The 115,343-nt window shown below is 36.4% G+C and carries 98 protein-coding genes, 3 tRNA genes, 3 rRNA genes and 1 pseudogene (2 of these 105 only partly in view); 38 read left to right on the top strand and 67 right to left on the bottom strand.

The window, feature by feature from the left end:
* Together ACKTTZ_RS11850 and ACKTTZ_RS11845 are read left to right on the top strand one after the other, a co-directional pair.
* Nucleotides 1-422 carry the 3' portion of an NAD(P)H-dependent oxidoreductase gene (locus ACKTTZ_RS11850; protein WP_034693331.1) on the top strand. It extends 100 nt beyond the left edge of the window, so only the last 422 of its 522 coding nucleotides appear in the window; the start codon falls outside the window, past its left edge; the stop codon is at nt 420-422.
* Nucleotides 423-425: 3 nt separating this feature from the next.
* A complete protein-coding gene (locus ACKTTZ_RS11845; RefSeq protein ID WP_407848960.1) occupies nt 426-2,315 on the top strand; it encodes a monovalent cation:proton antiporter-2 (CPA2) family protein in 1,890 nt (629 codons plus the stop codon).
* Nucleotide 2,316: 1 nt separating this feature from the next.
* On the opposite strand, the gene ACKTTZ_RS11840 is transcribed toward ACKTTZ_RS11845, so the two are convergent.
* The gene (locus tag ACKTTZ_RS11840) at nt 2,317-3,144 is read right to left on the bottom strand and encodes a GIN domain-containing protein (RefSeq protein WP_407848957.1); all 828 of its coding nucleotides are present in this window, start codon (nt 3,142-3,144) and stop codon (nt 2,317-2,319) included.
* Nucleotides 3,145-3,401: 257 nt separating this feature from the next.
* Here ACKTTZ_RS11840 and ACKTTZ_RS11835 point away from each other — a divergent pair, with 257 nt between their 5' ends.
* Together ACKTTZ_RS11835 and ACKTTZ_RS11830 are read left to right on the top strand one after the other, a co-directional pair.
* Complete coding sequence (locus tag ACKTTZ_RS11835) at nt 3,402-5,543, top strand: M3 family metallopeptidase (RefSeq protein ID WP_407848955.1); 2,142 nt, start codon at nt 3,402-3,404, stop codon at nt 5,541-5,543.
* 241 nt (nt 5,544-5,784) lie between these two features.
* Nucleotides 5,785-6,162, top strand: coding sequence for a YchJ family protein (locus ACKTTZ_RS11830; RefSeq protein WP_407848953.1), 378 nt, complete (start codon nt 5,785-5,787; stop codon nt 6,160-6,162).
* Nucleotides 6,163-6,383: 221 nt separating this feature from the next.
* On the opposite strand, the gene ACKTTZ_RS11825 is transcribed toward ACKTTZ_RS11830, so the two are convergent.
* Both ACKTTZ_RS11825 and ACKTTZ_RS11820 read right to left on the bottom strand, forming a co-directional pair.
* Nucleotides 6,384-6,884 carry a peptidylprolyl isomerase gene (locus tag ACKTTZ_RS11825; protein ID WP_034693319.1) on the bottom strand — a complete coding sequence of 167 codons (501 nt, stop codon included), beginning with the start codon at nt 6,882-6,884 and terminating at the stop codon, nt 6,384-6,386.
* 146 nt (nt 6,885-7,030) lie between these two features.
* A complete protein-coding gene (locus tag ACKTTZ_RS11820; protein ID WP_034693317.1) occupies nt 7,031-7,279 on the bottom strand; it encodes a VF530 family DNA-binding protein in 249 nt (82 codons plus the stop codon).
* A gap of 108 nt (nt 7,280-7,387) precedes the next feature.
* Here ACKTTZ_RS11820 and ACKTTZ_RS11815 point away from each other — a divergent pair, with 108 nt between their 5' ends.
* From ACKTTZ_RS11815 to ACKTTZ_RS11780, 8 genes are all read left to right on the top strand, one after another.
* Nucleotides 7,388-7,540 carry a hypothetical protein gene (locus ACKTTZ_RS11815; RefSeq protein ID WP_185103641.1) on the top strand — a complete coding sequence of 51 codons (153 nt, stop codon included), beginning with the start codon at nt 7,388-7,390 and terminating at the stop codon, nt 7,538-7,540.
* Between the two features lie 229 nt (nt 7,541-7,769).
* On the top strand, nt 7,770-8,975 hold the full coding sequence (locus tag ACKTTZ_RS11810) for an exonuclease SbcCD subunit D (RefSeq protein ID WP_034693314.1): 1,206 nt from the start codon (nt 7,770-7,772) through the stop codon (nt 8,973-8,975).
* 3 nt (nt 8,976-8,978) lie between these two features.
* Nucleotides 8,979-12,014: an AAA family ATPase gene (locus ACKTTZ_RS11805; RefSeq protein WP_407848950.1), complete on the top strand. Its 3,036-nt coding sequence runs from the start codon at nt 8,979-8,981 to the stop codon at nt 12,012-12,014.
* Nucleotides 12,015-12,184: 170 nt separating this feature from the next.
* Nucleotides 12,185-13,267 (top strand): histidine kinase, encoded by a 1,083-nt coding sequence (locus ACKTTZ_RS11800; protein ID WP_051934247.1) that lies wholly within the window; start codon nt 12,185-12,187, stop codon nt 13,265-13,267.
* Between the two features lie 4 nt (nt 13,268-13,271).
* The gene (locus tag ACKTTZ_RS11795; RefSeq protein ID WP_034693310.1) at nt 13,272-13,946 is read left to right on the top strand and encodes a LytTR family DNA-binding domain-containing protein; all 675 of its coding nucleotides are present in this window, start codon (nt 13,272-13,274) and stop codon (nt 13,944-13,946) included.
* Between the two features lie 314 nt (nt 13,947-14,260).
* Nucleotides 14,261-14,995, top strand: a complete 735-nt coding sequence (locus ACKTTZ_RS11790; RefSeq protein WP_407848948.1) for an intradiol ring-cleavage dioxygenase — start codon at nt 14,261-14,263, stop codon at nt 14,993-14,995.
* A 139-nt stretch (nt 14,996-15,134) separates the two neighbouring features.
* Nucleotides 15,135-15,782, top strand: coding sequence for a hypothetical protein (locus ACKTTZ_RS11785; protein WP_407848946.1), 648 nt, complete (start codon nt 15,135-15,137; stop codon nt 15,780-15,782).
* A 21-nt stretch (nt 15,783-15,803) separates the two neighbouring features.
* Nucleotides 15,804-16,301 (top strand): hypothetical protein, encoded by a 498-nt coding sequence (locus tag ACKTTZ_RS11780; protein ID WP_407848944.1) that lies wholly within the window; start codon nt 15,804-15,806, stop codon nt 16,299-16,301.
* 183 nt (nt 16,302-16,484) lie between these two features.
* Here ACKTTZ_RS11780 and ACKTTZ_RS11775 read toward each other — a convergent pair whose 3' ends face one another.
* Nucleotides 16,485-17,510, bottom strand: a complete 1,026-nt coding sequence (locus tag ACKTTZ_RS11775) for an LLM class flavin-dependent oxidoreductase (RefSeq protein ID WP_407848942.1) — start codon at nt 17,508-17,510, stop codon at nt 16,485-16,487.
* Nucleotides 17,511-17,852: 342 nt separating this feature from the next.
* Nucleotides 17,853-19,991 (bottom strand): DPP IV N-terminal domain-containing protein, encoded by a 2,139-nt coding sequence (locus tag ACKTTZ_RS11770; protein ID WP_407848940.1) that lies wholly within the window; start codon nt 19,989-19,991, stop codon nt 17,853-17,855.
* A 328-nt stretch (nt 19,992-20,319) separates the two neighbouring features.
* Between ACKTTZ_RS11770 and ACKTTZ_RS11765 the strand changes: the two genes are divergently transcribed.
* Together ACKTTZ_RS11765 and ygiD are read left to right on the top strand one after the other, a co-directional pair.
* Nucleotides 20,320-20,832, top strand: coding sequence for a YceI family protein (locus ACKTTZ_RS11765; RefSeq protein ID WP_062675631.1), 513 nt, complete (start codon nt 20,320-20,322; stop codon nt 20,830-20,832).
* Between the two features lie 80 nt (nt 20,833-20,912).
* The gene (gene ygiD, locus ACKTTZ_RS11760) at nt 20,913-21,740 is read left to right on the top strand and encodes a 4,5-DOPA dioxygenase extradiol (RefSeq protein ID WP_407848938.1); all 828 of its coding nucleotides are present in this window, start codon (nt 20,913-20,915) and stop codon (nt 21,738-21,740) included.
* Between the two features lie 75 nt (nt 21,741-21,815).
* Here ygiD and ACKTTZ_RS11755 read toward each other — a convergent pair whose 3' ends face one another.
* The 3 genes from ACKTTZ_RS11755 to hutH all read right to left on the bottom strand — a co-directional run bounded on the left by ACKTTZ_RS11755 (nt 21,816) and on the right by hutH (nt 25,438).
* Nucleotides 21,816-23,297 carry a S8/S53 family peptidase gene (locus ACKTTZ_RS11755; protein WP_034693299.1) on the bottom strand — a complete coding sequence of 494 codons (1,482 nt, stop codon included), beginning with the start codon at nt 23,295-23,297 and terminating at the stop codon, nt 21,816-21,818.
* Between the two features lie 91 nt (nt 23,298-23,388).
* A complete protein-coding gene (locus tag ACKTTZ_RS11750; protein ID WP_407848936.1) occupies nt 23,389-23,835 on the bottom strand; it encodes a GNAT family N-acetyltransferase in 447 nt (148 codons plus the stop codon).
* 115 nt (nt 23,836-23,950) lie between these two features.
* Nucleotides 23,951-25,438 carry a histidine ammonia-lyase gene (gene hutH, locus ACKTTZ_RS11745; RefSeq protein ID WP_034693297.1) on the bottom strand — a complete coding sequence of 496 codons (1,488 nt, stop codon included), beginning with the start codon at nt 25,436-25,438 and terminating at the stop codon, nt 23,951-23,953.
* A 130-nt stretch (nt 25,439-25,568) separates the two neighbouring features.
* Between hutH and ACKTTZ_RS11740 the strand changes: the two genes are divergently transcribed.
* Together ACKTTZ_RS11740 and uvrC are read left to right on the top strand one after the other, a co-directional pair.
* Nucleotides 25,569-26,330, top strand: coding sequence for a hypothetical protein (locus ACKTTZ_RS11740; RefSeq protein WP_142018539.1), 762 nt, complete (start codon nt 25,569-25,571; stop codon nt 26,328-26,330).
* 86 nt (nt 26,331-26,416) lie between these two features.
* Nucleotides 26,417-28,210, top strand: coding sequence for an excinuclease ABC subunit UvrC (gene uvrC / locus ACKTTZ_RS11735; protein ID WP_407848933.1), 1,794 nt, complete (start codon nt 26,417-26,419; stop codon nt 28,208-28,210).
* A 403-nt stretch (nt 28,211-28,613) separates the two neighbouring features.
* Here uvrC and ACKTTZ_RS11730 read toward each other — a convergent pair whose 3' ends face one another.
* From ACKTTZ_RS11730 to ACKTTZ_RS11720, 3 genes are read right to left on the bottom strand one after another with little or no spacing between them, the layout of a single operon-like run.
* A complete protein-coding gene (locus tag ACKTTZ_RS11730; RefSeq protein WP_407848931.1) occupies nt 28,614-29,357 on the bottom strand; it encodes a hypothetical protein in 744 nt (247 codons plus the stop codon).
* Between the two features lie 10 nt (nt 29,358-29,367).
* On the bottom strand, nt 29,368-30,450 hold the full coding sequence (locus ACKTTZ_RS11725; protein ID WP_034693290.1) for a PorV/PorQ family protein: 1,083 nt from the start codon (nt 30,448-30,450) through the stop codon (nt 29,368-29,370).
* 13 nt (nt 30,451-30,463) lie between these two features.
* The gene (locus ACKTTZ_RS11720) at nt 30,464-31,342 is read right to left on the bottom strand and encodes a DMT family transporter (RefSeq protein WP_034693287.1); all 879 of its coding nucleotides are present in this window, start codon (nt 31,340-31,342) and stop codon (nt 30,464-30,466) included.
* A gap of 171 nt (nt 31,343-31,513) precedes the next feature.
* Between ACKTTZ_RS11720 and ACKTTZ_RS11715 the strand changes: the two genes are divergently transcribed.
* A complete protein-coding gene (locus ACKTTZ_RS11715; protein ID WP_253316302.1) occupies nt 31,514-32,035 on the top strand; it encodes a GNAT family N-acetyltransferase in 522 nt (173 codons plus the stop codon).
* A gap of 283 nt (nt 32,036-32,318) precedes the next feature.
* A complete protein-coding gene (locus ACKTTZ_RS11710; RefSeq protein ID WP_034693284.1) occupies nt 32,319-33,947 on the top strand; it encodes an acyl-CoA carboxylase subunit beta in 1,629 nt (542 codons plus the stop codon).
* Between the two features lie 82 nt (nt 33,948-34,029).
* Here the strand turns inward: ACKTTZ_RS11710 and ACKTTZ_RS11705 are convergent, their stop codons facing one another.
* From ACKTTZ_RS11705 to ACKTTZ_RS11645, 13 genes are all read right to left on the bottom strand, one after another.
* A complete protein-coding gene (locus ACKTTZ_RS11705) occupies nt 34,030-34,227 on the bottom strand; it encodes a hypothetical protein (protein ID WP_034693282.1) in 198 nt (65 codons plus the stop codon).
* A gap of 627 nt (nt 34,228-34,854) precedes the next feature.
* A 5S ribosomal RNA gene (gene rrf, locus ACKTTZ_RS11700) occupies nt 34,855-34,962 on the bottom strand.
* A gap of 155 nt (nt 34,963-35,117) precedes the next feature.
* Nucleotides 35,118-37,874, bottom strand: a 23S ribosomal RNA gene (locus ACKTTZ_RS11695).
* 153 nt (nt 37,875-38,027) lie between these two features.
* Nucleotides 38,028-38,101 (bottom strand) — tRNA-Ala (locus ACKTTZ_RS11690).
* Between the two features lie 85 nt (nt 38,102-38,186).
* Nucleotides 38,187-38,260, bottom strand: a tRNA-Ile gene (locus ACKTTZ_RS11685).
* 211 nt (nt 38,261-38,471) lie between these two features.
* Nucleotides 38,472-39,988, bottom strand: a 16S ribosomal RNA gene (locus ACKTTZ_RS11680).
* The 16S, 23S and 5S rRNA genes sit together here with 2 tRNA genes alongside, the layout of an rRNA operon.
* A gap of 1,883 nt (nt 39,989-41,871) precedes the next feature.
* Nucleotides 41,872-42,249: a VanZ family protein gene (locus ACKTTZ_RS11675; RefSeq protein ID WP_407848927.1), complete on the bottom strand. Its 378-nt coding sequence runs from the start codon at nt 42,247-42,249 to the stop codon at nt 41,872-41,874.
* A complete protein-coding gene (gene gcvH, locus ACKTTZ_RS11670) occupies nt 42,224-42,601 on the bottom strand; it encodes a glycine cleavage system protein GcvH (RefSeq protein ID WP_034695881.1) in 378 nt (125 codons plus the stop codon). Before gcvH ends, ACKTTZ_RS11675 begins: the two co-directional genes overlap by 26 nt.
* Nucleotides 42,602-42,706: 105 nt before the next feature.
* A complete protein-coding gene (gene sprA / locus ACKTTZ_RS11665) occupies nt 42,707-49,738 on the bottom strand; it encodes a cell surface protein SprA (RefSeq protein ID WP_407849152.1) in 7,032 nt (2,343 codons plus the stop codon).
* A 57-nt stretch (nt 49,739-49,795) separates the two neighbouring features.
* Nucleotides 49,796-50,380: a Holliday junction branch migration protein RuvA gene (gene ruvA / locus ACKTTZ_RS11660; RefSeq protein WP_034695878.1), complete on the bottom strand. Its 585-nt coding sequence runs from the start codon at nt 50,378-50,380 to the stop codon at nt 49,796-49,798.
* Between the two features lie 228 nt (nt 50,381-50,608).
* The gene (locus ACKTTZ_RS11655; RefSeq protein ID WP_034695877.1) at nt 50,609-52,894 is read right to left on the bottom strand and encodes an NADP-dependent malic enzyme; all 2,286 of its coding nucleotides are present in this window, start codon (nt 52,892-52,894) and stop codon (nt 50,609-50,611) included.
* Nucleotides 52,895-52,910: 16 nt separating this feature from the next.
* Nucleotides 52,911-53,762: an ATPase gene (locus ACKTTZ_RS11650; RefSeq protein WP_062672485.1), complete on the bottom strand. Its 852-nt coding sequence runs from the start codon at nt 53,760-53,762 to the stop codon at nt 52,911-52,913.
* 85 nt (nt 53,763-53,847) lie between these two features.
* Nucleotides 53,848-54,111, bottom strand: a complete 264-nt coding sequence (locus ACKTTZ_RS11645) for a hypothetical protein (protein WP_034695874.1) — start codon at nt 54,109-54,111, stop codon at nt 53,848-53,850.
* Nucleotides 54,112-54,472: 361 nt separating this feature from the next.
* Here ACKTTZ_RS11645 and ACKTTZ_RS11640 point away from each other — a divergent pair, with 361 nt between their 5' ends.
* The 8 genes from ACKTTZ_RS11640 to ACKTTZ_RS11605 all read left to right on the top strand — a co-directional run bounded on the left by ACKTTZ_RS11640 (nt 54,473) and on the right by ACKTTZ_RS11605 (nt 64,378).
* Nucleotides 54,473-54,931 (top strand): GtrA family protein, encoded by a 459-nt coding sequence (locus ACKTTZ_RS11640; protein ID WP_034695873.1) that lies wholly within the window; start codon nt 54,473-54,475, stop codon nt 54,929-54,931.
* Between the two features lie 3 nt (nt 54,932-54,934).
* Nucleotides 54,935-55,672, top strand: a complete 738-nt coding sequence (locus tag ACKTTZ_RS11635) for a lysophospholipid acyltransferase family protein (RefSeq protein WP_253316455.1) — start codon at nt 54,935-54,937, stop codon at nt 55,670-55,672.
* A gap of 30 nt (nt 55,673-55,702) precedes the next feature.
* Nucleotides 55,703-57,148, top strand: coding sequence for an MFS transporter (locus ACKTTZ_RS11630; protein WP_253316454.1), 1,446 nt, complete (start codon nt 55,703-55,705; stop codon nt 57,146-57,148).
* A complete protein-coding gene (locus tag ACKTTZ_RS11625; protein WP_407848923.1) occupies nt 57,138-58,199 on the top strand; it encodes a DUF3810 domain-containing protein in 1,062 nt (353 codons plus the stop codon). The genes ACKTTZ_RS11630 and ACKTTZ_RS11625 overlap by 11 nt, the downstream gene beginning before the upstream one ends.
* Nucleotides 58,200-58,869: 670 nt before the next feature.
* Nucleotides 58,870-60,384: a vitamin K epoxide reductase family protein gene (locus ACKTTZ_RS11620; protein WP_407848921.1), complete on the top strand. Its 1,515-nt coding sequence runs from the start codon at nt 58,870-58,872 to the stop codon at nt 60,382-60,384.
* 190 nt (nt 60,385-60,574) lie between these two features.
* Entirely contained in the window at nt 60,575-62,770 is a 2,196-nt protein-coding gene (locus ACKTTZ_RS11615) for a peptidase domain-containing ABC transporter (protein WP_034695867.1), read from the top strand.
* A gap of 69 nt (nt 62,771-62,839) precedes the next feature.
* A complete protein-coding gene (locus tag ACKTTZ_RS11610; RefSeq protein WP_149835743.1) occupies nt 62,840-63,034 on the top strand; it encodes a hypothetical protein in 195 nt (64 codons plus the stop codon).
* 45 nt (nt 63,035-63,079) lie between these two features.
* Entirely contained in the window at nt 63,080-64,378 is a 1,299-nt protein-coding gene (locus ACKTTZ_RS11605; protein ID WP_034695866.1) for an HlyD family secretion protein, read from the top strand.
* Nucleotides 64,379-64,795: 417 nt separating this feature from the next.
* Here the strand turns inward: ACKTTZ_RS11605 and ACKTTZ_RS11600 are convergent.
* The 7 genes from ACKTTZ_RS11600 to greA all read right to left on the bottom strand — a co-directional run bounded on the left by ACKTTZ_RS11600 (nt 64,796) and on the right by greA (nt 70,719).
* Nucleotides 64,796-64,869, bottom strand: a tRNA-Met gene (locus ACKTTZ_RS11600).
* Between the two features lie 44 nt (nt 64,870-64,913).
* Entirely contained in the window at nt 64,914-66,206 is a 1,293-nt protein-coding gene (locus ACKTTZ_RS11595) for a TlpA disulfide reductase family protein (RefSeq protein WP_034695865.1), read from the bottom strand.
* Nucleotides 66,207-66,267: 61 nt separating this feature from the next.
* Nucleotides 66,268-66,489 (bottom strand): hypothetical protein, encoded by a 222-nt coding sequence (locus ACKTTZ_RS11590; RefSeq protein ID WP_034695862.1) that lies wholly within the window; start codon nt 66,487-66,489, stop codon nt 66,268-66,270.
* Nucleotides 66,490-66,494: 5 nt separating this feature from the next.
* Nucleotides 66,495-68,471, bottom strand: coding sequence for a T9SS type A sorting domain-containing protein (locus ACKTTZ_RS11585; protein ID WP_407848917.1), 1,977 nt, complete (start codon nt 68,469-68,471; stop codon nt 66,495-66,497).
* Nucleotides 68,472-68,545: 74 nt separating this feature from the next.
* Complete coding sequence (gene clpX, locus ACKTTZ_RS11580; protein ID WP_407848915.1) at nt 68,546-69,733, bottom strand: ATP-dependent Clp protease ATP-binding subunit ClpX; 1,188 nt, start codon at nt 69,731-69,733, stop codon at nt 68,546-68,548.
* A 68-nt stretch (nt 69,734-69,801) separates the two neighbouring features.
* Nucleotides 69,802-70,191, bottom strand: coding sequence for an HIT family protein (locus tag ACKTTZ_RS11575; protein WP_034695857.1), 390 nt, complete (start codon nt 70,189-70,191; stop codon nt 69,802-69,804).
* 57 nt (nt 70,192-70,248) lie between these two features.
* Nucleotides 70,249-70,719: a transcription elongation factor GreA gene (greA, locus tag ACKTTZ_RS11570; RefSeq protein WP_034695856.1), complete on the bottom strand. Its 471-nt coding sequence runs from the start codon at nt 70,717-70,719 to the stop codon at nt 70,249-70,251.
* A 109-nt stretch (nt 70,720-70,828) separates the two neighbouring features.
* Here greA and ACKTTZ_RS11565 point away from each other — a divergent pair, with 109 nt between their 5' ends.
* The 3 genes from ACKTTZ_RS11565 (at nt 70,829) to ACKTTZ_RS11555 (ending at nt 73,671) form a co-directional block, all read left to right on the top strand.
* Nucleotides 70,829-71,284: a hypothetical protein gene (locus ACKTTZ_RS11565; RefSeq protein ID WP_034695855.1), complete on the top strand. Its 456-nt coding sequence runs from the start codon at nt 70,829-70,831 to the stop codon at nt 71,282-71,284.
* A 9-nt stretch (nt 71,285-71,293) separates the two neighbouring features.
* Entirely contained in the window at nt 71,294-71,743 is a 450-nt protein-coding gene (gene dtd / locus ACKTTZ_RS11560) for a D-aminoacyl-tRNA deacylase (protein ID WP_034695854.1), read from the top strand.
* A 269-nt stretch (nt 71,744-72,012) separates the two neighbouring features.
* Nucleotides 72,013-73,671, top strand: a complete 1,659-nt coding sequence (locus ACKTTZ_RS11555; protein WP_051934323.1) for a S8 family peptidase — start codon at nt 72,013-72,015, stop codon at nt 73,669-73,671.
* A gap of 89 nt (nt 73,672-73,760) precedes the next feature.
* Here the strand turns inward: ACKTTZ_RS11555 and ACKTTZ_RS11550 are convergent, their stop codons facing one another.
* The 14 genes from ACKTTZ_RS11550 to ACKTTZ_RS11485 form a co-directional block, all read right to left on the bottom strand.
* Nucleotides 73,761-74,273 carry a hypothetical protein gene (locus ACKTTZ_RS11550; RefSeq protein WP_034695853.1) on the bottom strand — a complete coding sequence of 171 codons (513 nt, stop codon included), beginning with the start codon at nt 74,271-74,273 and terminating at the stop codon, nt 73,761-73,763.
* 60 nt (nt 74,274-74,333) lie between these two features.
* Nucleotides 74,334-74,873: a hypothetical protein gene (locus ACKTTZ_RS11545; RefSeq protein WP_034695852.1), complete on the bottom strand. Its 540-nt coding sequence runs from the start codon at nt 74,871-74,873 to the stop codon at nt 74,334-74,336.
* A 54-nt stretch (nt 74,874-74,927) separates the two neighbouring features.
* Nucleotides 74,928-75,581, bottom strand: a complete 654-nt coding sequence (locus ACKTTZ_RS11540) for a DUF1361 domain-containing protein (RefSeq protein WP_407848911.1) — start codon at nt 75,579-75,581, stop codon at nt 74,928-74,930.
* Nucleotides 75,582-75,638: 57 nt separating this feature from the next.
* Nucleotides 75,639-77,009, bottom strand: a complete 1,371-nt coding sequence (locus tag ACKTTZ_RS11535; protein ID WP_407848909.1) for a DUF4173 domain-containing protein — start codon at nt 77,007-77,009, stop codon at nt 75,639-75,641.
* Nucleotides 77,010-77,075: 66 nt separating this feature from the next.
* Entirely contained in the window at nt 77,076-77,372 is a 297-nt protein-coding gene (locus ACKTTZ_RS11530) for a hypothetical protein (protein ID WP_156106446.1), read from the bottom strand.
* Nucleotides 77,373-77,381: 9 nt separating this feature from the next.
* A complete protein-coding gene (locus ACKTTZ_RS11525; protein ID WP_034695844.1) occupies nt 77,382-77,867 on the bottom strand; it encodes a Coq4 family protein in 486 nt (161 codons plus the stop codon).
* 26 nt (nt 77,868-77,893) lie between these two features.
* Nucleotides 77,894-78,190: a hypothetical protein gene (locus tag ACKTTZ_RS11520; protein WP_034695842.1), complete on the bottom strand. Its 297-nt coding sequence runs from the start codon at nt 78,188-78,190 to the stop codon at nt 77,894-77,896.
* Nucleotides 78,191-78,220: 30 nt separating this feature from the next.
* Nucleotides 78,221-78,511 carry a hypothetical protein gene (locus ACKTTZ_RS11515; protein ID WP_407848906.1) on the bottom strand — a complete coding sequence of 97 codons (291 nt, stop codon included), beginning with the start codon at nt 78,509-78,511 and terminating at the stop codon, nt 78,221-78,223.
* Between the two features lie 64 nt (nt 78,512-78,575).
* Entirely contained in the window at nt 78,576-78,866 is a 291-nt protein-coding gene (locus ACKTTZ_RS11510) for a transcriptional regulator (RefSeq protein ID WP_034695841.1), read from the bottom strand.
* Between the two features lie 94 nt (nt 78,867-78,960).
* Nucleotides 78,961-79,581 (bottom strand): hypothetical protein, encoded by a 621-nt coding sequence (locus ACKTTZ_RS11505; RefSeq protein ID WP_034695840.1) that lies wholly within the window; start codon nt 79,579-79,581, stop codon nt 78,961-78,963.
* Complete coding sequence (locus ACKTTZ_RS11500) at nt 79,581-80,198, bottom strand: hypothetical protein (protein ID WP_034695838.1); 618 nt, start codon at nt 80,196-80,198, stop codon at nt 79,581-79,583. Before ACKTTZ_RS11500 ends, ACKTTZ_RS11505 begins: the two co-directional genes overlap by 1 nt.
* A 166-nt stretch (nt 80,199-80,364) precedes the next feature.
* Nucleotides 80,365-81,867: a RagB/SusD family nutrient uptake outer membrane protein gene (locus ACKTTZ_RS11495; protein ID WP_407848904.1), complete on the bottom strand. Its 1,503-nt coding sequence runs from the start codon at nt 81,865-81,867 to the stop codon at nt 80,365-80,367.
* Between the two features lie 11 nt (nt 81,868-81,878).
* Nucleotides 81,879-84,848, bottom strand: a complete 2,970-nt coding sequence (locus ACKTTZ_RS11490) for a SusC/RagA family TonB-linked outer membrane protein (protein WP_407848902.1) — start codon at nt 84,846-84,848, stop codon at nt 81,879-81,881.
* Nucleotides 84,849-85,272: 424 nt separating this feature from the next.
* Nucleotides 85,273-86,037, bottom strand: coding sequence for an enoyl-CoA hydratase/isomerase family protein (locus tag ACKTTZ_RS11485; protein ID WP_034695836.1), 765 nt, complete (start codon nt 86,035-86,037; stop codon nt 85,273-85,275).
* Nucleotides 86,038-86,293: 256 nt separating this feature from the next.
* Here ACKTTZ_RS11485 and ACKTTZ_RS11480 point away from each other — a divergent pair, with 256 nt between their 5' ends.
* Together ACKTTZ_RS11480 and ACKTTZ_RS11475 are read left to right on the top strand one after the other, a co-directional pair.
* Complete coding sequence (locus tag ACKTTZ_RS11480; RefSeq protein WP_051934321.1) at nt 86,294-86,845, top strand: phage tail protein; 552 nt, start codon at nt 86,294-86,296, stop codon at nt 86,843-86,845.
* A gap of 36 nt (nt 86,846-86,881) precedes the next feature.
* A complete protein-coding gene (locus tag ACKTTZ_RS11475) occupies nt 86,882-87,703 on the top strand; it encodes a T9SS type A sorting domain-containing protein (protein ID WP_253316444.1) in 822 nt (273 codons plus the stop codon).
* A gap of 87 nt (nt 87,704-87,790) precedes the next feature.
* On the opposite strand, the gene ACKTTZ_RS11470 is transcribed toward ACKTTZ_RS11475, so the two are convergent.
* Genes ACKTTZ_RS11470 through ACKTTZ_RS11460 form a run of 3 tightly spaced genes read right to left on the bottom strand, consistent with a single transcriptional unit; the run spans nt 87,791 to nt 91,993 of the window.
* Complete coding sequence (locus tag ACKTTZ_RS11470; protein WP_407848899.1) at nt 87,791-90,475, bottom strand: DEAD/DEAH box helicase family protein; 2,685 nt, start codon at nt 90,473-90,475, stop codon at nt 87,791-87,793.
* Nucleotides 90,476-90,533: 58 nt separating this feature from the next.
* Nucleotides 90,534-91,220, bottom strand: a complete 687-nt coding sequence (locus tag ACKTTZ_RS11465; protein ID WP_034695832.1) for an SMUG2 DNA glycosylase family protein — start codon at nt 91,218-91,220, stop codon at nt 90,534-90,536.
* A 2-nt stretch (nt 91,221-91,222) separates the two neighbouring features.
* Nucleotides 91,223-91,993 (bottom strand): DUF4241 domain-containing protein, encoded by a 771-nt coding sequence (locus ACKTTZ_RS11460; RefSeq protein ID WP_407848897.1) that lies wholly within the window; start codon nt 91,991-91,993, stop codon nt 91,223-91,225.
* 235 nt (nt 91,994-92,228) lie between these two features.
* Between ACKTTZ_RS11460 and ACKTTZ_RS11455 the strand changes: the two genes are divergently transcribed.
* Nucleotides 92,229-92,906, top strand: a complete 678-nt coding sequence (locus ACKTTZ_RS11455) for a CPBP family intramembrane glutamic endopeptidase (protein ID WP_034695831.1) — start codon at nt 92,229-92,231, stop codon at nt 92,904-92,906.
* A gap of 57 nt (nt 92,907-92,963) precedes the next feature.
* Here the strand turns inward: ACKTTZ_RS11455 and ACKTTZ_RS11450 are convergent, their stop codons facing one another.
* The 19 genes and pseudogenes from ACKTTZ_RS11450 to ACKTTZ_RS11360 all read right to left on the bottom strand — a co-directional run bounded on the left by ACKTTZ_RS11450 (nt 92,964) and on the right by ACKTTZ_RS11360 (nt 109,712).
* Complete coding sequence (locus tag ACKTTZ_RS11450; RefSeq protein WP_156106444.1) at nt 92,964-93,125, bottom strand: bacteriocin-like protein; 162 nt, start codon at nt 93,123-93,125, stop codon at nt 92,964-92,966.
* Between the two features lie 216 nt (nt 93,126-93,341).
* Entirely contained in the window at nt 93,342-95,837 is a 2,496-nt protein-coding gene (paaZ, locus tag ACKTTZ_RS11445; protein ID WP_407848895.1) for a phenylacetic acid degradation bifunctional protein PaaZ, read from the bottom strand.
* Nucleotides 95,838-95,945: 108 nt separating this feature from the next.
* A complete protein-coding gene (locus tag ACKTTZ_RS11440; RefSeq protein WP_407848893.1) occupies nt 95,946-96,773 on the bottom strand; it encodes an alpha/beta hydrolase in 828 nt (275 codons plus the stop codon).
* 58 nt (nt 96,774-96,831) lie between these two features.
* Nucleotides 96,832-97,200: a hypothetical protein gene (locus ACKTTZ_RS11435; RefSeq protein ID WP_407848891.1), complete on the bottom strand. Its 369-nt coding sequence runs from the start codon at nt 97,198-97,200 to the stop codon at nt 96,832-96,834.
* 278 nt (nt 97,201-97,478) lie between these two features.
* Entirely contained in the window at nt 97,479-98,072 is a 594-nt protein-coding gene (locus ACKTTZ_RS11430; protein WP_047373921.1) for a transferase hexapeptide repeat family protein, read from the bottom strand.
* Nucleotides 98,073-98,178: 106 nt separating this feature from the next.
* The gene (gene pcaF, locus ACKTTZ_RS11425; protein ID WP_407848889.1) at nt 98,179-99,384 is read right to left on the bottom strand and encodes a 3-oxoadipyl-CoA thiolase; all 1,206 of its coding nucleotides are present in this window, start codon (nt 99,382-99,384) and stop codon (nt 98,179-98,181) included.
* A 111-nt stretch (nt 99,385-99,495) separates the two neighbouring features.
* On the bottom strand, nt 99,496-99,909 hold the full coding sequence (locus tag ACKTTZ_RS11420; RefSeq protein ID WP_034695815.1) for a PaaI family thioesterase: 414 nt from the start codon (nt 99,907-99,909) through the stop codon (nt 99,496-99,498).
* 9 nt (nt 99,910-99,918) lie between these two features.
* Nucleotides 99,919-100,227 (bottom strand): hypothetical protein, encoded by a 309-nt coding sequence (locus tag ACKTTZ_RS11415; protein ID WP_034695814.1) that lies wholly within the window; start codon nt 100,225-100,227, stop codon nt 99,919-99,921.
* A gap of 89 nt (nt 100,228-100,316) precedes the next feature.
* Nucleotides 100,317-101,450 carry a 3-hydroxyacyl-CoA dehydrogenase NAD-binding domain-containing protein gene (locus ACKTTZ_RS11410; protein ID WP_407848886.1) on the bottom strand — a complete coding sequence of 378 codons (1,134 nt, stop codon included), beginning with the start codon at nt 101,448-101,450 and terminating at the stop codon, nt 100,317-100,319.
* 40 nt (nt 101,451-101,490) lie between these two features.
* Nucleotides 101,491-101,842 (bottom strand): annotated as a pseudogene (locus ACKTTZ_RS11405) (four helix bundle protein).
* 35 nt (nt 101,843-101,877) lie between these two features.
* Entirely contained in the window at nt 101,878-102,678 is an 801-nt protein-coding gene (locus ACKTTZ_RS11400) for an enoyl-CoA hydratase/isomerase family protein (protein WP_034695806.1), read from the bottom strand.
* A gap of 142 nt (nt 102,679-102,820) precedes the next feature.
* Entirely contained in the window at nt 102,821-103,285 is a 465-nt protein-coding gene (paaD, locus tag ACKTTZ_RS11395) for a 1,2-phenylacetyl-CoA epoxidase subunit PaaD (protein WP_034695803.1), read from the bottom strand.
* A 3-nt stretch (nt 103,286-103,288) separates the two neighbouring features.
* The gene (locus tag ACKTTZ_RS11390) at nt 103,289-104,098 is read right to left on the bottom strand and encodes an alpha/beta hydrolase (protein WP_407848884.1); all 810 of its coding nucleotides are present in this window, start codon (nt 104,096-104,098) and stop codon (nt 103,289-103,291) included.
* A 6-nt stretch (nt 104,099-104,104) separates the two neighbouring features.
* Nucleotides 104,105-104,854, bottom strand: a complete 750-nt coding sequence (paaC, locus tag ACKTTZ_RS11385) for a 1,2-phenylacetyl-CoA epoxidase subunit PaaC (protein WP_034695798.1) — start codon at nt 104,852-104,854, stop codon at nt 104,105-104,107.
* Nucleotides 104,855-104,989: 135 nt separating this feature from the next.
* Entirely contained in the window at nt 104,990-105,271 is a 282-nt protein-coding gene (gene paaB, locus ACKTTZ_RS11380) for a 1,2-phenylacetyl-CoA epoxidase subunit PaaB (RefSeq protein ID WP_034695796.1), read from the bottom strand.
* 103 nt (nt 105,272-105,374) lie between these two features.
* Nucleotides 105,375-106,313: a 1,2-phenylacetyl-CoA epoxidase subunit PaaA gene (gene paaA / locus ACKTTZ_RS11375; RefSeq protein ID WP_034695794.1), complete on the bottom strand. Its 939-nt coding sequence runs from the start codon at nt 106,311-106,313 to the stop codon at nt 105,375-105,377.
* Between the two features lie 115 nt (nt 106,314-106,428).
* Entirely contained in the window at nt 106,429-107,514 is a 1,086-nt protein-coding gene (locus ACKTTZ_RS11370; RefSeq protein ID WP_407848881.1) for a 2Fe-2S iron-sulfur cluster-binding protein, read from the bottom strand.
* Nucleotides 107,514-108,830 (bottom strand): phenylacetate--CoA ligase family protein, encoded by a 1,317-nt coding sequence (locus ACKTTZ_RS11365; RefSeq protein WP_253316431.1) that lies wholly within the window; start codon nt 108,828-108,830, stop codon nt 107,514-107,516. The genes ACKTTZ_RS11370 and ACKTTZ_RS11365 overlap by 1 nt, the downstream gene beginning before the upstream one ends.
* Before the next feature lie 303 nt (nt 108,831-109,133).
* The gene (locus ACKTTZ_RS11360; protein ID WP_407848878.1) at nt 109,134-109,712 is read right to left on the bottom strand and encodes a TetR/AcrR family transcriptional regulator; all 579 of its coding nucleotides are present in this window, start codon (nt 109,710-109,712) and stop codon (nt 109,134-109,136) included.
* A 557-nt stretch (nt 109,713-110,269) separates the two neighbouring features.
* On the opposite strand from ACKTTZ_RS11360, the gene clpB reads away from it, so the two are divergent.
* From clpB to ACKTTZ_RS11330, 6 genes are all read left to right on the top strand, one after another.
* A complete protein-coding gene (gene clpB, locus ACKTTZ_RS11355) occupies nt 110,270-112,864 on the top strand; it encodes an ATP-dependent chaperone ClpB (protein ID WP_253316429.1) in 2,595 nt (864 codons plus the stop codon).
* 138 nt (nt 112,865-113,002) lie between these two features.
* On the top strand, nt 113,003-113,155 hold the full coding sequence (locus ACKTTZ_RS11350) for a hypothetical protein (protein ID WP_185103682.1): 153 nt from the start codon (nt 113,003-113,005) through the stop codon (nt 113,153-113,155).
* A 203-nt stretch (nt 113,156-113,358) separates the two neighbouring features.
* On the top strand, nt 113,359-113,904 hold the full coding sequence (locus ACKTTZ_RS11345) for a hypothetical protein (protein ID WP_034695783.1): 546 nt from the start codon (nt 113,359-113,361) through the stop codon (nt 113,902-113,904).
* 26 nt (nt 113,905-113,930) lie between these two features.
* Nucleotides 113,931-114,578: a hypothetical protein gene (locus tag ACKTTZ_RS11340; RefSeq protein ID WP_034695781.1), complete on the top strand. Its 648-nt coding sequence runs from the start codon at nt 113,931-113,933 to the stop codon at nt 114,576-114,578.
* Nucleotides 114,579-114,610: 32 nt separating this feature from the next.
* Nucleotides 114,611-115,342, top strand: coding sequence for a sensor histidine kinase (locus ACKTTZ_RS11335; protein WP_253316457.1), 732 nt, complete (start codon nt 114,611-114,613; stop codon nt 115,340-115,342).
* A protein-coding gene (locus tag ACKTTZ_RS11330) for a response regulator transcription factor (RefSeq protein ID WP_034695775.1) crosses the window boundary here: on the top strand, nt 115,339-115,343 show its 5' portion. 637 nt of this gene lie beyond the right edge of the window; the window shows 5 of its 642 coding nt (coding positions 1-5); the start codon lies at nt 115,339-115,341; the stop codon falls past the right edge of the window. The genes ACKTTZ_RS11335 and ACKTTZ_RS11330 overlap by 4 nt, the downstream gene beginning before the upstream one ends.

Here is a 115,343-nt window from a genome sequence, read left to right as displayed (position 1 = left end):
TAAGAGATCTTTACGAAGAATATCCTGACTTTCATATCGCAGCTTTCCGGGAAAGAAAGCGTCTTAAAAATTACGAACGTTTTGTTTTCCAGTTTCCCCTGATATGGTTCGGAATGCCTCCTCTTCTCAGATTATGGATTGATGAAGTTTTCGACAGAGACTGGCTTAAAGAAGGTGAACATAATCCTCTGGAAGGAAAAGAAGTCTATATTCTCGTAACCACCGGCGGAAAAGAAAGATCTTTCAGTAAAACCGGCACTTATCAATATACCATAGATGAACTCATCAGCGGGCTTATTGTTTCATTAAAGGTCTTCAAAGCAGATATTAAGCATATCAAAATCGTATACGAAGCCAACAAGCTCTCTAAAAAAGAAATTATTTTACATAAAAAAGAATTTACAGAACTCCTCAATCAATAGCATATGGAATCCAGCTTAGCGATGAACACATTAATTTTTCTCGGTGTAGCCATTATTATGGTTCCATTAGCCAGGAAATTTGGGTTGAGTTCTGTCATCGGTTATATTTTAGGAGGAATTATCATAGGTCCTTATGCCCTTAAACTTACAGGAAACAATGTCAATGACATTATGCATGCCAGCGAGTTTGGAGTGATCATGCTTTTGTTTTTGGTAGGTCTGGAACTGGAGCCCCGGAAATTCTGGGAAATGCGAAAGAAAATAATGGGTCTGGGACTGTCTCAGATGGCTCTTACCATTCTTCTGCTTTTCCTGGTATTCACAAGCGTAGGCTGGAGAGTAGACAAAGCGATAGCTATTGCCATGTGCTTTGCTCTATCTTCCACTGCCATTGTTCTGCAGACTTTACAGGAAAAAAATAATCTCAAAACTACCGCTGGAGAAGCTTCATTTTCTACCCTGTTGTTTCAGGACATTTCGGTGATTCCTATTCTGGCAATATTGCCTATTCTGGCCAATTATAAAGCCAAGCATCATGACAATGAAATTCAGATTCTGATCCAGAAACTCCCGGAGTGGCTTCAAGCCGGAACGGTTATTTTTGGAGTGGCATTGCTTATTTTGCTGGGTAGATATGTCTTTGTTCCTTTCCTGCGTTATGTTTCAAAATCAGGAATGTCAGAGCTATTGACTGCTTCTTCATTATTTTTGGTTATTGGGGTTTCAGAGCTGATGGTTGTTATTGGCCTTTCCCCTGCATTAGGAGCTTTCCTCGCTGGAGTAATGCTTGCCAACAGTGAATTCCGTCATGAGCTGGAAGCACAAATAGATCCTTTCAAAGGCCTGCTTTTAGCTGTTTTCTTTGTGAGTGTAGGATCAACCATTAATTTTAATATCATTCAGAAGGATCCCTTATTTATTTTCAGTACTGTTTTTGCCGTGCTGGCCGTAAAATTTGTGGTTCTATATGTAATCGGAAAGTTTTTCAGGATAGATACTCCTCAAAGTCTTTTTTATGCTTTTGCCCTTTCTCAGGTAGGAGAATTTGCATTTGTACTGCTTAACTATGCATCAGACCTTTATCTTTTAGGTCCTGAGATGAATGCTCAGATGATGGCTGTTACGGCAATCACCATGTGTATCACTCCTATTCTTCTGATCATTAATGACAAGTTTATTACTCCAAAATTTATTAAAGAAATTCCCGAAGAGGAACATGATTATAATATTCTCGACAGCAATGTGGCTCAAAAGAAAATCATTATTGTAGGTTTTGGGCATTTCGGAAGTACAGTAGGACGTCTTTTAAAAGCCAATAAAATACCAGCTACCGTTTTGGATCGTGATTCTGACCGTGTTAAACTGCTAAGAAGCTATGGTTTTAAAGTGTATTATGGTGACGCAACGAGGATTCCTATTTTAAGGGCTGCCGGAATTGAAGATGCTGAAATTCTGGTTTTATGTCTGGATGATCCGGATGATAATAAATTCATTGCGGAACTTGTCCGTGAACATTATCCTAAAGTAAAAATTTTTGTAAGAGCAAAAAATAGGATTGATGCCTATGATTATCTGAACAATGGCGTCCATCATATTTACCGTGAAACACTAGGAACAGCTGTGGATATGGCCGTGGATGTACTTCATGAAACAGGAATGAGAAAATATGCTGCAAGACGTCTTGGCCAAAGGTTTATGGCTATTGATAAAGCATCTGTCCGAAAGCTGGCAAAAATGAAGGAAAACAATGATGACATTACTCTGTTTACCACAAAAGAAATCCTCCAGCGTGAGGAGGAATTATTAGCATACGATAATCTTAATTTTGATAATAAAAACTGGGAAGGTTCCTCATCCACCGATGAAGAAGATGAGGAAGAATCCCAGGATTAGTTTATTGGATGTTTACGCTTCCACCGCTACTTTCGTCTTTTATCACACTCTTAAGCTCTCCTTTTTTCGAGATATCCACACTTCCTCCGGATGAAGCACCTGCATTCACACTGGAAACAGCACTGATATGAATACTTGCTCCACTGGAAGCATCAGCTTCTACATTATCAGCAATAACTCCTTTTGCAGAAACGCTGCTTCCTGAAGAAGCACTTACGTCTACCTTTTTTGCTTTACCGGAAAGATCAAGAGTTGATCCTGATGAAGATTCAATATCAAGATTTACGGCCCATATTTTCCCATCGAAGCTGCTGCTGCTGCTTACATTGATATCCATATCATTAGCTTCAAGATCTCCGGAAATACTTCCTGCGCTTGATGCTTCTATACCTGTTTTTTCCTGAGTAAATTTATCTTTTATAATAATTCTCGCAGCTGAATCAGCAACAAGCTTACTAAAATCTTTTGTATAAATTTTAGCTGTCACTTTGCTGATGTTCATCACTCTGATCCCCGGCTTATAATGAATATGCAGTTTTCCGCCATCATTTTCCACCAGAATTTCGTCAATGATACTTTGAGGTGCCGAGATTTCAACTTTCTCGGTTTCAGATTTTATAATTTCTGCTTCAATAGCCTGTGAAACCTGAATTTCATCAAAGTCTCCGTTAAATTCTTTATGCTGTATCGGGCCGCTTTCTTTGCTGACTACTTTCTCTACCCAATTACTTCTGTCTCCTTCTCTGTCTCTGTTTCGGTTCTCATGTTTATCATTACATGAGGCCAATGCCGCTAAGGCTGAAAAAATAAATAAAGTCCTTGTTTTCATGCTTATTCCTTTTGTTAATTATTTTTGTTAATTTCTTTCATTAAATGACAACTAATTTATGAAAAATATTACATTACATTTGAAAATACTGCAACTGTATGCAATACTGATTTTTCAGAAAAGACATTCCCGATTCATAGGTACTTAAAAGATTCATTGTAAAACACTCATACAACAGGTTACATAAATACATTCGCCAAAATACATCCTATGATGCAAGTTTTTAATATCTTTATGCTTTAATAACAACTATATTTATGAAGAATATTTCATCGGTATTATTAATTTCTGCCTTGGCGTTCAATCAATCTTGTACTACAATGAAACAGACCGATATTCAACAGGAGCTACCTGCACCTGATCCCTCTTTATCTTCAAATCCTTTTATGAAGAAGAGCAAGCTTCAGTACGAAGCTCCGGAGTTTGACAAAATCAAAAACGAACACTTCAAACCTGCTTTTAATTATGGTTTAAAGCAACATGAAGCTGAAATTATAAAAATTGCCAATAATCCGGCTGCTCCTACTTTTGAAAATACTATCGTTGCATTGGAAAAAAGTGGTGAAGTACTGAGAAGAGCACAAATTGTATTCTCAAACCTTACCAGTGCGAATACAAACCCTACTTTGCAGGCTTTGGATGAAGAATATGCACCTATCTTTGCTGCACATTCTGATAAACTATACCTGAATGAAAATCTTTTTAAAAGAATACAATCCATCAAAGAAGATGGTCTGGATTCTGAAAGCAAAAGACTTTTACAATATTATAAGCAGAATTTTGAAATCGCAGGAGCAAATCTTTCTGCAGCTGATAAAGAAAAATTAAAGCAGCTTAATCAGGAACTGGCTTCTCTTTCTACTCAATATGCCAACAAATTACTGGAAGCAAGAAAGCAGGGAGGTGTATTTTTCTCTGACGCAAAAGAGCTTGACGGACTTTCTGCAGATGAAATCGCTGCTGCAGCAGCTGACGCCAAAACGGCAGGACAACCAGGAAAATACCTTCTGCCTTTACAAAATACAACGCAACAGCCTCTTCTTCAGAATTTAAAAAACAGAGCTACGAGAGAAAAACTTTTCAAAGCTTCATGGACCAGAGCTGAGAAAGGAGATGCCAACGATACGAGATCTACCATCGAGCAGCTTGCTAAACTAAGACTGAAGAAAGCACAGATTTTAGGCAAGAAAAACTTTGCGGAATGGAAACTTCAGGATCAAATGGCAAAAACGCCTGAAGCAGCAACTAAGCTTATGAATCAGATTGCTACTCCGGCAGTGGAAACAGCAAGACGTGAAGCAAAAGATATTCAGGATCTTATTGATCAGCAGAAAGGAGGTTTCAAAGTAGAGCCTTGGGACTGGAATTTCTATGCTGAACAGGTAAGAAAAGCTAAGTTTGATCTTGATGAAAGTGAAATAAAACCTTATTTTGAAATCACAACCGTTCTTGAAAAAGGAGTTTTCTTCGCTGCTGAAAAATTCTACGGACTGACTTTCAAAAAAAGAACAGACCTTCCGGTTTATCATCCGGATGTTGTAACATATGAAGTTTTCGATCACGATGGAAAATCTATCGCTATTTACTATCTGGATTTCTATACAAGAGATTCTAAAAACGGTGGAGCATGGATGAGTAATTTTGTAGAACAGTCTTATTTATTAGGAACAAAACCTGTAATTGTTAACTGCTATAATTATCAGAAACCGGCACCAGGAAAACCTTCATTAATCAGTTATGATGATGTTTCAACGATCTTCCATGAATTTGGTCACTCTATTCACGGAATGTTTGCCAGCCAGAAATATCCTTCACTTTCAGGAACGAATGTACCGAGAGACTTCGTAGAATTCCCATCTCAGATCAATGAGCACTGGGCTTTAGATCCGGTTGTTCTGAAGAATTATGCTGTACATTATGAAACAAAACAGCCTATTCCACAGGCTTTGGTAGATAAGATCAAAAAAGCATCTACTTTCAATCAAGGGTACATGACTACAGAGTTAGTTTCTGCTGCTGAACTTGATATGGATTGGCATACAGTAAGCAATGACAGCCAGTTTATTCCTGTTCTGGATTTTGAAAAACAATCTTTAGCAAGCCATGGATTCAATTTGGCAACAGTTCCGCCAAGATATCACACTCCTTATTTTGCTCACATTTGGGGAGGTGGATATTCTGCAGGATACTACGCCTATTTATGGTCTGAAACATTGGATAATGATGCATGGGAATGGATCAGTAAAAATGGAGGGTTAACCAGAGAAAATGGTGACCGTTTCAGAAAATATATTCTTTCTGTAGGAAATTCTGTAGACCTGAATCAGGCATTCAGAGACTTCACAGGACATGATCCGGATATCAAACCTTTATTGAGAAACAGAGGGTTTATTAAATAAATCAATGGAAGCATTCTTTAATTAGAGTGCTTCTTTTTTTTACGTATTTGCGATACATAAAATTTTCTATGTTTCGGCTGAAGCCGGTGGATTTTTGTTTATTTATTTTGAACGGGCTAAAGCCCGTTTCTATTGAATATATAATAATTCAACATATTAATTCCATTATAAAATTCAAATAGGCAGAAGTCCTTTCTAATGAGATTCATTATTTTTGCATTCAAAATTTAAAATACGATATATGAACTGTCCATGCTGTTCAGGAAAATCCTACGAAGAGTGCTGTAAACCTTATCATTCCGGAGAAAAACACGCTCCTACTGCTGAAGCTCTGATGCGCTCAAGGTTTTCTGCTTTTGCCATTCCGAATGGGGAATATCTGATGGAGACTACTCTTCCGGGAAAAAGAAAATACCATAATAAGAAAGATCTTCAGGAATGGGGAGAAATCAATCAATGGACAAAACTGGAAATCATCCGGACTCCGGCTTTAAACCATGTAGAATTTAAAGCTTATTATACGGATCAGGACGGCCATTCACAAGTTCATCATGAGTTTTCTGTTTTTCAGAAAATGCATGAACGTTGGTATTATGTTTCTGGAGAGTTTTTGGATTAGTAAAGCTGTTGAGGAAATATATTGTGGAGTAATGCTTTGCGTATAGAACCACCCCGTCAAAAATTCTTTGAATTTTCGCCACCCCTTCAGAAGAGGAGAATGCCAGGCATTCAATACCTATTATAATTATAACCTTATAAATAAAAATGAGCCACAGATAATTCTGTGGCTCATTTTTTATCTCTAAAAAATATCCGAAAAACCGGACATTTTTTTATTTTTTAGTGAGCTTCGTTTCCGTCAACTCCGTGAGCGTGACCATGTGCCAACTCTTCTTCAGTTGCAGGACGAGTGTTTAAAACCTCCACCTGGAAATCTAAAACTTTACCCGCCATTGGGTGGTTAAGGTCTGCCACTACAACTTCCGGAGTAATTTCTACTACAAAAGCCTGGAAGTTATTCCCCTGATTGTCTGATAAAGGAAGAATAGCTCCTACAGGTGGAAGCCCTGATTCTTTGAACATTTCCACAGGTAATTGTGCAATAGCATCCGGTTGTCTTTCACCGTAAGCTTCTTCAGGCTGAATTGTAAAGGCAGCTGTATCTCCAGCTTTCAAACCAAGGATATTCTGTTCAAATTTAGGAATCATCATTCCTACACCATACAAAAATGTAAGCGGATTTTCTGTTGTTGTTTCTTCTACAAGAATCTTACTTCCATCTGGTTCGATAGTATGAAGTATATACTTTACAGCTACAACGTGATTGTTTTCGATTGTCATATTTTTTCTTTTTTTCGTGATTTTGTTTCACGATTAATAATACAAATATAATGTTTTTGAAATGATTCAGTGAGCATGGAGGCTGGAGGTTGGAAGAAGGAAGTTATGAAAAGCATAAAGAAATAGAGATCTTCTTTTTACAGCCTTTATTTTTTTCTACTTTCATCTCTTTTTTTCTGTCTCAGCATAAAGAGATACAGGCTTTCCACCTTTGTTCTGGCCCACGGTGTTTTCCGCAGAAACTTCAGGGAAGAGTTGATACTTGGGTTATCTGTAAAACATTTTATATTGATCTGTTCGCCCAGCCTTTCAAAACCTTGATAGTATTCTACCAGTTCTTCAAGGATAGCATCCAGTCTTTTTCCGTGTAAAGGATCTTTGGACTGCTGTTCCATCTTTTTTTTTACAAAATTAATTTATTATAAGTTTATACGGAAATCTACACCTCTTCTTCCCTTTTTGTTTCTTATTTTTGAAGAAGCTATTTATTACCCATAAAAAATATGAGCAAAAATAACGAAGCGAACAGGAAAAAAAATAAAAAGAAAATTGATCAGAAAAAACGTAAAATCCAAAATGCAGAAGCAGAAAGGAAAATACGTTTAAAACAAATCCGGGAAGATTTCAAAGCAAGAGAAGCTGATAACGAACAATAAAACCGTTCTTTACTCAACCTATCCGGATTAAAAAACCTCAGATTTAAAATGACCAATTATAGTTGATTATAACAATATTGTCTGAAAGTTTTTGTCTGAATTAAGGGAAACCTTATTTTTAAAAATTAAGTATTCTCTATATTTACATTGTAATACCTGCAAATAATTCTCTGTGAAGCCCATTGAAAATTACGTTGCATATACTCTTTTTAATTCTCAAATTTAAATTATGAAAATCCTCCACACTGCCGACTGGCATTTGGGTAAACGCCTCGACCGCTTTTCAAGACTGGAAGAACAGGTTTTGGTTATGAATGAAATTGTTCAGATGGCCGATGAACAAAACGTTGATTTAGTTCTCATTGCCGGAGATTTATTTGATAATTTCAATCCAAGTGTAGAGGCTGCTGAACTTTTTTATAAAACATTAAAACGTTTATCATTAAATGGTAAACGTCCTGTGATTGCTATTTCCGGTAATCATGATTCTCCGAGCTTAATTGATGCTCCCGATCCTTTGGCAAGGGAATGTGGAATTATTTTAATAGGTCATCCTAAAGCTGAAATCAACCCTTTCGGTACAGATTATTTCAACATTATACATTCAAAAGAAGGTTTTATCGAGTTGAAAATTGATGGGATCAACTTTCCTGTAAGAATTCTTCACACTCCTTTCGCAAATGAAATCCGATTAAAGGAATACTTTGGAGAAAATAAAGAGGAAGAAATCAACAAAGTGCTTTCACAGACCTGGAAAAACCTTGCTGATCAGTTTTGTGATGATTCCGGAGTAAATCTTCTGACGGCTCATTTGTATATGAATAAAAGAGGTGCAGAAGTGTTGGAAGAACCAGAAGGAGAAAAACCAATTAAGATAGGCAATGCGGATTTGATTTTTTCAGACAGTATTCCTGAGCAGATTCAATACACAGCCCTCGGTCACCTTCATGGTTTTCAGAATATCGGTACGAAGGAGAAACCGGTTATTTATTCATCTTCTCCCCTTTGCTACAGCTTTAGTGAAGCGGGACAAACGAAGTATGTTTCCATTATTGAGGTAGAACCTGGAAAAACAGTTTCCTACGAGAAGAAACTCTTGAAAAGCGGCAGAGCTTTAGTCCGAAAAACATTTACCTCCATTGATGATGCTGTTCAGTGGCTGGGTGAAAATCCCAATACATTTATAGAACTTACGCTGGAAAGTGAGACTTTTTTAACGGCAGACGAAAGAAGATTAATTTATCAGTCTCACAACGGAATTGTTCACCTTATCCCCAAAGTAAAAAATCTGGAATTATCAGAAGATCAAAACCATGAAATCAATTTAAGTCAGGATATTGATATTTTATTCAAAGATTATTTTAAATCTAAAAACGGCGGGCAGGAAGCCAATGAAGAACTGATGAATTTGTTTAACGAAATTTTAAATGCATAAGCCATGATCCCTGTTCAATTAACTATCGAAGGACTTTACTCGTATCAGGAGCGCCAGACGATTGATTTCAGAAATCTTACCGAAGCCGGACTGTTTGGTATTTTCGGAGCAGTAGGTTCCGGAAAATCATCGGTTCTTGAAGCTATCTCGTTTGCTTTATATGGAGAAACGGAGCGTTTGAACATGCGTGATAAAAGGGCTTATAACATGATGAATTTAAAATCAAACAGTTCTTATATAGAATTTGATTTTGTAAATTATGAGAATAAATTGTTCCGTGCTACCCGTGATTTTAAGAGAAATTCCAAAAAATTCGAAGAGGTAAAACCTAATACCGTTACTTTTTATGAGAACATCAATGGAAAATGGATTCCTTTAGATCATTCGAATGCGGAAGCTATTATTGGGTTGAGCTATTCCAACTTCAAAAGAACTATCATTATTCCGCAGGGACAGTTCAAAGAATTCCTTGAATTGGGCGCTGCAGAAAGAACGAATATGATGAAGGAGATCTTCAATCTTCAAAAATTTGACCTTCAGAACAATGTTTCTGCACTCAATGTCAAAAACAGATCTGAACTGGATCAGCTGGAAGGTCAATTGAAAGGTTTTGAAGAAATTAATGAGAAAAAAATTCAGATTCAAAAAGAGCAGCTTACTGAGGAACAGAAAAAACTCTCAGAATCAAATGAAAAACTGGAAAAGATCTCCCAGACTTATCAGCAGTTGAAAAACTTAAAAAGTGACTTTGACAGTTTACAACAGAATAAAGAAAAATTCAATAAACTCTCAGAAGAAAAGTCTCCAATGGATACTCTGGAAGCACAGGCAGAATTATACGACCGTATTTTCAGGCTTTTCAACCCATTGATTATTGAGAAAAATAAGCTTTCAAAAGAGATTTCAGACAAGCGAAATGAGAAAGAACAGCAGATCAAAAACCAACAGGAAACTGAAAAGGCTTTCAATATCATCAAGGAACAGCTTACTGCTCTTGAACCACAGTTTAAAGCATTGGAGCAATCCAGAATTCAGGAAAATGATTTGAATCTCATCATTCAGATCCTGACGTTTTCTGAAGAGATCAAAACTCTGAATGAAAGAACTCAAAAAGGGTCTGAAAAAGTAAAAGAAGTAAATGTTCACAAAGAGAAAATTCAAAAGACCATTGATGAACTTTCTGTACAGATTAAAAGTTTAAAGGAACAGAAACTTGATTCTGCACTGCTTTCTGAAGTGGGCAACTGGTTTATTCAACACAAGAATTTGAAAAAATCACTCCAGGAACAAACTGAAAAGATCGGGAAACATCAAAAACAAATCGAAGAAATTGCAGAAGAATTGAAACCTTTTGCTTATAACGAAAATTATAAAGAAGATTTCAGAATCAGAAAAGAAACCTTAGAGACTCAAAAAAAGGAACTTTCCCAGAAACTGGATCATCTCAAAATACAAAAAGAGCTTTCCCGTTTTGCCAATGAACTTCATGACGGTGAAAACTGTCCTCTTTGCGGATCTAAAGAGCATCCGCATATTGTGGAATTTCATGATGTGAATGCTGAGTTGAAGGAAATTCAGGAGAAAATAACTTCTGTGGAACAGGAAGCTATTGGTCTTCAAAAACAGGAAGCTGAAATTGACAAAATTCTGGACCGTAAAAAAATCTTTGAAGAACAGCTTCTTTCGGAACAGAAAATCGTCCTTCAGATTCAAAAAGATATTGAAAATCATATCCTGAATTTTACATGGAAAACATTTTCTCCTGATCAGGAAGAAGAGTTTGAGAAAAAACGTTCAGATTCATTCATTTTAGAAAAAAAGATTGAGGAAACTGAACGGAATATTACTTTGGAAAGAGAAAATCTTGACAGGGAAACCAAAACTCTGGAAAAGTATAAAAGTGCTCTGGAAGCTTTCCGTTTAGAGGAAGTTTCGAAACAGGAACAGATCAATATCAGCCGTTCCGGTCTTAAAATCCTGGACTGGAATCAGTATATCCAAAAGGAAAAATCTGAGATTGAAAAATCTTATCAAAAGCTGGTACAATCCAACAAGGAAACTGAGGAAAATTACCAGAAGGCATTAGAACAGGAAAAAATCCTTTCTCCTAAACTGGCAGAGCAAAAAGCCATTGTCAGCCAGTCTGAAAAACAGATTGCAGAACTTGAAAAGGAAATTTCCAACAATGAGGAGGCAATTGTCAAAGCTTTAACAGATCAAAACTTCACAGAATTCAAAGAGGTTGAGCATATTTTACTTCAGGAAATTGATGTTCAGCTGGTGAGAGCTAAAGTTCAGCATTTCAAAGTTGAATTTGAAGCTTTAAAGAAATTCATCGGAGAGCTAGAATTAAAGTTGAAGGGACTTTCATTCGATAATGAACGGTTTTCTCTGACTGAAAAGCAATTCAATGAAGCACAAACCGAACAAAAACAGATCAGTGATTCTGTAGTCACAAAAACTGCAGAAATAGAACGTCTGGAAAAGGAATTTGTGAAAAAAGAGGAACTTCTGAAAGAGCTTACAAAGCTTCAGAAACGTTCGGAAAATCTGAAGATCATGATGAACCTGTTTAAAGGAGCAGGCTTTGTACAATATGTTTCATCTATTTATCTGAGACAGCTTTGCGATCATGCCAATGTACGTTTTCATCGCATGACGAGAAATCAACTGAGCCTTCAGCTTAATGAAAATAACGATTTTGAAATCATCGATTACCTCAATGAAGGAAAAAGCAGAAGTGTAAAAACGCTTTCCGGAGGGCAGGCATTTCAGGTATCTTTAAGTCTGGCTCTCGCTCTTGCAGAAAGCGTTCAGGCCAATGCACAGGCAGATAAAAATTTCTTCTTTATTGATGAAGGTTTCGGAACACAGGATACGGAATCTGTGAATATCGTATTTGAAACACTCACCAATCTGATGAAAGAAAACAGAATTGTGGGAATTATTTCGCACGTGGAAGAACTGAAAGAGAAAATTCCTACGGCACTCAATATTATTAAAGACGAAGAAAGAGGAAGTCTGATCGAGATTGTATAAACAATTTTCAGTAACAAACTTCTTTTCTTGAAAGTACACTTAAGCTATGAAATTTTTTGATTTTCTGCTTAAGTGTATTTTTTTATGGCTCATTTTATTACATTTGAATGAAAAAGAATCTTAATCCATGTTTTTTACAAGGCATGTTCAGTCTTAAATAATTATACAGTGTGAAAAAAATCGGGCAACATATTATCCTTATTCTGTTACTCTTAACAATTCCGATTGTTTCTTCTCCTGATTTTGACGGAACATTATCTGTATTTAAGGTTTCCCCATTTCAGAGAGAGTTTATCCGGTTCGTATTGGTTGTCATCTTTTTTTACCTAAACCTTAATCTTTTCCTTCCCAAATTCTACAGCAAGAAGAAATATATCCCGTTTATAATCTGTATTCTGATCTGTTTCGGGCTCATGATTTTTATTCCTAATTATCTTACTGAAGAAAGCAGAATTTCGGCCCGGAATTTTCCTATGCAGATGCAGCCGCCTCCATTAAATCCCAATGGAGATATGCCTCCACCAATGGGAGAAAGATTTCCACAGGGCAACTTCCAGAACAGAAATAACTATTATATCCAGATGATTTTTTCATCACTTCTTCCTTTTCTATTCTCCTTTTTATCCTCTCTTTTTATTTTTAAGAATATCGAGAAAAAAGAATTGGAACGTTCCAAAGCGAAAGCAGAATTATTAAGCTTAAAATATCAGCTGCAGCCTCATTTTCTGTTCAATATTCTCAATTCCATTTACTCACTGGCTTTATTCAAATCTGATGATGCTCCCAACAGTATTCTGAAACTTTCCAATGTGATGCGCTACGTAGTTCAGGAAAGCAGTAAAGATCTGGTAAAGCTCAGCAAAGAAATTGAATATGTAAAAGATTATATAGCTCTGCAACTGATCAGAACAGACAACAGCCTCGATTTTTCGTATACAGAAACCGGAGAGACAAAGGATTTGCAAATAGCTCCTTTTATTTTGGTTAATTTTATTGAAAATGCCTTCAAATATGGCTTTAATGCTGAAGAAACCTCTAAAATAGCGATCAACATCATGATTGAGGAAGAACAATTTCATTTTCATGTTTTTAATAATATTGTGAACCGGAATATTACAGATGAAGAGAGCTTGAAAGTAGGATTAAAGAATACTCTTGAACATTTACAACAGATGTATCCTGGGAAACATTCTTTGAGCATGATCAATGATGGAAAGATTTTTGAAGTGGATTTAAAAATTAATTTACTCTAACCTTATGATAAAAGCCATCGCTCTTGACGATGAAATTCTCGCTTTAAAAATTATTGAGAATTATGCCGGAAAAATTGAAAACCTCTCTCTTGAAAAGGTCTTCAATACTCAAAGTGATGCCCAAAAATATCTTAATAAATTCCCTGTAGACCTCATCTTTCTGGACATAGAAATGCCATCTAAAAACGGAATGGATTTTTATAAAAACATTTCCCAGAACACTAAAGTTATCTTTACCACAGCCTACTCGGAATATGCTGTAGATGCATTCAGTATCAATGCCGTTGATTATCTGCTAAAACCATTTTCTTTTGAAAGATTCAAAGCAGCGGTAGAGAAGGTGAAAATCAATACTGATGCTGACGAAATAAAATACCTTTCCATACGTGCCGATTACAAACTCCATAAGATCAACTACGATGATATTCTGCTGATTGAAGGGCTTGATGATTATATCCAGATTCATTTAACTAATCACTCAACGATTACCGCACGTTCTTCCATGAAAAATATTATGGAAAAACTCTCTGAAAAGGATTTTGTAAGAGTCCATCGTTCTTATATCGTTCCCATACAGAATATTAAAACCATTGTCAACCGCAATATTCACATTGGAGATTTCATCATTCCTATCGGAGAAACCTACAAAGATCTTGTGATGAAGATTGTGAATAAGTGATTGGTTAAGTTCTGATGGAAGCAGAAGAATGGAAGATGGGAGTATTGAACGTCTTTAAAACATAGCTTAATACATCCGGTTTCCCTCTTCAAACTCCCATGCAAACTCTTAATAATTCTTAAAAAACACTCATTTACCGACACATTTTATTCGTTTACCTCATAAATTTTCCTGCACCGTTTTTTGAAAATACTTTTGGAATAAGAAAAGGCTGAAAGCTGTGAGCAAAGCTCTGGATGTTTTATAGTTCCAAATAACTTCCCACTCCCAGCCTCCCTCTTCCAGCCAAAAATATAATCTTAAAACCCTGTATTATGAAAACAATGAATAGAAAAGGCTTTCTGAAAAGCCTTGGATTAGCCGGAGTAACAGCCGTTGCCGCTCCTCTTTTAATCCATTGCGGAAATGATGATGATATTACGGATTCATCTTCTGGTACCTCAACAGGATCAGGTTCTACAGGATGTTCGGTTACCAATACTGAAACTGAAGGGCCGTTTCCTACAAAATCTCCATCAAGCTTGGTTCAAAGTAATATTGTGAGCGACAGAACCGGAGTTCCTTTTACCATTACGATCACGATACAGAATGTGAATACCAGCTGTGCAGTTTTACAGGGCGCTTTTGTGGATATCTGGCACTGCGATAAAGATGGAAACTACTCTGAATATGGAGGAACAGGAATGCAGCCTACCAACTACACGACGGTTCATTTTTTAAGAGGAAGACAGACTACAGATGCGAATGGTCAGGTAAAATTCACTTCTATTTTTCCGGGTTGGTACAATGGGAGAGCCACTCATATCCATGTTCATGTTTATAATTCTGCAGGACAGTCTTTATTGGTGACTCAGATTGCATTTCCTGAGGGAAGTGACAGTGCTGTGGTACTGGTAGCAGCAAGTACCGGATACAAAGGAATGAGCGGCTACACCTACAATGCCAATGATAATGTGTTCAGTGATGGAACCTCTAATGAAATGTCTGCTGTCTCAGGAAGTGTAAGTGGTGGTTTTGCTCTCACTCATACGATAAAAGTATCGGCATAAACTCTGAAAAGTTTCTTAAATATTAGTTATTATCCCATTTCCACAAAGCACAGGTCTGATCTCAATAGGAATTGTTTGTTTATCATCCTCAAAAGCAATGTATAGATCTGTGTCTCGTGGGAATATTAAAATGTCTCCTATGTTAGTTCAAAGCCCTTCAAAAATTTTCAAAAACGATTTCAGAATCTGGCAGGAAAATGATAAAAATACCGTTACTGAGATTCTTAACGATAAAGATAGAACTTATACTCTGTATAACGTCAAAGAGGTGGTTCTGGATATTGAAGGAGAATTAAGACTCAGTTTTGAAGAAGAAAGAACTCTTCTCATACTGCCTTTGTACGGGGAAATTATTATCAATGATTTTTATGAAACAATTTCGGCAGGAATCTCTCTCACGCTGAATACCCAGAAAGGAAAAGATATTGTCATCAAAAATATGATCTATCACGATCAGACAGATCTTTTAATTTTTGAATTAAAAAAACAAGAAAATATTCAGAACTACACCAAAAATGTACTGGATTTCACCCTAAAAAACAATGTCTTTACTATTTCTAAGGTATTACAGCAGCCTAACTTTATCGGACTTTATAATGGACGTGCTGAAGGATATTATGCATTGAAAGATGCTGATAAATCTATTTTCGGAATGGTTCTCAACGGCGCATTTGAATTTCAGAACAGACTGATGGAAAACCGGGATGCTATTCTGCTTTGGGAACTTGAAGAACTGGAGTTTGAAGCTTTAAGTGAAAATGCCCTGATTCTTTTTATGGAAGTGTAAAATGATAAAATGGATGAAACGATGAAAAAAATAAAACTCGCTTTCCGTATTGTTATCGATCAAAGTTCGGAAATGATTTGGGATCGCTATGTATTTGATGACACTTATTTTGAATATAAAATTCAGCATCAGGTTTTTGATGACAAAGATAATCCCGTAAAGAATTATTGGGAACTGCTTCAGAAAAATCCGAACGCTCAGAAAATCCCTTTTTTATTGAGCAGTGCGGCTAACAATTATGTTTCGCAATTGGGTGGAATAATCAGAAGTATTCCGGATGTTTTAGGGAATACTTATTTTCCGTTTGAAAATTTTAAATTAGATCTGGTCTCTTCTCATCTCGAAGATCCTTCAAAACATAAAATAGGTCTTACTTTTTTCTCACCTGAACTTCTACTGATTGATATTATTGATGGTAAATACCTTCTCAGCAAAGAAACAGACCTGGAAAATGGATGGGAAACTTTCATGCTTCCGTTTCATCCTCAGATGTCAATCGCCTATTATCAGGAAATATAATTTTTGTGATTTCTATAGAAAGAGACTATCTCAAAAGTCAAACAATTTGGCTTTTGTCATTCTGAACACAGACTGAAAGTCTGCGAACGAAGTTCATAAATGTAGTGAAGAATCTCATGTATTTGGTTATCTATGAGATTCTTCCTTCGTCAGAATGACACTTCTGAGACAGTCTCTTTTATTTTATAAATCTTTAATGGCAGGTTTTACCTCTTTTCCGAATAATTCAATAGATTTCATCATCACATCATGAGCAGGATCTCCCACATCCATGTGCCCGATAAATCTTGTGATTCCGAAGATTTCCTTCATATAAGCAATTTTGTCTGCTACTTCTGCCGGACTTCCGATAAATAAAGCGCCGTCTTTGCTTCTTCCGCCTTCATACTGTGCTTTAGTATAAGGAGCCCATCCTCTGGAAGCCCCTATCCTGTCCATCTGGGATTTATAATTATGGAAATACCCATCTACTACATTTTGATCGTCACTCACAAAAGTATGTGAATGAACGGCAATCTGCATTTTTGAAACATCATGTCCCGCTTTTTGGTATTCCTGTTTATAAAATTCAATCAGATTTCTAAACTGAATTGGCATTCCTCCAATAATGGCTACCACTAAAGGCATTCCAAGCTGAGCCGCGCTCAAAACAGATTGAGGAGTTCCACCAACAGCTCTCCAGATTGAAAGTTTCCCGTCATTTTTTGCTCTTGGATAGACAGTTTGGTTCTGCATCGGTGCACGAAGTTTTCCTGACCAGCTTACGTTTTCTTCAGAATTGATTTTCAGTAACAATTCCAGTTTTTCATCAAATAACTGTTCATAATCATTCAATGAATATCCATACAACGGAAATGACTCAATGAAACTTCCCCGTCCCACGAATATCTCAGCTCTTCCGTCAGAAATCAGATCCAGTGTTGAAAAATCTTCATATACTTTTACCGGTTCCGAAGAGCTCAAAACAGTAACTCCACTGGCCAGTTTTATATTTTTTGTAATACTTGCGGCCGCCGCCAGAACTATTTCCGGAGAGGAAACAGCATAATCCGGACGGTGATGCTCTCCCATTGCAAAGACATCAATACCCACCTCATCCATCAATTTTACCTGATCCAGTATTTCACGGATCTTAATTCCTGCATCTCTATATTTTCCGGTTGACTGGTCTAAAGCCAGATCACCGAACATTCCTATTCCTAATTCCATATTGTTGATTTTAGTAATACAAAATTACCACTATGAAAAATCAAAAACATTGATGTTTGGTAAGATCGGAAGTGTTGAGAAAAATGAGTAGTGCTTTTGTTGGGTAACGCAAAGGCGCAAGGAATTTTTATCTTTATACTGTTTTAAGGCGCAAGAAAATCAAAGATTTTCAGCAAGATTAATTGTTATAGTATTAGGATTATAAAATTTTATCGCAGATAAAATCTTTGCGTCTTACAATATGAAGTATTCAATAATCTTGCGCCTTTGCGTTTTCAAAAAATCCTAATCCTTTTTTAGCAAAACAAAAAATCCAGCCTAAAGCTAGACTGGATTGTAATATTATTTCTTCAGATATAGATCAAAATAATCTGTGATTTTCTGCATCAGGTGAACTCTGTCTTTCCCAATCACATTATGCGGATGTCCCGGATACGTAAAGTAATCCAACTGAACTCCGTTATCCACTGCAGATTTGATGAATTTAATAGAATGCTGCCATACTACTACATCATCCTGAGCTCCGTGGATCATCAGCAGTTTTCCTTTCAGATTCTGAACTTTATCCAGAAGATTAGCCGCTGCATATCCCTGTGGATTTTCCTGTGGAGTATCCATATATCTTTCTCCGTACATGATTTCGTACATGCTCCAGTCGATTACAGGTCCTCCTGCTACACCCACTTTGAATACATCCGGTTTACGAAGCATGAAGCTTGTTGTCATAAATCCTCCGAAACTCCATCCATGGATTCCCATTTTATCTCCATCTACATAAGGAAGCGACTTTAAGTAGTCTACTCCTTTCATCTGGTCATTCATTTCTGTAGTTCCCAGGTTTCTGAATACAGCCTGCTCAAACTTCATTCCTCGGTTAGAAGAACCTCTTCCGTCCATCGTAAAAATAATATAACCGTTCTGGGCCATATATTCATACCAAAGATTTCCTGAAGCAGGGAAAGTATTTGTGATCAGCTGCAAGTGTGGTCCGTTGTACAGATAAACAATGGTGGGGTATTTTTTATTTGGATCAAAGTTGGTTGGAAGAATGATTTTTCCGTACAAAGGAGTTCCGTCATCTGCTTTTAAAGTTACGTTTTTAATTTCCGGTCTCTGATAATTCTTTAATGGATTTTCAGAAGTAAGGATATTGGTAGTTTTTAAATTCGCTGTATTGATAATGTTGGCAACTCTTGGTGAATTGGCATTACTGTAAGTGTCATACAGATAATTTCCATCGCTGCTCAAAGTTCCGATGTGCATTCCTTCTGCATTATCAAGCTTTTGCATTTTGAAATTGGTCCAGTTGATTCTGTATAAATGTCTTTCCAAAGGAGTCTCTTTTGTTGATGTAAAATAGATTTCCTTTTTCTTTTCATTGAATCCTAAAATCTCCGTTACCAGCCAGTCACCTTTTGTAATTTGAGATACCAGTCCTTTTTCAAGGCTATAGTGGAACAGATGGTTATATCCTGTTCTCTGGCTCTGCCAAATGAAGTCTGTATTAGAGTTTGGGAAGAATGTAAGTGGATGCTGTGGCTCAACATATTTACTGTCTGTTTCCTCAAATAAAGTTTTTACCAATTCTCCTGTCGCAGCATCATATTGATTCATTTTCATATGATTCTGACCTCTGTTCAGTACACCTACAAAGATGTATTTTGAATCCGGACTCCAGGTTACAGCCGTTAGATATTGGTCTTTTTCGCCTTCCACTTTTAAGAAAGTAGTAGCTTGAGTTTTAATATTGAACACCCCTAATGTCACCTGGTGAGAAGTCTGACCAGCCATTGGATATTTGATATTATGATTTACGGCCGGAGTTACAGACCAATCGATGATTGGGTAATCTGCAACCATGCTCTGATCCATTTTATAGAAAGCTACACTCTCAGAGTTTGGAGCCGGGAAAATTCCGGTATCAATTCCAAATTCATTTCTGTGAACAGCTTGTCCGCTAATGATATTTTCGTTCGTTTCGTTGGTAACCGCAATGGTTTTCCCGTTTCTGTTTATAAATAAATTATTCTTTGTTGTGAAGGCAAAAGTCTGACCGTCACCAAACATTTTCACGTTTGCAGCATCCTGATCAATGGTAGCTGTGCTTTTTACTTTCCAGTCGTTTCCTGATTTTTCAATCCACGACATTTTACCACCTGTCGTAAAATAGCCATTGGAATTTCCTGTAAATTTAATAGGTGGAACAGCTTTAAACTTATCATTGGAAAGGTTTCTGTTCAGTTGACTCAACGAGATCAGAGTATCCTGTTTGCTGGTCTTCAAATCTGTAATCAGATAACCACCTTTCACGGCCTGGATATAAGATTTTCCGTCTGCAGCCCATGAAAACTGGGAGATATTTTTTACAGCAAGGTTGGTTCTCATTCCATTTACAGCCTCCGCCATGATAAATTTCTGGGTCTGGGCAAATGCTGAACTGCCTAAAACCAGCATCAATAAAGAAAATTTATGTAATTTCATTGTATAAAATTGAATCCACCAAAAATAAGAAATAAAAATCATTCGTTAAGAAATGTTAAATTAAAACATTCATAAAATAGAATTCATGCATTCAAAGGAATTATTTCTTAACTTAATAGTAGAATTTTTTGGATAAGTGAATCGTGAATAGTCAATCCGCTGCGCTTGTCAATTTTAATTATTGGAAATGTGTAGTATTCACCATTCACTTGCGTAGCAAAATTGACCATTGACAAAAAAACTCATTTCTTATCCTATATCAATGACTCATATAGGTGCGCTGTCCTAAATTTGCATCATTAATAACAAACAAAAAATACAAAATACAATGGCAACAAAATGGATTTTAGACCCTACGCATAGTGAAATTACTTTCAAAGTAAAACACATGATGATCTCTAACGTAAAAGGAAGCTTCAGAACTTTCACTGCTGAAATTGAATCTGAAGATGAATTTTTTGCAAACGCTAAAACTACTGCTACAATCCAAACGGATTCTGTATTCACAAACAATACAGACAGAGATAACCACTTAAAGTCTGCAGAGTTCTTCAATGCTGAAGTACATCCTACAATCACTTTTGAATCTCAGGCATTAAATAATTCTATCGTTGGAAATCTTACCATCAACGGAATTACAAAACCTGTAAATCTTGACGTAGATTTCGGAGGAATCAATGTAGACCCATGGGGAAATACAAAAGCAGGTTTCTCTTTTGAAGGAAAAATCAGCAGAAAAGACTTCGGATTAAACTGGAATGCCGCTCTTGAAGCAGGAGGTGTAATGGTAAGCGATGATGTAAAAGTAGCTGGTGAATTACAGTTTGTAAAACAGGCATAGTAAATAACATATAGTATAAAAGGTTCAGGGATTTTTCTAAAAGTCTTGAACCTTTTATTTTTTTATAATCTTCAATATTTATGAACCTCAACGATCTTCAAAACATAAGCGACGGTTTTAAAAGCACACAGAGAATGCCTGTTTTATTTCTTGGACATGGCTCACCAATGAATGCCATTGAAGAGAACCAATTTGTACAGGGTTTCCGAAAAGCTGCCTCAGAAATTCCAAAACCTAATGCAATTCTTTGTATTTCTGCCCACTGGTATACAGACGGAACTTTTGTAACCGCTATGGATATGCCGAAAACCATCCATGATTTTTATGGTTTTCCAAAAGCACTTTTTGATGTACAGTATCCTGCTCCGGGAAGTCCGGAACTGGCGAGAGAAACAGCGGAATTACTTCTTCCTGTAGATGTGGAAGAAGACCACAACTGGGGACTGGATCATGGTGCATGGTCAGTTATCAAACATATGTATCCTGATGCCGATATTCCGGTGATCCAGCTGAGTATTGACTATACAAAGCCTCCGCAGTATCATTATGATCTTGCCAAAAGACTCAACAAACTTCGTGAAAAAGGTATTCTTATTATCGGAAGTGGAAATATTGTTCATAACCTCCGCCTCATCGACTGGAAAAATATAAATACAGTGGGAGCTGGCTGGGACTGGGCAGTGGAAGCCCGTGAAAAAACCAACAACTGGTTACTTGACGGTAACTTTCAAAATATTATTGATTATCAGAAACAAGGGACTTTCTTACAATATGCTGTTCCTACACCTGATCATTATCTTCCTCTACTTTACTCTTTAGGGCTGAAAGATAAGTCCGAAGAGCTTAGTTTATTCAATGACGAGCTTATTGGTGGATCATTGAGTATGACAAGTGTAAGGATAGGATAATCTAATCTATATTACAATAAAAAAGGAAATACCTCAGCTGAGATATTTCCTTTTTCTTTTTTATGGAATTATTATTTATTGTACCGCTTTCAGAACATTGATGTTTCCGTAGCCATAGCTTGAATTTACATTTGGATAGTAGGTAGCAGACTGTCTCATTTTATTCAGTACCTGATCTCTTGTCCATGATGGATTTTTAGCCCAAACCAAAGCTGCAATTCCTGCTGTAGCTGCTGTAGCCACTGAAGAACCACCTACATAATCTGCCTGACCATTATAATAGCTTAATACAGGAACAGTATTCCCTGAAGGTCTCTCCATCTGGAAAGTAAAATCAATCTGACTTCCAGAGTGGCACACATCACATTTCTGATTGGAAGTATTTTCTTTTACTCCTGTTATCGCCTGAGTTTCCGGCATTGATGCAGGGAAAATGACTCCGACAAAACTAGTGAAACTGGTTGAAGTACCACCTGCACAGAAGATCAGCTTTCCTTTAGAATAAGCATATTTAACCCCATCTTCAATTTTTCCGACGGAGAAGATATGTCCCATTGACATAGAGATGATTTTTACACTGGTATTGTTACCCAATTCTGTGAAAGCCGTTTTTACAGCAGTCTGTTCACTGGAAGTTTCAAGAACAACATTTTCTGCAGCTCTGTAGGCAATAAGATTGGCATTATAAGCTACTCCTACAGGTAATCCTGCATTATTTCTTGGTGCTGCCATTACGGAAGCCATTTTTGTTCCGTGTCCACACTGATCTCCGGATCCATCTGAATTATATACTCCGTATTTACTGATCGTTCTTCCTGAAGAAGCTCCATTATTAAAACTTCCTCCCAACAAAGTCTGTTCAGGAGAAACTCCTGTATCAATAAGTCCTATTGTAACACCTGCACCTGTACTGTAGCTCCATGCATCAGGAATATTATGCTTAGCAAAAGCCCAAGGTATTTTTGCACTTGGTGTCGTTGAAGTATAGTCTGCAGTACTTAAGGTAGATGATGAGAACCCACATCCTGACGAGCCACTTCCTGAAGATTTTGCAGCTGCATTATATTGAGCTTCAAATTCAAAATAATGATAGTCTGCCGGTTCTACATATCGGATGTTTTTCATTTGTCGGAGCGCGGAAACAGTTTCCTCATTTTCTATCACAACATCCATCTGATTAAGATATTGATCTGAAAGAAGAAGAAAATTTCTTTCGTCTTTTCCTTCATATTTTTTGATTACAGAAAGAACTTCCTTTTCAATATCGCTGCTGTTTGGAGATTTACTTCTGTCGAAGTCATCTTTAGAAGCTCCAAAACCGATAGAGACCATTTTATTTCCACGGAAAATAGCACTCCATACAAAATGATCGGATTCATTCTTCCAATTGAAAGTACCGTCCGTTTTAATCGCCTGATTGATCCTTTCGTTGATCTGTTTTGCAGTCAATGGATCTTTCTGGGCCATTTCGGTTTTTACATTTTCGTTCTGAAGTTCTTCTCTCGAGCAAGAGTTTAAAGCAAAAAATATTGCTAATAGGAATACAGTTTTTTTCATATGTTATAATTTTGGTTGAGGCCACAATATAACACTTTAACGGGAATTAAAAATTGAAAAAAAATGAATTTAGCATTACATGAATATTAAATTACAATACTTTCCCGTAGCATACACTTTGCTCTATTCCAACGTATTGTCCATAATTGGGTATTTGATAAAAACCACTTTTTTGATAAACTGAGATGGCACTTTTAAGATCCCTGGAAGTTTCCAAAACAGCTTTTGTAAAGTTCAATTCTGTTGCCCAACTTTCAAGTTCTTTTACAATGGTGGAACCTAGTCCTTTCTTTCTGAATTCCGGATGGGTAAACATTCTTTTAATTTCTACAGTATCTTCTGAAAATGGTTTGAATGCTCCGCAGGCTGCGGGAATATCATCTATATAAGCTACGACACAGTTTTTGATGGTATCTATTGTATTGAACTGAGCAAAGAAGTCATCATTTTCACCATTATGTTCAGACAAAGTGGCATCGAGGAGTTTTACAAGGCCCTGAAAATCTTTATTAGTGGAATCTGTTCTGAGGATATGCATTTTTATTTGATTAAAAGATGAATGTGGATAGAATCAAACCTTATAGGTTTAAACCCAGCCATTATTTAGTAGAAAACAAAAAAGCTCCCTTTCGGAAGCCTTTATTTTATTTGGATTAGTTGACAACAAATTTTCTTTCGTTAATTAACTCAGCAATTGCGAGCATATCTTTACCGATCAGTCTGTCATCTTCCAGCTTGGCAACTTTAGAACGAAGAATAGCAAAGTTTTCTTCAATTACTTTAGAGCATTTCGCCGGTCTTCTGAATTCCAGTCCCTGAGCTGCAAACATCAACTCAACAGAAAGAATGTTCACAAGGTTTCCAAGAACCTGATTGAATTTTCTTCCTGAAATACTTCCCATAGAAACATGATCTTCCTGTCCTAAACTTGTTGGAATAGAGTCTGCTGATGCAGGGAAACATAATGTTTTGTTCTCTGTAACCAACGCTGCTGAGGTATACTGAGGAATCATAAATCCGGAATTCAATCCTGAGCTTTCCGTTAATAATCTCGGAAGTCCATATTTTCCTTCTAATAATAAGTAACTTCTTCTGTCTGAAATATTTCCCAATTCCGCAGCTGCTAATGTAGCATAATCTAAAGGCAACGCCATTAGCTGTCCGTGGAAGTTTCCACCTGAAATAGATTCTTCAGCGCTTAGGACAATCGGATTATCTGTTACAGAGTTCAATTCTGTTTCTGCCATTCCTTTAAGATGCTCAAAAGCATTTCTGCTGGCTCCATGAACCTGTGGTACACATCTCATGGAATAAGGATCCTGAACTCTCTCACAATCTTCATGAGCTTTCATATTTTCGGATCCCTTTAAGAACTTAAGCATTCTTGCCGCCACTTTTTTACTGCCTTCGAAAGGTCTGATCTCGTGAAGTTCCTTTTTAAATGGGCTTGCTGATCCTCTGTACGCTTCAAGACTCATAGCAGCTGTCATATCAGCAAGGTCTAATAAGTATTCAAATTTTTCAAGTCCTTTGATCGCATGAGCAAGGATAAACTGCGTACCATTGATTAATCCCAATCCTTCTTTTGGACCTAAAGCTAATGGTTCAAGGTCATGTTTTTTCAAAACCTCCATGGTATCAGAAACCTGATCACCTTCCCAAACTTGTCCTAAACCAAGTAAAGGCAGTACAAGATGTGCTAAGGGAGCAAGGTCTCCTGATGCTCCTACAGATCCCTGTTCAGGAACTACAGGAATGATATCTTTCTCAAGCATCAGAATCATCCTTTCAATAACTTCCAGGGAAACTCCTGAAAATCCTTTCGAAAGCGCATGTACTTTGGCAATCATCATAATCTTGGAAAGCTCTTTATCAATGGGCTTCCCTACACCTACCGCATGAGAAATGATAAGGTTGTATTGTAACTGAGCGGTTTCGTCTGCTGAAATTTTAGTATCACACAATGGTCCGAATCCTGTATTGATTCCATATACACATCTGTCTGACTCTACTATTTTCTGTACGTTTTTCTGAGATTTTAAAATTTGTTCTTTTGCTGCTTTGTTTAGCTTGGCTTTATTAGGTTTTTTACATATTTCCAGAACATCATGGAAAGTAAAAACATCTACTCCGTATATCATTTCTAAAAAATTTCCTTAAAATTACGCATTTAACAATAATTGGAAAAGCTAAATTTCAATCTTCTATATTTTTATAAAACAAGCGAAATAATTTACTACTTTTAGCCTCGAAAATTAAAAACAATAATACATGAGACTGAAAACTCTACTACTTGCTGTATGTGTAGCAAGCACAACTGCTTTCGCGCAGAAAGTAAAATACTCTAAAGAGGACATCAAAAAAATGGAAACTTACCTTTTTAATGAAGGTTTTAATACTCCATCTCCTAAGAAAACATCTACCATTATCTTAAAAGACGGAACTACCTACAAAGGTTTCTGTAATAAGATTGAAACCAAAAAAGGGCAGATCTACGAAGTTGCTATCAAAGACAGTGTGACCAAAAAGAATGCTACTTTCAATGCTGATCAGATCAATGAGATGTATGTGTATCCAAGCAATGCAGAGAAGATTGCAAAAGTGGCAAAATACATGGGGAATATCAGAAACTTCGGAACTAAGAAGTTGACAAAAAACACCAACAATGACAGAATTTATTTTGTAAATCAGACTGTTTCTTTAAAGAACAAAAAAGATGATAAGGAATTTCTGATGCAGGTTATCAATCCAGGTTTTGATGATATTATTTCGGTATACCACGATCCCAGAGCCAAAGAAACAACAGGTTTTTCTGTAATGGGATCCCCACAGCTTGGAGGAGGAGTTATCAAATCTTATTATGTAAAAAAAGGCAACAAGGTAATGTGGCTGCATAAAGATGATTTTGAAGACAATTATGATTTTCTATTTGGAGACAATCAGGATTTCATGAAAAAATATCCTAAGAACTCTGTAGAATGGGATTACTTCAGTTTTCTTGTAAGTGAATATACTGCAATGGCAAACGGATAAAATACTTTGAACCATAAAATAAAACCTGTAGAGCCATCTGCAGGTTTTTCTTTTTTAAATAGGGAAAGTTTCCTTAATTTTGTTATATGAATCCTTCTTTAGAACTACAGCTCAAAACCTTACCATCCGAACCCGGTGTTTATCGTTATTACGATAAAAACGAACAACTTTTGTATGTTGGGAAAGCTAAAAATCTTAAAAAGAGGGTTCTCTCTTATTTCAACAAAAACCTTTCCGGATACAGGATCAAAATAATGGTCAGCAAAATCCAGCGGCTGGAAACGACGATTGTAAACAGTGAGTATGATGCCCTATTATTGGAAAATAACCTGATTAAAGAGCATCAGCCGTTTTATAATGTCATGCTGAAGGATGATAAAACTTATCCATGGATCTGCATCAAAAATGAAGATTTCCCAAGAATTTTCCTGACAAGAAATGTCATAAAAGACGGATCAGAATATTACGGTCCTTACGCAAAAGTACGTCCTGCAAAAATATTACTGGATACCATAAAACATATTTATAAGCTTAGAACCTGTAACCTGAATCTTTCTCCATCTAAAATTGCGGATGGAAAATATAAGGTCTGCCTGGAATACCACATCAAAAACTGTGAAGGGCCATGTGAAGATCTTGAAAGTAAGGAAGATTATGACGAAAAAATAGATGCCATCCGTGGAATTATCAAAGGGGATTTCCGGAAAGCAAAAGATTACCTGGTGAATCAGATGATGAAACTGGCTTCCAACCTGAAGTTTGAAGAGGCTCAGATCATTAAGGAAAGACTGGATATTCTTGAAGATTATCAGGCTAAAAACACAGTTGTTAATCCGAATATTGATGATGTGGATGTTTTCGGAATGATCAGTGACGAAACCGCCGCATATGTCAATTTCTTTAAGATAAGAAACGGAAATATCATCCAGAGTTTTACCACAGAAATCAAAAAGATTCTTGAGGAAACCGATGAAGACATTATGGAAGAAGCTTTGATTGAGATTCGCCAAAAGTTTTCTTCAGATTCTAAAGAAGTTCTCTTACCATTTCATTTGTCTGTAGAAATTCCCAATGTAAAACTGATTGTTCCAAAAGTTGGAGACAAAAAAAGAATTGTAGAGCTTTCTGAAAAAAATGCAAAAGAATACCGTCTGGAAAAGCTGAAGCAGGTTCAGATTGTAGATCCTGAAAGGCATACCAACAGAATCATGGCTGAAATGCAGAAACTTCTGAGAATGCCGGTAGAACCAAGACATATTGAAGGTTTTGATAACTCAAATATTCAGGGAACCAATCCCGTGTCTGCCTGTGTTGTTTTTAAAGATGGAAAACCGAGTAAAGCAGATTACAGAATTTTCCATCCTAAAACGGTAGAAGGGCCAAATGATTTTGCAACCATGGAAGAGGTCATCTACCGCCGTTACAAAAGAATGCTTGATGAAGGAGAAAGTCTTCCCCAGCTGATTCTGATAGATGGAGGAAAAGGGCAACTCTCTTCTGCTGTCAAAAGCCTGAGGTTATTAGGTCTGTACGGAAAAATTACCATTGTAGGGATCGCCAAGAGGCTGGAAGAAATTTTCTTCCCGGAAGATCCTATTCCATTATATCTCGATAAAAAATCTGAAACATTGAAAATCCTTCAGCGTGTACGTGATGAAGCCCACCGATTTGGAGTAAAACATCACAGAACGAGAAGGAAAAATTCTACTATAAAATCCGAGCTGGAAGAAATTCCCGGTGTAGGAGAAAAAACTATTGAATTACTGCTGTCTAAACTGAAGTCTGTAAAACGTATCAAAGAAGCTAATCTGGAAACCCTGGAAGAAATTCTAGGTAAGAGTAAGGCTAAGGTAATTTGGGAGTTTTTTAATGCTAATTAATGATCTGACATAGCACAATAGTTCGATTTCCACAGATAAAAGGTTTTTTTTCGGTAAGATTTCATTGGAATTTACCATTTTATCAAAATGGGACAAAAACCAAAATTCCTTTTAATACAAAACAAACACAACAATAAAAAGCACAAATAAATAAATATTTTATTAAAAAATATTATTATATGTATTTTTTTCATAAATTAGAGTTATCAACTAATAACAATAATACTATGAAAATTTCACTCATTTTATAAATACTTCCACCATCTTATTTAGATTATGAATGGTTAGATTACCTTCCATATCTATAGGATAGTATTTTCGAAAAAAATGAAAAACACATCAACATATATATTATAAAAGGCTCTTTTTCAAGAGCCTTTTGTACTTATTTATTTTTATTTGATTATTTTGCGGCAAAAACTTCTTTCGCATATCTTCCATCTGTCTGTGGAAGATCTATTACAATATTCCCATTTTCAAAATATCCGATCGTTGTATTTCCATCAGCCATTTTTACAAGGAAAACAGAATTTTTTGAAGTTGCTTTGAAAATAGCAAATGGTACTGAGCTACCAGACTTTGCCAAAATAAACTGGCTAGGATCAATCTGTATTTTCTGAAGATCCAGTTTCCCGTTCGAGTAATTACTCGCCTCCGGAGTTGTTGTAGACGCTACAGATACCACAGGGTCAGGAGATGTATGTTGAGCACTATTATGAGATGCAGGTAATAACGCAACGGGATTGGAAGCCGGTACTTTTATCAAAGCCTGCTTCAATGCTTCGCCAAGTCCTTCTTCAAATTCTTTAATATTTGAACTCCCTTTAGATTCCAGTATCAAATTGTTATTACAATCTTTAAATTGCAATATCAGTTTATTTTTAAATATATTTTTATCATTTAGAACATCTGCTGTAACCACATTACAATAATTGGTTTTGGCTTCAGATGGCCAGTTATCTTTAATAATAGGAAGAATTATATATTTTCTTTCTGTCAGAGCTTTAAGAAAAGAGTTTTTCAATCCGTAATCTCCGCTGAAAGTCTGAAATTTTTCGGGAACTGCAACATATTTATAATCCGAAACCTTTTGTGCGAAAGCTATTGTTGAGCAAACAACCATCACCAATATTGATAACTTTTTCATTTTTATAATTTTAATCGTTTCTAAATGCTCCCATATCCAGTTTTAATGAGAAGAAATTGGAATAGAAATTAGATCCGCCAATTCCTGAATTCGTAATTGCATAATCCAGTGTAAGTCCTCTATATCTGATCCCAAGACCTGCACTCGGCTGGAAAGAAACTTTTCTTTTAAGGTCTTCTATATCTGTAATAGACTGGAATCTATTGATCCCCAATCTCACAAAAATCATTTTCTGATATCCCAGTTCAGCTCCTGCATAAGGACTGATACTGGCAAAATCTGTTGAAATTAATGATGCTGTTTTAGCAAAATCAACATTGATACCTGCTTCCGGTAATACATACACACTGCTATTGATTTCGAATAGCTTGCTGGCACCTACATTCAGCTTCGGCATTGTAAGTTCAAGTTTATCTTTAGGAGCAGGGTTAAATTCTTCCCCGTTTACAACAGTAGAAAGTTCTTTCTGATTAATCGTCCAGAAGTTTACAGTAGTCGTAATATCTCTCACCATACCTCCGAATTTCCATCCGTTATCTGCTTTATAAATTGCTCCCACATCGAAACCAAAACCATAACCATTTGCAAATTTACCTACATTTCTATAAACAATTTTAGCATTCACCCCAACATCCAATTTTGGATTTCCTCCCGGTCTGAAAGCATAAGAAAGAATAGCAGCATAATCGGATTGGGAGAACTTGGTAATTTTATCATAATCGATATTCCCTTCAGAATCGATCATTTGGGTAGTATTTAAAATATTGTCAACTCCAAGCCTTACTACCGAAACCCCAAAAACACCTTCTTCAAGTACTTTTGCATAGGCCAGATAGTCATATTTTGCAATGGATTCAAAGTATTCCGCATGCATTGCAGCTCCTTGCCAATCTCTTTCGACTGACATTAAACCTGCAGGGTTCCACATTGGAGAATATACGTCATCCTGGTTGGTAATTACTGCTCCTCCCATGGCAAGTCCTCTTGCTCCGGCTCCGATATTTAAGAATTCATTGGAATATTTCCTGATAATCTGAGATTGAGAAAGCCCAAACAGCAGTGAAAATGCAAGTAAAAAATATTTTTTCATCATATAAATTTGATGCTTAGTTTAAGTTTTTAGTTTTTCTGGCTTTTATTAATCCATTTGCAATGATTGCCAGTATCATAACACCTGAAGCGACATAAAATATAGGGCTCATATGTTCTGATTCCCCAAAGATAAAAAAAGCTAGTATAATTCCGTAGACCGGTTCTAAATTAACTGTTAAAATTAAAGTAAAAGGTGATATATATTTCATTAAATTCACCGATTCCAGCATTGGAAAAGCAGTGAAAACACTGGCTAACAAGCATATTAACGCCAGATCTCTGTAGTTTATTTCATTCATCTGAAAAATTTGCCCTGAAAACAAATAAAATAACATTAAAATGAACCAACCACAGAAAATTTCATAAAAAATAATGTTCCCAGAACTTGTTTTCCCAAACATCTTACCATTAAAAACAGAAAAAATAGTTCCGAATATAGCACACAAAATTCCATAAATAATACCTTCTTTAAAATGAAATTCTGTCTTAAAGATCAATAGTATACAGGCCACAATAACAGTTCCCATGATTACTTCAGATGCATCAATTTTCCTCTTGAAAATAATCGGCTCCAAAATTGAGGCAAAAAGTGTAGATAAAGAAAGACAGCTTAGCGCAATAGAAACATTGGAAACTTTAATAGAGTAAAAAAAGCAGTACCAATGGAGTGCCATCGCAAAACCTATTGCTGCCAGTTGAAAAAATATTTTTTTGGAAACCTTTATGCTCTCCTTTTTAAAAATCCTGATGAATACGTAAAGAAAAATAGAGGCAAACAACATTCTGTAAAAAACCAGAATCTGTGCATTGGCCTGAATCAATTTTCCCAGAATTGCAGTGAACCCCCATAAAAAAACTATTAAATGCAACCTGAAAAGTGCCAATTTATGCATAACCTATCCCCTTTTTATTTTAACGTGCAAATTTACAAATACGCTTTTATAAATCTTGTAAAAAAATATAAATTTACAGTAATAAAAAGATAATAAATAAAGTTTTTTATAGCTTTACTCTTAATTCAGAACACTTTCTATTAATTTAATAAAAAGATCAGTCAACTAATTATGATATTAAGTCCGAGCATTGAAATCAAAACAAAACATCTTACTTTAAGTCCTGTTGAAGACTTACACATCGATGATATTTTGGAACATTTTACCAATGAGGTGACCAGATACATGCCTTTTAACCCGCAAGGGAATAGACAGGATATAATCAACTTTGTTGACGAATCAAAAAGAACTTTGTCACAAAATACAGATCTGGTGATGGTGGCTCTGGATTCCGATAAAGGTTTTGTGGGCTGTTGCGGCATTCATAATATAACAGAGGAATCTGTTGAGCTTGGATTATGGTTAAAAAAGAACTCTCAAGGAAAAGGATTAGGAACCGAAATCATAACAACTCTTATTGAATTCCTGGAAAATAATTTTACTTTTAACTATATTTTATATCCTGTGGATGAAGAAAATATAGCCAGCAAAAAAATTCCGGAAAAACTTGGCTTCATTCCTGTAAAAAAATACAAAAAATATAAAAATGATACCACCGATCTCAATATTGTAGAATATAGAAAATATTACTAGCGTTTACAATTTGATCATAAAAAAACCCTGAAAATGTGTTAAACTTTCAGGGCCTTCAAATAATAAACTATTAAAAAAATAAACTAGGAACAGAGTAATTTTCAGAGGTTATCACCCTCCATTACTCTTATGTAAAGTTAGAAAAAATATAAATTATTTGAAAATATTTTTTAGTTAAAAATTTCACAAATTACTAAAAACCAAATAATTAAACATCTGTTTTACTTCCAATTCGTATTCCTCATAAAAATAGTATCTTTAAGCGTAAAAAATTGAAAATTTTATGGACATCGAATTCAATAAACGAGAAGATCAGAACAGATTAAAATTATCTGAAATAAATCGCTTACTCACTGAAATCAAAAAAGGAGGTGGTGAGAAGAGGCTTCAAAAGCTTCGTGATGAAGGAAAAATGACAGCAAGAGAAAGAATAGATTATCTTCTCGATAAAAATTCAGATTCCATAGAAGTGGGTGCATTTGCTGGATATGAAATGTATCAAGAGCACGGAGGATGTCCTAGTGGAGGTGTAGTGGTTGTTATTGGCTACGTTTCCGGAAGACAATGTATTGTAGTTGCTAATGATGCCTCTGTAAAAGCTGGTGCATGGTTCCCTATCACAGGAAAGAAAAACCTGAGAGCACAGGAAATTGCTATGGAAAACAAACTTCCTATTATTTATCTGGTAGACTCTGCAGGTGTTTACCTTCCTATGCAGGATGAGATCTTCCCTGATAAAGAACATTTTGGACGAATTTTCAGAAATAATGCTAAAATGAGTTCTATGGGAATCATCCAGATCTCTGCCGTTATGGGGAGTTGTGTAGCTGGAGGAGCTTATCTTCCCATTATGAGCGACGAGGCGATGATTGTGGATAAAACAGGTTCTATTTTCCTTGCCGGAAGCTATCTTGTAAAAGCAGCTATCGGAGAAAGTATCGATAACGAAACATTAGGTGGAGCGACCACTCACTGCTCTATTTCAGGTGTAACAGATTATAAAGCTAAAGATGATAAAGATGCTTTGAATAGAATCAAAAACATCATGAAATCTATTGGAACTACTGAAAAAGCAGGCTTTGACAGAATAGAGAGTTTTCCACCAAAAGAAAACCCGGAAAATATTTTCGGAATTATGCCGGTTTCAAGAGCTGAACAATATGATACTTATGAAATTATAAAGTGTATTGTGGATAACTCCGAATATGAAGAATACAAGCCAGATTACGGTAAAAGTATTATCTGTGCAACGGCAAGAGTTGATGGCTGGTCTGTAGGAATTGTAGCCAATCAGAGAAAGCTCGTTAAAAGTGGAAAAGGAGAAATGCAGTTCGGAGGAGTAATCTACTCTGATTCTGCTGATAAAGCAACTCGATTTATTGCCAATTGTAATCAAAGAAAGATACCTTTAATCTTCTTACAGGATGTTACCGGATTTATGGTTGGTTCCAAGTCAGAACATGGCGGAATTATCAAAGATGGAGCTAAAATGGTAAATGCAGTTTCCAATTCTGTTGTTCCTAAGTTCACTATTATTACGGGTAACTCTTATGGAGCAGGTAATTATGCAATGTGTGGAAAAGCTTATGATCCAAGATTAATTGTTGCATGGCCTTGGGCTGACTTAGCAGTAATGGGAGGAGCACAAGCCGCAAAAGTATTGGCTCAGATTCAGGAATCAACATTGAAAAAACAAGGAAAAGAAATTTCGGAAGAAGAGCACAACGAAATTCTGGATACGATTTCTAAAAAATATCAGAAACAAACTGAATCTACTTATGCAGCTGCAAGATTATGGACAGATGCCATCATTAATCCTGCAGATACCAGAAAATGGATTTCTATGGGAATTGAAGCTGCTAATAATGCTCCTATCACTGAGAAATTCAACTTAGGTGTAATACAGGTATGATAATTCCTAAATAAGAAAATAAACGCGGCTATCTCAGTTTGAGATAGCCGCGTTCTTATTATTTAAAAGCCTTAATTATAATTTAAGACAGATATTCTTCTTTACAAAATTCGACAGGACTTCCAAGTCTGATGCAGCATTGATACTTAGTCATGCAAATTCCATTTGGCCAGCCTGGAGGATAGCACATTCCAAATGCAGGATCATCAGGACATGTAGGTCCTCCGCTTCCTTTTAATGATTTTAAACTCTCTCTTGAAATCTTCACTAGATTTTTCATAGTTATTTTAGTTTTAGTTATTTCCTACTCTATTTAAGCTTTTCGGATAACGCTTTACTAAAATATCAATTTTTCCACACATAGTGAAATTTAATTCATGATATTGACTATATGCAATTTATTATTTCCCATTCTACACTATAGATTGAATGAATAAGCCATTATTTCAATTGTATCATTCCGCAGGAATCCAAACTTATGTATGAGACATTAAAGGATGTAAGATGACAAGAAAATGTCTAAGTTTTTTAGCAGTCAGTATCAGCAGTGTCATGCTGAGCGGAGTCGAAGCATTTTAATAAGAAGAAATTATATTTCTGTTATTTTAATTCCACGAAAGAGCTTTATTTAGACTCCTACGGAGTGACAGGATTCGGTTGGAATAAAGAATAGTATTGAAGGTAAAGACCCATTGTGGGATAAAGAATGGAAAAACAGAGGGCTGGAAGCATGAAGCTTGAAGCTTGAGGAAGGAAGATAAAGGAGATTAGTCATAGTGACTTATTATCTATTGTTCATTGCTTATTACTTATGTCTCTGTTGGGTTTGGGGGTTGGTTTGTTGGTGTATGTATATAACAAAAAAACCTTTATCGTAATGATAAAGGTTTTTTAAAAATAAAATAAAAACTGGCGGCGGCCTACTCTCCCGCGTTAGCAGTACCATCGGCGCTGGTGGGCTTAACTTCTGTGTTCGGAATGGGAACAGGTGAGCCCCACCGCTAAAACCACCCTAAAGGTTGTATATAAGGTTGCTGGATGTAGGTAATAGGTTGCAGGTTGTACCTGCTTCCTGATAGCTACCATCTGCTACCTGTTTTAAGCGATAAAAACTTTCACAAAGACAAAACCTTCACTGCGCATAAAGCACTTGGTTTATTAGTAACCATAGACTATAAATCTACGGGTAATTAGTACTACTTGGCTATGACATTACTGTCTTTACACCTATAGCCTATCAACGTCGTCATCTACAACGACCCTTAAAAGATGTCTCATCTTGAGGCGAGTTTCGCACTTATATGCTTTCAGTGCTTATCTCTTCCAAACGTAGCTACTCAGCGGTGCACCTGGCGGTACAACTGATACACCAGAGGTTTGTTCAATTCGGTCCTCTCGTACTAGAATCAAGCCCTCTCAAACATCTAACGCCCGCAATAGATAGAGACCGAACTGTCTCACGACGTTCTGAACCCAGCTCGCGTGCCACTTTAATGGGCGAACAGCCCAACCCTTGGGACCTTCTCCAGCCCCAGGATGTGACGAGCCGACATCGAGGTGCCGAACCTCCCCGTCGATGTGAGCTCTTGGGGGAGACTAGCCTGTTATCCCCGGAGTACCTTTTATCCTATGAGCGATGGCCCTTCCATACGGAACCACCGGATCACTATGTCCTGCTTTCGCACCTGATCGACTTGTAGGTCTCACAGTCAAGCACCCTTATGCCATTACACTCTACGCACGGTTACCAAGCGTGCTGAGGGTACCTTTGAAAGCCTCCGTTACTCTTTTGGAGGCGACCACCCCAGTCAAACTACCCACCACGCAATGTCCTTCTGAAAGAAGTTAGGCTCCAAGTAAGTAAAGGGTGGTATTTCAACGTTGGCTCCACAAACACTAGCGTGCCTGCTTCAAAGCCTCCCACCTATCCTACACATTACTTACTCAAAGTCAATACGAAGTTATAGTAAAGGTTCACAGGGTCTTTTCGTCCCATTGCGGGTAATCGGCATCTTCACCGATACTACAATTTCACCGAGCTCGTGGCTGAGACAGTGCCCAGATCGTTACACCATTCGTGCAGGTCGGAACTTACCCGACAAGGAATTTCGCTACCTTAGGACCGTTATAGTTACGGCCGCCGTTTACTGGGGCTTCAGTTAATGCCTTCGATTTAACTCTAAGCACCTTCCTTAACCTTCCAGCACCGGGCAGGTGTCAGACCCTATACAGCATCTTTCGATTTAGCAGAGTCCTGTGTTTTTGATAAACAGTCGCCTGGGCCTCTTCACTGCGGCCAACATTGCTGTTGGCGTCTCTTCTTCCGAAGTTACGAGACTATTTTGCCTAGTTCCTTAGCCACGACTCACTCGAGCACCTTAGGATTCTCTCCTCGACCACCTGTGTCGGTTTTGGTACGGGTTGCTTCACTTCGGCTTTTCTTGGATCAGATTACACTACAGCAGCTTCGCCTGAAGGCTAGGCCTTGACTATTCCGTCAGTCTCCAGCAGCTACATCCAACCGTCCCCTTTTATTGTGAGCAAGTATGGGAATATTAACCCATTGTCCATCCACTACCCCTTTCGGGTTCGCGTTAGGTCCCGACTAACCCTCAGCTGATTAGCATGGCTGAGGAAGCCTTGGTCTTTCGGTGAGCAGGTTTCTCGCCTGCTTTATCGTTACTTATGCCTACATTTTCTTTTCTATCCGCTCCACAATACCTCACAGTACTGCTTCGGCGCAAATAGAATGCTCTCCTACCAGATATATCTAAAATATAAATCCATAGCTTCGGTAATATGTTTATGCCCGATTATTATCCATGCCGGACCGCTCGACTAGTGAGCTGTTACGCACTCTTTAAATGAATGGCTGCTTCCAAGCCAACATCCTAGCTGTCAATGCAGTCCAACCGCGTTGTTTCAACTTAACATATATTTTGGGACCTTAGCTGTTGGTCTGGGTTCTTTCCCTCTCGGACATGGACCTTAGCACCCATGCCCTCACTGCCGTAGAACATTTATTAGCATTCGGAGTTTGTCAGGAATTGGTAGGCGATGAAACCCCCGCATCCAATCAGTAGCTCTACCTCTAATAAACTTATATACGACGCTGCACCTAAATGCATTTCGGAGAGTACGAGCTATCTCCCAGTTTGATTGGCCTTTCACCCCTACCCACAGGTCATCCGAAGACTTTTCAACGTCAACCGGTTCGGTCCTCCACTCTGTGTTACCAGAGCTTCAACCTGCCCATGGGTAGATCACAAGGTTTCGCGTCTAATCCTACTAACTATGCGCCCTATTCAGACTCGCTTTCGCTCCGGCTCCGGTACTTAATACCTTAACCTCGCTAGTAAAATTAACTCGTAGGCTCATTATGCAAAAGGCACGCCGTCACAGCTTTATGCTGCTCCGACCGCTTGTAGGCGTACGGTTTCAGGTTCTATTTCACCCTTCTATTCGAAGTGCTTTTCACCTTTCCTTCACAGTACTTGTTCACTATCGGTCTTTCAGGAGTATTTAGCCTTGGAGGATGGTCCCCCCATATTCAGACAGGATTTCACGTGTCCCGCCCTACTCATTTATCATCTTAATATGCCTTTCGAGTACAGGATTATCACCTTCTACGATTGTTCTTTCCAGAACATTCCTCTAAACATAAAAAGACTTTTGGGCTAATCCGCTTTCGCTCGCCACTACTTACGGAATCTCTTCGATTTCTTTTCCTCCGGGTACTTAGATGTTTCAGTTCTCCGGGTTTGCTCCTCTTACGAGGTGACATATCTTCAATATGCCGGGTTGCCCCATTCGGATATCTGCGGATCAATTCGTGTGTGCCAATCCCCGCAGCTTTTCGCAGCTTACCACGTCCTTCGTCGCCTCTGAAAGCCTAGGCATCCGCCATACGCCCTTAACGATTTCTTTCCTATTGGTTACTCAAGCGCTTTATGCGCTCGGTTTTCTCTTTGTGATGTCTTTACCGTTAATGTCAATGATCTTAATTTCTTTCTTTCAAACTGATGAACAAATGTTGTTTTTGGCTCCATTCGTAACTTTTAAATCAGTCTTCCAAAACTGTGGAGAATAAGGGAGTCGAACCCTTGACCTCCTGCGTGCAAGGCAGGCGCTCTAGCCAGCTGAGCTAATTCCCCGCTAGTTTAGATGTTAGTAGTTAGAAGTTAGAGATTAGTAAAAACTAACTTCTAATTTCTAGATTCTAACCTCTATTTTAATTAGTAGTCTCGGGCAGGCTCGAACTGCCGACCTCTACATTATCAGTGTAGCGCTCTAACCAGCTGAGCTACGAGACTTTGTTTTAGATGTTAGATTTTAGATACTAGATGTTAGACTAATCTCTAACTTCTAATTTCTAACTTCTTTTCTAAATCTCTTTCCCTATACTAATTTCTAGTGGGTTTTGTATTTTTATATAGCAACCAAACAAAAAACTAAAGCTATTGCTTTAAGTAAGTATATTGTATCTTACGATACTGATTTTGTTTAACGTCTTAAGACGCTCTAAAATGAGATGTTCCAGCCGCACCTTCCGGTACGGCTACCTTGTTACGACTTAGCCCTAGTTACCTGTTTTACCCTAGGCAGCTCCTGTTACGGTCACCGACTTCAGGTACCCCAGACTTCCATGGCTTGACGGGCGGTGTGTACAAGGCCCGGGAACGTATTCACCGCGCCATGGCTGATGCGCGATTACTAGCGATTCCAGCTTCATAGAGTCGAGTTGCAGACTCCAATCCGAACTGAGACCGGCTTTCGAGATTTGCATCACTTCGCAGTGTAGCTACCCTCTGTACCGGCCATTGTATTACGTGTGTGGCCCAAGGCGTAAGGGCCGTGATGATTTGACGTCATCCCCACCTTCCTCTCTACTTGCGTAGGCAGTCTCACTAGAGTCCCCAACTTAATGATGGCAACTAGTGACAGGGGTTGCGCTCGTTGCAGGACTTAACCTAACACCTCACGGCACGAGCTGACGACAACCATGCAGCACCTTGAAAAATGTCCGAAGAAAAGTCTATTTCTAAACCTGTCATTTCCCATTTAAGCCTTGGTAAGGTTCCTCGCGTATCATCGAATTAAACCACATAATCCACCGCTTGTGCGGGCCCCCGTCAATTCCTTTGAGTTTCAAACTTGCGTTCGTACTCCCCAGGTGGCTAACTTATCACTTTCGCTTAGTCTCTGAAGCTTGCGCTCCAAAAACGAGTTAGCATCGTTTACGGCGTGGACTACCAGGGTATCTAATCCTGTTCGCTCCCCACGCTTTCGTCCATCAGCGTCAGTTGTTGCTTAGTAACCTGCCTTCGCAATTGGTGTTCTAAGTAATATCTATGCATTTCACCGCTACACTACTTATTCCAGCTACTTCAACAACACTCAAGACTTGCAGTATCAATGGCAGTTTCACAGTTAAGCTGTGAGATTTCACCACTGACTTACAAATCCGCCTACGGACCCTTTAAACCCAATAAATCCGGATAACGCTTGCACCCTCCGTATTACCGCGGCTGCTGGCACGGAGTTAGCCGGTGCTTATTCGTATAGTACCTTCAGCTAGATACACGTATCTAGGTTTATCCCTATACAAAAGAAGTTTACAACCCATAGGGCCGTCGTCCTTCACGCGGGATGGCTGGATCAGGCTCGCACCCATTGTCCAATATTCCTCACTGCTGCCTCCCGTAGGAGTCTGGTCCGTGTCTCAGTACCAGTGTGGGGGATCACCCTCTCAGGCCCCCTAAAGATCGTAGACTTGGTGAGCCGTTACCTCACCAACTATCTAATCTTGCGCGTGCCCATCTCTATCCACCGGAGTTTTCAATATTAAATGATGCCATTCAATATATTATGGGGTATTAATCTTCCTTTCGAAAGGCTATCCCCCTGATAAAGGCAGGTTGCACACGTGTTCCGCACCCGTACGCCGCTCTCAAGATCCCGAAGAATCTCTACCGCTCGGCTTGCATGTGTTAAGCCTCCCGCTAGCGTTCATCCTGAGCCAGGATCAAACTCTCCATTGTATGTTTGTCTGACTCACTCAAAGTTTTTAACGCTTTAGTTTTTCCTTACTTGGTTGTTATATTGTATGTCAATGATCTTTATATCTTTCGCTTTTTAACGTAGCAATCTTTCTGTCAGTGTTGCTCCGTATTTGCGAGTGCAAAAGTAAAACTTTATTTTGAATTGACCAAATGTTTTTGAAGAAAATTTTAAAGTTTTTTAAGTAACCTTAATTCTTCCTAAACCTTCAATCTATCTACTCCTGCGCTCCCTCTAATTGGGACTGCAAAGATAATAACTATTTTTTAACTGACAACTTTTTTTATAAAAAAATTAAAGTTTTTTTTCGTCCTTATCTTATGAAGTATTTCTTTGTTTCTGCCTATCTAAAGGCTCTTCTGCGCTACTGAATATCTTTCGTTTTTCAGTGGGGCAAAGATAGAAACTTCTCATACACTACGCAACTTTATTTAACATAAATTTCATATTGAAACAATATTTTACCCTAATCTACTGGAAGGCAGGGAGAAAAATTTTAAACATTTGTTTGGAGGATCGGGGGAGTGTGAGAGTGTGGGAGGGTTTGAGAGAGTGAGAGGGGATGATTCGAAGGGCGGGAGGCGGGGTTTTGGGGTGTGGAGGGATCAAAATAAAGGGTATATAACTATATAGAATAGCTTTTTTAAATTAATAGCCTATATATAAGTTTTGGCTAAAGCCGGCTTAAGGAATTATTTTTTACTAAACGGGCTAAAGCCCGTTCCTATTGAATAGTTATAATGAACCACAGATGACACAGATTGACACAGAGAAGATGTTTGCTTTTATAGTATATATAATATAAAGTAATAAGATGTAACTCCTATACCCGTAATTAAAATGCTTCGACTCTGCTCAGCATGACACTAGCTAATACTAACTGATAAAAAAACCTTAGACATTATACTGTCATTTTACTTCCTTTAAGACTCTCGTAAAGAAGTTGGGATTCCTGCGCAATGACACAAGGGGAATAACGGTATACTATACACTCGTTATTTTATAGAATTTATAGATTTAGCTCCTATACCCGTAATTAATTAAAATGCTTCAACTCAGCTCAGCATGACACTAGCTAATACTAACTGATAAAATGCCTTAGACATTATACTGTCATTTTACTTCCTTTAAGACTCTCGTAAAGAAGTTTGAATTTCTACGGAATGACACAAGGGGAATAACGGTATATCTCTACACTCGTTATTTTATAGAATTTATAGATTTAACTCCTATACCCGTAATTAATTAAAATGCTTCGACTCAGCTCAGCATGACATTAGCTAATACTAACTGATAAAATGCCTTAGACATTATACGGTCATTTTACTTTCCTTTATTAAAACTCTCGTAAAGAAGTTGGGATTCCTGCGCAATGACACAAGGGGAATAGATATTTATACTCTCTAAACAGTTTCCATAGAAATCAGCAAGATGAGAATTCAATACCGATGTTCCTTTTCTACCGGGAAATCCGAAACTCGTAACACAATAACCCGAACCTCATCATTCATCATTCATCATTCATAATTCATCATTCATCATTTATAATTTATAATTCATCATTTACAACTCCTCCCCTAGCCCTGATAGTAATGGTTACCCCGCAGCTTGGGTTGGAGGGTGGATGGGTTTGGGCGTGGGAGACCCTTCGGCTTCGCTCAGGGTGACAGCGTGGGAGAGCGCTGGCGCGAGGAGTATGAATGGATAGCAGGATGAAGCTCCTAATAAAGTTTGAGAGTTGGAGAGTTGGAGAGTTGGAGGGTTTGAGAGAGCTGGAGGGTAATAGAGTTTCTGTGTGGAAGAGTTAAGAGTGCCGGAAATATCAGGCTACCAGATGAATTGAAATTCGGGTAGAATTCAAAGGTTAAAAGAAACGCTTGACTAAAAACTTATAGGTATAGTATCCTAATAAGCATCCAATGGTATCTGCTACAATATCTAAAGTCTCCATAGATCTGCCTAGTCCCATTTCTTCCTGTAGAATTTCGGTGAGGAAAGCATAGAGAAGGATGATCTGAAAAAAGTATGAGAATTTTATTTTGGGGAATGTGGCAATGAAAGAGAAACCCAAGGCTGCAAATATGCTAAGATGTAATACCTTATCGATACCGCTGAACATGAACCAATATTCATGATTTTCTTCTCCTGGTTTGAGAAGCATATAAGTAAGAAATGCCCAATAAATGGGCAGTATCTTACTAAATATTTTTGAAATCTTATCCAATGATCGCTTTGTAATCATCCGCAGAAAGTAACTCTGACTGATCTGCTCCATCAGCAATTTCCAATTTGATGATCCATCCGTCTCCATAAGGATCTGTATTTAACAGTTCAGGCTGATCTTCTAATTCTGAATTAAACTCAATAACCTTTCCTGCGATAGGTAAGAATAGGTCTGAAACAGTTTTTACTGCTTCTACACTTCCGAAAACGTCTCCTCCATTAAGGTCATCATCTACAGTATCTACATCAACATAAACGATGTCTCCAAGTTCTCCCTGTGCGAAGTCTGTAATACCGATTGTAGCAACGTTACCTTCGATCTTGATCCATTCGTGATCTTTCGTGTACTTTAATTCTGATGGTGTGTTCATTTTTAAATTTTTATTTTGTACAAATGTATTCAAAAATATAGTAGCTTCAAATATTGGATATAAAAAAAGTCCTTCAAATGAAGGACTTTTATGTTTGTATTATTTTTAGAATCCACCTCCGGATTCACCGAATGTAAATGTGGCTGAGATACCTGCTCTGACCGTAGACAGCGGGAATGCTGTGGAGATCTTATATTTTGAGGTCATCTGTTCGTAGAATACTCTCAGGTTCAAGTTCTCGGAAACATTGTAGTCTGCGGAAAGTTTGATATTCATGAGTCTCTGTCCTCCTGTAACCTGGGCATCATTTAACAGAATATTCATAATGGATGTTTTACTGTCTCTTAATGAAATATCTCCTCTGATATTAAGGTCACTTCCTTTTCCTCTTGTTCCTCTTCCTCTGATATTGGCCGTTCCCAGTCTGAAGTTTCTGACAATATAACCAAGTCTTACTACATATTCTGTATTGGCATCTTCGGTAAGAGTCTGGTTGACTAATCCCAGTACCATCATTCTGGTTCTGTTGTACTGTATTCCGAACTGCATATTGTTTCTCATGGTAACATCTATTCCGATAAGTGGTGAGAAAGATTCTACATATCCAACCTGTGCGAATGTATATGGGTTAATCTTGTCTCCATCATTTTTTTTCACATTACCGGCATCATCTACTGTCTGATAATATCCGTTCGGGTTGCCATGATAGTCTACATTGCTTTGAATACCTGTTGCTGTATACGTAGCGGTATAGGCATGTAAGATATCAAACTTAGTGAACTGCCCGCTGATCATTGGGATATTTTTTAATCCGGAATAGGTAATTCTCCAGTTTGGCAATGGGAATCCTGCTTTTTTAGGATTACCCATAGGCGTCACAGATTTCCCTTCCATCGCAGCTCTAAAGGCTGGAATCAATACATAGGCATTTCCAATGCTATAGTGCTGAGCAAATCCGTTATTATCCAATACTGCTCCAGGACCTCCCAACTGTTGAGAAAGGGCTCTTGCATTTTCTCTGATCGCCTGGTAAACAGCCTGCCCATCTTTAAATGACGTACTGAGAAGCGTTGTTGTATTGGAATAGGTTATCATTTCGCTGGCGAATGTAAAGTCCGGATCAGGAACCCCACCATTAGTATAGTTAAATCCTGTATGTGAGAAGTTACTGTTGAAGGTATGCAATACATTAAGGTCAACTCTCAGATCATTCATCGGCATCACCTGTAAGTCTGCTCTCAATTCTTTGGTCGACATTCTTACGTATGGATCCGTCATATAATTAGAGTTACTCACCCATCCGTTTTCCATTACGGTTCTTCTGATATCAGCTTGGGATCCTAAAAGGAATCCTAGTGTCGGACCTCCCAATGTTTGTCCGGATCCATACCAGTTTGGTGCTGATATTAGTCCCGGAAGTACTGTTCCGTTCGTTTCGTTATAACTTACGTTTAACTGTTTGAAAGAAGTCAGTAAGAATGCTGCACTTTGAAGTGGAGTAAGTTTATTTTTAAATTTATATTTTTTGTATCTGTATCTGTTTTTCTCCCATTGTTTTGAATACACATTGTTCAGAGAGTCCATCTCCTGTCTGCGCTTCTGAAGTTTGGCGTTAATATTTTTGAAATAGTTAAACTGCCCAAAGAACTTCGGAAGGTCCGCAGAAGCTGTTGCCTGAATCACATTGGTATTCTGCCCCACAGATCCTAAACTTGCTGTCTGGTTCGTATTAGGATCTACAAATCCAGTCAATGAAGTAGATCTTGCAGCCCAGTTGTAGGTAAATCCGTATCCTACTTCTGCATCAATGAAATCCAGATAAGGCAGATACTGGAACGGCAGTTTATAATTCAACTGTGCTCTGTGGTTATACAATACCGGTCTTCCGGCTCTGAATACATTTCCAAAAATCGATTTACTGTCCATCGAATTTACATCCAGATTGTCATTCAACGTTCTGGTTGCGGAGTTGATTTCCAGTTTTAATGATTTTGTGAAATTGAATCCTAATCCATATTGCCATCCAAAGAAGAAGTTTCTGTTTCTGATAGCATCGAAATTACTGTTCATGTCACCATTCAGGATAGCTTCAACATTTCTGAACTCAAGCTCATTATAATTTCTGTCGATTTCAGTTCTGAAAGAGATTCTTGTAGGAATTGGATTAATATTGAATTCCTTCACCCATCTCAGATACTTTGTGGATTTTGCCGTATCACTGATCATCTTATTGAAAGGTTTCAGCACCCACGGTTTAAACGTATAATTATAATCAACATATCCTCTCAGATACTGTCTGTAATTTCTTTTGGTATAGATATCTCTGAAGTAGTCATCATTATAAACAGCAGTTACTGATACGTTTTCGATATCATAAAACTTAGGTTTTTTATTTGGATTTACTCTTTCTTTATGCATATTAACGACACCAATACTTCTCTGTTGAGTATACGTTCTTGCTACTTTTTTCAACTGGTCTTTGTTCGGTGCCTTGTTGAATTCTACGTCGGTATCCAGAGGGTTGTACTTTGGATCTTCAATAGTCTGCGAGTAAGAATAATTTAAAGGAATTTTCACTCCTGTCTTTTCCGGAAGGAATTTATCTACATTGATCGCAGTATTAATACTGAATGCCGACTGAGTAGATTGTGTTCTTTCCGCAGGTTTCGAATCGATATTTCCAAAACCAACTGATGTATAAGAGGCATTGGCATTCACAGTTGCAAGGTCTCCCATATTAAAGTTCAAGCTGGCATTTCCTGCATATCCACCATCATTCTCAATTTCAGAAAGACGAATTTCGTTAACCCACATAACTCTTGTTATGGTAGAGTTTGTTCTTGGATCTGCATTTCTTACCCCAATCATAATGGTGGTAATATTTCCTAAACTTGGTCTACCTTTAATATAGATATTTTTATAAGGTTCCTGATATCCTGTGTCAACTGTTCTATTCGTAATAGCAACACCAGATTTATCTCTTCTGATTTTAGCATCTACAAAGTTCTGAACATCAAAATCAACTTCGTTTTCCATTGGCCAGATCTCCATCGGAGCTGTTGCTGTTGTAGGAGTCATTCTTAAAGATGATTCATACTCGTAATAGTTATCAGTGGCATCGCTTCCGAAACGAATAAAGAATTTGGTATTCTCATCCAATCCAATCACTCTGTTCAAAGGATCGTGAGCGTGTACAAACAGCTTCAGCTTTTTGTATCTTCTCATATCCAAAGTCGTATTTTTGAATACTCCTCTTGCCTCAGTTTTAAGGTCTTTCACTTTCATGTAAAGTGAAGCTTCATTCTGTCTCTGCGCACCTGCATTTCCACTCAATACCTGTCTGTCAATTCCCGGAGGCAATACATATGGAGGTTGGTTCAATGCATTTTCTTCAATATTTACACTTCCTATTTCAAAGTTTGGATCTGTCACAGTTCCCGTTCCTTCGTCGGAATTAGGAACATTTACACTGGCAATTTTACTTGTATATTTTCTCCAGTCTGATCTTACAAGATCCATTGTTCCGAATCTTAAGGTAGATGTCTGATCAAATCCTGCCAGCATCAATCTTGCAAATCTTACGTTATTCAATACTGCATCTTCGTGTGTACCTTCAGCTGGATCATAATTCGCCACAGGAATTCTGAACAAGTACCATTTAACATCTGAAGTCTGCCCGTTCTGGAAAGTTGCTTTTACAGTTTTTACATCTACAATATTATTCGATCCAAGTGACAAACTTGGCTGGTCAAGCTTAATAACATATTGGTTATAATTTTCTGTCTGATCAAGGTTGTAATCTTTATTGATATCTTCAGCATCCGGAGTTTGAGAAGCTACATTCAGAGAGTTTGCTTCTGAGTTTCCTTCAGGGTTTCTGAAATATTTGTATCGTTCTACAACAGAGGCAGCCTGGCTTCCTGTAAATTTATCAGAAAGATAGAATACGAAGTCATCTACTGCAGGGTCAGCAATATTGGTTACCGGGTTTACAAATGTATTTCCGAATCTCATTGCCTCCTGATCAGAAGTAAGACCATCATATCCGGCATCCTGTGTTTTTCTTTCATCTCCTTCTGTAGAGAATGCATATAAAATTGGTGGCTGTTTTGGCTGAGTTCCCCAGTTTGAATTGGTTGTAGAAGAAGGATTACCTGGAGTTGGAAGTCCGTTTTCATACTGCATTTTTCCATCTTTCAGAACATCTTCAGAAACGTTTCCTAAGTGAAGTAAAAGTTTTGGATCAGTACCCAGTGTTTTACCATCTGCATAAGGGTCCATCATCCAGAATTCAACGTATTCAATGTTTGAAGTAACAAAGTTTGGAACGCTGATCGATCTCATAATCCCCGCCCATCTGCTTTGTGCCTGTTCTGCCAACGGGTTTACGTTGTATGGACCTTTTTCCTTAGGGAAATAAGAGATATCGAAAGTATTCGTAAACGTTTGTTCTCCTGCTACGAAATCTCTGTTGTTATAGATCTCTGAGTATTGTACTCTTCTGGAAGCGTGGTTGGATACAGACTGTGGTGTAATTCCTGCAGGTGCTTTTCCTCCAACATTCCAGAACCTAGGGTCAATATTATACCATGTTAATAATCCTCTTCCATATCCGCTTGTAATATCGTCATTTGCCGGTACTGTATTAAATGGCGGCAATGTATTTTTTTCCGGTTTTGAAGCAAGGCTCCATGCTGCCGGTTCTTTTAATGATATTTTAGAAGTTGTCTGTTCAAAATCGTCAATGTAAGACTGATTGTTTGTTCCTTTATTCAACCCAGGTAATAGGTAAGCCGCTTCCATCTTGAAGTTTAAGTTGGATGGAGCTTCGGTTTTTACCATCGGAAGTTTATTGGTCAATCTTGTAAGGTAAGGAGCCTGATTGTTATACATCAAGTTGATCCCCGCCATGGTATTGTTTACCGCTTCCTGTCCGAAGTTCACTTTCTGGGTCAGTGGAGATTCAGAGTAATTGATTACTGTTCCTCCTAAGATAAAGTTCTCACTGAATCTTCTTTCTAAGTTTAATCCTAAGAATCTCTTTCTTTGGGTATTAAATGTCAACTGGTTTTCCAGTGAAATATTGATGGCCTGTCCGGACTGTTTTATATTTTCATTAATGATAGTAACTGTACCGAGCATGTAGTCTACCGTATAGTCAACTCCTTCTGTAAGCTGAACTCCGTTTGCTGCCACTTTTACTGATCCCTGAGGAACGTTTACCGCTCCCAGAGAAATACCCTGGCCCTGAACTCCTTTGTAGCGTCCTTCCATGGTATACCTTTGCGCAAGGTTACTGGAGATCGCCTGTTGTTTCTGTTTGGTATAAAGATCCTGAAAAACGTATTGAGGATCACTTGTCCCTAATTTTGATTCCAGATATTTACCGAAAGGCTGTACTTTGGTAAAGATAACTCTTCCTGTTTCAGGTCTGATGGTAATCCCATTGACAAAGTCGAAAATACCATCTCCTTTACTTCCGTCTTTATTGTTCTGGATATCGCCGTTCATATTGAGGCGGTCCCAGTTAAATAATTTCAGTAAGTTTTGATCTTTTACAGGAGTATCCGGAAGATAATTTACTTTACCTCCTGTTTTTGGATCTCTGTAATATACATTAAGGATAAAGCCATCAGGAGATACCTGTCCTGCATCTATAGAATAAACGTTCTTCATCATCAGATCCCACATCGGAGACTGCGTGTTCACCTTATTGTTTACTCTCAATACTTTGGTGATCAGTACAGGGCTTTCTTCAGAAAATTCCCCTACTTTGTATACTTTATTGCTTCCGTTCACAGTATATGAGTAGGAAACTGCTAAAAGCTGTTGGTCATTAAGTTTCTGATTTAATGAAATATATCCCAACTGTGGCTGGAAATTAAATTCATTACTGTTAAGCTTTCTTGCTTTTGTATTGTATATGAATTGTTCTCCGTTATCATAAGGAGTGGGATCACCAGGAAGCACTTGCCCCTGGAAAATAGTCCCATAGTTTTTCCCTGCTTCTCTGTTTCCTGCTACAGATGAAACAGCATCATAAAGACCGTTCAGCGAGTTATCCGGTAGTGTAATTCCCCCAGGTCCTTCACCAAGGTCTCTGATCCCGATAATACTTTTCTGATACGCCAGGTTACTGTTCCCCTGATCAAGTACCCAGACTTCCATTCTGGTAATATTGATCGTTGAGTTGATCTGCGGATAATTAAGCAAAGCATCATCATATTTGTTCAGGAAATAATGTCCTAAAAAGAAGTGTTGGTTTTCTTCATAGTCAATGGCATTGACTTTAAAATTATTCATCACACCACCTCCCTGAACTACAATATTACGAGCCTCTCCCTGCTGCTGGGAAAGGACTACTGTTCCAAATGTTTTTCCTAACTGGAATTCCGTTTTCACCCCGAATAGTGATTGGGATCCACGGATAAGACTGGTTGAAAGTGGCATGTTTACGTTACCAAACTCAACTCTTTTGATGATTTTATCTTCTCCTCCTTCGTTGGGTTTATCTACATTTCCAAGACCTTTACTCTGAAGATCTTTCCAGCTTCCTTTTGCCTGCCAAACAAGGTTCATTCTGTTTTCAAAAGCAAAACCACTCTGGGTATCATAATTGGCTTTTAACTGAAGGTTTTCCCCTACTTTCCCTAATAATCCCAACTGAATTCTCTGATCAATATCAAAGGTAAAACTGGTCCTGTTTTGAGGCAGAATCATTGGGTTATCTATTTTCTGATAAAGTCCTGCGAAATCCAGGGATGCATATCCTGAAGGGATGATTTCAATTTTGTTACCTCCGAAAATGGTTTCAAAAAGTCTGTTATTGATCATCACAGAAGGGATAAGTCCTTTTCTCCTAGCATCTGATTTATCTTTTCTGAAAAGGAGATTGTACTTATCAGATTTGTCCTTATAGTAGGCTCTGGTCTGGCTGGCAAGCATATATTCTTTATACTCTTCCGGAGACATGGCTGTGGGAGGACCTGTAATGGTATTTCCAATTTTGGGATACACATAGTACATCCCGGTTTTTATGTCGTAATAGGCTTCATACCTCGTAGGGTCAGCCACTTCATATTGTTTTCTTATGATCGCTGTGTCTCTCTGTGCTTGTGCAAAAGCACTGACAGACATACACAGGAACGACAGGAACAAAAATATGTTAAGATGCTTAATATTCGCCACCAAATGTTAAATGTTTTTTAAGATTTGTTTAACCAATTCTTCTACCGAGATGCTTGGATTTTGTTTTATAATTTTATCCGCAATCTTCTCGCTCGTTCGTTTAGGAATGCCTAAAACTTCTAATGCAGATAACGATTCTTCCTTGATTTTATTATCCACCATCACAGAAATGTTCGCGTTTGGATCGCTGTATTTCTGTACTTTATCTTTAAGATCTACAATAATTCTTTCGGCAGTTTTTGCACCAATTCCTTTTGCTTTTTGGATCAGTGCACTGTTTCCGGAAAGTATGGCAGAAGCAATCTCATCAAGGCTCAATGTTGACAACAGAATAAGGGCTGAAACAGCTCCTACTCCATTAACGCTTATTAACAGATTGAACATTTCTTTTTCTGAACGTGTGTTAAATCCAAAGAGGAGATGAGCATCCTCACGAATGATCTGCTGAATAAATAAAAAGGTCTGCTGATTCAAAACCAGCGTCTGTGAGGTCATCAAACTGATTCCCACGTAGTAACCAACTCCTTGAACATTGATGACAGCGTAGGTAGGCGTAAGTTCTTGAACATTGCCTTGTAAAGAAAATATCATTATTAATTTTTAAAACTCCCAAATATAGCAATTTAAACTAATTAATGTTTTCATTTAACGTGCGAATGACTTTTAACTTAAATTTCAAATAAGAATTCAAGGAATTAACAGAAAAACAAAAGACTCCAAAATATGGAGTCTTTTTACTATCTGAACACGGTTTAACGTGTCATTTTTTAAATAAGAGGAAAGGATTACTGTTTTACAGTTACCCTTCAATTCTTGGTATTATTTTTTCTCTCTTCTTTGAGCATCAAGAACAGCAATGGTAGCAAGGTTTACAATCTCATCAACGCTTGAACGCATCTGAAGTACGTGTACCGGCTGCTTTAATCCCATTAAGATAGGTCCGATTACCTGCGCTACTTTCATTCCTCTCAGGATTTTATAAGAAAGGTTAGCACTTTCCAGATTCGGGAAGATGAATGTGTTTGCCGGTGTTGTTCCTAATTTTGAGAATGGATAATCGCTCAGGTGATCTGCATTCATTGCAAAATCCGGCTGAATTTCACCATCCACAACCATTTTAGGAAATTTCTCATGAAGGATACTTACTGCTTTTGCTACTTTTTTAGAAGTTTCAGAGATGGCAGCAAAGTTTTCAAATCCAAGCATTGCAATTCTTGGTTCGATAGCAAAAGATTTTACTGTAAATTCTGCCATTTTAGCAATATTCACAAGATCTTCAGCGGTAGGGTTTTGGTTGATAGAAGTATCTGCGAAGAAAATAGGTTTCTTTTCAGACAAGATCATCATCATTGCCGCTACTTTATCTACTCCTTTATCTTTTTCTATCACTTCTAAAACAGGACGTAAAACGGAAGTATAGTTTTTAGAGAATCCTACGATAAGTCCATCGGTATCACCATGCTTCAGCATCAAAGGTCCGAAATAGTCTCTCTGGCGTACATATCTTTTCGCTTTGTACTCGTTCATTCCTTTTCTCTGACGAAGTTTCCAAAGGGTTTCTCTGTATTTTTTTCTGTTTTCTTTCTGATCGTCATCACTTGGATCAATGATTGGAACATCCAGGGTAATTCCGTAACGCTCCATTTGTTCCTTGATGTATTTTTTATCTCCTAAAAGACTTGGGTAAGCAATTCCTTCTTCATAAAGAATCTGAGCTGCTTTTAATACATTATATTCTTCAGCATTTCCAAGGGTAATTCTTTTCGGATTGGATTTTGCACGGCTCTGCATCATTCTTACCAATCTTTCATCTCTACCCATTCTGTCTAAAAGCTGGTGCTCATATTCATCAAAATCCGTAATGGTTTTTCTGGCAACACCACTTTCAATAGCTGCTTTAGCAACAGCGCTTGATACTTTTGTGATCAATCTGTTATCAAACGGTTTCGGAATAAAATAGTCTCTTCCAAACTGAAGGTTCTGAACGTTGTATGCTAAAATTACAGCTTCCGGCACTGGTTCTTTTGCTAGATCAGCAATGGCGTGTACGGCAGCCAGTTTCATATCTTCATTAATTCCTGTAGCCTGTACATCTAATGCTCCACGGAAGATATAAGGGAATCCTAATACGTTGTTTACCTGGTTAGGATAATCACTTCTTCCTGTTGCCATGATCACATCTTTACGAGTCTCAAGAGCAAGATCATAAGCAATTTCCGGATCAGGGTTAGCAAGAGCAAATACGATAGGGTTATCATTCATGCTCAATAACATTTCCGGAGTCATCACGTTTCCTTTTGACAATCCTACAAAAACATCAGATCCTTTTACAGCATCTTCTAATGTTTCGATATCTGTCTGAGCGATGAAATCTAATTTTTCAGGAGTAAGGTTCTCTCTTTTGTGATTGATAACTCCTTTACTGTCACACATCAGGACGTTTTCTTTTTTCAATCCTAATGAAATATAAAGCTTGGTACATGCAATAGCTGCAGCACCAGCTCCATTCACCACCATTTTCACTTTATCAATATCTTTATTGGCAATCTGCAGAGAATTGATCAATGCAGCCGCTGAGATAATGGCTGTTCCATGCTGGTCATCGTGCATCAAAGGAATATTCAATTCCTCTTTCAGTCTTTGTTCTATATAAAAAGCTTCAGGTGCCTTAATATCTTCCAGGTTGATCCCTCCAAAAGTAGGAGCAATCCCTTTTACAATTTCAATAAATTTATCCGGATCTTTTTCGTCGATCTCAATATCAAAAACGTTGATATCTGCAAAGATCTTGAATAAAAGTCCTTTCCCTTCCATTACCGGTTTTGAAGCCTCAGCACCGATATCTCCCAGTCCAAGTACGGCAGTACCGTTAGAAATTACTGCTACCAGGTTTCCTTTTCCTGTATAATCATATACAGTTTCCGGCTTATCATGAATTTCCATACAAGGAACTGCTACTCCCGGAGAGTAAGCCAATGACAAATCTCTTTGAGAAGAGTGTGGCTTTGATGGGATAACTTCAATTTTTCCTTTGGGTTCTGCTTTATGATAATCTAGCGCTGCCTGGCTAAAGTTCTTTTCGTCACGATTGTTGTTACTTGACATAAAATTTTGTTTTTTGTTAAAGTATATATTTAATGTGGTAATCTACTAAGCTTTCAATTGGTTTCTGCACAACATGTCCCACATTTAAATTAAGTTCTGTAGCTACAGAACGTAGTGTATTTTCATAATAATAAGCGATGGAGCCGATAAAATTGATTTCGGCATCATGCGCTTCCTCATAAGGAAGAACCTGATATTCGAAGAAACTTTTCATTTCCTCAAAAACCATGTCTTTGAAATAAGGATGATCTTTTCTTTCGATTACAAATTTGGTAAAATTCGCCAGATAGGCGTTTGGCCTTGGAGTATGATACATGTTTTTCAATGCATCTTCTACGGTAAGCTGATAATCTGCTTCAAATTCTTTATGAAGATCTGCAGGCAGTTTTTTCATAAAATATCTGCGCACCAATTGCTTTCCAATAGCACTTCCACTTCCTTCATCCCCGATCAGGAATCCTAGTGAAGGTAGTTCTATCTTTACATTTTCACCGTCAAAAAAACAGGAATTTGATCCTGTGCCAAGAATGCACACGATTGCAGGTTTCCCACTGTATGCCGCATAGGCTGCAGCCATCAGGTCTTCCTTTACAATAATCTCTGCTTTTCCAAAAACCTTTTTCAGTTCTTCTTCTATGGTCTCGCAGTTTTTTTTCACACCGCATCCGGAACCATAAAAAAAGACTTTGGTAATTGAATTTTTAACCGATATCAGATTGCTATTCTTCTGTATTTCAGGAGCGATAAGTTCTCTGTTGATAAAATTCGGATTGAAACCGATGGTTTCTGTTTTCAGAAAAACTTTCTTAAAGTCATCAAGTATTACCCAATCCGATTTAGTAGAACCACTATCTACAATAGCAACCATATTTTAGATTTTAATTTAAGGGTGCTAAATTATGAATTTATCTTCAATTAGCATTTAAAAACAACCTGGAAGCTGTCTAAAATCATTAATGTTTAATCTGTGTTTTTTTTTCGTTGAATTGTATAAGCCAGTCTTCTATTTCATCTTCCAGATAGGAAGTCTGTAATACCATTGCATTGATAAAATCATCAGGCACCGGTTCTCCGCTGGAGTTTTCAAGATTCCACAATTCGTTTGACATATTTTCATATTCTGAATACACTCTTTTGAAGCGGGAATTTTCTTTCTCAAGAGCCTCAATATTTTTCTGTTGAAGCTGGAATTTTCTGTATTTGTTTTGACGTTTCATACAAATATTATTAAAAATTGGGTCATAAAATGTTGGAGTATATGCGCTTAACCGTGCACTACAAGATAGAAAAAACCATCAACACAAGGAGTTGAAAATGAATTTATTATCAGGTCATTATTACATCATTCTGAATAATAAATTTAGAAATAATTTTTATTAAAAAAAATATTTTAACAACTTTTTTCAGTGTTTAACATATAGTTATAAATTTGCACAATCATATTGTGAAGTTCTGTAGTTATTGATATTTTAAGACAATTATTAATAGCCGAAATATAATAATGAATTTATCTTTCAGATAGTATTGATTTCATTATTTACACAAAATGTGCAATTATTTTTTTTAGATTAAAATTGAATGAAAGAAATACTCATACGTCAGAAACAAGTTTTGTTCTTCATTATTGCTGGAGGGCTGAGTGCCATTGTAGAAATAGGAAGCTTTAAGATTTTCAGCACCTATCTTCCGCACTTCTTTGTAAAGGAAACCAACTTCTATGGGGTACACTATCCTTTAAGTAACATTTTTTCCACAAGCTGCGGGATTATTACCAATTACTTTCTGAGCATCTGGTTTGTATTTGAAAGAGGAAAACATTCAAAGAGAAAAGAGTTTGCTTATTTTATGGTGGTCTCCTTTTTTTCAACATTACTCAGCTTAGGCTTTTTCCAAATATTCTATAGTTTCATATTTAAAGATAATATCAATTTATTTTTTTATACCTTGAGCCCGGAAATGATCAGCAAAATTGCAGCAATATTGCTGGTTTCCATTCTGAATTATTCGATAAAGAAGAAAGTAATTTTTAACGGTTAAGCTGTGACAAAAATTTTAAATTATCTCTGGAGATTCTGGCTCTTGCTGTTGGCATTTTTTCTGACAGTTACTATTGGGATTCCTGTCTTTATTTTATCTTTTAACAAAAAGCATTACAAGTACGGTTATAAACTCGTCAGACTCTGGTGTTATGGTATGTTCTACGGAATGGGCTTCAGATATGATCTGATTAAACTTTCGGAGCAGGAAAAAGATAAGAATATTCCTTACGTGTTCATTTCCAATCATACGTCCATTATGGACATTATGCTGGTATGCATTCTGTTTCCTGATCATCCTATTTGTTTTGTAGGAAAAAAAGAACTGGTAAAGATTCCGATTTTCGGAACCATCTATAAAAGGATATGTGTAATGGTAGACAGAGCCAGTGCAAAAAGCCGTGCAGATGTGTACCGCAGGTGTGCCGAGAAGATGGAAGAAGGCAACAGTATTGCCCTTTTTCCTGAAGGTGGTGTACCGGACGATACTTCTATTATCCTGGATGATTTTAAGGACGGTGCATTTATGCTGTCTTCAAAACATCATTCTCCTATAGCTGTTTATACCTTTGTGGGACTCAAGGAAATGTTCCCTTTTGAAAACTCAAAAGGCTATCCGGGAAGAGTAAAGGTGTATTTCAATGGAATCATTGAGCCTACAGATTCGCCAAAAGACTTAAAGGCAGAGGCTTATGAGACAATAAAAAAAACCTTAATCAGGTATTCCGTTGAAAGGAAATAGTTATATTTGTTTGTGAAATCTATAATAAATATGTCAAATTATTCTAAACAAACCAATTGGGCCCAATTCATTCCGTTGGTTACTGTATTCTTCTTTTGGGGATTTGTAGCAGCCAGTAATGATATTCTGATCCCAGTTTTTCAAAAAGCCTTCAATTTATCTCAAACCGAGAGTATGTTGGTACAGATATGCTTCTATGTAGCGTACACTGTAGGTTCTTTAATTTATATGCTTGTATCAAAGAGCCTTAAACAGGATTTGATCAATAAAATCGGATACAAAAACGGTCTTATTGTAGGACTTTTGATTTCCGCCATGGGAACATTGCTGTTCTACCCTGCCGCCAATATGCATTCTTTCCCGTTAATGATCTCCGGATTATTTATTGTAGGTTTAGGATTCTCTCTTCAGCAGATTGTGGCTAATCCGCTTGCTATTGAAGTAGGTCCTACAGAAACGGGATCTCAGAGACTAACAATGGCTGGAGGAATCAATAACTTAGGAACTACCATTGGACCACTTATCGTTGCATTTGCTATTTTCGGTTCTGCAAGTGCCGGTAATACGGAAGCGAGTATAGAAAGTGTAAAAGTACCTTACCTTATATTAGGAGCAGCTTTTGCTCTGGTAGCTTTAATGCTTAAATTCTCTTCCCTTCCTGCTGTAACGCCAACGAATACTGAGAATACAGATGATGTAACTCCGGGAGAACACAGAACTTCGGCTTTCCAGTATCCTCAATTGGTAATGGGAATGATTGCCATCTTCGTTTATGTAGGAGTGGAAGTTTCTACTGCAAGTAACCTTCCTGCTTATATGGAAAAAAATTTAGGATTTGAAACAAAAGATGTAGCTCCTTACATCTCTTTATATTGGGCTTCATTAATGATTGGCCGTTGGACAGGTGCTGTAGAAGCATTTGACGTGAATGCCGGATTTAAAAAGATCTTAAGATTCTTAGCACCTTATCTTGCGTTTGGAGTGTTTTTATTCGTGAATGCACTTGCCAAGCATGACCTTTCTCCTTTCTATGTATATGGATTCATCATCATTGCGATGATTATCTGTGACATCTTAAGCAAAGGAAATCCAGCAAGAATGCTTTTAATCTTCTCTCTGGCAGGGATCACAGCATTGCTTATCGGTATGTTCACTACAGGGATGGTATCTGTGTATGCATTTACCAGCGTAGGTCTTTTCTGTTCTACTTTATGGCCTTGTATTTTCGCATTGGCTATCAACGGACTTGGAAAGCACACTAACCAAGGTTCAGGATATCTAATTATGATGATTATGGGTGGAGGTATTGTAAGCTTTATACAAGGGTATATTGCAGATATTACCAATATTCATTTCAGTTATATCGTAGGGGTTATTTGTTTTGCTTATCTTGCATTCTATGCAATCCGTGTAAGTGGGATTCTGAAAGCTCAGGGCATTGATCTGGATAAAGTATCTAAAGGTAATGGTCATTAATATAACAACAAACATATATAAGAAAAAGAGATTTTGGGCAGGTGTTTTACTTGCCCAATTTCTTTTGTTTTATGGATTCTCAAAATCCAAAGTGATGATTTCTTTTTTTGAAAGTTTTTTTGAATTTCAGAAAGGGATTCATCAGATACTGTTCAGCTGGATTCCGTTTTCTGTTGGAGATCTTATATACATTCTACTGGGAGTTTTCCTTCTGTATTATCTGATCTCTTTATTCAGTAAAGAGAAAAGAAATCATTCTTTAATCAGAATTCTGATGATTGTCAATATTTTTTATCTCATCTATCAGATATTTTGGGGGATGCTGTATTTCCAGACTCCAATCATTAAAAAACTTTCCAGCCAGGAGGAACCCGATATGAATAAGGCAAAAAAATTAGCCCTTGTCTATCTTGAAAAATGCAAGCAAACCAGACAGTCTGTTCATGAAGATAAAAATGGTGTTTTTATCATCACCAACCTTACGGATATACAAAAGGAAATCCTGTACCAACAGACCAAACTACCTTCTTATATATCAGATAAAAAAGCTCCTCAAATTCTGGATATCAAACCAAGTCTGTTTAAAAATGTAATGAACTTTACCGGGATTCTTGGATATTACAATCCCTTTACCGCAGAAGCTCAGTATAACTCCGGATTACCCCATACTTTCATCCCTTTCACCACAGCCCATGAAAGCTCCCATCAATTAGGTTTTGCAAGAGAACAGGAGGCTAATTTTGTGGGATATCTGATAGGTATTCACTCTACTAATCCTGAACTGAGATACAGTACTGAATTTTTCACTTTAAAAAGTCTTTTAAGGTTCATTGTGGAGGAAGACCCACAGTTTGTAAAGAATATTCTTCATCAATACTCTCCAGCTATGAAAAGAGATCGTGCTTATGAAAAAAGTTTTGTTTTTCAGCATCAGGGATGGTTGGATGACTTCTTTGGATTTACCAATAACCTGTTTCTGAAAAGCAATCAACAAGAAGGCTCAGTTACCTATTCTTACTTTATTGATCTGCTCTTAAATTATGAATCATAAATAAAAAAAGAATCGTATCAGGCGATACGATTCTAAAAACACAAATGATGAAAAAAAATTTATTACCTTGACTTGTTCCCTCATTCAAGGCGATGTAAAAGTACGACATATTTTATAAATACAAAAACATTTCCCTCCTTTTTTAAAACTTTATGAAAATTTTATGATTTTTTAAGTTTTTTTGAGTTCATTTTACATTATTGCGAATCACACAAAACCACGACATATCATAACCAAAACAGGGTTAAAATCTATATAAGTTATTAATAATTTAAAAAATCAAACATTTGTTTGGATAAAACCTATTCCATTTTTATTCTTTTTCACTCTTTTAAAAGTTGGAGTTATCTCCCGTTTTTTATGAGATATTTCTACAATTTTAAATTTAAAATATGCAGCATATCCAAACCATTTTTTCAGTTAATATTAATTCTGTTTTTGTAAAGAGAAAATATTTTCTATAGGCAGATCAATTGATCACTAAAAAAAGATAACACTTATTTTTATGAGGGCAAAACCCCATTATGATAACCTTTTTTGATTCCAAATTACGTGGAATAAAATACTGAGGATCAAATAAAATCTACCAACACCTACTTATATCTCACTAATAAAGGAGATTTTTTTTGTATATTTAAAACATCTGTGTATTTTAGTTAAAAATATTAATATGATTTTTGACAAACTAATTAACCATTTAAAACTCGATAAACAGGAATTTATTTTCCAGTTCAACTCCCATCCTAATTACCCGTCCGCACTGGCATTTAGCGACACACTCAACTTTATGGGAGTAAAAAATGATGCTTACGAACTTGACAAAGAATATTGGGACGAACTTCCGGAAGAATTTATTGCTATTATTGAGAATTCATTTTCCCTGGTCAAAAAAGCAGGAAGCAATTATTCCGTATATTCAGAAAAAGCAAAAACCTTCGGTAAAGAAGAACTTTATAATAAATCAACAGATTTTGTACTGCTGTTTGAGAAAACAGAAAATGCAGAAAGTAAACTGGCTTTTAATTTCAAACCGGTTCTTTATCTCATTTTTGCAACTGTTCTTGCCTATTCTTTTATTAGCCAAACCATTTACGAGGCTCTATTTAATGTACTTTCCTTAGCAGGAGTTTATATTTCCCTGGAAATTTTCAATCAGAAATTCGGAAATACCTCTACGGTCATCGGAAGTATATGTGGAGGCGGGGGCGCTGCTGCAAGCCAGACAGCCAACTCGTGTGATAAGATCATCAAACAGGATAAAACCAGTATTCTGGGCTTAAAGTTTGCAGATTTTTCTCTGATTTATTTTGCAGGACTTGCCGTATTAGGTCTGTTCTTACCGGCAACAGCGTATATCGTAAAAGGTTTCACATTCGTTTCTGTAATTGCCATCGGATATTCTTTATACATCCAGGCATTTGTAGAAAAAACATTTTGTAGAGTATGTCTTTTGATTATTTCAATCCTGGTAGGGCAAATTGTAATCAGCAGTTTATTTTTTGAGAATCTGTCTTTCAGTGTGGGAGCTCTTCTATTGACTGTCATTCTTTGGGCTCTTGTTTTTTCTGCAGTTATTTATTTCAATACTCTTCTTGAGCAAAAAGAAGCTCTTCAAAAATCGAATGCGAAAAATCTCAGATTCAAGAGAAACTATGAGCTTTTCAAAAACCAGATGGAGCAAAATCCAAAAATAGAATTCCAGGATACTGAAACTTTTGCTGTTGGAAAAAGAGATGCTAAACTTCGTATTTCTATTGTTTCCAATCCATATTGTGGTTTTTGTAAAGATGCACATAAGCTTGTTGAAGGACTTTTGGAAAAATATCCGGAGAATATTTCACTACAGATGAGATTCAATTACAGCCCAGACAGAGCTCCTGAAAAATACACTCAGCTTATTTCAGATTTAACTCATATCTATCATAACAAGCCTGAAAAAGAATTTTTACATGCTGTAGAAGAATGGTTTGAAACGAAGGATGAAAGCAAAATCAATGCGCTTTCCGGAGGAAACGTAACCTCAGAAAATCTGAATCCATTAGTAGAGATGTCCATAGAAAACAGTAACGCAGGATTAAGCTTTACTCCTATCTTTATCATCAATGGATATCAGTTTCCAGACAAGTATGATCGTGAAGATATTTTATTCTTTATTGATGAATTAATAGAGGATGATGAGATCTAGCAAATAAATCTCATTCATTTAAAAATTTCACTATCTTAGGAAAAACAAAATAACCATCTGAAAAGATGTAAAAGAGTAGAAAAACGGTGATCAATGGGACTATTTCCAGTTTACCATTTCATTGAATTATAATTGAATTAAAGCAAAAATGTCGTCATTTATTGACGGCATTTTATAATGAGTAGTAGTTTTGAAAAAAAAGTTTCCTTTTTATAAGCAACCAGATACCAAAGATTGTGGCCCTACATGCCTCAGAATCGTCAGTAAGTATTATGGTAAAAGTATATCTCTGCAGCAGATTCGTAACCTTTCCGAAACAACACGTGAAGGAAGCAGCCTTCTTGGCCTGAGCGATGCCGCAGAAAATCTTGGATTCCGGTCAATGGGAGTCCAGATCGATTTCAATACCCTAACAGAAGAAGTTCCTTTTCCATGTGTAGCACACTGGAATAAAAATCATTTTGTTGTTGTATACAAAATCGACAAAAATAACAAAGTCTATATTTCAGATCCCAGCTATGGACTGATCACTTATACCAGAGAAGAATTCATCAAGTCCTGGATTGGAGAAAATGCCAACGAAAATACAGAAGAAGGAATTGTCCTGATTCTTGAAACCACTCCTGCATTCTTCCAGACAGAGTTTGATGCTGAAGAGAGTAAGGCAAGCTTTACATTCTTGTCCAAATATCTTCTTAAATATAAAACACTTGTTATACAATTGGCTATTGGTCTATTAGGAGGAAGTTTACTTTCCCTGATATTCCCGTTTCTTACCCAAAGTATTGTAGACGTCGGGATCCAGAATCAGGATATTAATTTTATCTATGTAGTTCTACTTGCCCAAATTATGCTATTCCTGGGAAGAATGGGAATTGAGACCATCCGAAGCTGGATTCTTCTTCACCTTTCGGCAAGGATCAATATTTCGATCATCTCCGATTTCTTTATCAAATTGATGAAGCTTCCGATAAGTTTCTTTGATACCAGAATGACAGGAGATATCATGCAAAGAATTAATGACCACCACAGAATTGAACAGCTTCTTACAAGCTCTTCACTGAATACATTATTCTCTTTGGTCAACCTTATTATTTTCAGCATTGTATTATTATTTTACGATTACAGACTTTTCATCGTTTATCTTGTAGGAGCTGTATTATATATTGGCTGGATCAGTTTTTTCTTAAAAAAGAGAAAAGAACTTGATTATAAAAGATTCTCACAGGTATCTCAGGAACAAAGTAAAGTAATTGAGCTTATCAACGGTATGCAGGAAATCAAAATGCATAATGCCGAAAAGCAAAAAAGATGGGACTGGGAATTTCTTCAGGTAAAACTTTTTAAGATCCGAATAAAATCTCTTTCATTAGAACAATGGCAGTCTGTTGGAGGAAACTTTATCAATCAGATGAAAGATATTCTGGTGAGTTTCCTTTCTGCAAAACTTGTTTTAAGTGGAAACCTTACTTTGGGGATGATGCTTTCTGTTCAGTATATTATTGGACAGTTAAACAGCCCGCTTCTTCAGCTTATCGACTTTATCAAACAGACTCAGGATGCTAAAATTTCCCTTGAAAGATTAGGAGAAATCCATGATAAAGATGATGAAGAAGATAAAAATGAGCAGTACGTTACAGATGTTCCGAAGCAAGATATCGAAATCAAAGATATGTCATTCAGATATATTGGTTCTGATGTTCCGGTTTTTGAAAACTTAAGCCTTACGATTCCTTACCAGCAGACCACAGCTATTGTGGGAGCCAGCGGAAGTGGAAAAACCACTTTACTGAAACTGTTGATGAAATTTTATGATCCGGACCAGGGTGAAATCAGAATCGGGAACACCAATATGAAAAATATTTCTCCGAGATACTGGAGAGATCATTGTGGTGTTGTAATGCAGGAAGGATATGTATTCAATGATACCATCGCCAATAATATTGCTGTAGGTGAAGATCATATAGATAAACAAAAATTGAGACGAGCTGTAGAGATAGCCAATATCAAAGATTTTATTGAAAGTCTTCCATTAAGTTATAATACAAAGATCGGAAATGAAGGAGTTGGTGTAAGTGGAGGCCAAAAGCAGAGACTTTTCATTGCAAGAGCTGTTTACAAATCTCCTGAATATATTTTATTTGATGAAGCAACATCTGCATTGGATGCCAATAATGAGAAAGTGATTATGGAAAATCTTGAACAGTTCTTTAAAGGTAAAACAGCAGTGGTGATTGCCCACAGACTTTCAACGGTAAGACATGCTGATAAAATCATTGTACTGGATCAAGGAAAAGTAGTTGAAGAAGGGAGCCATGCCGATCTGGTAGATTTAAGGGGAGAATATTACAGACTTGTAAGAAATCAGCTTGAATTAGGCAGCTAATCATAAAAGCAAAAAAAATAGCGGAATCCGAAAAGCTTATAGAGTAGGAAAAATAAAACTAATTAAATCATGAAAAATCTTAAAAAACTTTCAAGAAAAGATTTGACATTAGTGAGTGGAGGAGTAATTATTCCGGACAACAACTGTTGTGGATCCTGGTGTCTTGGCAGCTGGGTACCATGCCGTATAAAGCATTTTGAATGCCCTCCCGATGCAGACACTTCACCACCATCTTGGTATGACGGGAACTGCCCAATTATTTAAATTATATTCCCCCTGAAATATTGGGGGAAATTTTACCTCAGAACAATGAAAGAAGACGTTTTAGACAATATTGAACTTCGCTCAGAGAGTGTACAGGATATTCTTACCCAGCCACCGCATTGGATGATCCGCTGGGGAAATACAGTGATATTTATTATCCTCCTGTTGATTCTCTTAATGAGCTACATTATAAAATATCCGGAATTTGTACCGGCTCCTATTATTGTAACTTCCCAGAATCCTCCTGAGAAAATAGAAGCACGAACCAGTTCCAAAATTGAGAAAATATTCATAAAAGACCATCAGGAAGTTAAAAAGAATGATGTTCTGATGGTGATGCAGTCTGCAGCTAACTATAAAGATATTTTAGAACTTAAAAAACTGGTAGACTCCATCACACCCGATAAATTATATACCTTCCCTATAGCGCAGGCTTCAAGATTCAAACTGGGTGAATTGCAGGGTGAATATAACAGTTTTGCAAAAGCATTTCAGGATGAAGCTCTTTTTACAAGACTACAGCCTTATGCTCCTGAAAATCTGGCCGCCAATCAGAGCATTTCAGAATATAAAATAAGAATTGCTACCTTGAAACAGCAGAAGAACCTGGAATCTATAAAATATGATCTGACAAAGAAAAACTTCAACAGATCTCAGGAATTATTCAACCAAGGGGTGATTTCAGCCATGGAACTTGAAAATGAAAAGATCAAATATCTTCAGGCACAGCAAAACCTTGAGAATATCAAAATCTCCATATCTCAAATGGATGAAGGAATTTCCAATCTGAATAAAACCAAAAGCGGAACTGCCATTAATACCGAAAAAGACAGAATTACATACTCTTCACAAACTCTACAGCTTCTTGAGCAGCTGCGAAAATCTCTAAAACAGTGGGAGCTAAACTATCTTGTCATCTCATCCACTGATGGTGTTGCCAGTTTCCAACAGTTCTTTGGTGAGAATCAGTTCGTAAAAGTAGGAGAACCCATACTTTCTATTCTTCCTAAAAATAAAGAGCAGCTAGTGGGCAGAATGTCCGTTCCTACCACAAATTCAGGAAAAATAACTCCTGGTGAGAAAGTACTGATTAAACTGGACAATTACCGATTCCAGGAATACGGTATCATCGAAGGAAAAGTGCAAAACATCTCTCTTATTCCTGATGAAAAAGGGAATTACTATGTAGATGTAATTTTACCAAAAGGATTAAAAACAAGCTATAATAAAACACTTACATTCGATAAAGAGCTTAGAGGCAGCGCAGAAATTGTAACACAGGATCTGCGACTGATTGAAAGATTCTTTTATCAAATCAGAAAATTACTTGGATATCAGGTTTAATAAACCTTTTATTAAAAACTAACCCCGTTTTACAAATTGTGAAACGGGGTTTTTATTGTTTATTATTAAAATTTCAAATCATCTGATAATATTTTGCAGTAGCTCAACCAATCTCATTCGTTTAAATAGCCTATTATAGCGACAATCTACCTAAGTAAAGGTTTTATCGCAAAAAATACGATCATTAAAAAAAGGGCAACAAGAAGACGAATATGAGGACTATCATAACATGAGTTTATGATAAAAACTAACCTATCATTATAATGAAGCTGAAGAAGTATAATTATTCCCTTAATATTTCATCAGAAGAATGAAATCGTTAAAAAATAAAATTCATTGGAAAGAATTAAAAGATAAAAGAGCAATTCTTTTAAAAGTAAAAACCGCAATCATTAAATCAATGATTGCGGTTTATTGTAGCGAAGACGGGAATTGAACCCGTGACCTCAGGGTTATGAATCCTGCGCTCTAACCAACTGAGCTACCTCGCCGTTTTGGTGGTGCAAATATAGAAAATATTTCTTTACCTCCAAAATTATTTTAGCTTAAAATATTCTAAAACATCGCCAACATGATCTGGTTTGCTGATTATCTTATTGTTAGCATCCAAAATAAAATACGTTGGAGTTGCATGAATATTATATAAATCTGTGTAGCTACTGTTCCATCCTCTCAATTCTGAATCATTCACCCAAGGAAATGCAGCAATTTTCTGGGTATACGAATTCTTATCCACATCTAAAGACAACCCTACAATCTGAATATTTTTTGATTTCAGATCATTATATTTTTCCAAAAGTTTTGGAAGCTCACTTTCACAGTGTGAGCATGTAGATGACCAGAACACAACGACCTTTTTATCTGCCTTTATATCGTGTAAAGATTTTGCAGTGGTATTAACAGGTGACTGGAACTTATAATTAGGGAAAACAGCCCCCATTTCAATGTTTGCATTCGATTTCAGTGTAGAAGCAAGCCTGTCTGTGATGGTACATTTAAGATTTTTAGCGAGAGATAAATATTTACTCTTGTATTCATCCATCTGATATACATCGAAGATATCAATCAATTCTGACAAAACAGTCTGCCCTCTTGGAGTCTCTACTTTTAAACGGTCCAGCAGTTTATCTACAGAAGCAGTAACATTCGTATTCCCTCCCGAATTCAGATAAGCCACCAGTACAGGTCTCAATAACGATGAGCTTTCAAGCATATCATTGGATTTGTCCAGAAAATTGATTATTTCTTCCTGATCTACTTTCTTAGTTGAATCGGGTGAGTTAGAAAGAAACTTGCTGTAATTCGTATTATAATAAGCAATAAATGGGTGTTGTGCAGCATCAATAGAACTTGAAGAACCAGAAAGTCTGTCAATTTCTGTTTTCAGAGCTTTTCCAAAATCCGTATTGTCTTTGTAATATTCTTTGATTTGTGCTAAAGCTGGCAAAATAAGCTCTTTCTTTTGGGAGCCTTCCTGTTGTTTGCTCATCAGATTATTGGCATCATCCAGATAAGTAACATCTTTTACTTTGCTATTCTGAATATCCAGTTTAAAGTTGACATTTTTATTTTCAGAAATAAAGCTTACAGTATTATTAGAGCCAGGAAAATAAACTTTCATCATCCCCATATAATGACCTGGATATTTAAAAGTCCATGTACTATTCTTACTCTGTTCTTTAGTAACAATAATATCTTTTGATCCGTTAAGTGTATATAGAATAGCATCCTGGTCTTTAAAATCTGTCGGAGCCTGAATTGTAACAGTAAATTGAGCCTGTAAAGCAAATGCAGCCAAAACCGCTGATAGCGTATAAATCTTTTTCATAAAGTAAAAATAAAAAAACTCCCTGACTAATCAGAGAGTTTAATATTATTTTAATAAAATTTTATGCTTTTACGCTCTTGTACTTTTTTGTAAAGTAAACAATAAATCCTATTGCTACAATACCAAGTACATATACATACATATCAATTGGTGAGGCTGGTGACCCGGTACCATTTCCTCCATTTCCTCCTCCTCCTGGGATTGCTGGTTGTGGTGGAGCGGCATTTGCTACGAATACAGCAAATAGGAAAAACGCCAAGACTAGTTTATTAATAATTTTCATGTGGTTTATTTTAAGATTTTAGTGTTAACAGTTTCTCCCTTATCAGAAACGATTTTTACAACATATGAATTTTTAACTGAGCCATTCAGCTCGATTACAAAATCTCTGGATGTTTCAACCGCTTTTTTAGAGATTACCAGTTTACCGCTCATATCATAAACTTGAATGTCTGCTTTTTTCCATTTTGGATCAAATCTAACAATGTAATTTGTAATAGATGGATCGTAAACAACAAGTGTTCTGGAAACACTAGAAGTTGTTTTATCCACACCTAAAGTAATATTACTTGGCTCACCATAATACAAGTTAGCTTCTTCATTTGTTACAGCTACCACATCTCCCTGTTTAGCCTGTACTAAATTTCCATTTTCCGCTTTATAGTAGAAACCAATTCCTGAAGATAACTGGTGTGCACCAGCAGGAATAAGTTCTGCATTTTCTCTGATCTCGAATTTATAAGATTTAACCTGATCAAGTTTGTAGTTAACTAACTTAACATTTTTACCTTGGAAGTTACTCTCATTAGCTTCGTTAATATATAACCAATAGTTAGTATAATTATTATCATACCCACCATTCAATGCTTCTTCATAAGTACCGATAATTCTCGTACCAGCTGAACTTTGAACTGTTGTAGCAGTAGAAACCTGGTGTCCAGTTGTAAATGATGGAGAAACCACGTAGTAAGTTCTGGAAATCTCATTACCATTAGCATCAAGACCAATTACCCCAAGCTGTTTTACAGTATTGGCTGTATTCTTACCAGCCGTTTTAGCTGCATTTACACCGTTAGGAGTACCTGCTGTTCTAGCTGTTGATTTGAATCTTCTCAGTGGATTAAAGTCTAAAGTCTGAGCTGTATTGTCTCTTAACTTTATTTTAAACGACTGCATAGGTTTGATAACCATTTTATCTAGGTTCACATCTCCAACTGCCGGAGCAACTCCGTCACCTGTAGCTACATAAGTAACTACCTGAGCACCTGTAGCGTAAGTAGAACCTCCAGGAAGTGTAACAACAGTACCTGGATTATATTCAATACCCCAGATATTTCTCACCGCATTTCCATCTGATCCAGTAACACTTTCAGTATATCCTATATTAGATAAATCTAAATTAGTAAGGAAGGGGTTACCAAATTGATAGAAGTTTTGTCCAAATGTTCCAGCCCATGGAGTGGTAGTAAATTCAAATGAATCATCAAGATAAGTATTGTACTTTTCGTTGTAAGAATTCACAGCGTTACCACCATTTCCGAATACAACATTGGAAGCTCCTAAATTAGATTTTCCTGCATTCTGCAATGACACAGTTCCTGTTAGTGGAGCATACGGTTTTCCATTGATATTGAAAACAGTTCCAGTTGCAGGTGCACTTGGATTCCAGTCATTGCTGGAAACTTTCAACATATAATACCCTGAACCATCAGCAGTAGTAGATGCTAAATTTGTAAAATGTGCAGAAACCGCATTGGCGTTATCCCACTTTAGAATTGGATTACTATATCTACCGGTATTGAAAGTTTTACCAACTTCAGTAGATAATGAACTTAAGGCTTTACCAAAGAAAGGTAAAGCAACTTGTTGGAAATAATTGCCACTACCGTTACTTGTAGTTCTGTACTCTTTAGTGACAATACCTGTGATGTTGGACTGGGATAGTCCGTCGATGTACAGCTGACCATACGTGGAAGTAGCAAAAGAAGCAGGAGTATTAAGCCTTAAGATGATATTTCCACCGTCAGTCTTATCAGCACCTCCGGCATCAATTGTTTTAAAACCATCTGTAGCAGATCCTACAACCATGATATTTCCATGCACGTCCAAAAGGCCATTACCTTTTGTCTGTACACCTCCACCGCTATAAACTAGGGTGCCTTCGCTCACATACATATTAGCATTAGTGTCAACGTGACATAGTATCTGCGCCTGAACAGAATAACTAATTGCTAAAAGACCTATAGCAAATAAACTTTTTCTCATTGTATAAATTATTTGTGTGTTAATACAATCTTCACCCGCAAAGGTATTATTATTTTTCTTAAAAAAAAAATATTTTATCTATTAATCAAAACATTATCTTCCGTCAGGATGATCTCTTTGTCCTCTCCTATTGAAAACATATAGTCTTCTAGAACTTTTTCGGTGGTACCTCTCAACCCTCTTGCGCCTAATCCTTTTTCAATAGTTTCCTCTACGATTTTTTCAATTGCACCATCTGTTATTACCAAATCCGTACCATCCATCTTGAAAAGTTCCACAAATTGATTCACAATTGAATTTTTTGGCTCTTTCATAATTCTTACCAGGGTCTCCTTCGTGAGTTTATCGAGGTAAGTGATGATTGGAAATCTTCCTAAAAGTTCCGGAATTAATCCGAAAGTACGAAGATCAATTGCATTAATATTTGTTAATATATATTCGTCCTCGTCTGTTTTATTGATTTTTTCAGAACTGAAGCCAATTGCCTGCTTGTTCATTCTTCTTTCGATGATCTCTTTGATCCCGTCAAAAGCACCTCCTGCAATAAATAGGATGTTTTGGGTATTTACCTGGATATATTTCTGATCCGGGTGTTTTCTTCCTCCTTGTGGCGGAACATTCACAATACTTCCTTCCAAAAGTTTTAATAATCCCTGCTGTACGCCTTCTCCTGAAACGTCTCTTGTAATACTTGGATTGTCTGATTTTCTGGCAATCTTATCAATCTCATCGATGAAAACAATTCCTTTTTCAGCTTTTTCCACATCGTAATCTGCGACCATCAAAAGTCTTGAAAGAATACTTTCAACGTCTTCTCCTACATATCCTGCCTCAGTTAAAATAGTAGCATCCACGATACAGAAAGGAACATTCAGTTCTCTTGCAATAGTTTTTGCCAGAAGCGTTTTACCCGTTCCTGTCTCTCCTATCATGATAATGTTTGACTTTTCAAGCTCTACTTCTCTATTCTCGTCCTTAGCGTGAAGCAATCTTTTATAATGGTTATACACAGCAATGGAAAGTTGCTTTTTTGCCTGATCTTGTCCAATCACATACTGATCAAGAAATTCTTTGATCTCTTTTGGCTTTTTAAGCTCCTCCATACTATTAGCAGGTGAATATTCTGTTTTTGATGCACCATCTTTTACGATAGCATGTGCCTGCTCTATACAATTTTCACAAATAAAACCATTCTGCCCAGAAATCAGCATCTGTACTTCATTTCTTTTTCTGCCACAGAAAGAACATTGGTTGGAATTCATATGATATAATATATATGTATATGTTAAAGAAAATCGTAAAAAATTACTTTTTTACGATTTTCTGGTTGTTAAGAATTAATAATTGAGTGTTGAATCTCTGTATATTCTTCGTTCGTTAATTTTAATCTTTCATTTCTGAAATTCATGTCTTCCATCTTATTTAAAGGAATCAGATGGATGTGTGCATGAGGAACTTCAAGTCCTACCACTGCTACTCCTACTCTTACACATGGAATTGCAGTTTTGATCTTCTTGGCTACCTCTTGGGCAAATCCCCAAAGGTTTTTGTATTCTTCACTTTCAAGATCAAAAATCAAATCCACTTCTTTTTTAGGTACTACTAAAGTATGTCCCTTCACTAAAGGCATTGCGTCTAAGAATGCAATAAAGTTTTCATTTTCTGCAATCTTATAAGAGGGAATTTCGCCATTAATGATTTTTGTGAATATAGTGCTCATTTTATCAGAAGTTTGGGTTAGATATTTAGAAGTTCAGAAATAGAAAGGAGTATCAGACTATAAAGAGATGTCTAATACTTCAAAAGACAGTTTGTTTCCGTTAGGTAAAGTAATTTCAGCAATTTCGCCAATAGCTTTTCCTAACAGTCCTTTTGCGATAGGTGTGTTCACAGAAATCTTTCCTGTCTTCAGGTCGCTTTCGTTATCCGGTACCAATGTAAATACCTGCTCTTGCTTGGTAGCATTGTTTTTAAGTTTCACTGTTGTTAAGATTGAAACTTTTGAAGTATCTAATTGGCTTTCGTCTATAATTTTAGAAGTAGAGATAACATCTTTCAGCTTAGAAATTCTCATTTCAAGCATCCCCTGAGCCTCTTTAGCTGCGTCGTATTCTGCATTTTCAGATAAATCTCCTTTATCTCTTGCTTCTGCGATCTGCTGAGTAATTTTTGGTCTCTCCACAGTTTCCAACTGTTCCAGCTCAGCTTTCATTTTCTCTAGGCCCTCCTTAGTAACATAGCTTGCCATAATTTTCAAAATTTAGTTTTAGTATAAAAAAATAATCCGACATTTGCCGGACAATGTTTTCGTGTTGTAATCGTTTAATTTTTACAAATATATAAAAATTTAAATTGAAATGAAAAAAACTTTTTCAATCTTATCCATTTTCATTTTATTGATTTTCAGTAATTTAACTATAAACTCATGTGGAAGCAGAGAAGATACTGTGAACTGTTTCCCAAATGTTCCCATCAATGTATCGCTTAATCTAAACCTGCCTGCTTATTACGTTTTGAACAATATCAATGGCTGGATTTATGTGAACGAGCAACAGTCAGGAACCAGAGGGTTGATTATTGTCCGGACTGCAAACGGGTTTAAAGTCTATGACAGGAATGCACCACATCTATGTCCTGATAACAATACAACTCTTGAGGTAAAAGACAATATTGCCATTATTTGTCCACAGGATAATACAAGATGGATATTAAGTACAGGACAGCCGGAGTCTGGAGCCAAAACATCTCTGCCACCTAAAACTTATCCTTACAGTTATGATGCTGCAAGTAAAATCTTAAATGTTTACTATTAAAAATACAAGATGAAAATCGTTATACAGAGAGTCTCCGAAGCCAGTGTAAAAGTAGACGGAAAAATTGTTGGTGAAATCGGAAAAGGGCTTATGCTGCTGGTAGGTATAGATGAAAATGATGAAAAGACAGATGCCGACTGGCTTGTACAAAAGGTTTTAAATCTGAGAATCTTTGGAGATGAAGATGACAAGCTTAACCTTTCCGTGAAAGATATTTCAGGAGAAATCCTTTCCATCAGTCAGTTTACATTGATTGCAGATTATAAAAAAGGCAACAGACCTTCTTTCATAAAGGCTGCAAAACCGGATAAAGCGGTGCCACTTTTTGATTATTTTAAGGAAGAAATCGCTAAATCCGGATTAAAGACAGAAAGTGGAATTTTCGGAGCAGATATGAAGGTTTCCCTGATCAATGACGGACCCGTTACTATTGTCATGGATTCTCTTACCAAAAGCTAAATCGGGAAATAAATATAACCATAAAGCAATACGTTTCAATTCGTTGGAACGTATTTTTTTTTGATTGAAATGCATAAAATGTATCCGTCATTAACCCTCACAGGCTTTAAAAACCTGTGAGGGTTATCATTCATAAACAAAGAAATCCTCTAAATAAAAGGAAGGAGTAAAAATTTAAAAAATAAATTCACAAAAACGTGATTTGTTTTCATTTTATTATTATTTTTGATATAAATCAAAACTGATTTACAACCATTTAACAAAATCACATGAAAACAAAAATCAACCTTTTCGCATTATTTGCGTTCTGTTCTACTCTGTCTTTCGGACAGGACAGCCAGCCCAAAATGGCTAATGATCAAAATTCAATTATTTACGTATGCTTTTCAAAAGGCATCAATTCAGAAAAAACAGCTTTCAGCAGAAACGCTGATCTGGAAAGATTTTCAAGAGAAAACCATATCTCATTTAAGTATGATCTGGATTTTACAGACAGCAAACTTGATGAAATGGCCAGAAGCAGCAAAGCCATCGGTAATTCCGGAGAATCTGTGGAAAAGCTGAAAAGAATCTATAAGGCCGATATTCCTCTTCAAAATAAAGAAGCTTCAGAAAAAATCATCCATACTCTTGAGAGATTTCCTGAAATAGAATATGTATCTGTAATGAGTGCCGAACCTATCGAACCACCATTAGTCAATGCTTTTGTGGCCACTCCTGATCTGGAAAGCCTGCAGACTTATCTGAATGACAATCCGGGAATCAACGCCAAATATGCATGGTCAAGAGGAATCACAGGACAGAATATCCGTGTACGAGATGTAGAATACGGGTTCTACAAGACTCACGAAATGCTGTCTAATCAAAACTCTATACAGCTTGAACCTGGTTATTCACCTAATGCAGGATTAGCCAATAATAATTACCGTGACCACGGAACAGCAGTTGTGAGTATTTTAGGTTCAATAAAAGATAATATCGGACTTACAGGAGCTGCTTATAGTGCTTCTGAAATAAAAGGTTATATGGAATGGACTACGGTGGGATACAACAGAGCTTCTGCGGTAAGCAGATCTATTAATGCATCTCAGGCCGGAGATATTATATTATACGAAATGCAGACTGGTGGAAAAGACGGTCAGTATTGCCCTGCGGAATATGACAAAGTAATCTGGGATCTTACGAAAGCTGCTACTGATTCAGGAATTATTATCATTGCAGCGGCAGGTAATGGAAACCAAAATCTGGATGATCCGTTTTATGCAACCTATCTTGCGAGAGGAAACAGTGGTGCTATCATTGTAGGAGCAGGATCTCCTAATACTACCCATTCAAAATTAAGCTTCAGTACATTTGGAAACAGAGTGGATGTTCAGGGTTGGGGAAGCAGTGTGATGGCAGCAGGCTATGGATCTTATGCGAAATATGACAATGACAACAACAGAACTTATAATTATTTCAGCGGTACAAGTTCTGCAACACCTGTGGTTTCTTCTGCAGCTATTTTGATTCAGTCTTTCTATCGCCAGACTACAGGTCAATATTTAACACCTTCAGCGATGAAAAACCTTTTAATTTCAACAGGAATTCCTCAGGGAGGAACAGTGACGGGGCAAAAGATCGGACCTCTTCCTAATGTGAAGAATGCTATCCTTCAACTGGAAAGTAATTTTGTAGCACCTGTTAAGACTTTACCATCATTAGAGGTTAAAATTTATCCTAATCCATCCAGCAGTTCCATTGCTATTAAAAGCAGTGAAAATAAAAAACTGGATATAGAGATTATTAACCTTCAGGGACGTACAGTGATTAAAAATTCGGTTTTACCGAATGAAAAGATTGATATTTCACAACTTCCTACGGGGCAGTATATCATCAATATTAATGAAGGCCAGAGAAGAGTTGTTGAGAAATTAACCAAACTCTAAAATACAAGATTTTTTTATACATTTTACTTCACATCAAACCCTCTTTCAGAAAGCTGAAAGAGGGTTTTTACTATCAATTTTTATTGATTTTATTTTGCTGGAACGCTGCTGAAATTAAGCGCTACTTTGATGTTCATATCTGAAGAGGTCTGATTCTTCAATTCATAAACGGTTCTTACCGTCAATCCTGAACTTTTTACAATTTCGTCAAGGAATCCTGTATCATTAAGATCAAGATTTAAGCTGGAAGAATTGGTAGAGATGTTGGAACGTGAAGCCACTAATCTCTCTCCTGTTCCGTTAGATGAAACATATATTTTTACAGTTTTGAATGCACTCAGGTTTCCCCCAGAAGGAGCTGCTACAGAGATTTTCGCATCTGAAATTCTTACATCTTTAATTTTTGCATTGTTATTTCCTCCGAACCATGTCTGTACATTGGTAGCTGTTGCAGTAGAAGAAACTTCTTTATCTGCAGGAACTCCTGTAGACACTAAAACATTCGTTGTGTAGGGAAATGTATTCTGAACCAGCGACTGTACGGTTCCGCAACTTACGAGTACAGCTGAAGCGGCCATTGCTGTTAGAACTATATTTTTCATAATTTTAAATTTTAAACTTCAGAGTTTAGTTTGCAGAAATTGTACCAAATTGATTAGGCCTTATTCTACAGTTACTGTAAAACTTCCCTTGGTATTTCCGGAAGCCATGTTACTTTTCCCGATAATCAGCCATACTTCACCTTGTCCGGGAGTATCATAAGTAATTTCTCTTCCAAAAGGTCCGTCGTAGTTCCCGTTTGGAAGTCTGATCTGATTGAAACGAATATTAAAATCTTTCTCTTTTGTTGAAATTTTAGCTTTGATATTCGGGCGGTCGTAACGGGTCAGTTTTAAAATCAAATCCTGATCATCCTTTGTAAATTCCTCTCCAATTGTAAAAGGCAACTGGTTGGCGTCTGCAGTTCTTATAATCTGGCCGTCTTTTTCATCTCTCATTACGCCTTTACGTAATACTTCCTTAGTGACCGGAGCATTGTTAATAATTGAATCTTTTTTCCTTAATGCTACAGAATCTTTTTTTACCACAGAGTCCGGCATTTCTGTTACCACTGTAGAGTCCTTATCCGGGACATTTGTCACAGCAGGTTCTTTTTTACAGGCAACAATTATCAAAGGAATTAACAATAAGCTTTTTTTCATAATAATTAATTTTAAGAATGGATCAACATGTATTATGCTGAGCTCATTGAAATGCTAAAATTGTTCCAATCCGTTTAATGTTTTATTTTCCGGTTGTAATTCTTTTTCATCATTAGTTCCTGCCCATTTAAATGTAAAGTACATAAAGTTGAGCATTATTCCCATCAAAAGAGTAACACCCCATGTTTTGGTATATTCCATCGGATAGATGAATCTCACCACAATATCCGAGAACAGACCAAAAGGATTATTGAGAACATCCCAGCTATTCCATCTCAAAAACCGACCGAGATAAACTCCGAAGCTGCTCATGAAAAGAAAAAGGACAACCACTCCATTAATGACATTTCTATTCGTATAATCAGAAAGTCTCTTTTCAATATCATGAAGACTTATAAAACCACAGATCAGCCCGGTCCACGCATAGGAAAGAATCACAATGAGGTCATACCAGATCGGTATCTCATTTCTTGCTCTGAGGTGAAAAAGATCTGTAAGAATGTAAGGAGAATTGGGAAAGAACAATATCCAGACTATTACTATAAAGAGCAATGAAGTTTTGCTTTTGATATTAAAGGCAAGAATAAAAGAACTCAGTAATAAAGGAATCCAGGCCAGAAACAGATTCCAGTTGAGAAACAAAAACACTTTTGTATCGCTGATGTAATATCTGAAAGCAGAGAGGCTGAAACAGAATATCGTCATCATTATCAACAATATATTAATTTTAAATCTAGAGGATCCCGCTAAGTTTTTCATGATCTTTTATTGTATAGTCTGATAATATATGATCTTTGAAAGGAATGTTTTGGATGTTTCATTTTTCACTTTATCCTGCAAGGTCTTTTTAAGCTTCTGATCATTTTTTTTCTCTGCATATTTCAGTAGTGCTTTTTCACTGAAGTTGATGGAAGTTAAATGATAATTGACCACAAAATCCTTTCGTTTCATATTCTGAGAAGTAATAAAACCTCCCCAATTGAAATAACTGCACACCAGAATGGTTCCATAAAAATACCAGATCATAGTGTTAACAAGGAAAATATTTCTTTTCTGCTTTTGAATTTTAATAAAAGTCAACGCCAGACCAACTAATGATAACAGCAGGAAAGCAAGAACTCCTAATCTTTTATAAGTAAATCCATAATTAATAATATACTCATAGTTTTTAAGAGCTGCAGAAACAACAAGAACAGCATTGAGAAGAATCCAGATTTTGGCTAAAATTTTCAACAGTCCTGCTTTTGGATCAAAATTAAATCCGGATTTAAAATAGAACATAATCACCAGAATTGCCATTATAATAGACATGATTACAGCATTTACTCTTTCATGGGTTTCTTCGGAAAGCTGAACTGGTGTTTTTACAACTTCATAAAACTGTTCATAATTATAAGTAATAATAAAGAACACCAATAAAATATTCAATAAAACAAAAGAGATTACTCCGCTCATTCTTTCTGCATCAAGATCAAGAAAAGAATAAGTAGCCTTGGGAATCCGGGAATCTTTGCCAAACTCATTATTAAGAACATGATTGTTTTTGTAGATGAGCTTTTCCACCGCATAGTTCCAGTAATTAAAGGCTATAAAAAAACCTAAAACCGAGAGACAGAATACCTGCCAAATATTAAGATCCAATTCATAATTGGTGAAAAGAGCAGCAAAGTGATTACTTCCTGCAGAGTAAATTCCAAAGAAGACGGAAACCAGTATCAGCGGGATCAAGATGAAAGCAAATGTCTTTTGCCATAATCCTGGAATATTCTTCTTAGGCAGCCATTCATCAAAACTGAAAAAACGACAGAATGAAGTACAGCAATTCACAATAAAAACCGGAATTAAAAAGAGAATTTTCAATCTTCTGTTCTTCGATTTATAGCCAAGCAAAAGCAGTGAGCTCGCCACCGCAATAAAGGATGGAAAATCTCCGAACCACGCAAATGCAATACTGGACAGGATACTTGTTCCAAAAAGTACATATAATGTTTTTGTTTTATTTTTTTCCGGTGTTCTCAACAGCGTTAATACAGCATAGACAATTCCCAGAATTCCAAGATTCAGCCCTACTTCCTGATCATAAAAGACAATGACAAAGAGAATAGCTGTAAGAAATATATAATGATGTGTTTTCATGAGGTTTATTATTTAATATTTAAAGATTTAAAGGATTGAAAGATTTAAGGTGTACAAGTATAGAGATCAGCAAAAATTAAAGAATAGGGTGAGATATAGAAAAGTAATAGGAATATTAAGTAGTAATAGAAGAACAGAATTTCCATTTCTTTTCTTTTCAGAAACATCACTCAGGTATTCCATCAACTCATATAAAGTGATCAACAGGTTAGTTACAGCAGCAATCACAACGTAATAAAACCCAAATATGATCAGAAATTCAGCTCTTGTGATCCAAAATGCAAACAGTAGAAGGGTTCCCAGCAGAAAAGAAACAATGAATGATCTTTTTCCTAGCGCACTGAATTTTATTTTTCCCATCATCTTTAGCTTTTAATGAAGAACTACCGTTTCTTTCTGTTGAATAAAGTCTTTCACATGTTCATAATTCTGCCATAGCAATTCTTCAAAGTCCCAATGATGAAAGGCTCTCATATTTTGTCCCTTTTTATAAGCTTTGATATAAATTTTCACATATTCAGGAAGAATAATTGTTCCTAATACGATTGCAGCCAGAAGGTGCGCATTGAGCTTACCGTTTCCCAGAAGCAGGTACTGCATGGCAATTTCATCCTCGAAGTTGGTTCCACAACCGGTAATCAGGTGATGTACATCGTGGTTTTCCATCTTTGGTATCATTGAGAAGCCGTGCTTCCTGTAAAACTCTCCTAATTTTCGACCTAAAGAATCTTCCTGAAACTCCAACAGTTGTTTTTCATTGAACTGCCATTGTCTTTTTTTCTTTTTGAAATATTTTCTGTATAATTTTTGAGTTTTATCGTATACAAAAAGCAGGAACTGAACGCGTATTTTTTTCATAATAGTATTAAATATATTTATGGATATTAATTGAAATACCCCAAGCCTATAATAGCATAAGTAAATGCGATGGGAATATTGGCAGTCAAAATAAGTATGGCTATCATACATTCTTTAAATTTTGATGTATTTATAACACCATATGTCAAGAACCCCAATATGCATAATAAATTGACTGGCACTCCGAAAACGATTAGCAGATATCCCGCTCCGGCAAACCAGTTATCTTTTGTAATAAGAGCTCCTAAAAGACAAAGAGTTCCAATTGAAAAAAATATTCCGAATACTGCCTTGCCTAGATTTATTATTTCTGAATCTTTCATTATTATTTAGGATTAATCACAAATCAGATTTTAGCTTCCGGCAAACGGACTTCCGAAAATCCCTACTGCTAATTCAAGCCATATCAATGTTATAGCCAGCAAAATAAAAATACATATCATCACTTTCTGACTTTGTTTTCTAATTCTGTTTCTTACCAGATTGATGAGAAAAGCAGTTGTAAAAAGCAAAGCTCCTGCAATCAGGAAATCTGATCCTGACCAGTTTACTTCTTTAGACAATAGATTGCCAACCAATGGAATACTGAGTAAAGCCAATGGAAGGGCATAAATTGTGATTGTTTTTTGTTTTTGTGTCATCATTTTATTTAATTTTAAAATATAAAGTACTTTGTAATTCAAAGTTAATTTTCAAAAAAATATAGGACTATCGTCCCAATAATTTTTCAAGAGCATTCAAGTGCTCCGTAAATGCCTGTCTTCCGCTCTGTGTAACGCGATATGAGGTTTTAGGTTTCTTCCCAACAAATTCTTTTTTCACTTCTATATAACCAGCTTTCTCCAGTGCATTGCTGTGGCTTGCCAGATTTCCATCGGTTATTTCGAGCAGGTTTTTCATTTCGGAAAAATCAACCCAGTCGTTAACCATAAGAACAGACATAATGCCCAATCTTACACGGCTTTCGAATTCTTTATTGAGCTGATTTATTTTGATCATTTTACTTTATCTTATTTATTCTGAAATAGCCAAAATCTGACTATCTTTCATTTTCTTTACTTCTCTATCAATACAGCCTGAAGCAATTTTACAATTAAAAAATTAAAATTAACTTCCATATGTACACCGCTCCAATACTGATAATAAGAGATAAAAACAGTATCAACAAAGGCCAATAGCCCATAATATCGTTTTTCCTTTCTGAATAAAATTCAGTTGTATCTACTAGATTGAGTTTTTTATTTACATGTAAGGCACTTAACTCTTTCTCTGTTTGAAAAGTCTTTACCTCATTTGTTTTTAAATCCACGAAAAAAAATTCGTTGTCAAATGTTTTTCCAAAAACCTGATTACCCAATTCTTCCATTTTAGCCACTTGTGAAACCAATGTCAGTCCTTTTCCAGTATTAATACTTGCCTGCTCAGGCAAATCAATAAATAATAGCTGATAGTCATTTTTTAAAGGAACATACCAGGCATCACCTATTCCAATATCTACTTTTTTATTTTCCGACACAATGGATAAGCTGATAATTCCGACAATATAAAATGTATAAAATGCCACAAAAGGTCCTATAAATGCTAATATCATTTTATTCCTTCTTCTTTCTCTACTGCTTATAAAATAAGTAAGTAAACAACCTACAACAGCACAGATAAGACCGAAAGCTGATATAACAAAAAGGTGTATTAATATGACAAAACCAATTCCCATTACTTATACTTCTTATGCATGATCAATCCATACACAATATGCAGAACACCGAAACCAATGGCCCAGAACAGCAATCCCCATCCTAAAAAGAATAAAGAAACAAGTCCTAAAATAATCTCAAGATATCCTAAATACTTTACATCCGTTAATGTATATCGTTCTGCGGCTACCAGAGCCAATCCATAAAAAATCAGAGTAGCCGGAGCAATGAAAACAAAAAGATGATGATAAAGTAGAGCGAGACAAAAGACACCTCCTGCTACCAAAGGCACTGCAAAGGTAATCAAAAGTCGCTTTGTAGTGGCATCCCAGATCTTCAAACCTTTCTTTTTGCTTTTATGGGCTGTAAAAATATAACCACTCAGGACAGCTACTACCAAAATAGCAATTCCAATCAGAACAAGTTCTTTAACCAAGGCAGGTCCCAGAATATTCCTGTCTCCATCAAAATAGCTGATTCCTTCCCTCTGAAATACAAAATACACATATACAGCTCCAATAATAGCCGTTAAACCCGCAACAACTCCGGATAAACCACTTAGGGAAATAAATCTGGAGGACCGTTCCATCATAGAACGGATATGGGATAAGTCTTCGTGATAGTTTTTTGAATCCATAAAAAGAACTTTGAATTACAAAGTTATAATTTATTTTGAATCTACCAACTCTTTATTTTATATTTTAAAATATTTTTTACTGAAAACCTCATCGTTTATTTAGACATAAAAAAAAGAGAACCCCGCTAAAGCAGGATTCTCAATCATATATTAAAATCTGTACGTGTTATAATGGATTCTGAACAATCAATGTGTTAGCATTGATCTCAGCTCTTGGAATCAGAAATTCCCAACGTAAATCTGTGTTAGCCACTGTCATTACGTTATTGGTAACTACAGAAGAATGGTTAGCTCCTGTTCTGTCCAAGCCTAAATTCAATCTCTTAAGATCTAAGAATCTGAAACCTTCACCCCAGAACTCCAGTCTTCTGCTGTTAAGAATCTCAGTGATATAGGCCGCACCCGTTGTGGTAGCTCCAGTGTAAGAAGGATTTCTGTTTTTTGCAAACACATCAAAAACAGCTTTCGATCCTGCTTCGTTTCCAGATCTGGCCAAAGCCTCCGCTTCAATAAGATACATTTCTGCAGATCTCATATATGGAACATCTACTCTACTATCGGACTGACTTACGGCAAGGAACTTCTGTCCTGTGTATGGGAATTTAGAATATGTAGTAGGCAATCCAAGATTAGTGTGTGCTCCGGTTGGATCAAAGTTTTTAGTCCTTACGTCTGTAGACGGGAAAAGCTGGAATAATTTATTGTTAATAGCTTTGGGAGCCTGACGAATATTGGTAGAATTAAAGTTTCTTGACATATACGCTCCAAAATTCGAAAATGTATCACCTTGGTCTGCTAAAATTGTAGCACCCCACATCCACTCTCCATTAGATGCAAGATTGTTAAATCCGGAAAGATATACAGCATTACTCATTAGAGGAGCATCTGAACGTGCTGATTGAGCTGCAGTAATAGCTAGTGCATATTTACCTTGCGTTAAAGCAACCCTAGCTCTCAATCCTAAAATTACTTTATCATTAAAATGTGATTTTGTGAGTCTTGAGTTTCCAAGTCTAACAGCAGCTTCATCAAGATCTTTATTGATCTGTGTATACACTTCTTCTACTGTATTTCTTGCCAAAGGTATTTCATTTGCAACCAGTCTAATCGGAACCCCAAGCTGGGTATTGTTTACACCTGGCACATATCTTTTTCCATAAATTTGAACTAACATATAATAACAGAAAGCTCTGAATGCATATGCTTCACCAATCGCTGTTTTAATAGTAGCAACATCAGCATCGTTTGGAGCGGGAACTGAAGGACCGTTAGTAATAACCATATTTGCATTTCTGATCAAGGCATAGTAAAATTGATAAGGATAAAAATCATTGGCAGCATTATCATTTACTTGATCCTGCCATCTTACTGTTGAGATATACCAACCGTTTCCTGTAGATGGGAAAACAAGGTCTTCCCCCAAAGCATCCATCATGATCATAATTCCACCCTGACCATTTTGCCCTTGATTATCATTTTGTCTGTAATACATATCTCTATGCATACCATTTACAATAGCCATAAGGTTAGCCGCACTTGAATAAGCTGCTTCTTCAGAAACAGCAGTGGTAGGATTGGTTTCAAGATAATCACTCTGACATGACACCATTCCCGTAAGGGCTGAAAGTACTACAACCCATTTTATATATTTTTTTGCAATATTTTTCATATTTAATTTTTTTAAAATGACACATTAAAACCTATAGTAACAATTCTTGCCGGAGTATACCTGTTTGACGCAGTACCATTGAACGCCTGAGCAGGTTCTAATCCTTTTCTTGCCGTTTTGCTCCATAAATTTTCTCCTGAAACAAGGATCCTTAATCCGGATACACCAAGCTGAGATAATGTCTCTGGCGCAAAACTATAACTTAAAGTAGCCTGCCTGAAAGTGATAAAATCTGAACTCACTAACCATCTTGATGAAGCAGCATTAGAACTTGTATAGGTCGTAGAGTTCAATGCCGGGATATCAGTAATCTGACCTGGAGTTGTCCATCTGTCAAGAATATCAGTGCTTAAAGCTCCTCCTTGTGAGAAACTAGACATCAAAGCAGCGTAGTTAGAATCATATGTCTTTCCACCTAATTGATAAGTAAACAAAGTTGATAGTGACCATTGTTTATAAGTAATCGATGTTCCAAAGCTTCCAAATAAATCAGGAATTGCCGACCCGGAATAATCATACTTTGCTTTATTAAAATTCGTTGTCACTTTAGTTCCATTTACTGTTCTAATATCTGTTGCTGTTGTATTTGCATAGGTATCAGCAACAAGAAATAAAGGAGATCCATCTGCTGGATCTACACCATACCATTGTCTCAACCAGTAATCATACACCGAATGTCCTACAGAAACCTTCTTAGTTCCATTAATAATTTCTGTTATTCCCTTGGACAATTCTGTTATCTGATTTTTAAGTGTTGAAGCGTTAGCATTGATATTCCATGTGAAATTCTGAGTCTTAATAACGTCTGCATTAATACTGAATTCAAATCCACGGTTATACATTGTTCCCACATTTCTGCTGATTGTATTACCTGGAACACCGGAAGAAACAGGAAGAGGAACAGGGAATATAAGATCTTCAGTAACCCTGTTATAGTACTCTACTGAACCTGTAATTCTATTATTTAAGAATCCGAAATCAATCCCTACATCAGTTTGCTTATTAGTTTCCCAAGTTATAGTAGGATCTGCTAAAAATCCAAAAAGGATTCCAGGTTCCTGAGCATTATTATACCCTAGTGTATAGGTACTTTTGTACATATAATAACTATCTGTTCTATCATTACCTACTTCACCGTAAGAACCTCTCAACTTCAACTCACTGATAAGGTTAGAATTACTTAAAAATTCTTCCCCTTTTAATCTCCATCCTGCTCCAAGAGACCAAAATGAACTCCATCTTACATCTTTGGCAAACCTAGATGAAGCATCCCAACGAATAGATCCTGAAAGTAGATATTTTGACTTATAATCATAATTCAATCTTGAAAAAACTCCTTCTTTGGTATAAGTATCTGTATATGATGGAAGAGAGCTAAGAGTTACAAAGTTGACCAATTCATCATTTCCATCTACAATCTGACCTTTTTTATACCCATAAAGATATTCATACATGAATTTATAATTTTCATGTCCTAAAAGGAATTCAAAATTATGATCTCCAAATTTTCTTTTGTAGTTTAAGAGTTGATTCCAGGTGAAAGTCTGTTCTGTAAAACTATATTTTTCTGCTGAACCTCCAGGAGCAGCATCTCCAATAATTTTATTTCCATAGGTACTTCTTCTGTTATTTCGGATATCATATCCTACATTAGTAGATAAAGTAAGATAAGGATCTACTTTGATTTCTGCATAGGCTCTGGAAATGATGTAATAGTTTTTAGAAAGATCTTTATTTAAAAGTGTTTCCTGAATTACATTTCTTCCTGCTGCCGCATCAGCCCCTCTGGCACTTCCAGCATCATACACTATGTTTCCGTCATTATCATAGAGGGTCGCAAATGTGTTAGGATCGTGAGCATATGGACTATAGATAGGTCCCATTGTTCTTGTCCACCTGTACGGATTAATATAAGCTGAATTATTATCAACTCCATCCACAGAATTATTTCCATTAGAAGATACTCCACTGATACTTGTTCCAAGTTTTAACCAGCTTTTAACCTGAGAATCTACTTTAAGTCTTGCTGTAAATCTCTCAAAATCTGATTTGATAAGATATCCTGTTTCATTGGTGTATCCTACTGAAGAAAAATAAGTTGTTGAATTACTTCCTCCACTGTAATTCAGTTCATAGTTCTGTCTGAAACCCGTATTCATTAAAGGTTTTTGCCAATCTAAGTCTGTATATTTCAATTTAGCATTTGGATTTAACACTCCATCAATAACCAACTGATGAGGATCAACGTCAAATACATTCGTTTTGAGAACCCCTGATCCGAATGGTATATTTCCAGTAACCAAAACTATAGAAGCATAATTATTAGCCGCAGCAAGCCCTAGACCGGGATTAGATGTAAATCTTCCATTTCTGATAGCTTCCCATATTAGAGGATAATACTGATACACATCTACCCTATCATATTCCGGGGTTGATCTACCCACCGCTCCGGTACTCATGCTAAAGTTAAAAGAATCTTTTCCTTTCCTCCCTGACTTTGTAGTAATAAGTATAACACCATTGGCTGCAGCTGAACCATAGAGAGAGGTAGAAGCAGCATCTTTCAGGATATTATAAGATGCAATATCATTAGGATTAATAGCAGCAAGCGATCCGGTATACACCGTACCATCAACTACATATAAAGGATTTGTTGTAATACCATAAGAACCTATCCCTCGGATTTGGATACTTGGTGAGCTTCCTGGCTGCCCTGTACCCGTACTCACTTTTACACCAGCACTGGCACCATCCAGCGCCTGTCCGATACTCGTTATCGGTCGATCGGCAAATTGTTTTGCTTTTACTTCAGTATTGGAGCCAACCATTGTTTCTCTTTTCTGGCTTCCGTAAGCAACCACCACAATTTCATCAATCTTAGTATCCTGCGGTATGGTGTCGCGCTTAGCCTTTTGGGCTTCTACCATGTGTCCTCCTACAAAGAACAACACAGCAGTACTCAATATTAACTTCATTTTCATATTTAACATATTTTAACAGTATGAATGCAAATATATGTAACTAAAATTAATAAAAAGGCAATAAAAAAGATAATTAAATAAATTAAATGCAAATGATTTATATTTTTAACTCATTATTTAATATCAATTAAAAATATAAGTTAAAAATACGTTAATTTAGTTTTAAAAATATTAAACAATTATTTAAAATACGTTAAAACAATGAAAAAATAAAACTAAAAAGATGATTTCATTGACACTATAGAATAATTAACCAAAATAATACACAAATAACACAATTAAAAAAACACAATAGAAAATGCTAGATTTCTATGAAAAAAACATAAGAATCTAAGATTATGATAAAGCATAAAAAATCCGGAAAAACAAATGCTTCCCGGATCATAGTATCTAGATAAAATATTTTTTAAAACAATAAAAAAAATTACTTCACTCTTAATTTTTCTTTAATGGACTCAATATTTTTCTTGGCAGAATCTTCAAGAATAAGACTGGCACTCATATGAATTCTTGCCGGCATTAACTCATTGAAGTGGTCAGTTCCTTCCCAAGAAACTTTTTTAATTAGCGTTAGAGCATCGCTGCTTCTTGAAGCTAAAGTCTGTAAAAACTTCTCTAGTTTTTCATCCATTTCCTCAATTGTATCTGAAACGGAATGATAAACATTATGTTGCTCAGCCCATTCAGCAGATCTGAAGTCTGCGTCAATTGCCATTGCAGAGAATTGCGACTTACCTATTTTTCTTTCAACATAAGGCCCAATTACAAAAGGCCCGATTCCAAGATTGATTTCAGTAAGTGCCAGCGCTGAATCTTTAGTAGCAAAACAATAATCTGCTCCACAAGCAATTCCAACTCCTCCACCAGTTGTTTTTCCCTGAACTCTTACCACTACAATTTTTCCGCAGTTTCTCATTGCATTTAAAACTTTAGCAAAACCTCCGAAAAATTTCGTGGAAGCTTCCAGTTCCTCAATTGCTAAGAGTTCGTCAAAACTTGCTCCTGCACAAAAAGCTTTCTCACCTGCACTTTTTACTAAAATAGCTTTCACCTCATCTTTTGCTCCTTCTTCAAGAATAGTTTCTGCCAGCTTTTCTAAAATTGCTCCCGGAAGAGAATTACTTTTGGGTGTTCCGAAAGTGATTTCGGCAATATTATTTTTAATTTCTGATGCTACAAATTCGCTCATTTTTATTTTTATTGGATTGTTACAAAAATACGAAATACAGCTCGTTCAGAGAAACTTAAAGTATAAATTTTCTTTTTAAACCCGCATATTTCACACCATCTATTACGTAGAAATACGGAGTTTTTAATTTGGTATTTTCTACTCTAGCACCACCCTACTATTAATCGTTCCTTTGAACTGAGAATAAATAATCAAAAGGCGGATTCTGAAAAGCCTGTAAAAGAGTAAGAAATTTAAAAACTAAAAAAAAATCATCATGGAAGAGTACATTGGAATTGTAAAATTATTTGCAGGAAATTTCGCACCTAGAGGCTGGATGTTTTGCGACGGAAGTCTAATAAGCATTTCAAGAAATTCTGCCTTATTCTCTATTTTAGGAACAACGTATGGTGGAGACGGTATTACTACTTTCGCTCTCCCTAACTTAAAAGGGCGTATGGCTTTAGGCGCAGGGAATGTAAATGCGAACCAATTTTATCCTTTGGGAGTAGTATCCGGAACTACACAAAATACACTTTTAGCATCCAACCTTCCAAGTGTAGGTGCAGGATTTCAGCTTAAAGTAGCAAATAAGAATGCTAATTCATCTACTCCTACAGCCACTTCAACAATTGCCATCTCAGGTACACAAGTAGGAAGAGATTTCAATGCTGTACCGAGTTTTGTGAATGATGCTAACCCTGATACGATTATTAATAATCAAAGTATTGCCTTCATAGGACAAAATCTGCCTGTGAATAATATGCCTCCTTATCTAGGTTTAAATTATATCATTTGTGTTGAAGGTATTTATCCTCCAAGAGATTAATATCTACACAATAACCTAACATTTAAAACAAAAATCATGAAAAGCACTACTTTTTTAACAATCTGTAGTCTGCTCATTTCAATTTTCTCATTCGGGCAGACCAGTACGGAACAATTTGAGACAGAATCGAACGGAAGTACAAGCTTCACCGATAATGGAGTCATTTTCAATATCATTTCACATGTAAGTGTTTTTGATATTCAGGGAAATTTCCCGGGAACTGGCTGGAGCGGAACAGCTAATGATAACAGATATATTGATAATTCCAACGATACTCAATCTCCGCCATCATTTAGTATAAAAACCACTTCTAATTTATTTAAAGTAAACAGATTCTGGATGTATCTTTCTGCATTGAACCTGGACCTTAATGTAACAGGAAATCTGACTATAACCGGAAAATTAAGCGGAGTAACAAAATTTACCCAAACAAAAACTACCGGATTTGCAACCAGTTTAGGCAGCACGAATGGATACACCTTAATTGATCTTACCAACTTAAATGGTCAGAACTACTCAAACATTGTGATAGATGAGTTACAAATCACAGCCAACGGAGCTTTCCGATATGTAGGTTTGGATGCTTTCACCTGGGTAAAAGATAGTAATCTGGTATTGGGTACTTCGGAAGCTAAAAGCATTAAAAAAGACTTGACTGTTTATCCTAATCCAACCCACGGGCCTATTTCTATTACTACAGAAAAAGCCAGTGAAGCTAAAATCTATGGTCTTGATGGTAAAATTCTGAAAACGATACAAACTCAAAAGGGAAATAATGAAATCAATATTTCAGAGCTTCCAAAAGGAGTTTATATTATTAAAACAGCAACAGAATCTACCAAAGTCATTAAAAACTAAAAATAAGAAATTTCACAAGTTCCATATTCCCACAAAGATTCTAATTCATGAATGACAAATCCCTTTCGACGAAGGGATTTTGTCATTTTATCGGGTCCACTTGTGGAGATGTTCTATCCTTCCGTTTCTATTGAGTAAAGCCTGGAATCTCAATTTTAATAAAATTTTACGCCCTTCGATAGTTCTTGTGAAAATCAGCTCAGATTTTCCTATCATTTTATCCCATAGTTTTTTAAAAAATTCTGCACTTTTTTTATTTTTTGCAAAAATCTCGGGTATAGGATAGTACATATCTTTTTTCAAAAATAATAAACCTCTTTTTTGTTTCAATAGATATCTTGGGTTATCTATTTGGGATACCAGTTCCTGTAAAGTTTGTATAAATTGGGCATTTTCATATTGACTTCCTCCCTCCAAATAACAAAATGCATTTTTATTTTTGTCTGAAGAACTTACAATTCGAAGTTTTTCAATAGAGGTTCGTATTACTTTTTCATAGAGTAATCCATACAAAACTACTTCAGCAAGGGAGTTCAACTGCCTCCCAACATCTTTACATCTTAAATATTGTTTTGTAGATCTATACAGTTTCCCACCATACACAACAACACCTGCAATCCCAAATAGAGAAACCAGTAATGAAAAACTTTTTATAGAATTAATTTCATCAACATTTCGGAGAAGCCCCATCAGAAGATCCTGCCAAAATAGCAATATGGATGACACCATTATCTTTGCAAAGTTTCCGCTCATTTTACCTAAATAATCCATCCGCATTTTCCCCATACCTGTCATATTCACTGAAGGGACTTCAATTTCTTCCACCAAAACATTTCCTTTATCAAGAGCTGTTTTCCATCGCTCAGCAAGAGCAGTTCTATCTTTTGCCCATGCAAAGAATATCTGATTGATTTCCGGTAATTCTTCTTTACGTTCTATCGTTTTAATATTGAGTCGTTCAAAATTATTTTCAATGGTAACCTCATCTTTGTAGGAAATACCAACAAAAGTTTTAAATCTTTTCTTTATATTACTGAAATCCTGTCCTCCACCAATATCATAGGAATCAAAACATATAAGATGCCAGATATTTCCTGTTTTGTTTATATTATCTTTATCTGTTCTGATAACTCTTCCTCTCATTTGATTAGAGAGCACAAAAGAACTTACAAAACTGGCCAGCACAAGGCTATTCATTTTGGGAGCATCCCAACCTTCTCCCAACAAAGACTTTGTCCCAATTAAGACCTGAATTCCTCCACATTGAAAAATCTCAGTTATTATATGAACCACATCATGCTTTATCTGATCTGTAAGACTAATTATCAAATAATTCTGATCATAAGAGAGGGCAGAAAAAGACACTCCAGATATGCTCTTTTTTACACAAAACTGATCAAACAGATCCTTTGCACTCGAAGGTATGAGCACCAAACTACCTGTAAGAATACCTATTTTTTTATTTTGCGAATTTTCTCTTCTAAGTTTTTCAAATATTGGAATCGCTCCAATTTTATCAAGACTTACTATATTCTCGGTGCTATTGCTCAGATATTCTTTTTTAATAAAATCCGTGAGAATTACCATTCTGAGATCTTCTTTAAGAACTGAAAACTCAAAATCTGCAATTTCCTTTATGCCCTGAAGTTTTCCTATACTTGAATTAAGAATCTGATTTACATTTTTACTATTATAAAAACTGATTGTTCTTTGTTCAAGAAACCCCAATCTTCTGAGCCTATTCCCAAGATCTGTCCGATGCTCTTCATATTTTTTAAAATTAGCATCATCCAATAAAAGATAAAAATCAAGAAGTTCTTCCATCCAGAAGAAATCAAATTCAGGAACATATTTTTGCTGATCTCCAATGATATTAAAATGAATATCCGAAATCTCCTTTCCTCTGAAATGAAGATAAACAAGTCCCGAAGTATATGATGATATGTTTTCGTAAATCCATTCCAAATGCACAGCTGGATGCTGATAAACAGGATGCTGTTCAAAAGCTTCAAGTAGCGTATCATCATTTTGAACTTCTTCGAAAAATGTGGCTGCCTGATGATGATAGTATTCAAGTTTCCTCTCCTCTTCTTTTGAGGGTGAAGTAAAATAAACCAAATCCTGATGAGGACAAAGATCTCCTTCAATCATCAATTCAGGAACAGAAATTTCTACATCAATAGGACCATTCAGCTGAATATATTTTTGCCATTCAGAACCAGAAACATCAAAAGGAGGTGTTGCAGTAAGAGCAACAACTTTAGGACTAATTCTATTTTTCAATTCCATTAAGCTTCTCCACCAAGCATTTTTCAAATGATGCGCTTCATCCAAAATAAGAGTCCCCACTTTTTGCTTCTCTAGCTTTTTAATGATTTCTGCAATTGAGATTCTTGAAGATTTTTTTATCAGATCTTCGTCTTGTTCATCTATTCCAGAAGCAGAATGAATACCCTGATAAGTGGTAACAGTTATAATTCCAGGATTTTTAATATCAGAAGATATCCATTCAGGAACAGTTTCCGTATCCAGAAAAAGCTCACAAAATCTCTGAATCCATTGGTTTTTGATTGCTAGCGTGGGAGTAACAATCAATGTTGGTTCACCAAGTCTCAACATCATTTCTAATCCCAGAACCGTTTTTCCAGAACCAGGAGGAGCCGAAATATGAAGATGATTATCGTGGAGATAGTCATCCATATTGTCTAAAATTTTCTTCTGATAAGTTCGCCAGCTGTATTTAAAAGTTGTGTCTTTAGGAAAAACATTCATAAGCACAATTTAATAAAAACAACACATACAATCATAGAAATCACATCCTCTCGATGTTTCATTTTTTCAATGCAAGAATATACTTGTCTATATAAAACTGCTTTTCTTTCAATTTGTACTGTTGGATATATCTTGGATGCTCAAGAACAGTCATTTTATCGAACAATTTTGCTTCTTTATTTAATTTTGAAATAAAATCGGCATTTTTTTTACCAAGAACAAAGACTTCTGATGTATCAAGATTAAGACTGATATGTTTCTTTAAAGAATCAATCATAAAATTCTTTACAGCGTCGAAGAGCTTTTTGTCATCGTAATAATTGGCATTCAACCAACCATTTTTTGTTTTTCTCACAATAGCCAACGGAAATGGAGAGTTGATATAAATATCTTTGTAAAAAAGATCGGCACCTCCATATTCTTCAATCATATCATACATGAAAACAGAAGAAACTTCATGAGTGTGGGCAGATTCCATTTTTATACCACAAATACTTTCAAGCCTTTTGGTATCGGTAAACGGAACACCGGTGACTCCTGCTCCATGGCGGCTCGGATTGATTCCAATGATAAATTTTCTTTGAGATGAATCATTGTAATATTTATGATAAAACTTCTGCATTACCATTAATGTTTCAGGGTTTTCAAGATATGGATTCAGAACATCAAAACCTTCAGGTAAATTTCCCGTATAGTTCAGGTTTTCATTGAACGTAATAACATGGTCTGCAAAAGTTGTATTCATATTTAGTTTTTAGAAAAAATAAAGTTTTCAGGTTGATCGTCGTCAAGATCATCTTCTTCATCTTCTTCACTTAAAGCCAATTCAATATCAATAAATTGAATGTATAAACCACATATCTCTCCGTTATTATCATAAGCAAAATAAACAGGGTAGCTGCCGTCACCAAAGCCACTAGCAAACATCGGAATCTGATAGTTGGTACCAGGAACCGTCCAGTTGATCCAGTCTCCTGCTTCTCTCTGATTGTTGGGATAATCTTTATAGCTTTGGGAGAAAAGCCCTGCAAAATAATCATCATAAACATTGTCGACATTTATTTCATCAACAAATTGATCTACAAAAGGAAGTACTTCTTTATCCGCGATACAACCTAAACCAGCATCTACCTCAAAGCCAAAAAAATCTTCATCAGTTACCCCTTCCAACTCTTCAATCCCAACTAAGGCTTCTCTATAAACAACAGGTTTTTCTTTGGTAAATTCAACTTTTACAACAGCATATCTATTTCCCCAATCTTCAGATTTTACTACAGCAATAGTTACAGGAAAATTTCCTTTCGGAGCCTGAATAAAATAAGGTGATTGATTGGCATTTAAAGACACCAGCGGATCTCTTACCACCACTTTTCCGGAAGGAAGAGAAACATTTCCGATTTCCATCACCTCCATTTTCTGCCCCAGAATTTCATCAGAAGTAAAATATATTTCCAGATCTGTAGGACAAACCAGAATATTTTTCACTTCTTCCCATTTTTGTATCCAGCTTTCGTTCATTGCTCTTGATTTTATGATTGAATTTTAAAATTAGTACTTTTTTACAAGAGAAAGAAGAAGTTGAAACTAAGAATCTATTAAAACTTAATTATTCATTTAAATAAATTATTAATCAAAAAGAAACTTAATCGTCATATTTTATCATCCTATTCCCAAGTTTTAATGCATGTTATTTTTTTTATTAAATTCGTTCTCAATGAAATAGCAATTTCACTCAACTAAAAACTTTTAACCTATGATTGGAATTATCATTGAGCTTATCATTTCATGGCTTCTCCTTAAGTTCACGGTAAATAAGGACCTTTCTGTTTTAGGATTCAAGCCCAGCAAAACAAGATTAATCTATTTTGGAATAGGTTTTCTTTTAGCCACTGCCATTTGCAGTCTTTATCATATCATGACAACAGCATTCATCAATAATGGCTGGATTCTGAATAAGCAACTTACATTATCCGCTGCATTGATGGGGATATGGTGGGTTCTGAAGTCTGTATTATTTGAAGAGTTACTTTTCAGAGGAGCTCTGCTTTACCTTGCTATTGAAAAATGGGGAACTACAAAAGCCTGTCTTTTATCTGCTGCCTGCTTCGGAGTCTACCACTGGTTTTCTTATAACGCATTCGGAAATCCTTTTCAGATGGGAATTATTTTTGGGATGACCGCCATCTTTGGATGGATGCTGGCAGTATCTTTCGCTAAAACAAAATCTCTGTACCTGCCTATTGCACTGCATTTTGGTTGGAATTTGTTTAATATTATTGTATTTTCAAACGGTCCGCTAGGTAAACAACTCTTTATAAAAGCTAATGAGAACCATCTTGAGGGAATTTCGTCGCTGCTTGTTTTTTTGTTCCAGATATTGGCTTTGCCTCTTTTAATATTTGGATATTTTAAGCTGAAGAAGAGATTATAAAAAAGCTGCCAATCCTGAGGAACAGCAGCTTTATGTATTGTTTTAAGTGAAAAAAATCTAAGAATCAGCACATATATAACATGCTCTGGCAATATCAGGCCATCTTCCAGGAAGACAACAGCTTCCGGGAGGACAAGGATTAAGGGCACAAGACCAGTTTGGTCCGGAACCTTTAAGAGATTTCAACTCATGTCTTGAAAGTTTTTTTAAGTTTTTCATAGTGGTTTGTTTTGATGTTCTCTCCTACTCTATATGCTTTTCGGATTTCGCCTATTAAAGTTAATAATTTTTCAAATAAAAATAAAATAACTGAAATAAAATACATTAAAATCAACCAACATCCTTGTCAAGGTTTAAAACCTTGACAAGGATAATCATCCATTAAAAAATCCCTTTCAATTACTGAAAGGGATTTCAAACTTATATTTTCCTGAATTAAATCAATCCAAACTGCTGGAAGTGGTGGGTAAAATGCTTTTTGTGCATCAATTCCCACATTTCTTTATTCAGTTTTCCGAAAACATAATTCATGTGTTCTGCCTGTGGATTTTCTTTGTAATAGATTACAAATTTCTTCACATTATCTATGAATGACAGTTTTGCTGCTTCCAGATTTTTGTGTGTTAGTTCAGGAAGTGAGCCATCCTGTGGAAGGAAAGGAGCTGTAAATTCTTTTGGCATTGCTCTGTGGTTATAAAGAGAATCCTGCCATTTTTCAAGATTTTCTTCCGGAGTATAGCATTTTTCGGCTTCCGGCTCTCCAAAACTCACCAGTATGGCCTGCTCAAGATGTTCTATCATTTGTTGTGGAGACATTTTTCCCCAAAGAGAAGGTGTGGTTTCTGTCAGTCCATTCAGTATTTTCTGAACGTTTTTCACATTCAGATCGATGAAAGGAGATTGTTTTGCCACCAATGTTAAGATTGTTGCCACGCAAACTACCTCATCTCTTTGATTCACTACTTCAACCAGCCATTTTACAACACCGGAAGGAATATTTCTGCCTTTTACTCCTCTGTTGATTTTTTCTTTTGCTGTTAAATAAACAGTAATGGTATCTCCTGCATATACAGGTTTGAAGAAACTGCATTCTTCCAATCCATAGTTAGCAATAACAGGTCCTTTTTTACCTGAAACGAATAATCCTGCTGCTGCTGAAAGGATGAAATATCCATGAGCAACCGTTTTGTCGAAGATAGTACCTGTTAAGCTTGTGGCATCTGTATGAGCATAGAAATGATCCCATGAAACATTGGAAAAGTTCACGATATCTGCATCAGTAACCGTTCTTCCCGCAGTTTCTAAAGAATCTCCTACTTCTACTTCCTCAAAATATTTCTGGAAAGGATGCTTGTCTGAGAATTTTTTCTCCGCTCCCTGCTGATAGATCTTAGTAATTGCTTTCAACACATCCGGTGATCCCTGGATTGCTGTTTTCTGTAGGAAGAAATGAAGACCGCTCAGTCCGCCCATTTCCTCTCCACCACCAGCTCTACCAGGACCTCCGTGCATTAATGTCGGAAGTGGTGACCCGTGACCTGTACTTTCCTTAGCATTATCTCTGTTCAGTACAAAGATTCTTCCGTGCTGGGAAGCCATTTTCCATGAAGTTTCTGCGATAAAGTTCTCGTCATGAGAAATGATAGATCCTACCAAACTTCCTTTTCCTCTTTTTGCCAATGCAGCCGCTTCTTCAGCATCTTTATACGGCATTAATGTAGATACCGGCCCGAAAGCTTCTACATCGTGAGAGATATTTTTTTCGAAAGGCTTGTCGTTCAGGAATAATTTCGGACTCATAAATGCTCCATTTTCATAGTTAGCATCTACCAGTTCGTGTTTTCCGTCATAGACAAGTTCTGTTTCTGATTTTAAAATATTTACTTTTCTCAGAACTTCTTCATACTGCTGTCTTCCCACCAAAGATCCCATTTTGGTTTCTCTGCTTAATGGGTTTCCGATTTTTGTTTGATCTAAAGCTTTAGACAAAGCATTCTGAACATCACCAATTAAGTGTTCAGGAACGATGATTCTTCTGATCGCAGTACACTTCTGTCCTGCTTTTGTAGTCATTTCGTTACGAACTTCTTTGATGAACAGATCGAATTCAGGTGTTCCCGGTTTTGCTTCCAATCCAAGAATTGAACAGTTCAGGGAATCTGCTTCCATATTGAAACGAACCGCATTTCCTGCAATAGATGGAAGTGATTTTAATTTTCTTCCTGTATTGGCTGAGCCCGTGAACAATACAGAATCTCCATCCTGTACATAATCTAAGATATTTCCTGGTTCTCCGCACACTAACTGAACAGCTCCTTCAGGCAATACTCCACTTTCAATCATATCCTGAAATACCGCATTGGTAAGGTAAGATCCGAAAGGAGATGGTTTTACAATAGAAGGAACACCAGCCAATAAGGAAGTGGATAGTTTTTCCAACATTCCCCATACCGGAAAATTATAAGCATTGATCTGTACAGAAACTCCTTCACTAGGTGTTAAGATATGCGTTCCCAAGAAAGTTCCGTTAGCAGAAATCTTCTGAGTGTCACCATCTACCCAAAATGAAGTATTGGGAAGCATTCTTTTTGCCAGTCCGGAGTAGGTAAAGAAAGTTCCGAAACCTCCTTCAATATCCACCCATGAATCAACGTGGGTAGCTCCTGTTTTGTATGATAAATCGTAATATTTTTTCTTTCTTTCCAACAGATAAAGAGCTACTTTTTTCAACATTTCCCCACGGTCGTAGAAAGTCATTGAAGAAAGGTTTTTATATCCTACGGTTCTTCCGTAGTCAAGAGCTTGTTCAAAATTCAGCCCTTCTGTATCGGAAACAGCTACCTGCTCTCCTGTAACGGCATTGTACAAAGGAACTCCGCTTCCGGTACCTTCTACCCATTGTCCGTAGATATAGTTTTTTAACTTTTCCATATAGTTTTTTACTTTTTGCTTAGATTAATCTTTTTAATAAACTTATCTAAACCTTATAGATCTTCGAGACCTATAAGGTTTGAATCCGTATTATTCTTTGAGTTAAAATTATTTCGGTTCCTGATAAGGAAACATTTTCACCAATCCTTCATATAAACTTCTGTGAAGAATAGTTGCGTGATTGTCTGTTTCCATCATTTTATATTCCAATGTCCAGTTTTTCTTTCCTGCTTTTTTCAAAACATCATAGAAAGCTTCTGCGTCTTTTACCATCACCGGATGTTCTCCTTTCCCTACAGAAACATAAACGAATTTTTTAGTATCCGCAGATTTTGAAAGTAGTTGTGGAGCCTGCTTTAAAAGACTTTCATCATCCCACCATAAACTTGGACTGATGATAAAATAGTTATTGAACATTTCCGGTTTTTTTAAAAGGATTTCTGTTGCCAAAAGTCCTCCCAAAGACTGACCAAAAAGGTATTTATCTGTAGTTTTAAACTGACTTTCAACGTAAGGTTTTAGTTCTTTTTCAACGAATGCAATAAACTTATCAGAATGTCCTGTTGTAGGATAGTCTTTCTGTAAGTCTTTTAAATCCGTATGAAAAGTAAAATCTCTTTTTCTATCTACATTAGCAACTCCCACCACAATAGTTTCCGGCATGGAATACATCTGATTAAAGAATTGTACTAATCCTGTAACGTGAATAAAATCTTCATTCATACTTCCATCCAATAAATAGATCACCGGGTATGATTTTGTTTTATCATATCCCTGTGGAAGATAAATATTCAGCGTTCTGTCTTCATTTAATGTTTTGGACTTAATAGTCCTCACTTCTCCTATTGTAAGCGGTTTTGTAGCAACAGTCTGTGCTGATAACGTACACCCCACCGCAAACATTATGCTGCATGCAAGCGCAATTTTTTTAATCATATTTATTTTTGTTAAACCTGACGGGTTTTAAAAACCCATTAGGTTTGATTATTAGCAATTATTCAAAATTTAAAAAATCATATTCAATAGTCGACTTATGATAATTTCTAAAAACTTCTAGCGAGTCAAAATACTGCATGATTTCCTTTCTATTCAATTTACTTTCTTTTTCAGGATTTACATATGAATTATACGAAGAATGCTTCCATTGATCAATTTTATTTACAAATCCGTGATTAATCGGATTATTATGGATGTAATGGAAAACTTTCAATAAATATTTTTCATCAGATATTTTCTTTCGTTTTACCGCATTCAGAAAAAGAGCTCCTTTTCTATTATATTTTTTGTTGTAAGCTTTAGCATAAGCATTCAATAAATTACCAAAATGCTTCATTAAAAACTGATGCTCATTTTCACTATCCACATCATCAAAATTCTTAAATCTTAACAACAAATGAAAATGATTAGGCTACAGACAATAAGCATAAATATCAGCGACCGGAAGAATATATTTTTCTATCTTTTCCAGAAAAAATTGATAATTTGATGGTTCACGAAAAATAACTTCAATCCCATTTACATGAGAGAAAATGTGATATGTACCTTCAAATTCAAAATTTTCTGTATTAATCATTTTAAATCCGATATTAAAATTTTAAACCAAACAGGTTTTAGAAACCTGTTTGGTTTTCTTGTATACTATTATTTTATATCATCCCAGATACTGTAATCCACAATTTTAGTTGGGATCTGCTGAACATATTCTGTAAACGGTTCGCAAGGCAGAATCGCTTCTTTTCCTTCTCTTGCCAGCTCCTGATATAGTTTTGTTCCTTCTGTTTTCCAGTGAATCATTTCATCAGAGACATCACGAATCACTTTTGCAGGGCTTCCTACCACCAGTTTTCTTGGTTCACATCTGAAATTGGCTGGTACAAAAGCCAATGCTCCGACAATACTTTCGTCGCCGATATAGGCTTTGTCCATTACCACAGAGTTCATTCCGATCAGACAGTTTTTTCCAATGTGTCCGGAATGAATAATCGCGCCATGTCCGATGTGTGCTGATTCTTCCAGAATAGTTTCTATATTCGGGAAAACGTGAAGGGTACAGTTTTCCTGTACATTAGCTCCGTCTTTAATGATAATTTTTCCCCAGTCGCCACGGATGACCGCATTGGGACCAATATATACTTCCTCACCTATTTCTACATTCCCGATAATGACTGCCTGCGGATGAATGTAAGCAGAAGGTTTTATAATGGGACGAATCCCGTGGTATGAGTAGATGTTCATATTTTTTAATTTGAAAATTTGAGAATGGGATAATTTGGAAATTAATGAGCTAATTTAAATTATATTGAATGTCATTTTCAAATTCTCAAATTAGCACATTTTCAAATTAAACCCGTTCGATGACCATTGCATATCCCTGACCTACACCGATACAAAGGGTACACAATGCATATTTTTTATCCTGTTTCTGAAGTTCCATTGCTGCAGAACCTACGATTCTTGCTCCCGAAACTCCCAGTGGGTGACCAATTGCAATAGCACCTCCATTCGGATTTATTCTTGCGTCATCATCTTTCAACCCTAAGCTTCTTGTTACAGCGAGTGCCTGTGCTGCAAATGCTTCGTTTAATTCGATGATATCCATATCTTCCAGGGAAAGGTTTAATCTTTTTAATAATTTTTGAGCAGCTTCTACAGGTCCGATTCCCATGATTCTTGGTTCTACACCTGCTACGGAAGATCCCAGAATTTTTGCTTTTGGTTTCAATCCATATTTTTTAACGGCTTCTTCACTTGCTAAAATTAAAGCAGCGGCTCCGTCATTCATTCCTGAGGCGTTTCCAGCAGTTACGGTTCCTTCTTTTCTGAAAGCTGGACGAAGTTTTGCCAAACCTTCCATAGATGAACCAGGTTTAATGAATTCATCTTTTTCGAAAACGATTGGATCTCCTTTTCTCTGAGGGATTTCAACTTTTACAATTTCTTCTGCCAGTCTTCCGCTTTCCTGAGCTTTTGTCGCTTTCTGCTGAGACCAAAGAGCAAATTTATCCTGATCTTCTCTGTTGATCTGATGGATATCTGCTAAGTTTTCAGCTGTTTCTCCCATTCCGTCAACCCCGTATAGTTCTTTCATTTTAGGGTTGATGAAACGCCATCCGAAAGTAGTATCAAACATCTGACTGTCTCTACCGAAAGCAGCGCTTGGCTTTGACATCACATAAGGAGAACGCGTCATATGCTCTACTCCTCCTGCAATATAGATTTCTCCTTCTCCTGCTGCAATGGAACGGAATGCATTCGCTACAGCAGACATTCCTGAAGCACATAGCCTGTTTACAGTCTCTCCACCAATTTTGTAAGGAAGACCAGCTAATAAAAGCCCCATTCTTGCAACGTTTCTGTTATCTTCACCCGCCTGATTGGCACATCCGAAAATAACGTCTTCAATTTCCTCTACAGGAACTTCAGGATTTCTTGCTACTACTTCTTTAATAACAATAGCAGCCAAGTCATCGGCTCTTACTTCTGATAATCCTCCCTGCAGTTTCGAGATGGGAGTTCTGACATAGTCTATGATGTATACGTTGTTCATAATTTTAATTTGAAAATGAGTCAATTTGAGAATTTGAAAATTTCAGGCAAGTAAAGAATTAATGGAGTACAATAATTTTCAAATTACCTCATTCTCAAATTTTCGAATTCTTTATAATTCTGTTACTTTTTTTCCGATTTTGTAAACTGTTCCTACAAATTTTGCAATCAGTTCTTTGTTTTGATTGGTAATCTGAATGTCATAAACAGCTGTTTTTCTTGTATCATTCACCAAGACACTTTCTGCTCTGAAAACATCGCCTTCCTTTCCTGCTTTGGTAAAATTGATGATACAGTTCAATGCTACGGCAGCATCTCCGGTATTGTTGGAAGAAAATGCCAGCGCAGAGTCTGCAAAAGCAAAGGTAACTCCGCCATGAACTGTTTTAAGTCCGTTCAGCATATCCTTCTTGATTGGCATTTCTATTAAACAGTAATTTTCTTTTACTTCAATCATCTTAATATTCATCCATTGGGAAAAATAATCCTGATTGAACATATAATCTGCTACTTGTCTTGGATTCATTTCTATTAATTATATGTTTATTATTTCTTCATACAGTTCATCTGATAATCTGTCGTAAACACTCATGGTTTTCCCAAGAATAATCTGCCCGTATGAAAGGTTTTCTGAGTCTGATGAGTTTTCAGAGGGATAGGATTCGTTTAAATCAATTCCATTTTCGCTGGCCAATCTTTTGATCAGCTCTTTATATTTCTCATTAAACTTTCCTAATAGCTCAAGCCTTTCCTGATCATCAACTGAGGAAGCTTCATGAATTAAGTATTCTTTCTCAATTAAAAGTCTGGTCTCCAGCTCTGCTCTGAATTCATCTATATCCATAATATTAATTTGAAAATTAAATAAATTTGAGAATTTGAAAATGAAAACCCATTATAATCAATTTTCAAATTGGCACATTTTCAAATTATTTAATTCATTTTACGAAGTAATGGACTTTGTCTATACCTTTCTTCCTGATATTCTTCGTAAAGGTTCTGAAGGGTTTCGGAGATTTTTGCATACCCGATTTCTTTACCCCAGCTTAATAAACCTTTTGGATAGTTGACACCTTTCTGCATTGCCAGTTCGATATCTTCGTCATTGGCAACTCCTAATCTTTTGGCTTCAACAGCTTCATTGATCAGCATTGAAATGATTCTTAAAAAGATCTGTTGATATAAAGCATTATCTTCCTGAGCTACAAGCTTTTCTGCTCCTTCGCTGTAATCGTAGAAACCTTTTCCGGTTTTTCTACCGTGAAGTTTGGCTTCAGACATTCTTTGCTGTAATAAAGACGGTTTGTATTTCGGATCGTAGAAATAATCTTTGTAAACAGTAGTTGTTACTGCAAAGTTGACATCCACTCCAATAAGGTCCATCAATTCGAAAGGTCCCATTTTGAAGTTCCCCAATGTTTTCATAGCATCATCTACCTGTTCCGGTGTGGCGATGTTTTCTTCAACAATTCTCAAGCCTTCTCCATAATAAGGTCTGGCGATTCTGTTGACAATAAACCCTGGAATATCTTTGGCAATAACAGGAGTCTTTCCCCATTCTTTCATGAGGTTGTAGATTTTTTCTGCTAATGTTTTTTCTGTTAATAAGGATGGAATGACTTCCACTAAAGGCATTAATGGAGCCGGATTGAAGAAGTGAATTCCGATGAAACGCTCCGGCTTCTTGAGTTCTGCACCCAGAGAGGTGATAGAAATAGATGAGGTATTGGAACTGAGAACACAACTTTCAGAAACATAGTTTTCAAGCTCTGTAAATACTTTGGTTTTGATCTCTTTGTTTTCGATAATGGCTTCTATAATCAGCTCACAATCTTTGAAATCTTTCAATTCCGTAGCAATGGAAATATTAGCTAAAATTTCAGTCATTTTCTCTGCCGAAATTTTTTGTTTATCAACCAATTTGGTCAAGGTTTTTTCCAAACCTACCGTTGCCGTTTCTACTTGTTTTGCGTTGGCGTCATAAACCCATACTTTGCATCCGTTCGTTGCGGCTACTTGTGCAATGCCGATTCCCATGGTTCCGGCACCGATAATTCCTACATTCATATTTTAAATTTGAAAATTTGAAAATGAGTTAATTTGAAAATTATTTTAATTTTGAACTTGAAATAATTTTAGACAGAGTTAATAGAATTTCCTTTAAATCAGACATTAATTTTTCGTTTGGAGATTTCAAATATGGAGACTTTAAGCACAGCAAAAGCCAATATTCTATCTCATCAGCTTCTTTAGCGGCAATTTTTAATTTATGAATAAAATCTGCCTTACTTTCCGCATTTTGAGCCTCTAACATTGGCTCCAATCGAAGTTCCTGATTTAAAAATTTGATTTGCCAAAGGAAATTTTTTATCCTCATATAAATCTTCTGAAAATTCAATAATATTGAGTGCAAAATCAAAAGTCTTATTTACAATAATATTTTCTTTGTCATTTCTCATTTACAAATTCTCAAATTAACTCATTTTCAAATTAATTATCTTCCTTTATAATTAGGTTTTCTTTTTTGTAAAAAGGCATTTACTCCTTCAATGAAGTCTTCTGTGCCTGCTGCTTCCTGCTGAAGATCTCCTTCCAGTTCAAGCTGCTCTTTCAATGTGTTGGTATAAGAATTGGCAAACGCTTTTTTCGTAAGTTTGATTGCCGCTGTCGGCATGTTCGCCATTCTTTCAAGAATTTCCATAGATTTTGGAACAAATTCTTCTTCAGTGAAAACTTCTGCTACAAGACCATACGCTTTAGATTCTTCTGCAGATAATTTTTTACCTGTAAATGCTAAATAATTGGCTAATTGTCTACCTAAAAGTTTCGGTAAGAAGTAAGTTCCTCCTGTATCAGGAATCAAACCGATATTTGAAAATGCCTGAGCAAAATATGCTTTCTCATTCGCTAAAACGAAGTCGGAAATTAAAGCTAACATTGCTCCAGCTCCTACTGCAGGACCGTTTACTAAAGCAATAACCGGTTTTTTGCAACGGGTAACTTCCATTACTAATGGATTGTAATAGTCTACCACAATTTTTCTGATGATGTCATGATCATGGTGTTCTTTGCCTACTACAAAAGCTTCATCCAGATTCTGACCTGAGCAGAATGCTCTTCCTCTTCCGGAAATGGCAACACATCTTACCGTTTCGTCTTCGCTGCACTCTTTAACAAAGTCTCTAAGATCTGATAAAGCCGGCTTGGTAAGGGCGTTCATCGTTTCCGGTTGATTAAGATATGCGATTTTCAGCTTTCCGTCAAAATGCGTTTCAATATCAAGTTGTGTATACATAGTTTTTATTAATTTATTATTTAACAACGCACTAATTTAACAATATAAATTAATGTAACCGTCTAATAATTTAACATTCTAACAATTCCTTCGTTATGCTTTGCATAGCCGTAAAGTTTGTTGTGGATTGATGAATAACTCATCAATGGCATTTAAAATAATCAAATGGCTCCAGGCAGTCTAAACACTGATAAGATGCCTTACACAAAGTAGACCCAAATCTGCTGATCTGCTTGGTATGCTCAGAACCACAACGCGGACATTTTTTCGGTTTCCCGATGTGGTGTTCGTCTGCTCCTTTTTCTGGAGGTGTAATTCCGTAAACACGGAGTTTTTCTCTCGCTTCATCAGTAATCCAGTCTGTTGTCCAGATCGGAAACATCTTGGTTACTACTTTCGCATCCCATCCGTTTTCTTTCATCATTTTGATAATGTCCTCCTCAATGGTAAACATAGCAGGACAGGCAGAATAAGTAGGTGTAATGATCACTTCGCAGGTATTTTCTCCTGTTATCTGTGCATCTCTTACGATTCCTAATTCCACAATATCAATGACTGGAATTTCCGGATCGGGAATTGTTTTTAATAAATCTAAAAGCTGATTCATATTTTATTTTTTATCAGAATCAAGAATGGCTTTCATTGCATTCTGATAATCCAAATTATCTGTTATTCCGTTGTGATACTGATCTTTTAATATAATCAGACGATCACCTTTTTTAAAGTTATTTTTAAGCTTTAAAGAGGCTTTATAGTTAATAACCTCATCTTTATCCCCATGAAAAATAACAACGGGTGACTGAACGGTTTTTAAATATTCACCAGTCTCAAAATTATATTTCAGTAAAAATTTTGGAAGGAATGAGAATTTCTGACTCATTTCATCTTCTATACTGTAATAAGGTGCCTGTAAAATCAATAATCCTGCATTATGCATGGATGCTAATTTTGCGGCTAATCCTGTTCCTACAGAATATCCTAAAATAATAATTCTGTTTTCCGGATATCTTTTTAAAAGCTCTTTGTAAGCAGTCTCAACATCCGAAAAAAGCTGATCTTTACTGTTTATTTTATCTTCACTTTTTCCGTAACCTCGGTAATCAAGTATCAAAGTATCATAATTCATACTTCGATAGAGCTGAGCGACTTCTCCCCAGCTTTTTATGGACCCTCCGTTTCCATGAAGATAAAAGATGACTCCTTTTGGATTTTGAGCTTTGAATAAAACAGAACTCAAATGCTTTCCACCCTGCGTTTTGATGGGTACTTCTTCAAAGTTACCTTCAAATGTAAACTTGTAATTTTCCGGTAATTTTTCAGGATAAAAAATAATTTTCTCCTGATAGAAATAGATTCCAACACATAGTATCACATATGCTGCAAGAAAAAAAGCCAATATCCCAAGAAGCATCTTCTTCATAACTTATTACCAGGTACAGCCAGGATACGCTCTCTGCATATACTGAAGCTCACAAAGTATAAATCCGAAATATTCTGTATGATATCCTGTTCTTGATTTTGGCTGCATGAAAGCATTTTCAGGATATTCTAACCCAAAATCTGCAAAATCTTTCTTGGTAATTGCAAGGAATTCTTCGTAAAGAGCGTCTGAATTGGGAGCAATATTTAAAGCAACCAGGTCATCTTCACCTTCTGTTTTAGCAAAAAGACCTTTCGTATATTCCCAGATATTTTCAATGGCTTTTACCAAACGTCCACGGCTTTCTTCTGTTCCCTGAGCAAAGATTTTCATCCATGATGCAGCGTGCGTATAGTGATATCTTACTTCTTTCAATGATTTCTGAGCAATGGCAGCCAATTCTTCATTAGCAGAGTTTGATAATGCCTCATACATCAGTTTCTGATACACAGACAATACATATACTTTAAGAATAGTCTGTGCATAATCTTCATTAGGAAGTTCTACCCAATGGGCGTTGACGTATTCGTGCTCATATCTTAAAAATGCGATATCATCTTCATTTTTTCCGTTGTCTATCACTCTTGAAGCGTAAACGTAAAAGTTATTCGCCTGACCTAGTTCATCCAACGCAATATTCGTCAATGCAATATCTTCCTCTAAGTAAGGACCTTCACCGCACCATGCAGACAAACGCTGTCCCATAATGAAACTGTCGTCTGCTAGTTTTAATAAATAATTATATAATGGGTTCATTATTTTTTAATTTGAAAATTTGAGAATTATTTAATTTGAAAATTGATGAATCGTCATAATTGAAAATTTGAGAATAATTAACTTGGTTAAAGTCATTTTCAAATTTTCAAATTAGTACATTTTCAAATTATTAATCTACATATTTTTTACGTCGTTTGGAATCTCATAGAAAGTCGGGTGACGGTATAGTTTATCATCAGCCGGATCAAAGAATGCTTCTTTATCAATTCCTTCTGAAGTCACAATATATTTACTTGGAACAACCCAAACTGAAGTTCCTTCTTTTCTTCTTGTATAAACGTCTCTTGCATTCTGCAAAGCCATTTCTGCTGTTGGTGCCTGTACAATTCCAACGTGTTTGTGAGATAATCCCGGTTTAGTCTGAATAAACACTTCCCACATATCTAAATTTGCCATATTTTAATTTGAGAATTTGAAAATTTGAGAATTAGGTAATTTGAAAATTAATCCGTAGTAGTTACATTTTCAAATTAGCATATTTTCAAATTAATACATTAAATTATATTACTTCTTTTTGTTGTTTTTCTGCAAAAGCTGCCGCAGCCTCTTTTACCCACGAATTTTCTCTTTGCGCTTTTCTCTTTGTTTCGATACGCTTTTTGTTACAAGGTCCGTTTCCTTTTAAGATTTCCATGAATTCATCCCAGGGAAGTTCTCCGAAATCATAATGCTGTCTTTCCTCGTTCCATTTCAGATCTTTATCCGGAATGGTTAATCCTAAGAATTCAGCCTGAGAAACAGTAACATCGATAAATCTCTGACGAAGACTGTCGTTACTTTCTCTTTTTACTCTGTAGTTCATAGAGATTTTAGAGTTGGGTGAACTGTCATCATTAGGTCCGAACATCATCAGAGCTGGCCACCAGAAACGGTTTAACGAAGCCTGAGCCATTTCTTTCTGTTGTTTTGTTCCACGGCACAATGCCATAAGAATTTCATACCCTTGTCTTTGGTGGAATGATTCTTCCTTACAGATTTTCACCATCGCTCTTGAATAAGGACCGTAAGAGTTCCCCATCAGCATTACCTGGTTCATAATAGCAGCACCGTCTACTAACCAACCTATGGCCCCGATATCTGCCCAGCTTAACGTAGGATAGTTGAAAATACTTGAATATTTTGCTTTTCCTTCCAGCATATCATCATAAGTAGCATCTCTGTCCGCTCTGATGCTTCCGTCACCTAGAGTTTCAGTAGCAGAATAAAGATATAGGCCGTGACCTGCCTCATCCTGAACCTTAGCTAAAAGAGCCATTTTTCTTCTCAATGAAGGTGCTCTGGAAATCCAGTTGGCTTCTGGCAGCATTCCTACAATTTCAGAATGTGCATGCTGTGAAATCTGACGAACCAATAACTTTCTGTAATCATCCGGCATTACATCTTTTGGTTCTACTTTATTTTCTTCGTGAACGTATTGAACAAATTTTTCTAAGTCCATCTTTTTTTGAATTTGAAAATTAAATAATTTGGAAATTTGAGAATTAGGCAATTTGGAAATTTAAACACGATAATGACATTTTCAAATTAGCACATTTTCTCATTTTCAAATTGTCTTAAACATCATAATTAAGCATCACCACATTGGTTGTAGGGTGACATTGGCAGGTAAGAACGAAGCCTCTGGCTACTTCTTCTTCGGTAAGCGCATAGTTCTTCTCCATGAAAACTTCCCCTTCCAGAACATGTGCTTTACACGTACAGCAAACGCCTCCTTTACATGCGAAAGGAACCGGAAGCTGATCTTTCAATGCTTTATCTAAGATACTCTCTTTTTTAGAATTAAGGTGGAACGAATATTCATCATCATCAATGATCACCGTTACCATACTTTCAATATTGGCAATTGCCTTGAATTCATCACTCATTTCCTCCGTATTTTCTTCATCCGGAGCGGTGAAATATTCAAATAAAACCTGGATAGCAGGTACTTTTTTGTCTTTTTTCAGATAGTCTGCAATCCCCTTAATCATTTCTGAAGGTCCACAAATGAAATAAGTAGCTTCTTTTACATCAATATCTGTATATCTTTCAAACAGCTGCTCTAATTTTTCTGATGAAATTCTTCCTTCAAAAACAGGATCTTCGTGCTTCTCACGGCTTACCAGGTAAATTACCTTAAGTCTTCCGTTAAAATGCTCTACAAGTTTATCAATCTCTGCCTTTCTTAAAACATGATTCATGCTTCTGTTGCTGTAAAACAGATAAGCATTACTCTTAGGCTCCTGATAAAGACTTTCTTTAATATTGGATAATACAGGAGTAATTCCGCTTCCTGCAGCCAGACCAACATAAGTTTTTACGTTTGTCGGGTGATAAGAAGTATTGAAGCCACCCATCGGAGGCATTACTTCCAGCACTTCATCCATGTGAAGATGTTCATTGAAATACCCTGACACTTTTCCGCCTTCCAGCAACTTTACCAATACTTCCAGCGTATTGCCCTTTTCACTTGGAGCATTACAGATAGAGTAAGAACGTCTTTCTTCATTTCCATTGATTGTCATTCGGAAATTCAGATACTGTCCCTGCTTGAACCTGAACTTATCTTTCAGTTCTTCAGGGATTTCTACCGCCACATTCACTGCTTCGGAAGTATCTTTCTGAACTTTAACTGTTTTAAGTTTATAAAATGAATTCATTATTTTTTAAGTATTCTATTAATTTTTCCACCTTCGCACTTCGGCAGGCTGTCCTGAGCATGAACTTTTACTTTCGTAGTGATTCCTACTCTCTTTTTTATTTCGTTTTCTATGTTTTTTCCAAAGTTGCCGACAAAATTAAAATAATCATCGGTATTTGATTCTATTTTTTGAGATTTTACCAATTCATCATCTATTTCAACATCAATATCCAAAGCAATACACATATGTTCTTTTTCCACAGGAGTTAAATAGTAGTTCGGAACCACTCCTTTTACATAAGAAAAAGCATCTTCAATCTGACTTGGATAAACATTGACTCCTCTTACGATCAGCATATCATCTGCTCTCCCGACGATGGGTTTCATTTTTACCATGGTTCTTTTGGCATTTTCATCGTAGTAAAGGCTTGTGATATCATTTGTCCAGTAACGTAAAAGCGGCATTGCTTTTTTAGTTAAAGTAGTGATCACCAATACTCCTTCTTCTCCAAAGGGAACCGGCTGCTTGGTCACCGGATCTAAAATCTCCGGATAAAAATGATCTTCCCAGATATAAGCTCCACCTTTCTCTTCGAAATCTTCCATGGAAACTCCCGGACCGATAATTTCACTTAACCCATAGATATTGGTTGCATGAACGCCTAATTTTTCTTCAATATGACCTCTGATAATCTCCGTCCATGGTTCTGAGCCCAATACTGCGTATTTAAGACTGATTTCTTCTGCAGTAATTCCTCTTCTCGCAAATTCATCTGCAATCGTTAAAGCGTATGATGGCGAACAGCAGATCACTTCAGGTTTGAAATCCACAATCAGGTCTACCTGTCTTGCCGTCATCCCTCCTGAAATAGGAAGAACACTCATTCCCAACGTTTCAGCTCCGTAATGAAGCCCTAATCCTCCTGTGAAAATTCCGTAGCCATAAGCGTTGTGCAACTGCATTCCCGGTCTTGCTCCTGCAGCATGTAAAGATCTTGCCACCACTTCACTGAAAAGGTCTACATCTTCTTTAGTATATCCTACTACCGTTGGTTTTCCTGTAGTTCCGCTTGAGCAGTGTATACGCTGAAGCTCATTTTTAGGAACAGCAAATAGCCCGAATGGATAGTTATCTCTTAAATCCTGTTTGTAAGTAATAGGAAGTTTAGCGATATCTTCAATCGACCTAATATCCTGTGGAGATATTTGCAATTCATCAAATTTCTTTTTATAAAATTCCGACTTCTCTCCCAAATAGCTGATCAGGCTGATCAACCGGTCGGATTGAAGCTGTCTCAACTGACCCAGCTCCAGATATTCAACTGAAAAATCCATAAAACTAACTAACATTTGTTAGGTGTAAATTTAAAAAGATTTTGGGAGCTGGCAAAATTTTTATGACTTTTGTCATATTTTGAATGATTCTAAATAAGAAAGATAGTTTTAAATTAGTTATTGTGTCATTCTGAACGAAACGAAAGTGCAGTGAAGAATCTCTATTAAATACCTAAATGAATCAATTTCTCTATCCCGAAATAACAAACGCAATATTAAAATTTATGACTAAACAGTATAATTATGAGATTCTTCCTTCGTCAGAAATCGAAGATTCGACGTAGTCAATGACAAACGGAGTGGTTATTTTTTCTGGTTTCCAAGCAGGCCAAAAAGAATTTTTTCTCTGATCTCATCGGTAATTTCATCAGTGGAATCACTGCTTCTTTTGAACCAGAAATAGGAATTATTTAAAGTATGAAGGATAAATCTTGTGGTAAATGATGGTGATTTCAGCTCCCAGTTTTCCGCTTTGTAGATCTCAGAAATCAGTTTCTCAACTTCCTGCTGATAATTTTTCCTTAATTCTACAAACTCGGGAAGTCTTTCTTCAAGGTGCTTCCATTCATTGGAATAAATATGGGTAACATCACGGTTTTTAAGAACAACAGACAGATGCTTATCCAATAATAGATTCAGCTTTTCCTTTGGAGCAATATCTGTATTTTTTACTTCCTGAAGCTCATCGAAAAACTCCTGAGCAATACCAAAACAAATCCATTCCAGAATTTCTTCCTTTGAACGGATGTGTGCATACAGCGATGCTGCCTTGATATTGAGTTTGGTAGCCAGGTCTCTTACTGAGCTTCCCATATACCCTTTCTCTTTGAAAAGTTCTACGGCTACGTCTAATATTTTTCTCTGTTTTTCTTTTAATTCCATCTGGTAAAATGCAAAAGTAATTATTCTGAATTAAACTGGTCATTTTTTGAGCATAAAAAGAAAAAAGACCCATCATCTTCAGTTTCAATCTTAAGTTATTTTACCTTGCTATGACTTTTTGTTCATGGATTTCCAAGAAATAATTACGAAATCGGAAATTTTGTCAAGTTAAATTTCCGTTAAAAATACAATATCCGGAAAATTTGTCCTATTTTTTTGTAAATTTAATAATTGAACAGTTTTTGCGATACAGTCATCGAATAAATGATTAAATAATTGATGGCATTAAGAAACTAAGCCTCAGAATTTGGTTTCTTGATGTTTTTTAAAAGAAGTTGTTTAAACTTATCAAAAAAAATTGGATATATATTAGAACCATTAAGAAAGATTTAAGAAATAAAGTATAGTTAAGATGAATCATTCTGATTTTAAGCTTAAAGCGAAGCTTATCTTAATACTCTAAAAACCTTAATACAATCTTAATGTTTCAAAAACAAAAGTTTAAACAAATTGAAAACTAAACTTTAAACAAACCATTACCAAAAATATATAAAAATATGAACTTAAACCAATATACTGTAAAATCACAGGAAGCCATCCAGGCAGCACAACAGGTTGCTATGGAACTGGGCAATCAAAGTATCGAACCTCAACATCTCCTTGAAGGAATCTTCCAGGTAGATGAAAATATATCGCCATTCTTATTAAAAAAATCTGAAGCAGATGCTAATTTAGTAAGAGAGCGAAACCGTGAAAATCTAGAGAAACTTCCTAAAGTACAGGGAGGAAACATTTATCTTTCACAATCTGCTAATAAAGTATTACTGGATGCACCCAACATCGCTAAAAAAATGGGTGACGAATATGTAACGATTGAGCATTTATGGTTATCTCTTCTGGAAACCACTTCCGAAGTATCCAAAATGCTGAAAGATATGGGTGTAACCAGAAATCTTTTGGATGGTGCTATTAAAGAATTAAGAAAAGGAAGCAAAGCCACTTCTGCAAGCTCAGAGGAAACTTATCAATCCTTAAATAAATATGCTAAAAACTTTAACGAGTTAGCAGCTGAAGGAAAACTGGATCCGGTAATCGGGCGTGATGAAGAGATCAGAAGGGTTTTACAGATCCTTTCCAGAAGAACTAAAAACAACCCAATCCTTATTGGGGAACCCGGTGTAGGTAAAACTGCGATTGCTGAGGGAATTGCCCACAGAATTATCAGCGGTGACGTTCCTGAAAACCTGATGGATAAAACGCTGTTCTCTCTGGATATGGGAGCTTTGATCGCCGGAGCAAAATATAAAGGTGAATTTGAAGAGCGTTTAAAATCCGTTGTGAATGAAGTAATCAAGTCTGATGGACAGATAATTCTTTTCATTGATGAGATCCACACTTTAGTTGGAGCCGGAGGCGGTGAAGGAGCAATGGATGCAGCCAACATCTTAAAACCAGCCTTAGCAAGAGGAGAATTAAGAGCCATTGGTGCCACTACTTTGAATGAATACCAAAAGTATTTTGAAAAAGACAAAGCGTTGGAAAGACGTTTCCAGAAAGTAATGGTGGAAGAACCGGATACAGAATCTGCAATCTCTATCCTTCGTGGTATTAAAGATAAATACGAAGCGCACCACAAAGTAAGAATCAAAGATGAGGCAATTATTGCTGCGGTAGAAATGTCTCAAAGATATATTTCAGACCGTTTCTTACCGGACAAAGCGATTGACCTTATTGATGAAGCTTCTGCAAAATTGAGAATGGAAATCAATTCCAAGCCGGAAGAGCTGGACGTTCTGGACAGAAGACTGATGCAGTTGGAAATTGAACTGGCAGCTATCTCAAGAGAAGGTAATCAGACTAAAATTGATCATCTGAAGGAAGATATTGCTAAAATTTCCGAACAGAGAAATGAGATCAATGCCAAATGGCTGAAAGAAAAACAGAAAAGTGAAGATCTTACCCAGATCAAAAAAGATATAGAATCTCTGAAACACGAGGCAGAAAGAGCTTCCAGAGCAGGAGATTATGCAAAAGTAGCAGAGATCCAATATGGAAAACTTCGTGAAAAAGAGGAAGAACTAGCCAAAGTAGAGCTGGAAATGCAGAATCATCAGAATGAACTGATTAAAGAAGAAGTTACTGCAGAAAACATCTCCGAAGTAATTGGTAAATGGACAGGTATTCCGGTTACCAAATTATTACAATCCGAAAGAGAAAAATTATTGAATCTTGAAACTGAACTACACCACAGAGTTGTAGGACAGGATGAAGCGATTCAGGCGGTTGCTGATGCGATCAGAAGAAACAGAGCAGGATTGAGCGATGATAAAAAACCTATCGGTTCATTCTTATTCCTGGGAACAACCGGAGTCGGTAAAACTGAGCTGGCAAAAGCATTGGCAGAATTCTTATTCGATGATGAAAACAATATGACAAGAATTGATATGAGTGAATATCAGGAACGTCACAGTGTTTCAAGATTGGTAGGAGCTCCTCCGGGATATGTAGGTTATGATGAAGGCGGACAATTAACTGAGGCAGTAAGAAGAAGACCTTATTCCGTAGTGCTTTTAGACGAGATTGAAAAAGCCCACCCTGATGTGTTTAATACATTACTTCAGGTTCTGGATGATGGACGTCTGACAGATAATAAGGGACGAGTGGTGAATTTCAAAAATTCGATCATCATCATGACTTCGAATTTAGGTTCGCATCTGATTCAGGAGAATTTTGAAAACCTTACTGAGGAAAACCAGGATGAAATTGTAGATAAAACGAAAGATGAAGTTTTCGATCTTTTAAAACAGACACTGCGTCCGGAATTCCTGAACAGAATTGATGAAATTGTACTCTTCCAGCCTTTAAAGAAAAAAGAAATCGGAAAAATCGTTCAGTATCAATTGAGAGGATTCAATGAAATGTTATCTAAACGAAACATCATTATGACTTTCACTCAGGATGCCGTAGATTATCTGATGGATAAAGGATATGATCCTGCTTTCGGAGCAAGACCATTGAAAAGAGTAATCCAACAGGAAGTTTTAAACAAATTGTCTAAAGAAATTCTTGCCGGAAATGTGAATGACGGAGACAGAATTACATTGGATTATTTTGTAGAAACAGGATTAGTTTTCCGACCTACCGAACAATAAAATAGTTTTTTTCATATACATTATTTTTGTGAATAAGTGCTGTAGAATAATCTGCAGCACTTATTTTTTTATTCAATTTATCCTTATTAAGTGAAATATAATTATATTTACTATTCTAATAACTTAAACAAAATCAACATGAAAAAACTAAAAAGAAATGAATTAAAGAAAATTGATGGCGGAATAGAACCATTCCCAATTGCGTGTGGTGAAGACTGGAGCTGCCCTCAAGGCCTCTGTTGTACTGTAGATTACACTTGCAGGGATTGGAGAAAGTATCCATGCATTTAAAGAAAAAGCGGGGAAAGCATATTTCTCCGCTTTTTTATAGTGTGAAATCTTCTTTGAGTAGGATCTAAATCATTAAACCTTTCATGCAATCCGTAAAAACACGGTAAAAATAACAGTGTAATTCCCAATTCGTAAATACATTTTCTATAATATTTTTTACGAGATTTGCATATTAATTGAGTTTTACCGTAAACCACTAAGCTATGAATACAGAATCAAACAATCCATTACAGCCTGGGACTATGTCAAACAGTCTTATTCAGGCTCTGATTGACAATTACCGTCAAAATCATTTAAGTGCTATCAATAACACTTTAGGAATACAAGACGCTCATTCTATTTGGTTTGACCTTCCGAAATTAAAAAGTTTTATTGCAAAAATTGAAGAAGAAGCAGCAAAAGTGGATCCTGCCACCTCTGAAGAAGATCTGGGAATAAGATTTTATTACGCCTCTTATCCAAAACAGGAAAACTGGTCTATTATGGATTCTCACCCTGTTCCGGAAGAATATGCAGAAAAACACACTCTGGTAATGATCCCAACATTGAAAAAAGCCGATGAAGCAGGAGAACTTATTGATTATGATTTCAATCCTTTCCAAGGTGCTAACGGAAAATCAATGGCATTAAATGCACGATCTGTCACAGGTCTGGGAGGAGAAGGTGAAGGAGAAGGTGAAGATAATGGTTTGGGAGAAAATAGCGGAACACTTATTCCACCATCACCTCCGTTGGGTACATCTTATTAATTACCATTCATATCCTTAAACACAGCATGACTGAGATTCAAAAATTTTTTTCTTCATTTATGTATTGGGGAGAAGCCTTTGCTGCCATAACCTCCCTTATTTATTATAATCGCGTAAAAAAACTACATTGGAAATATCTGGCCATTTATCTGATTGTTATTTTTTTATGTGAATCAGCTGTAAAATGGGGAGAAAAACCGCTTAAAATAGACAGAATAAATTTTCATAACTATTTTGTGATTCCATTGCAGTTTATATTTTTTTATTGGCTGTATGCAAAAGAATCTCTAAAGAAAACAAAACTATTCTATATCTTAACAGGAACATATCTTTTAACATATGTTCTCAGGGCACTTTTTTTCCCGGAAAAGAAAGTAATCTTTTCTTTCAATTATAATATAGGTTGTCTGCTCTTAATGGCTCTTGTCATTATGGAATTTTATAAACAGGTTAATTCATCTGAGATTCTCAATTTCAGTAAAAACAAAATGTTTTATATCAATCTGGGAGTAACGCTTTTTTACATCGCTAATCTACCATTTATGACATTTAACTCTCTTCTTTGGAAATATATTGATATCTGGGATATTTATTTTATATATTTTCAGGTTTCAGGAGCAGTGATGTATATTTTATTTGCAAGTTCATTCATATGGGGAAGACAGAACTCTTAATCACTCTTATTTCATTCAACATCTTTTTTTTGATGTTTGTAATAGCCGTATTTATCTATATCCGGAATTACAGACAACGGAAAAAAGAATACTTAAATGAAATTGAAAGAAAAAACGAACTTCATCAGAGAGAACTCCTGTCTACCCAACTGGAAATACAACAAGCCACCATGCAGCAAATCGGCAGGGAATTGCATGACAATATTGGCCAGAAACTTACCCTCGTAAGTCTTTATGTACAACAGATGCTTTATGAAAACAAAGTTTCTGAAGCAAGTGAAAGAATTGATCAGGTTTCACAGATTATTAATCAATCTCTGCAGGATCTTAGAAGCTTGTCAAAAACGTTGACAGATGATAATATCAACCAGAAGGAAATTGTAACTTTGATTCAGGAAGAAGTAGATAACACCAATTCCTTCAAAAAATGCCATGTAAGTTTTGAACACAATTTCAAACAACTGGATTTAGGCTTTGTTCATAAAAATGTTTTACTTAGGATTACTCAGGAATTTATTCAAAACAGTATAAAACATTCCCGTTGTAAAAATATTTTTATAAACCTGAACACTTCAGAAGACACTCTTTGGGAGCTTGATATTCGTGATGATGGAATCGGGTTTGATACTTCACAGATCAAATCCAACGGAATAGGGCTCACGAATATGAAAAACAGAGCTGAAATCATAGGAGCAAGTTTTTGTATGGAAAGCCAGGAAAATGCAGGAACACAAATCAATATTATCTTAAAAAAACAGTCATGAA

The organism is Chryseobacterium sp. KCF3-3 (assembly GCF_045865955.1).
Classification (GTDB): domain Bacteria; phylum Bacteroidota; class Bacteroidia; order Flavobacteriales; family Weeksellaceae; genus Chryseobacterium.
This window is presented reverse-complemented; position numbering and strand designations above follow the sequence as displayed.

Coding starts and splice junctions, on each gene's coding strand:
- ACKTTZ_RS11655 (WP_034695877.1), bottom strand. CDS start 52,894: ATGTCAAGTAACAACAATCGTGACGAAAAGAACTTTAGCCAGGCAGCG.
- ACKTTZ_RS11515 (WP_407848906.1), bottom strand. CDS start 78,511: ATGATGACACAAAAACAAAAAACAATCACAATTTATGCCCTTCCATTG.
- ACKTTZ_RS11630 (WP_253316454.1), top strand. CDS start 55,703: ATGTCAAATTATTCTAAACAAACCAATTGGGCCCAATTCATTCCGTTG.
- dtd (WP_034695854.1), top strand. CDS start 71,294: ATGAAAATCGTTATACAGAGAGTCTCCGAAGCCAGTGTAAAAGTAGAC.
- ACKTTZ_RS11545 (WP_034695852.1), bottom strand. CDS start 74,873: ATGAAAAAAAGCTTATTGTTAATTCCTTTGATAATTGTTGCCTGTAAA.
- greA (WP_034695856.1), bottom strand. CDS start 70,719: ATGGCAAGCTATGTTACTAAGGAGGGCCTAGAGAAAATGAAAGCTGAG.
- ACKTTZ_RS11620 (WP_407848921.1), top strand. CDS start 58,870: ATGATTTTTGACAAACTAATTAACCATTTAAAACTCGATAAACAGGAA.
- ACKTTZ_RS11780 (WP_407848944.1), top strand. CDS start 15,804: ATGAAAAAAATAAAACTCGCTTTCCGTATTGTTATCGATCAAAGTTCG.
- ACKTTZ_RS11535 (WP_407848909.1), bottom strand. CDS start 77,009: ATGAAAACACATCATTATATATTTCTTACAGCTATTCTCTTTGTCATT.
- ACKTTZ_RS11830 (WP_407848953.1), top strand. CDS start 5,785: ATGAACTGTCCATGCTGTTCAGGAAAATCCTACGAAGAGTGCTGTAAA.
- ACKTTZ_RS11705 (WP_034693282.1), bottom strand. CDS start 34,227: ATGAAAAATCTAGTGAAGATTTCAAGAGAGAGTTTAAAATCATTAAAA.
- pcaF (WP_407848889.1), bottom strand. CDS start 99,384: ATGAACAACGTATACATCATAGACTATGTCAGAACTCCCATCTCGAAA.
- ACKTTZ_RS11675 (WP_407848927.1), bottom strand. CDS start 42,249: ATGATTACAAAGCGATCATTGGATAAGATTTCAAAAATATTTAGTAAG.
- ACKTTZ_RS11340 (WP_034695781.1), top strand. CDS start 113,931: ATGACTGAGATTCAAAAATTTTTTTCTTCATTTATGTATTGGGGAGAA.
- ACKTTZ_RS11825 (WP_034693319.1), bottom strand. CDS start 6,884: ATGACAATCGAAAACAATCACGTTGTAGCTGTAAAGTATATACTTCAT.
- ACKTTZ_RS11335 (WP_253316457.1), top strand. CDS start 114,611: ATGTTTGTAATAGCCGTATTTATCTATATCCGGAATTACAGACAACGG.
- ACKTTZ_RS11345 (WP_034695783.1), top strand. CDS start 113,359: ATGAATACAGAATCAAACAATCCATTACAGCCTGGGACTATGTCAAAC.
- paaC (WP_034695798.1), bottom strand. CDS start 104,854: ATGAACCCATTATATAATTATTTATTAAAACTAGCAGACGACAGTTTC.
- ACKTTZ_RS11530 (WP_156106446.1), bottom strand. CDS start 77,372: ATGATGGGAAAAATAAAATTCAGTGCGCTAGGAAAAAGATCATTCATT.
- ACKTTZ_RS11410 (WP_407848886.1), bottom strand. CDS start 101,450: ATGAATGTAGGAATTATCGGTGCCGGAACCATGGGAATCGGCATTGCA.
- ACKTTZ_RS11510 (WP_034695841.1), bottom strand. CDS start 78,866: ATGATCAAAATAAATCAGCTCAATAAAGAATTCGAAAGCCGTGTAAGA.
- ACKTTZ_RS11840 (WP_407848957.1), bottom strand. CDS start 3,144: ATGAAAACAAGGACTTTATTTATTTTTTCAGCCTTAGCGGCATTGGCC.
- ACKTTZ_RS11585 (WP_407848917.1), bottom strand. CDS start 68,471: ATGAGAAAAAGTTTATTTGCTATAGGTCTTTTAGCAATTAGTTATTCT.
- ACKTTZ_RS11520 (WP_034695842.1), bottom strand. CDS start 78,190: ATGAAAGATTCAGAAATAATAAATCTAGGCAAGGCAGTATTCGGAATA.
- ACKTTZ_RS11390 (WP_407848884.1), bottom strand. CDS start 104,098: ATGAAGAAGATGCTTCTTGGGATATTGGCTTTTTTTCTTGCAGCATAT.
- ACKTTZ_RS11550 (WP_034695853.1), bottom strand. CDS start 74,273: ATGAAAAATATAGTTCTAACAGCAATGGCCGCTTCAGCTGTACTCGTA.
- ACKTTZ_RS11455 (WP_034695831.1), top strand. CDS start 92,229: ATGATTGGAATTATCATTGAGCTTATCATTTCATGGCTTCTCCTTAAG.
- ACKTTZ_RS11765 (WP_062675631.1), top strand. CDS start 20,320: ATGGCAACAAAATGGATTTTAGACCCTACGCATAGTGAAATTACTTTC.
- ACKTTZ_RS11610 (WP_149835743.1), top strand. CDS start 62,840: ATGAAAAATCTTAAAAAACTTTCAAGAAAAGATTTGACATTAGTGAGT.
- ACKTTZ_RS11490 (WP_407848902.1), bottom strand. CDS start 84,848: ATGAAAATGAAGTTAATATTGAGTACTGCTGTGTTGTTCTTTGTAGGA.
- ACKTTZ_RS11710 (WP_034693284.1), top strand. CDS start 32,319: ATGGACATCGAATTCAATAAACGAGAAGATCAGAACAGATTAAAATTA.
- ACKTTZ_RS11555 (WP_051934323.1), top strand. CDS start 72,013: ATGAAAACAAAAATCAACCTTTTCGCATTATTTGCGTTCTGTTCTACT.
- ACKTTZ_RS11450 (WP_156106444.1), bottom strand. CDS start 93,125: ATGAAAAACTTAAAAAAACTTTCAAGACATGAGTTGAAATCTCTTAAA.
- ACKTTZ_RS11475 (WP_253316444.1), top strand. CDS start 86,882: ATGAAAAGCACTACTTTTTTAACAATCTGTAGTCTGCTCATTTCAATT.
- ACKTTZ_RS11525 (WP_034695844.1), bottom strand. CDS start 77,867: ATGAAAAAAATACGCGTTCAGTTCCTGCTTTTTGTATACGATAAAACT.
- ACKTTZ_RS11440 (WP_407848893.1), bottom strand. CDS start 96,773: ATGATTAAAAAAATTGCGCTTGCATGCAGCATAATGTTTGCGGTGGGG.
- clpX (WP_407848915.1), bottom strand. CDS start 69,733: ATGAATTCCAACCAATGTTCTTTCTGTGGCAGAAAAAGAAATGAAGTA.
- ACKTTZ_RS11605 (WP_034695866.1), top strand. CDS start 63,080: ATGAAAGAAGACGTTTTAGACAATATTGAACTTCGCTCAGAGAGTGTA.
- ACKTTZ_RS11715 (WP_253316302.1), top strand. CDS start 31,514: ATGATATTAAGTCCGAGCATTGAAATCAAAACAAAACATCTTACTTTA.
- ACKTTZ_RS11740 (WP_142018539.1), top strand. CDS start 25,569: ATGAGACTGAAAACTCTACTACTTGCTGTATGTGTAGCAAGCACAACT.
- ACKTTZ_RS11770 (WP_407848940.1), bottom strand. CDS start 19,991: ATGAAATTACATAAATTTTCTTTATTGATGCTGGTTTTAGGCAGTTCA.
- ACKTTZ_RS11795 (WP_034693310.1), top strand. CDS start 13,272: ATGATAAAAGCCATCGCTCTTGACGATGAAATTCTCGCTTTAAAAATT.
- ACKTTZ_RS11640 (WP_034695873.1), top strand. CDS start 54,473: ATGAAAGAAATACTCATACGTCAGAAACAAGTTTTGTTCTTCATTATT.
- ACKTTZ_RS11625 (WP_407848923.1), top strand. CDS start 57,138: ATGGTCATTAATATAACAACAAACATATATAAGAAAAAGAGATTTTGG.
- ACKTTZ_RS11360 (WP_407848878.1), bottom strand. CDS start 109,712: ATGGAATTAAAAGAAAAACAGAGAAAAATATTAGACGTAGCCGTAGAA.
- ruvA (WP_034695878.1), bottom strand. CDS start 50,380: ATGATATTTTCTTTACAAGGCAATGTTCAAGAACTTACGCCTACCTAC.
- ACKTTZ_RS11645 (WP_034695874.1), bottom strand. CDS start 54,111: ATGAAACGTCAAAACAAATACAGAAAATTCCAGCTTCAACAGAAAAAT.
- ACKTTZ_RS11725 (WP_034693290.1), bottom strand. CDS start 30,450: ATGATGAAAAAATATTTTTTACTTGCATTTTCACTGCTGTTTGGGCTT.
- ygiD (WP_407848938.1), top strand. CDS start 20,913: ATGAACCTCAACGATCTTCAAAACATAAGCGACGGTTTTAAAAGCACA.
- ACKTTZ_RS11575 (WP_034695857.1), bottom strand. CDS start 70,191: ATGAGCACTATATTCACAAAAATCATTAATGGCGAAATTCCCTCTTAT.
- paaZ (WP_407848895.1), bottom strand. CDS start 95,837: ATGGAAAAGTTAAAAAACTATATCTACGGACAATGGGTAGAAGGTACC.
- ACKTTZ_RS11650 (WP_062672485.1), bottom strand. CDS start 53,762: ATGGTTGCTATTGTAGATAGTGGTTCTACTAAATCGGATTGGGTAATA.
- ACKTTZ_RS11755 (WP_034693299.1), bottom strand. CDS start 23,297: ATGAAAAAAACTGTATTCCTATTAGCAATATTTTTTGCTTTAAACTCT.
- hutH (WP_034693297.1), bottom strand. CDS start 25,438: ATGATATACGGAGTAGATGTTTTTACTTTCCATGATGTTCTGGAAATA.
- clpB (WP_253316429.1), top strand. CDS start 110,270: ATGAACTTAAACCAATATACTGTAAAATCACAGGAAGCCATCCAGGCA.
- ACKTTZ_RS11350 (WP_185103682.1), top strand. CDS start 113,003: ATGAAAAAACTAAAAAGAAATGAATTAAAGAAAATTGATGGCGGAATA.
- uvrC (WP_407848933.1), top strand. CDS start 26,417: ATGAATCCTTCTTTAGAACTACAGCTCAAAACCTTACCATCCGAACCC.
- ACKTTZ_RS11460 (WP_407848897.1), bottom strand. CDS start 91,993: ATGAACGAAAGCTGGATACAAAAATGGGAAGAAGTGAAAAATATTCTG.
- ACKTTZ_RS11370 (WP_407848881.1), bottom strand. CDS start 107,514: ATGAATTCATTTTATAAACTTAAAACAGTTAAAGTTCAGAAAGATACT.
- ACKTTZ_RS11505 (WP_034695840.1), bottom strand. CDS start 79,581: ATGGGAATTGGTTTTGTCATATTAATACACCTTTTTGTTATATCAGCT.
- paaD (WP_034695803.1), bottom strand. CDS start 103,285: ATGAATCAGCTTTTAGATTTATTAAAAACAATTCCCGATCCGGAAATT.
- ACKTTZ_RS11480 (WP_051934321.1), top strand. CDS start 86,294: ATGGAAGAGTACATTGGAATTGTAAAATTATTTGCAGGAAATTTCGCA.
- ACKTTZ_RS11420 (WP_034695815.1), bottom strand. CDS start 99,909: ATGAATCCAAGACAAGTAGCAGATTATATGTTCAATCAGGATTATTTT.
- ACKTTZ_RS11785 (WP_407848946.1), top strand. CDS start 15,135: ATGTTAGTTCAAAGCCCTTCAAAAATTTTCAAAAACGATTTCAGAATC.
- ACKTTZ_RS11540 (WP_407848911.1), bottom strand. CDS start 75,581: ATGATGACGATATTCTGTTTCAGCCTCTCTGCTTTCAGATATTACATC.
- ACKTTZ_RS11815 (WP_185103641.1), top strand. CDS start 7,388: ATGAGCAAAAATAACGAAGCGAACAGGAAAAAAAATAAAAAGAAAATT.
- ACKTTZ_RS11465 (WP_034695832.1), bottom strand. CDS start 91,220: ATGAATACAACTTTTGCAGACCATGTTATTACGTTCAATGAAAACCTG.
- sprA (WP_407849152.1), bottom strand. CDS start 49,738: ATGTCTGTCAGTGCTTTTGCACAAGCACAGAGAGACACAGCGATCATA.
- ACKTTZ_RS11810 (WP_034693314.1), top strand. CDS start 7,770: ATGAAAATCCTCCACACTGCCGACTGGCATTTGGGTAAACGCCTCGAC.
- ACKTTZ_RS11845 (WP_407848960.1), top strand. CDS start 426: ATGGAATCCAGCTTAGCGATGAACACATTAATTTTTCTCGGTGTAGCC.
- ACKTTZ_RS11805 (WP_407848950.1), top strand. CDS start 8,979: ATGATCCCTGTTCAATTAACTATCGAAGGACTTTACTCGTATCAGGAG.
- paaA (WP_034695794.1), bottom strand. CDS start 106,313: ATGGACTTAGAAAAATTTGTTCAATACGTTCACGAAGAAAATAAAGTA.
- paaB (WP_034695796.1), bottom strand. CDS start 105,271: ATGGCAAATTTAGATATGTGGGAAGTGTTTATTCAGACTAAACCGGGA.
- ACKTTZ_RS11365 (WP_253316431.1), bottom strand. CDS start 108,830: ATGGATTTTTCAGTTGAATATCTGGAGCTGGGTCAGTTGAGACAGCTT.
- ACKTTZ_RS11720 (WP_034693287.1), bottom strand. CDS start 31,342: ATGCATAAATTGGCACTTTTCAGGTTGCATTTAATAGTTTTTTTATGG.
- gcvH (WP_034695881.1), bottom strand. CDS start 42,601: ATGAACACACCATCAGAATTAAAGTACACGAAAGATCACGAATGGATC.
- ACKTTZ_RS11750 (WP_407848936.1), bottom strand. CDS start 23,835: ATGCATATCCTCAGAACAGATTCCACTAATAAAGATTTTCAGGGCCTT.
- ACKTTZ_RS11400 (WP_034695806.1), bottom strand. CDS start 102,678: ATGTATACACAACTTGATATTGAAACGCATTTTGACGGAAAGCTGAAA.
- ACKTTZ_RS11415 (WP_034695814.1), bottom strand. CDS start 100,227: ATGGATATAGATGAATTCAGAGCAGAGCTGGAGACCAGACTTTTAATT.
- ACKTTZ_RS11790 (WP_407848948.1), top strand. CDS start 14,261: ATGAAAACAATGAATAGAAAAGGCTTTCTGAAAAGCCTTGGATTAGCC.
- ACKTTZ_RS11775 (WP_407848942.1), bottom strand. CDS start 17,510: ATGGAATTAGGAATAGGAATGTTCGGTGATCTGGCTTTAGACCAGTCA.
- ACKTTZ_RS11730 (WP_407848931.1), bottom strand. CDS start 29,357: ATGAAAAAGTTATCAATATTGGTGATGGTTGTTTGCTCAACAATAGCT.
- ACKTTZ_RS11565 (WP_034695855.1), top strand. CDS start 70,829: ATGAAAAAAACTTTTTCAATCTTATCCATTTTCATTTTATTGATTTTC.
- ACKTTZ_RS11500 (WP_034695838.1), bottom strand. CDS start 80,198: ATGGATTCAAAAAACTATCACGAAGACTTATCCCATATCCGTTCTATG.
- ACKTTZ_RS11430 (WP_047373921.1), bottom strand. CDS start 98,072: ATGAACATCTACTCATACCACGGGATTCGTCCCATTATAAAACCTTCT.
- ACKTTZ_RS11590 (WP_034695862.1), bottom strand. CDS start 66,489: ATGAAAATTATTAATAAACTAGTCTTGGCGTTTTTCCTATTTGCTGTA.
- ACKTTZ_RS11595 (WP_034695865.1), bottom strand. CDS start 66,206: ATGAAAAAGATTTATACGCTATCAGCGGTTTTGGCTGCATTTGCTTTA.
- ACKTTZ_RS11485 (WP_034695836.1), bottom strand. CDS start 86,037: ATGAGCGAATTTGTAGCATCAGAAATTAAAAATAATATTGCCGAAATC.
- ACKTTZ_RS11820 (WP_034693317.1), bottom strand. CDS start 7,279: ATGGAACAGCAGTCCAAAGATCCTTTACACGGAAAAAGACTGGATGCT.
- ACKTTZ_RS11835 (WP_407848955.1), top strand. CDS start 3,402: ATGAAGAATATTTCATCGGTATTATTAATTTCTGCCTTGGCGTTCAAT.
- ACKTTZ_RS11495 (WP_407848904.1), bottom strand. CDS start 81,867: ATGAAAAATATTGCAAAAAAATATATAAAATGGGTTGTAGTACTTTCA.
- ACKTTZ_RS11470 (WP_407848899.1), bottom strand. CDS start 90,475: ATGAATGTTTTTCCTAAAGACACAACTTTTAAATACAGCTGGCGAACT.